Consider the following 115343-nt stretch of genomic DNA (forward strand, 5'->3'; position numbering starts at 1 on the left):
ATGATCACCCCGGCCCAGCCATTGCCGGCCGCCTGTTCCGCGAGCATGTCGCCGAGCATGGCGCAGCGGGTTGACCCGCCTGCGTCCACCACCAGCACTGCGCCGTCTCCTGGTTCGGCGACCGCCTGCTTGACCAGCGAGTTGTCTTCGAAGCACTTGACCGTTTTCACCGGGCCGAAGAAGGCCTCCTGGCCCCCGTAGTTGACGAAGATCGGGTCGCACACCGCCACCTCTGGGTAGGCGTCGCAGATATCGGGCGTGACAATCTGGGTCATTGGAGCGTCTCCGTGGCTAGTCCTGGCATGATGCCACAGGTGTCGATGTTATCCAGCCCCCGGGGGATGACGGGCTGAGGAGGTCGAGCGTGGGAATGGATTTCGGTGATCTCTGATAAATTGTGCGCGAGTCGTCAAATCGGTCGTTGAAAAGTGGCGTCGTTTCACCGGCTTGTCCACGTTCAGCCCAGAGATGTGATCGATGCCTTGGCGAAACGCCCTGGCAATCCGCCTGATCTTTTTCCACTGAAGGTACGATGATTTGCCTGGCACCCGAGTGCGAGTGCATGTCGTTGGCCTCCGTTCGCTGTTGGTGAGTTCCTCTCATGATTCCGGCATCAGACCGGCGCTGATCTTTCGTGGTGCTGGCGAATCGATAGCGGGCCGGGCCGAGGGTCGGTCGTGCAAGGCCGGTACTATGCAGCGCTGCAAGCCACGGGGGAAGCCGGAGGCGCCAGCGCGATAGCGGTGTGGCCAGGCTCGCCCCTCGAATCCAAAGATCCGTTGCGGATAAGGGGATCTTGAGGCCATTGCCGATTTCCGCATAAGCCATCGGCGATGACCAAGTTCGGCCGTCGCAATGCCAGCCGTCCGCATATCTTTGGCCAGGTGAAAGGCGTCACTCGGCCAAGCTCCAGTCGTGCGTTGATCGTGCAAGCCGCGGACCCGGCGTCTTTCCTTCTTGGCATCGACACAGGGGATGGCGTCATGGCGAACCAGAGCAGTGATTTCAGGGTGGATGAGGCGGGGCTGGATGACGGCACCCGGGCGGGTACCGTTGCGACCTCGGTAGGGGGCGTCTATGAACGGCCGCCAGGAGGACAGATCGAGGGCTTTGTCGTCAACGGTGTCGACCTGACCGGTGGCGGCAGCCTCAGCGGTGACTTTGGCACCCTGACGGTGGCGGTGGACGACCAGGGCAACTATCGCTGGGACTACCAGTTGACCGACAACTCTGACGATCACCGTTCCCAGGGGCGCGGCGACGAGGGCATCAACGATCCGTTCAAGGTGGAAGTGAACGGCGGAAGCCAAGGGACGCAGACCGACAATCTGCGGATCTTCGTCAAGGATGACGTGCCCGATGCCACCGCCACGGCACCGAGTTCGGTGGCCGAAGGGGAGGTGGCGCGCGGCACCTGGTCGGTCAATGCTGGCGCCGATGGTCTGCGTGAAATGCGCGTCTACGTGTCGGAGGAGAGCGGCTTCTATCGCCTGGACACACCCATCGAGTTGTCGGTGGGCACCCTGATCGTGAACTCCGACGGTAGCTGGGAGTTCGAGGCCAAGGACGGGCTCGACCAGACCACCCATCCGGAGCTCGAGTTCACCCTCAGGCCCATCGATAACGATGGTGACCGCGGACGGGCGAAGGTCACCGTAGAGATCACCGACGCCAATGTCCCCACGACGCCGACGAGCGATGACGATCCCTACACCCGGTCTCCTTCGGTGGTGCTCGACGAGGACGGCCTGGCTGGGGGCAACCCCGGAGGCCCTGAGGACGTGGCCGGTGAGGCCACCAGCGCCAGCGCGCGGCTTGGCTTTGACTTTGGTGCCGATGGACCTGCCGCCAGCGGGGCCTTCTACTGGACCACGGACGGCCTGCCGACCAATCTGCAGAGCCAGGGCAGCGCCGTCGTCTACGAGGTGTCGGCCGACGGCCTCAGCCTGACCGGCCGTGACGAGGTGAGCGGCGAGGCCGTGTTCACGGTGGTGCGGGCAGATGACTCGGATCTGGTGACGGTGTCCCTGCTGCGCCCGCTGGATCACTTCGCCACCGGCACCGAGGACGACATCGATCTGTCGCTCGGCTACGTGGTGAAGGATGCCGATGGCAGCGAGGCCAAGGGCTATCTGGCGGTCACCATCGACGACGACACCCCAGTGGTCGTCGACGACTATTCCAGCGCCGGGTCCGGCGAGTCGGTGAACGCGGATGTGCTGGCCAATGACAGCCCGGGCGCCGACCTGGGGCACCTGGTCAGTGCCGAAGTGGTATCGGGCCAGGGGCAGGTGGTGATCAATGACGACCAGACGCTGACCTTCACCCCCGCTGACGATTTCAGCGGCACCGCCCGCATCAAGTACAAGGTGCTGGACTGCGACGGAGACCCGATGGTCGGCCACTGGAACGTCAAGGTCGAGGACACCGATGGCAAGCCGGTGACCAGTGATGTGCATCGCATCGTGCTCGATGAGGATGGATTGCCCGGTGGCAATGCCGGTGGCAATGGCGACGTGGTCGGTGAGCCGATCAGTGCCGTGAGGGATCTCCAGATTGACTTTGGTGCCGATGGGCCGGCGGCGGGAGGCGGCTTCACCTGGAGTGCGGACATCGCGCTGACCGCCGGCCCCCAGAGCCCTACCGACGACAATCCTCGCAGCGATCTCGATGGCCTCACCTCCCAGGGTAGCGAGGTGAGCTTTGAGGTGGTCGATGGGGGGCGTGGCCTGATCGGCCGCAACGAGGCCGGCGAGAGTGTCATCACGGTGAGACTGGAAGACGGTTCGGACGTGGCTCGCGCCGTTCTGCATCGGCCCATCGATCATCTGCGGCCGTTCAGCGAGGACAATATCTTCCTTGGTCTGTCCTACACGGTCACCGACGCCGACGGTGACACCGCTCAGGGGCAGCTCGAGCTGCTCATCGATGACGACACCGCAGAGACCGAGGATGACAGCTCGGTATCCGACAATGGTGCTGCGGTGACCCTGGACGTGCTGGCCAATGATGCCGTCGGCGCCGATGGTGGCCGCGTGACAGCCGCCAATGTGGTGGGAGACAGCGAGGTTACCGGCTCGGTAGTGCTCAACCAGGATGGCACCCTGACCTTTACCCCCGACCCCGGCCAGAGTGGTGTGGCCACCGTGCGTTACACCCTGACCGACGGCGATGGCGACCCTCGCTTTGCCGAGTGGACGATCATCGTGGACGCCGACGGTACCCCGACGACGCCGAGTGGTGATGACGTGCCCGTGGCAGTGGTCGACGAAGATGGCCTGGCGGGAGGTATCGCGGGGGGTATCGACGATGTCGCGGGTGAAGCGACTCAGGTGGCCGGAGTACTTGGCTACGATGCCGGCACGGATGGCGCCGGCGACTTCCGCTGGTTGGCCCCGAGTCCGAGTGGGCTGACCTCCGGGGGCTCGCCGGTCATGTTCTCGGTCAGCGGCGATGGTCGCCAGCTGGTGGGCAGCGCAGGCGGCAGTGTCGTCTTGACGGCGGTACTGACCAATCTGCTCACGGGTGCCTATCAGGTCACCCTGGCCGGTCCGCTGGACCACAGCGACCCTGGCTCCGAGGATGACATTGATCTGACCCTGAACTACGTCGTCAGCGATAGTGACGGCGACGAAGCCCAGGGCAGCTTGAATGTCGTGGTCGACGACGATTCGCCGCTGGCGGCGGACGACGCGGCAAGCGCGAGCGGCGGCGCGCCGGTGGTCATCGAGGTGCTCGACAATGATCAAGCGGGTGCCGATGGCGCAAGCGTGACGGCGGCTGCGGTGCGTGGAGGAGACAGCGTCGGTACGGTAAGCGTGAACACCGACGGATCGCTGACCTTCGTCCCCAACCCGACCTTTGGCGGGCAGGCGGTGATCGATTACACCCTGACCGACAACGATGGGGATAGCGCCGAGGCCGAAGCGACGGTCAGCGTCGAAGGTCCTGCGGACGAACTGGTGGTGGGGGACAACGACGACGATAACGAAGCGACAGGGGCCGGTGGCGACGTGCTGATCGGTGATCGAGGTGGCCTGGAGGCGGTGCTGACGCCGGCCACCAACTACAACATTTCGCTGATTGTCGATACCACCGGCAGCATGGTGGTGCCGTCGGGGACGCCAGGCCTGAGTCGACTCGAGCTGGTTCAGGCGGCGCTCAAGAACCTGTTGACCGACCTGGTGGCCCATGACGGCCAGATCAACCTGCAGATCGTCGATTTTGGCACCAATGCCGTCGATCATATCGTCATCGACCTCAACAGCGCTGACGATATCGCCAATGTGGTGAGCTTCATCGACGGTTTCAGGGCGGAGGGCGGCACCAATCTGGAAGCCGGCATTCGCACTGCATCTGGGTGGCTGGCGGCGCAGGACGCCGATCCCCAATTCGCTGACTTCGAGGACCTGAGCTTCATCCTGACCGATGGTGGGCCCACACACTACACGGATGATGCTGGACGCACGGTGAGCGCCACAGCGATCGACGCCACCGCCATCAAGGAGGCCGCCGACGCCTATACCGAGCTGGCCGCGCTAAGTAGCGTGCGAGCGGTGGGCATCGGTGACGCGACCAGGGAAGATGTTCTCGAGTTTTTCGACAATACGGATGTGTCGGGAACCGGGGCGCTGTCTTACCAGGGCACCGTGGTCGATGGTGTCAGGCTTGCCAATTTCACGCGCGGTTCGACGGACGCGCTGAGGGTGGAGACCTGGACCAAGGTCTCCGGCGCCAACACGGTGGCGGCCCAGTTCGGGGGCAAGTTGCGGATCAGGGACAACGCCAATGACGACCAGGCGGCGGAAGTGGTCAGTACCTCTTTCTTCGTCGATGACGATCCCGATGACCAGCTGTACACCTCGCTGCTGTTTCGCTACAGCACCAGTGTGTTCAGTCAGTCGAACGATTCGATGGGTTATGTGGTCGAGGTGCGCGAAGGTGGCCAATGGCAGGAGTACGCCAGCAGTTCACTGACCTACGCCCCGAACTGGACGACGGTCGATACCGGCTTTCTCGAGTCGGGGGAGTATCGTCTCCGGTTCCTGGTCGACAGCGGCAACCGCACCAACGACAGTCTCGATATCGATCAGATCCGACTGGAGCAGCGCCTGCTCGACGATGGAGACATTCTCGAGACCGGGCAGGTGGAGGTGGTCAATACCGCCGAAGAACTGGAAGCGGCCCTGTTTGGCGGAGGCAGCCAGGCCGAGTTGGCCGCGCTCGGCGATGATGTCCTGGCAGGCAACGAGGGAGACGATGTCCTGTTCGGCGATACCGTCAACAGCGATGGACTGTCCTGGGTGGATGGCGACAGTGGCGAGAGTTTCCAGGCGGGAGAACACGACGGCTTGGGTTATCTCGGCCTTGTCGAGTTCCTGAGGTGGGGCGTCAATGGTGGGGCGGAGCCGACGGATCAGCAGATCATCGACTACGTCAGGGACAACGTCGAGACCCTGGCTATCGCGGATCGGCCTGACGGTGGCAACGACAGCCTGTCCGGCGGTGCCGGTGATGACATCCTGATCGGTGGCGGCGGCGACGACCTGCTGATCGGCGGTGCCGATGATGATCTGTTGGTCGGCGGTGCCGGGGCCGATGTCTTCGCCTGGGAGTTCGCTGATGCGGGCAGCACAACGTCACCGGCGCAGGATACCGTGGCCGACTTCACCGTCGGTGAGTATGGCGTTGAGGCCGAGGCCGACCGGCTCGATCTTGCCGATCTTCTTCAGGGCGCCGACGAGGACAATCTGGCGGACTACCTTCAGGCCAGTCAGGACGGGGACGATACCCTGTTGTCCATCAGCAGCGAAGGCAACCTGGCGGCTGGAGGTGCCAACGCCGATCAGGTCGTTGTGCTTCAGGGCGTGCAGATGGGCGCAGACGGTGACGCCTTCCTGCAGAACCTGCTCGACGATGGTCAGTTGAGGGTCGAGTAAAGCAGGCGAGGAAGGCAGGCCAGGGAAGGTGGGGTGGGCGGTCAGCCGCCCACCCAGTGACACGGCCTTTGCTGGCAAGGCATGAAAAAGCGCCCCGGGGAGTTGAACGCAACTCGCTCCCCGGGGCGCTTCCTTGTGATTCAAGGCTCGAGTCGGTCTGGCGACAGGCTCGAGCCGTTGACCGTCAGATGCTTCAGGCTTCCTGAGCCACCGGAATCACGTTCGAGGCGGCCTTCTGGTACTCCTCGATTTCGTGGAAGTTCATGTAGCGATAGATCTCGCCGGCCATGGCGTCGAACTCGCCCATGTAGCGACGGTACTCATCGACGCTCGGCAGGCGACCTTCCACGGCGGCCACGGCGGCCAGTTCGGCGGAGGCCAGGAAGACGTCGGCGCCATCACCCAGACGGTTGGGGAAGTTGCGGGTGGAGGTGGATACCACCGTGCTCTTGGCGGCGACGCGGGCCTGGTTACCCATGCACAGCGAGCAACCCGGCATTTCCATGCGTGCGCCGGCGCGGCCGTAGATGCCGTAGTAGCCTTCCTCGGTCAGCTGGTGCTGGTCCATCTTGGTCGGCGGGGCGAGCCACAGCTTGGTCTTCAGGCTGCCGGCGGGCTGCTTCTCGAGCAGCTTGCCGGCGGCGCGGAAGTGGCCGATGTTGGTCATGCACGAACCGATGAACACCTCGTCGATGCTCTGACCTGCCACCTCGGACAGCAGGCGGGCGTCGTCCGGGTCGTTGGGGGCACACAGTACCGGCTCCTTGAGCTGCTCCAGGTCGATCTCGATGACCTCGGCATACTCGGCGTCGGCGTCTGCGCGCATCAGGCTCGGGTCGGCCAGCCACTCTTCCATGGCCAGGATGCGACGCTCGATGGTGCGCTTGTCACCGTAGCCATTGGCGATCATCCACTTGAGCAGGGTGATGTTCGACTTCAGGTACTCGGAGACAGAGTCTTCGGACAGGGTGATGGTGCAGCCCGCCGCGGAGCGCTCGGCACTGGCATCGGACAGCTCGAAGGCCTGCTCGACGGTAAGATCCTCGAGGCCCTCGATCTCCAGCACGCGACCAGAGAACGCGTTCTTCTTGCCGGACTTCTCGACGGTCAGAAGCCCCTTCTGGATGGCGTAGTAGGGAATGGCATGGACCAGGTCACGCAGGGTGACACCAGGCTGACGCTTGCCCTTGAAGCGCACCAGGATGGACTCTGGCATGTCCAGCGGCATGACACCGGTGGCGGCGGCGAAGGCCACCAGACCAGAGCCCGCCGGGAAGGAGATGCCCATCGGGAAACGCGTGTGGGAGTCACCGCCGGTGCCGACGGTGTCCGGCAGCAGCATGCGGTTCAGCCAGGAGTGGATGATGCCGTCGCCCGGGCGCAGCGATACGCCGCCACGGTTCATGATGAAGTCCGGCAGGGTGTGGTGGGTTTCCACGTCCACCGGCTTCGGGTAGGCACTGGTGTGGCAGAACGACTGCATGACAAGATCCGCCTGGAAGCCCAGGCAGGCCAGATCCTTGAGCTCGTCACGGGTCATCGGACCGGTGGTGTCCTGAGAGCCGACGGTGGTCATCTTCGGCTCGCAGTACATGCCGGGACGCACGCCTTCCAGGCCGCAGGCCTTGCCGACCATCTTCTGGGCCAGGGTGAAGCCCTTGCCGGTGTCCTTGGGCTGCTCGGGCAGACGGAAGACGTCGGATTGCTCCAGACCCAGCGCCTTGCGCGCGTTGTCGGTCAGACCGCGACCGATGATCAGAGGGATACGGCCGCCTGCGCGGACCTCGTCGAGGATGACCTGGGTCTTCAGCTCGAAGGTGGAGATCACTTCGTCGGTGTCGTGACGGCAGACCTTGCCTTCGTAGGGGTAGACGTCGATGACGTCGCCCATTTCCATCTTCGACACATCCATCTCGACCGGCAGGGCGCCGGCGTCTTCCATGGTGTTGAAGAAGATCGGGGCGATCTTGCCGCCGAAGCAGAAGCCACCGGCGCGCTTGTTGGGCACGTTGGGGATGTCGTCGCCGAAGAACCACAGCACCGAGTTGGTGGCGGACTTGCGCGAGGAACCGGTACCCACCACATCGCCGACGTAGGCCACCGGGAAGCCCTTGGCCTTGACCGCTTCGATCTGCGCCATGGGGCCCTTGGTGCCGGGAACTTCGGGCTCGATGCCGTCACGCTCGTTCTTGAGCATGGCGTTGGCATGCAGCGGAATATCCGGACGTGACCAGGCGTCGGGGGCCGGGGACAGGTCGTCGGTGTTGGTCTCGCCGAGTACCTTGAACACGGTCAGGGTGATCTTGTCGGCCAGTGCCGGCTTGGACAGGAACCATTCGGCGTCGGCCCAGGACTGCATCACGTCCTTGGCCACCTCGTTGCCGGCCTTGGCGCGGTCGGCGACGTCGTGGAAGGCGTCGAACATCAGCAGAGTGTGCTTGAGCTGCTCGCCGGCTTCCTTGGCAAGCTCGGCATCATCGAGCAGTTCGACCAGGGTCGCGATGTTGTAACCACCCTGCATGGTGCCCAGCAGCTTGACGGCATGCACCTTGTCGATGAGCGGAGATTCGGCTTCGCCCTTGGCCAGGGCGGTCAGGAAACCGGCCTTGACGTAGGCGGCCTCGTCCACCCCGGGCGGAACGCGGTTGGTCAGCAGATCGAGGACAGTCTCTTCTTCTCCGGCGGGCGGCGCCTTGAGCAGTTCGACCAGTTCGGCGACCTGTTCGGCGTTCAGCGGCTTGGGGGGAATGCCTTCCTGGGCACGCTCTTCGACATGTTGGCGATAGGCTTCAAGCACGTGGGGGCCCTCATTGGTTTGTGGTGGTCACGCTCGAACGCGTCTCGCTCGAACGTGAGGGACACGCTGTCAACGGTGGCCGGGATTCTAGAATAAACTGTCGACAATGTTAAGAGAGCCCGTCATGACGGGCTTTGAACTTTGGTCGCCGAGGCCGGTTCGTGCCTATTCGACTGGGGTAGGGGTGTGTCCGCTCGAGGCAGGCGTTACCATGTGCCGATTCAATTTTTAGCACGATGAGGTGTCCGACGATGACCCAAGTTGTGGTGTCGCCCTGCGTCGGGCTGTGTTCGACCACGGTGGGCGATAACGTCTGCCGCGGCTGTCAGCGCCATGATCAGGAAATTCTGCGCTGGTTCTCGCTGGATGGTGAGGAGCGTGAGAGGCGGATCGGAGAACTGGACGCTCTGCGTATCGAGGTGGCCGCGAATTTCGTCGAGGTGATCGACGAAGACCTGCTGGAGCGCCAGATGCGACGCCATCGCGTGCGTTTTCGTTCGTCCCAGCCGGCGGCGTCGCGTGTGATAGAGCTGCTGAGGGTGGGGCGTGATCGTATCGGCGACCTGGCAGCCTACGGTATCGTGCTGCGCCCAGGTGTGCCGGACCAGCCTCAGCAGTTGTACGCCGCCATCAGCCAGGCCCTTCAGCAGGCCGCCGAACAACGTCGGACACTTCATCTCGAGTCCGGGCCCGATGGGGCCCAGCAATGGAAACCGCTTTCATGAATGTCACCATCAGCCCCGACCATGACACCTCGCTGCCTGAGGAGCTTCTCGATTTCCTGCCGTGTGCGACGCCGAATGCATGGGTCGAGTGGGCGCTGGACAATGAAACCCTGTTGTTGATCGATCACGCCCAGTGCGAGAAAAAAGCGGCGTCCACGGCCATGAGTCTGATGTATCGCTACGTGGATCACGTCGACCTGCTGACTAAGATGTCGCAATTGGCTCGTGAAGAGCTTCTGCACTTCGAGCAGGTCGTGAAAATCATGCGCGCCAGGGGGATTGAGTACCGCCATCTCAGCGCATCGCGCTATGCTGAAGGACTGAGGGAACTGGTCAGGCGCGATGAGCCGGAGCGTCTGGTGGATGTGCTGATCGTCGGTGCCTTGATCGAGGCGCGCAGTTGTGAACGCTTTGCGCGACTTATTCCACATCTCGACGACGAACTTGCCAAGTTCTACCGAGGTCTGGTTAAGTCGGAAGGACGCCACTTCGAGGACTACATCACACTGGCGAGCCAGCTTTCAGACGCGCCGATAGAAGCGCGCATTGCGGTCTTCAAGGCCCGCGAAGAGCAACTTGTGACGACCCCGGACGTCGCCTTTCGATTTCACAGCGGTGTGCCGGCCTGAGGCCGATAGCACCGCCACGCAGGGACACCATCATGCGGGACGCCCAACACGATGCTTCCCAGATAACGGACCAGGACCACCTGGCACTCTTTGGGCACTTTTCCCTCAACCTGGGAGACGATGTCCTCGTTCAATTCAGCTACGACAAGGTCAAGGCGCTGCTGGTCTACCTGCTGCTGCATCAGCAGCCGGTCAACCGCGCGACCCTGGCAGAACTGCTGTGGCCCGACCAGGGGTTGTCCTCCGGTCGCACCAACCTGAGACATGCCCTTCACTGTCTGCGCCAGTCGCTGGGGGATGAGGCCGACAAGGTGTTGACGGTGTCGCGCCAGACCATCGCCTTTCAACTGCCGGCGCAATGGGGGTTCGATGTTCATGACCTGCAGCGGCTGCTGGAGGGCAGTCGTGACATCGACACCCTGGAAGAATTGCTGGGGTTGTATCGAGGCGACCTGGTGGAGGAGCTGCAGCTGCCGGCCTGTCCCGACTTCCAGCGTTGGCTGATTCAGGTGCGCAACGAGTGGCGCCAGAGAGTCATTCGCTTCGCTGAAGACGTGCTCGATCAGGAAGGCAGCATCCCCGATGCGCTGTTGCAGGAGCTGGTCAGCCGATTTTCCGGCTACGCTCCCTTTCATGAAAAGCTGGTTCGCCAACTGGCCGAGCAAGGCCAGATGGCGGCGGCGCATGAGCAGTACAACGCCTTTTTGCAGTTGCTGGCGCTGTCCGGGCAACAGCCAGACCCCAGTTTCCTGCAGTTGGCTTGCTACTGGTCCGACGGGCAGCCCGAAACCCCGTCCTTGTCGCCCAAGGGCGCCTTCTCGCGGACCCTGGCGATGGACAGTCCGCCGCTCGGCGAAGAGGAGGTCGAGCACCGACAGCTGTCGGTCATGGCGATTCGCCTGACACTGGACGGCGACATGGGCAGCCGGGCCGAGACGCGGGCCTGTCTGGCATTGCAGATCGAACTGATGCGCTGGCTCGAGAAGCAGTGCCACCATCTGGGTGGCTTCTGGTTGCCCGGGGCCACGGGCGGGCTGGGGCTTGCCTGTTTCGGTACCCATGGGCCGGCGCATCAGCTGGCCGAACTGGTGGCCCTGTACGAACACTGTCGACGTCTGTTGGCGGAAGAGTCGCAGCGACGCTGGACCGGTGAAGGGAGCCTGCCCCGCATGACCCTGGCGGCGGGCCTGAACAGCGGCCAGGTGGTCTATCTGCCGTCGCGCCACCTGGTGGACCCGCTGGGTCAGGTGACCCAGCGGGCGCTCGACTTGATGAGCGCCGCCGAGGGCAGCGAACTCGTCATTTCTCAGGAGGCCAGCCAGCACATGCCGCCGGCGCTGGACCTGCAACCGAGGTTGTTTTCCCGGTTGGTGGCAAGCGACGGCCGAGTCCGCCTGCGTGCCCTGGTGCTGGGCACCAATGAGGGCGGCCGTGACGCGACGCCACCAAGCCTGGTGGGGCGTGAAAACGCGCTGCGCATGCTGCGCGATGCCCTGGCGCGGGCCGGTATCGGTCTGCGTCAGAGCGTGCTGGTGAAGGGGCCTTCCGGGCTTGGCAAGTCGGCACTGCTGGTGGGGTTTCGTCACCTTGAGCAGAGTCGCGACGCCACCATCTGCTGGCAGCCCAACACCCGCATGTCGGTGCAGGAATCCTATGGTGTGGCGCGCCACCTGGTGCGCTGGCATCTGGGGGGCGAGATCGACAGCGAGGGCCTGGCCGCGTTGGTCGAGCGCCTGGGGCTAAGCGAGCTGGATGACGACGATATTCGTTGGCTTGAAGAGGCCATGGGTATTCGCGAACCTCACGAAGTCTCGCTGCTGGCGCAGAGCAGCGAGGCGGTGGAAGCGGTGGTGGCGCTTCTGCATGGGCTGATTCATGAGCTGTCACAGGAACGTCCGCTGGTACTGATGATCGACGACCTGCAGTGGGTCGACGAGCCATCGTTCAAGGTGCTGGCCGGCCTCCAGGCGCGGCTGCCGATCAACTGTCCGCTGTTGTTGATCGCCAGCCATCATGGTCGTGAATCCTTGCCCACCCGACTGCACTGGGATCAGCAGATTGCGCTTGGCAGGCTCGATGCCATGCAGTCATCGCGGCTGTTGACCCAGCTGGCTCGGCGCTATCGGCTGCATCTGTCGCCGCGCCTGCGAGGCCAGATCATCGAGCGCTGCGATGGCGTCCCGCTCTACCTGCAGGAGATCTGTCGTCGTCTCGACATGGACCGGCGGGAAGGGCGTAGCGTCCAGCTCGACGAACTGCCCCACGGCCTGCTTGGCCTGTTGACCAGTCGCATCGATCAACTGGATGGCGATCGCGAAGTGGCGCACATCGCGGCGGTGCTGGGGCGCCACTTCCGCTTCGACTTTCTGGCCGAGTGCAGTGGTTGGGAGCCGGAACGGCTGAGCCGGGCGCTGGAAGAAATGCGTCGACTCGAGATCATCGAGCCGTCCGATGGTGATGTGGGGGCGCGAGAATTTCAGTTCACCCACCAGCTGCTGCATGAGGCAGCCTATCTTTCCTGTCCGCGTGACGTGCGGGTCGACATGCATCGCCGCGTGGTTCAGTTGATCGAAGAACGTTTCCCGGTGTGGATCAGTCGTCATCCCGGTGACTTCGCCATGCACCTGCGGCGCAGCGGTCACTACGCTCGAGGCGCGCGCTACTTCGAGCTTGCCGCCCGGGAGGCGCTCAAGGTCAGTGCCAATCGCACGGCGCTGAAGATGGCCGACGCCGGCCTCGCCAGTCTGCGCCAGGTCGAGCCTCAGGCTGAGCGTGAAATCAGCCTGCTGACGGTGCGTGGTCAGGCCGCTTTCGCTCTGGAGGGGCATGGTTCGCCTACCGCCCACGAGAGCTTCGTCAAGGCACGTGAGCTGCTGGCTGAGTGCACCACCGACCTCGAGGATGAGGACGATCTCGAGCAGGCGTTCCTGGTCAAGTGGGGACTATGGGTTGGCTGCAGTCAGCGCAACGCCCACGCCGACGCCTTTCTGCTGGCCTCGCGGCTGAACGATCTCGCCTTGCGCCTTGAGGACCCGCGCTACCAGCGCCTGGCCGACTACGCCGGGGCAAGCTGTGAGTACTGGGCTGGCAGAATTCGCCAGGCCTATGACCATCTGGAAGAGCTGGATCCGCTGAACAAGCCGATGATGATCGAGTGGTTGCCGTTCTCTGACCACCCGCAGGTGGCGGCTGCCTGCTTCCAGGGATGGGCGCTGTGTCTGCGTGGCGACTACCAGCGGGCGGAACGCCATGTGGAATCGGCCATCCGCCTGGCGGAAGAGATCCATCATCCCGGCAGTCTGGCGATGGCGCTGATGTACGCCTCTGCGTTGTACCGCCAGCTTGGGCATGTCCACGAGGCGGCCAATCGGGCCCAGCGAGCGTATGAGCTCACCGGCAGCTCCGATCTGCACCTATGGCAGGTCGCCTCCCGTGCGGTACTGGGATGGCAGCAGGCGTTGGCGGGGAGTCGTGAAGGCCTGCAGCAGCTTCAGGCGGCCCACGAGGAACTGGCGGAAGTGACCGGCCGGGACCCGAGTCAGCGTCCGAACCTGTGGTACGTGGACGCCTGTCTTGCCATGGGGGAGCTGGAGCAGGCCGAAGACTATCTGGATCAGTGTCTGTTGATGGCCCGGGAGCGCACGACGCTGTTTGTCCCGGAGCTTGCCACCCAGTTGGCGCTGGTACGCCACCGCCTGGGTCGCGACGCCGAAGCGGTACGGACCCTCGCCGAGCAGGCGCGCACCCAGGCGGAGCGGGACGGCAACCTTCATCAATTGCTCGGGGCCCTGGAAGTCTGGCTGACGTGTGTCGATCCCGACGACGATGCGGTTCGAAGCGAGTTTCGCCGCCTGCTGTCCCAGGTCAGCCTGAGCGATGCGCCGGTGTTGATGCGCTGGCGAAGCCTGCTTGATCGTCGGGTATCGCAGACCACCGACGCTTGATGCGCTAGCTACCCATTCACTGACGTCTCACCGACAAGACGACGCCCGACTGGCTTGGCCAGTCGGGCGTTTCTGTTTCTACCTCCCAGGCGCCTCGAGCTGTCAGCTCAAAAGGCGTCCCCAGTCTGCGTGTTCTCGTCGCCAGCGCTCCTGGCAAGGGCCAATTTCGCACCACGCTGTTCCGAAATCAGCATGAAACAGACGATAAAACGTACAAAAGTGGCAGCAAAAAGCATGACTTTCTATGGTGACTAGGAGGAAAGCAGTATCTCGGAAGGTGCATTACTTGATCGTAGCGACTATTGGCCATTGGTACAGTGTGTAACGACGTGTAACGTAAGTAGTATTATTCGTACCAGTTTACTAGCCATTGTCTTACGCTCCGTTACGAAAAACTCGAGGTCCCCGTGCCTGTTACCATCGCTACTGTCAGCTCATTGCAAGGAAACGCCTGGGTCAAACGGCCGAATGGCGACGTCATCGCTCTGGAAGAAGGGGATCGTCTGGACGTCGGCGATATCGTCATCACGGCGGACGGCGCCCTCGTGACGCTGCAGTTTGCGGACGGCAGGCCCGGTGTCACGCTGGTCGATGCGCAGCAGGTTTCGTTGCCCGAGGATATGGGGCAGGGCGACGCTTCCTCGGTCGAGGTTCTGGACCAGCAGCAAGTAGCGGAGCTGTTGCGTCTGCTCGAGTCGGAGGTACCCGATCTGCTCGAGGCGATAGAGGCACCTGGCCTGGGGGAAAGTGGCGGTGGCGCGGAAGAGGGCTTCGATTTCGTGCGCCTGTTGCGCATCTCCGAGTCTGTTGATCCCCAGAGCTACTCCTTTGGTGGGGCGGGAGCAGTGGAGTCGCTGGAGCCGGTAGAGGGCGGTGGGACTCCCGTCGCCGACGACGAAGAGGTTTTCCTGGCGGAAGGTGAGCCCGATCTACCGCCGATCGAAGCGGGAGAGGGCTCCGTTTCGGCCGGAGACAACAGCGTCGTTGAAGGAAGTGGCCAATCTGTCACCGGCAGCGTGACAGTGACGGCTCCTGCCGGTGTGGCGCGTGTTGCTGTCTCGGGCGTCGATGTATCGGGCGCTTCGGCCGCAACGCCAGTCCTGATCGATGGGCAGCACGGTACCCTTGCGATCACCGGCTTCGATCCTGATACCGGGACGATCGACTACGTCTATACCGAAGACGGTCAGCCAGCCGACCACTCTGCCGGTGACGACAGCGTGTTTGATCGCTTCGAGGTGGTGGTGACCGACAACCGGGGGTCGCAAGCCGGTGACAGCCTCGACATCAATATCCTCGATACCGTGCCGTTGGCTGAAGATGACGCTGCCCGGGTCGGCGAAGATAGCAGTGCGCCGATTTCCGGTGACCTGCTGGATAACGACCTTGCCAGGTCCGATGGACTGAGTTTCGTAGGTTTCGACGACACTTCAGCAAGATATGGCACCTTCACCGATCACGGTGACGGCACCTGGAGCTACTCCGTCAATACGGTGATTGCGGCGGTGCAGGCCCTTGATGATGGCGAGCATCTGATGGAGACCTTCAGCTACACCGTCAAGGACGCCGATGGCGATATCAGTACTGCGACCTTGACCGTGCTGATCGACGGCAGCACGGATGGTGATCCCAATGTGGTGATCCAGGACAGCGATGGTGACGTCACGGCCGGCGACAACAGCGTAGTGGAGGGCAGTGGCGAGACGGTCTCAGGCGAGATGCTGCTGACAGCCAGCGCAGGAATCGGCACTGCGACCATCGCCGGGTCGGATATTACAAAGGCTACCGCCGACAATCCGGTGGTGATAGAAACCGAGCAGGGCAAGCTCGAAATCATCGGATTTGACAACGGTGCCGTTGATTATCGCTATACCGAGAACTCGCAAGGCGCGGATCACAGGGCCGGCGATGACAGTGTTGTCGATCGCTTTGAGGTAGTGGTCACCGACACTGCCGGTGAAAGCCGTTCCGACAGTCTGGACATCAACATCCTCGATACCAAGCCCGAGGCCGTGGCCGACACTACCAGCACCGCTGAGGACACGGCGGTCAGCTACAACGTGCTGAATAATGACGACGGCACCAGCGACACCCAGGGTGCCGATGGTGCCACCTTGACCGCGGCCAGCGTGCAGGGCGGGGCCAGTGTGGGTTCGGTGAGCTTCGCGTCCAATGGCGAGATCACCTTTACCCCTGCGGATGGCTTCGAAGGCAAGGCGGTCATCGACTACACCCTCACCGACGGTGACGGTGATACCGCGTCCTCGACCCTGACCGTGACGGTGGCGGCCGACTCCACGCCGACCATCGACCCGAGCGGCCCGGACGGCGATCCGACGACCGCCGATGGCGCCTACAGCGTGCAGGAAGCAGGACTGGATGGCGGTGCAGATCAGTCCCCGGGCAGTAACGCCGCCAGCAACAGCGAGACCACCGACGGCCAGTTCAAGAGCAGCACCGGCAACGATGACCTGGCGCGCTATGAGGTAAAGGACAGCGACGGCAACTGGGTCGAGATCAATGCCGATGGCACCACGGTCGCCGGTGATTACGGCACCCTGACGGTGAACACCGACGGCAACTGGTCGTACACCCTGACAAGCAGCGCGAGTCAGGACGACAAGGACAGAACGGGTCTGGATGACAGCGTGCCCGAGACCTTCGGTGTGCGGGTGGTGGACAGCGATGGCGATACCTCCGCTGATGGCACCCTGAGCATCGCCATCGGTGACGATGGCCCGAGTGCGGTGGCTGACACCACCAGCACCGCCGAGGACACGGCGGTCAGCTACAACGTGCTCAACAACAGTGATGACACCAGCGACACCCAGGGTGCCGATGGTGCCACCCTGACCACCGCCGCTCTGCGCAATCCGAGCCAGGGCAGCGTGAGCTTCACCAGCGATGGCAACGTCACCTTCACCCCGGCGGCGGGCTTCGAAGGCCAGGCGGTGATCGACTACACCCTCACCGACGGTGACGGTGATACCGCGTCCTCGACCCTGACCGTGACGGTGGCGGCCGACTCCACGCCGACCATCGACCCGAGCGGCCCGGACGGTGATCCGACGACCGCCGATGGCGCCTATAGCGTGCAGGAAGCAGGACTGGATGGCGGTGCAGGTCAGTCCCCGGGCAGTAACGCCGCCAGCAACAGCGAGACCACCGACGGCCAGTTCAAGAGCAGCACCGGCAACGATGACCTGGTGCGCTACGAGGTGAAGGACAAGGACGGCGACTGGGTCCCGATCAATGCCGATGGCACCACGGTCACCGGTGACTACGGCACCCTGACGGTGAACACCGACGGCAGCTGGTCGTACACCCTGACAAGCAGCGCAAGTCAGGACGCCAAGGACAAAACGGGTCTGGATGACAGCGTGCCCGAGACCTTCGGCGTGCGGGTGGTGGACAGCGATGGCGATACCTCCGACCCGGCCGATCTCACTATCGCCATCGGTGACGATGGCCCGAGTGCGGTGGCCGACACCACCAGCACCGCCGAGGACACCCCGGTCAGCTACAACGTGCTGAATAATGACGACGGCACCAGCGACACCCAGGGTGCCGATGGCGCGACCCTGACCGCGGCCAGCGTGCAGGGCGGGGCCAGTGTGGGTTCGGTGAGCTTCGCGTCCAATGGCGAGATCACCTTTACCCCTGCGGATGGCTTCGAAGGCAAGGCGGTCATCGACTACACCCTCACCGATGGCGACGGTGATACCGCGTCCTCGACGCTGACCGTGACGGTGGCGGCCGACTCCACACCGACCATCGACCCGAGCGGCCCGGACGGCGATCCGACGACCGCCGATGGCGCCTACAGCGTGCAGGAAGCAGGACTGGATGGCGGTGCAGGTCAGTCCCCGGGCAGTAACGCCGCCAGCAACAGCGAGACCACCGACGGCCAGTTCAAGAGCAGCACCGGCAACGATGACCTGGTGCGCTACGAGGCAAAGGACAAGGACGGCGACTGGGTCCCGATCAATGCCGATGGCACCACGGTCAGCGGCGAGTACGGCACCCTGACGGTGAACACCGACGGCAGCTGGTCGTACACCCTGACAAGCAGCGCGAGTCAGGACGACAAGGACAAAACGGGTCTGGACGACAGCCTGGCCGAGACCTTCGGTGTGCGGGTGGTGGACAGCGATGGCGATACCTCCGACCCGGCCAATCTCACTATCGACATCGGTGACGATGGCCCGAGTGCGGTGGCCGACACCACCAGCACCGCTGAGGACACGGCGGTCAGCTACAACGTGCTCAGCAACAGTGATGACACCAGCGATACCCAGGGCGCCGATGGCGCGACCCTGACCGCGGCCAGCGTGCAGGGCGGGGCCAGTGTGGGTTCGGTGAGCTTCGCGTCCAATGGCGAGATCACCTTTACCCCTGCGGATGGCTTCGAAGGTAAGGCGGTCATCGACTACACCCTCACCGACGGCGACGGTGATACCGCGTCCTCGACCCTGACCGTGACGGTGGCGGCCGACTCCACACCGACCATCGACCCGAGCGGCCCGGACGGTGATCCGGCGACTGACGATGGCGCCTATAGCGTGCAGGAAGCGGGGCTTGATGGTGGTGCAGGTCAGTCCCCCGGCAGTAACGCCGCCAGCAACAGCGAGACCACCGACGGCCAGTTCAAGAGCAGCACCGGCAACGATGACCTGGTGCGCTACGAGGTGAAGGACAAGGACGGCGACTGGGTCCCGGTCAATGCCGATGACACCACGGTCGCCGGTGACTACGGCACCCTGACGGTGAACACCGACGGCAGCTGGTCGTACACCCTGACAAGCAGCGCGAGTCAGGATGACAAGGACAAAACGGGTCTGGACGATAGCCTGGCCGAGACCTTCGGCGTGCGGGTGGTGGACAGCGATGGCGATACCTCCGCCCCGGCCAATCTCACTATCGACATCGGTGACGATGGCCCGAGTGCGGTGGCCGACACTACCAGCACCGCCGAGGACTCGGCGGTCAGCTACAACGTGCTCAACAACAGTGATGACACCAGCGATACCCAGGGCGCCGATGGCGCGACCCTGACCGCGGCCAGCGTGCAGGGCGGGGCCAGTGTGGGTTCGGTGAGCTTCGCGTCCAATGGCGAGATCACCTTTACCCCGGCGGCGGGCTTCGAAGGCAAGGCGGTGATCGACTACACCCTCACCGATGGCGACGGTGATACCGCGGCCTCGACGCTGACCGTGACGGTGGCGGCCGACTCCACACCGACCATCGACCCGAGCGGCCCGGACGGTGATCCGGCGACTGACGATGGCGCCTATAGCGTGCAGGAAGCGGGGCTTGATGGTGGTGCAGGTCAGTCCCCGGGCAGTAACGCCGCCAGCAACAGCGAGACCACCGACGGCCAGTTCAAGAGCAGCACCGGCAACGATGACCTGGTGCGCTACGAGGTGAAGGACAAGGACGGCGACTGGGTCCCGGTCAATGCCGATGACACCACGGTCGCCGGTGACTACGGCAGTCTGACGGTGAACACCGACGGCAGCTGGTCGTACACCTTGACCGACAACGTCACCCACAGTGGCACCAATCAGACCGGCCTGGACGATAGCCTGGCCGAGACCTTCGGTGTGCGGGTAGTGGACAGCGATGGCGATACCTCCGACCCGGCCAATCTCACTATCGACATCGGTGACGATGGCCCGAGTGCGGTGGCTGACACCACCAGCACCGCCGAGGACACGGCGGTCAGCTACAACGTGCTGAATAATGATGACGGCACCAGCGACACCCAGGGTGCCGATGGTGCCTCCCTGACCACCGCCACTCTGCGCAATCCGAGCCAGGGCAGCGTGAGCTTTACCAGCGATGGCAATGTCACCTTCACCCCGGCGGCGGGCTTCGAAGGCAAGGCGGTGATCGACTACACCCTCACCGACGGCGACGGTGATACCGCGTCCTCGACCCTGACCGTGACGGTGGCGGCGGACTCCACACCGACCATCGACCCGAGCGGCCCGGACGGCGATCCGACGACCGCCGATGGCGCCTACAGCGTGCAGGAAGCAGGACTGGATGGCGGTGCAGGTCAGTCCCCGGGCAGTAACGCCGCCAGCAACAGCGAGACCACCGACGGCCAGTTCAAGAGCAGCACCGGCAACGATGACCTGGTGCGCTACGAGGTGAAGGACAAGGACGGCGACTGGGTCCCGATCAATACCGATGGCACCACGGTCACCGGCGATTACGGCAGCCTGACGGTGAACACCGACGGCAACTGGTCGTACACCCTGACAAGCAGCGCGAGTCAGGACGACAAGGACAAAACGGGTCTGGACGATAGCGTGCCCGAGACCTTCGGCGTGCGGGTGGTGGACAGCGATGGCGATACCTCCGACCCGGCCAATCTCACTATCGACATCGGTGACGATGGCCCGAGTGCGGTGGCCGACACCACCAGCACCGATAAAGGTACGTCGAAATCCTACAACGTGCTGAATAATGATGACGGCACCAGCGACACCCAGGGTGCCGATGGCGCGATCCTGACCGAGGCCAGGGTGCAGGGCGGGGCCAGTGTGGGTTCAGTGAGCTTCACCAGCGACGGCAACGTCACCTTCACCCCGGCGGCGGGCTTCGAAGGCAAGGCGGTCATCGACTACATCCTCACCGACGGCGACGGTGACACCGCGTCCTCGACGCTGACCGTGACGGTGGAGCCCGACACCACGCCAACCACACCGTCGACCGACACCGATCCGACCACCCAGAGCCCCGTGGCGATCGTCGATGAGGATGGTTTGTCCGGTGGCAACAAGGGGGGTACTGGCGATGTGGACGGACAGTTCACTGTCGCCACCGGAGATCTGGGTTACCGCTTTGGTGACGATGGTGCGGCCAGCACCAAGGCTTTCCAATGGAATCTGAAGGATCTGCCCGAGCTCTATACAGCAGACGGGCGCAAGGTCGCGTTCTCACTTGTCGACGGTGGACATACCGTGGCCGGCAGCGTAGCCGGCGCCAGCGGCGCCGAGTCAGTCATCACCATAAAGCTGACAGATGAGGCCGCCGGCGATTACCAGGTGACGCTGCATCAGGCGCTCGAGCACGCCGAGCGCGAAGACGAGAATGATGTGTCATTTGACGTCGGCTATACCATCACCGATGGCGATGGTAGCAAGGCGATTGGCAAGTTGACGGTAGTGATCGATGACGATACGCCGGTGGCCTTCGATACCGTCGATGGCGTGTTGTCTTCAGGCACCGTTGGCGATATCAACTTCGCAGATGCAGCGGGAGCCGACGGTATCGGCGCCGTGCAGTTTTCCTCGGCGTTGGATGGCAGCGCTGTGCTGAGCCTGAACGGCGCGACCCTGGTGACCTCAAATGGCGAACGTCTCACCTACCAGCTGAACGATGGAGGAAAGACGCTTGAGGCGACGACTGCCGGTGGCGACGTGGCCTTCGAAATAGCTCTGGCGGCGGATGGCTCCAGCTACGAGGTGAATGTCCTTGATGATGCCATCATGACGCTGGCGGACTCAGGCCAGGCTATCAGCGATGGCAGAACAGAAGTCTTCTATGAAGGGCACAATACCTCTACTCAAGGCCATCGGTTTGTGGCGTTTGACGGTAGCGATGGCGGCCCCGATGTGGTGGTGTCCGCCTGGTCTTTCAATTTTCCGGGCGAGTCCTGGTTAAGAACGGATGGCGGCACCCAATTGGCACCAGGCGGTGACGACAGGACCACGTACAACGAAGTGGCACGTTTCGACTTCGTCGATAATCTGAGCTTTTCCGACGAGGAGCCTAGTTGGGAGCAACACCGGGGCGTTACTCGTTTTGAACAGGTAGTCGACCTCGCCAACCTGGATGGGCGGACAACACCCGCATCGTTCAAGGTAACCGCCATTGCCTTGGCGCCTGACGACGACAACACCAGCGGTCATCCGCACGAGGTCAGCGGCGATGTGCTTGCCCTGGACCCTGATGAGCTTCGTTTTCTGGATGGCGCCGGAAACGACATTACCGCGTCCGTGACGATCGTGGAGAATTCTGATGGAACTCTTTCGGTGTCTGGGGTTCCCGATGGCGCTCGACTCGTCCTCGAGACCGAGAGTGCGTTCGAGGCGATCGAAATCCGCGCCACGAATACCAATACGCGAGTCGGTTTTACCCTGGGGGATTTCGAGTACACCTGGCTGAACGGGACCTTCGATGCTGACGACGCTTTGTCCCTGGCGCTGCAGGGAACCGACGGGGATGGTGACACCGCCGAGGGGACTCTGGAGCTTACGCTGCCGGGCAGGGCTCAGTTGGCCGGACTCGACCCTTTCGCTTCCGAACTGGTCGTCAGCGAGGCCAACCTGGCCGATGGTAGTCAGCGCAATAGCAGCGAACTGACACGCGCCGGCAGCTTCGATGTCGATACGCCGGATGGACTCGAGACGCTGAGCATCGGAGGTCGAAGCCTGACGCTTGCCGACCTGCAAGCCTTGTCCGGCGATCCCGTCGCCCTGGATACCCCGTACGGCACTCTGACCTTGACGGGATACAGCGGTGATGCGAGCGGAGGTACGCTCAGCTACGAGTATCTGCTGGAGCGTAAGGTCGACAACGACAGTCAGAGCGGGGCCACGGATACGGAATTCGCGGATACCTTCGCTGTTGAGGTGGTTGATGTCCGGGGCAATACGGCGTCTGGCGAACTGGATGTCGCCATCATCGATGATACTCCCTCTGATTTTGTGGCAGACACCGGGCTCCTGGTGACGGGCTCCAGCGGCCATATCAACTTCGAAGAGGCCGGCGCAGACGGTCTTCGCGATATCGGCTTCGACGCCTCGCTCAATGGACAGCGAGTGTTTGATCAGGATGGTAACGCGCTTTTCCTGGTGACTCGGCCGCTATTCTGGAAGTTGAGTGCCGACGGCTCGACCCTGCAAGCGGTCGGTGGTGACACAGTGGCCTTTGAGGTGGGCCTGTCCGGCGATGGGTCACAGTATGATGTCACCAGCTTCGAGCGCATCAACGCTGGCCAGGTACAATCTGGTTTCGTTCAACGGGATGCCAAGACCTTCGGGGGAGGAAACAGCGCTCGTACCTTTACCAACTCCGCTGATGACGATGCCCCGGTCGTGTTGTTTACCGGCTATAACACCAATGCCAACAGTGCGATTGGCGCGAATTTCAACAGTGCCAGTAGTGCGGATCGGCTCTTTGTTGGCGGGTTCAACCGCAATGATGCGGGAACGCAGAAGACCGGTGCCAACGAGGTGATGCGCTTCGATTTTGTCGATTCAGCCGCCTATGGCGGCCAAGGCCTGTCCTGGGGGGAGCATCAAGAGGTCGTTCGCTTCAGCTACGGTATCAACCCCGGCGCGGCCGGCGGTCCTTTCAGTCAGGCAACCTCTTCCCATATCTTGCAGGCTATCGTCTATGACGGTGATGGGGGCGGTTCAGGGATACCCTTCGAGCAGCAAGGCAGGGTGCTTGCGCTTTCGCCAGACGATGTGAGATTGCCGTCGGGTGGCAACGTGACGGTGCTGGCTGACGGTAGTCTGAGGATCAGTGGCGTCCCCAGTGGCGGATACGTGCATCTAAACACCGATGAGCCGTTCGAGGCCATCAACTTGTATGGCGTCAGTAATGCCAGTGCCTTCTATCTGACGCGCACGTCGAACTCGGCCTTGACCGAGGCCGGCAGCATCGACATCGCCCTGAGTGCGACCGACAACGACGGGGATGCCGCCAGCGGTACCTTGACGCTGGAAAACAGGGAGGCAGCGATCCCGTCAACGCCGGAAAGCGATGGCGATCCGAGCACCCTGAACCCGACGGCCACCCTCGACGAGGATGGCCTGGCCGGTGGCAACGCTGGCGGCAGCGGCGATGTGGCGGGTGAGGACACGGTCACGAGCGGAACACTGGGCTACAGCTTTGGCAACGATGGCGCTGCGGCGAGCGGGGCCTTTACCTGGAACGTCGCGAGCCTGCCGGGCGATCTGAAGACGGCAGATGGTCGAGCGGTAAGTTTCCAGTTGAGCAGCGATGGCCACACCCTGACCGGCACGGCGAGCGATGGCAGTGGCGGCAGCGAAGACGTGGTCACCATCGCCTTGACCGATCAGAGCAGTGGAGCCTATCAGGTGACGCTGCACCAGGCGCTCGCTCATGCAGCCGGCAACGACGAAAACGATCTGCTGTTCGATGCCACCTATACCATCGTCGACGCCGATGGCAGCCAGGCCGATGGTGCCCTGTCAGTGGTCATCGATGACGATGCCCCGGTGGCGACGAGCGACACCAACGCCATCATCGAGAACATGGCGCCGGTCTCCGGCAACGTGATCGGTGGTCCGGGGGCGTCCAGTGGTGATCAGGCCGACGCCCCCGGTGCTGATGGGGCCAGCGTCACCGCCGTCAGCCAGGGTTCTACCACGGTGTCCTCGTTGAATGCCGACGGCAAGCTGGTGATCAAGGGGCAGTACGGCACCCTGACCCTCGACACCCAGGGCGGCTATAGCTACGCGCTTGATAGTGACAATGCCGAGGTCGCGGCGCTCGACAAGGGCCAGACCGTCGATGAGAGCTTTACCTATACGCTGACCGATGGGGACGGCGATGCCAGTGACGCCAGCCTGACCATTACCGTGACCGCCACCGACAACGACGCCCTGGTGGTTGGAACCAACAGCGACGATACCGTCCAGGGTGGTGGTGGCAATGACGTCCTGATCGGCGACACCGGCGGCAAGTACACCGTGGTGGAGCCGGCGCAGAACTATAACTTGTCCTTTATCCTGGATACGTCGGGCAGCATGGCGTTTAAGCTTGGCGATACCGGCAAGACGCGGCTTGAGGTCGCGGTAGAGGCGCTCAAGGCCAAGCTTGATGAGCTCGCGACGTTTGAGGGCATCATTAATGTACAACTTGTCGGTTTTGCCCAGGCCGCGAAGTCGGAACCGTTCTTGAACTTGTCACAGGACAATGTCCAGGATGCCAAGGACTTTCTGGATTCTTTAGAGGCGAAAGATGGCACCAACTACCAAGAAGCCTTTAACGTCGCCAGCGACTGGATGACGGAAACCAGCTCCAATGGCTACAACAATGTGGCTTACTTCCTGAGTGACGGTAGCCCGACACTTCATAACACCACTGCGGGCACTGGTGTGACCGCTTCGCCCAACGATTCCACTGCGCTGGACGTCTCGCAGGCTGTCAAGGCGTACGAGACACTTGCCCAGATTAGTCAAGTGGAAGCCATTGGTATCGGCAACGATGTCAATCGCGAGATACTCAAGGTGGTTGATAACACCGCTGACGGTGGCTTGACAATGGTGCCGTTACCCTATGCGTCAGGTGAGACGCAATCGGTCGATTATCCAGCAACCTTCGATGCCGGTGACACGGGCAGCCTGGGACAACTGGAGAACTGGCACCAGACAGGTGGCAGCGGGTCGGTCAGCGTCGTGAGAAATGGCAGCAGGACGTATCTACGTATCGCTGACAGCGGCACCAATGATGGAGCTACCACGGTGGTCAGCGACAGCATCACAATGTCTGAGCCGGTTAACGCCAACGACTTCTACAGTCTTGCCTTTACTTACCAGACAAGTGACAGAGAAAGTTCCAACGGAATTGTTCGGGACCACTTTGTCTGGCGAGTGGAAAAGCTGAACGATGATGGCACCTGGGAAGTCGTGTCAAACAATTTCGAGAATGCGGTAGGTACCACCACCACTACCCAGATCATGGCCAATAGTCTGAAAGGGGGGACGTACCGGCTCGCTTTCGATGTGGATAACGGTACCGGTTCGTCCGACTTCGTATTAGCGGTGGGAGGCGTTTCACGCAGTCTCTATCGCTACACCGACGACGAACTGGTGCCAGCCGGTGAAGATCTTATCGTCAATTCCGCCGAGGAGTTCGAGACCGCACTCGATGGTGGCTCGTCTTCCGATGTGCCGCAGGAGGTGGGCAACGACCATCTGATCGGGGGTGCGGGGGACGATATCCTGTTCGGCGATCAGATCGAACCCGCAGGCGTCGGTGGTGAGGCCGGTAGTGGCTACGACGGTCTGGTCGACTATCTGACTGGCCAGAACGGTGCGGAGCCGACCCAGGAAGAGACGCTCGACTTCATCAAGGCCAACTACGACAAGTTGATCGATAAGACCCGTGCCGATGGCGGCCAGGACCTTCTGGAAGGCGGGCAGGGCGACGATCAATTGTTTGCCAGCGCCAACGATGACATCTTGATCGGCGGCGCCGGTGACGACTTCCTGCTGGGTGGACTGGGGTCCGACACCTTCAAATGGAATCTGGGAGACGCCGGCAGTGCCACCGACCCGGCCCTCGACGTGGTCAGTGATTTCCACGTCGAGGACCAGACTCTGAGCATGGATCCGAATGCCGACAAGCTGTCCCTGGGGGATCTGCTCAACGACTTTGACTCCTCGAGCACTGACCCTGACCAGTCGGCGTTGGATAGTTTTGTCTTCGCCCAAGAGGAAGACGGTGGCACCGTGCTCTACATCAAGAGCGATGGCGGGCTCGATGATCAGCACAGCAACGCCGATCAGAAGATCACCCTGAGCGGTGTCAGCATGGGCGGTCAGTCGTCGGAGGCCTTCCTGACGATGCTGCGTAATTACGGGCAGCTCGACGTGGAGTAGGCCTGGGTCGTCATGACCAGAGTTGCCATAAGAGAGAGCCGGGCCACCTTTGGGTGGCCCGGCATTTTCTTGTTCTTGGATTGCAAACAGGATGTTAAAAGGCAACGTTTATTTCTGCTCGATTCCTTAGGGCTTGTCTGAAAAGTGCCTGCGCTCGGTAATACGGCGTTAAAAATCGGATCAAAATGCTCATTTACACCCCGTAAACTGCGCTTTCTCACCAATTTTTGCCTTGTCTAACCTTCGCTCGTCGACTTTTCGGACAGCGCCTAGTTCTTTGCCCCTTTTCCTTTCGCCTTTAATTGCCTATTCAAGATTCGCCTTTCCTGTATTTTCTCAAGCCGTCGGTCACTTGCAACGGAGTATCTAGCGACACGCTGTTCTAGATCGGGCACAACAGAAAGAAATGTCCTACAAAATCTGCAATAACAAGCATATCCGTTTACGGCGGAGAGTAAAAAAATACCGTAACTGCAAAGAAAAAAGGAAAAATCAGGGCGAAACATTTCAAGATCTGATGTCCTATTGTCCATTGGTACACTGTGTAACCTCCTGTTACACGGATAGCATGATTCGTATTAGTTTGTGGTTATATTCTTACTTTTATATACGAATATTGCGAGGTCCATGTGCCTGTGACAAACGTCGTCGTCACTTCTCTGCAAGGTAAGGCCTGGGCTAAACGCCCGGATGGTGAAGTTATCGCTCTGGAAGAAGGAGATAGCCTGAACGCCGGCGATATCATTGTCACTGCCGAGGGTTCGCGTGTGGCTCTTCAGTTCGATGATGGTAGACCCGCGGCCCTCCTCGTAGGAGCCCAACAGGTTTCGTTGCCCGAAGAGCAGGGACAGGGCGATGCAAGCTCCGTCGACTTTTTGGGCCGGGAGGATGTTTCGAAACTGTTGGAATTGATCGCTGAGGGTTCCACCGACATTCTCGAAGCGCTCGAGGAGCCCAGTGCGGGTGGTGGGGAGGGGGCAAGCCATGATGGGTTTGACTTTGTACGTTTGATGAGAATTACCGAAACCTCTGGCTCACAGTCCTATTCCTTCGGTGATCCTTTCATTGTCGAATCGGCTGGGCACGGGGAGGTGGGTGGTATAGCTGATGACATGGATGATAGCGATGCCGATTCGGGCGCTCCGTCAATAGAGTTTGAAGACGGTGATGGAGGGGCAACTGCCGGGTTCCACAGTGCCGTCGAGGGCAGTCAGGCGTTTCTGGCCGGCCGTTTTACTGTGTCGGCGCCGGCTGGAGTCGCATCGATCAGTGTTGGTAGGCGAGACATCGCAGGTGCTTCCGACGAGAGTCCACTGGTGCTTGAAGGGGAGCACGGTACGTTAATCATTACCGGTTTTAATCCGGAAAGCGGAATCGTTACCTACCAGTACACCGAGAATGGACTGGCTGCCAACCACGCGGCTGGTGACGGTAGCGTGTTTGATCGTTTTGACATCGTGGTGACCGATTCTACCGGTGAAACTGTCAGCGAGAGTCTGGACATCAATATCATCGATACCGCCCCCGACGCCAACGATGACAGCGCGGCACTGGGTGAAGAGGCGGTGACGGCCATCAGCGGTAATGTGCTCGACAATGACAGCGCCGGCGCCGACAGCATGACCTTTGATGGTTTCACCGGCAACGCCTCCGCCAGCTATGGCAGCTTCATCCACAATGACGACGGTAGCTGGAGCTACCGCGTGGATCCTGACAACGCCGACGTTCAAGCGTTGAAGGACAACCAGACGCTGAAAGAAGCCTTCAGCTACACCCTCACCGATGCCGACGGTGATACCAGCAGCGCGACGCTGACGATCACCATCAACGGCAGCGACGACGACGTGCCGACGATCGAGATTCCCGACGGCAATGAGCCAGAGGGCAACGAGCCAGACGGCAACGAGTCAGACGGCAGTGATCCGAGCGGTCCCGAGGTGGTGGCCGGCGATCACAGCGTGGTGGAAGGTAGCGGAGCCACGGTCACTGGCAGCATGACGGTGGCGGCGGATGCCGGCATCAAGCAGGTGACCCTGGCCGACCAGAGTGGCAAGACCGTCGATATCACTGGGGCGAGCACTGGTCCGGGGGCACCCAAGAGCGTTGTGGTGGAAGGCAAGCACGGCAGCGTCACGGTGACCGATTACGATGCGGCCAGCGGCAAGATCACCTACTCCTACACCGAGAGTGGCGAGAGGGCAGATCACAGCGGTGACGCCACGGTGTTGGACAGCTTTGCGCTGACGGTGACCGACAACGAGGGCGATAGCACGAGCGCCAACCTGGAGATCAACATCCTCGATACCTCGCCAGAGGCGGTCGCCGACACCACCGAGACGGCGGAAGACACGGCGAAAACCTACAACGTGTTGACCAATAATGACGGCACAAGCGACACCCAAGGCGACGATGGCGCAATCCTGACCAAGGCCTCGGTCCGGGGTGGGGAAGGCGTCGGTACGGTGGCCATCGCGTCCAACGGTGAGATCACCTTTACTCCGGCAGGGGCCTTCGAAGGCGACGCCGTGATCGACTACACCATCACCGATGGTGACGGAGACAAGTCGTCTTCGACATTGACGGTGAAGGTGGCGCAAGACTCCACCCCCAGCGTTCCCGGAGATGGCGACAACCCGACTACCCAGAGCCCGAAGGCGACCGTCGACGAAGACGGACTGGCTGGTGGCAACGCCGGAGGTACCGGCGATGTGGCAGGAGAGGCCTCCGTCGTGAAAGGCGAGCTGGGCTACCGCTTTGGCGACGATGGCGCCGCCGATAGCAACGCCTTCCAGTGGAACCTGGCTGGTCTGCCCGACGACCTCAAGACAGCGGACGGTCGTGAGGTGAGCTTTGAGCTCAGCCCTGATGGGCACACGCTCACCGGGACGGTGACCGATAGCAACTCCGAAAAAGAACCGGTGATCACCATCGCCATGGCCGATCAGGCCGAGGGCAAGTACAAGGTGACGTTGCACCAGGCGCTTGAGCATGCGGCGGGCGATGACGAGAACGACCTGACGTTTGACATCGGCTACACCGTGACCGATGCCGATGGCAGCGAGGTCCAGGGCACGCTGTCGGTGCTGATTGACGATGATACGCCTGTTGTCTGGGAGGCGGAGCAAGCGCAGTTAAAATCTGGCCAGACGGGTGAGGTTCGCTTCGAGGCGGGTGCCGATGACATTGGTAAAGTGACATTCAGCGACGTAATGAACGGTACCGAGGTCACGAGTGTCAATGGCGGGACGCTGCTCACGTCGAACGGCGAGGTTCTGACTTACCAATTGAGTGGCGACGGCAAGACGTTGGAGGCGAAGGCCGCGAGTGGCGGCGTGGCCTTCAAGGTGAGCCTGTCGGCGGATGGCTCTACCTACGAGGTAGAGGTCATCGATGAGGGGGTCAGGGCATTTGATGATGCCAGCAAGGAAATCAGTGAAGGCAGCAAGCACGTAGTGCGTGAGTATGGCACCGATGGGTCCGGGTCGGGCCATCGTTTTATCGCCTTTGATGGTGCCGATGGAGCAGCCGATGTCGTGGCGTCCGCCTGGACCTATAGAGGACCCTGGGCCTCCTGGTTGCGAACTGATGGGGATACGCAACTAGCCGCGGGTCACGACGACCTGACGGGACTAGACGAAGCTGTGCGCCTGGATTTCGTTGATAACCTGCGTTTTTCTGACACCGCACCAAGCTGGGATAACCACCGAGGCATTACGCACTTCAGCCAGTTTATCAATGCGGAAAACGGGACGTTGACGGATGTCGGGATCAAAGCGATTGCCTCGGCTCCAGATGGTACCGATACCAGTGGCCATCCGGTTGCCGTCAGCGGCCACGTGCTGGAACTTGCGAAAAGTGATGTTCGCCTCGTGAATGGTGCCGGCAAGGATATCACCTCGTTGGTGACGATTGAGGAAAACGCCGATGGCACCCTCAATGTGAGAAACATTCCCGCCGATGCCCAGCTGGTGCTTACAACCGGCGAGGCCTTTGAAGCGATCGAGTTTCGTGGCTTGGACGGCACAAGGCCATTTTCGGTCGGCGACTTCGCCTATTCCGAGGCGGAGAAAGATCCGGCGCTGTCCTTGTCACTGGCCGGAACAGATGGTGACGGCGACACTGTCGATGGCACCCTGACCCTGGCACTGCCGGATGATGACCAGCTACTCGTCGGAGGCGGTGGCGATGACAGCATCACCGGTGGGAGTGGTGATGATGTGGTTCTCGGTGATGCTGGCGGGAAGCATGCCGTGCTTGAACCTGCCAAGGACTATAACCTTTCCTTTATCGTGGATGTTTCGCCAAGCATGGGCGCCGTGTTGGAAAACGGCAATTCACGCTTCAAGGTGGCGATCGAGGCGATACGTGCCAAGCTTACCGAGCTGGCCGATTTCGAGGGGACAATCCATGTCCAGATCGTGGCGTTCGGCGGGAAGTATTCGCCTTCGATCGCATTCAATGATTTCTCACCTGAAGATCTGGGTGACGTCAATGACTTTCTGGATAGTAGAGCGATTATTTCTGGCACCAATTTCGAGCAAGCCTTTGTTACCGCTACTGAGTGGATGACGGATGTTAGTCGGAGCGGTTTCAATAACGTTGCCTACTTCATGACGGATGGTCAGCCTAATTCTCACAATGACAACGGTCAAGTTGGTGTCAGTGATGCGGGGAATATTACCACCTATAAGGATGTTACCAATGCGCTTGAAGGATACAAACCGCTGGCCGCCATCAGTCGGGTGGAAGCGATCGGGATAGGTGATGATGTAGGTCGCGATTTTCTGAAGATTTTCGACAACACGGCAGATGGTGAGTTGGAGATGGTGCCGATTCCTCTGGAATCCGGGGCTTCGGTAGGCAGTACCGAAATGCTTGCCACTTTTGACACGGGGGACACGGGAAGACTCGCTTCCATCGATAATTGGGCGGTGGAGACAACCAATGGCCACATAGCCATTGATAGAACCCCGGTCGGCACCTATCTGCGCGTTCGAGACAGTGGTGCTGGCGATGGCAGTACTGTCGCCACCAGCGATGCTATCGTCCTGGATGAGCCTGCTGGTGCCAACCAGTTCTATACCTTGTCATTTGACTACGTGACCGACACCCCAAACGACTTCGAAAAGGAAGGGAATCCAAGCGACAGATTCTCTTGGTCGCTGGAAATGCAAAATGAGGAAGGCGACTGGGATGTTGTTGCCACCTCGCTGCCAATATCGCCGTCGGGCAGTATCAATAGTAGCTCGACTCAGTTTATGGCAAATGGGTTGAAAGGAGGAACATACAGGCTGCAGTTCGAAGTAGAAAACGCTGCTGGGAACTTCTTCTCACTGCTTATTCATGACATCTCACTCGATCTTTACAGCTACACGGACGACCAGCTTGTACCGGCTGGTGAGGTGGCCATCGTCAATTCTGCCGAGGAGTTTGCAACGGCGCTGGAGGGGGGGGGTGTCATTCGATCAGCCAGCGGACCTTGGCGGTGACACCCTGGACGGTGGCGCGGGTGATGACGTGCTGTTCGGTGATCAGATCGACCCTGCGGGTGTCGGTGGTGAGGCGGGTAGTGGCTACGCCGGGCTCGTCGATTACTTGACCACTCAGAACAGCGGGACAGAGCCGACCCAGAAAGAGATATTGGCCTTTATCAAGGACAACTATGAAGCCCTGTCGGGTGACAGCCGTAACGACGGTGGTCAGGATCGCATCGATGGTGGAAAAGGCAACGATCAGCTCTTCGCGGGCAGCGGGGACGACGTGCTGATTGGCGGTGCTGGCGATGATCTTCTGCTTGGTGGGCTCGGTTCCGACACCTTCCAGTGGAGTCTGGGTGATGTCGGTAGTACGACGGACCCCGCCCACGATACGGTCAGTGATTTCCACGTCAAGGATGCGGCTCTGAGCATGGACCCAGAGGCCGATAAGCTGGCATTGGGGGATCTGCTCAACGACTTTGACTCCACGAGTACTGATCCCGATCAGTCGGCGCTGGACAGCTTTATCTTTGCCCAGGAGGAGAACGGAGACACCGTGCTCTACATCAAGAGCGATGGCGGGCTCGACGTCCAGCACAGCAACGCCGACCAGAAGATTACCCTGGACGGTGTCAGCATGGAGGGTCAGTCGTCGGAGGTCTTCCTGACGATGCTGCGCAATAACGGGCAGCTCGACGTGGAATAGTTTAGTGCCGTCACCACCTGGGTTGGGGTTTATACAGCCCGGAGTGTCATAAAGAGTGCCGGGCCACCTTTGGGTGGCGCGGCCTTTTCTTGTTGGTGGATCACTGATGAGGAGGCAGTGGAGAGGGCGTCAGTAGGGAGCGCGGAAATGAGGGTTGCCTGAACATAGACAACCGGTGCAGAAGACGCTGAGCGACGGCTACTCGGCGCAAGTAAGCCCGACTCAGGTCAGGCGTTCGAGTTCGTCAATATTGGCCAGCGCCTGGTCTCGATGGCTGCCACAGATATCGGCATCGTAGTCGAAGCGCTCGCACACCGCCGGACGCTCGGGTCGGCCGAACAGGCGGCACAGGTTGTCGTCGTCGAGCTGCACGCAGCGGATGCCGGCGGGCTTGCCCGCCGGCATGCCGGGAATCGGGGAGCTGATCGACGGCGCAATGCAGCAGGCGCCGCAGCCGGGGCGGCAGCCCTGTTCGCCGGTCGCTGTGCGGGTCTCTTGCGGCGAGGAGGAGGTGATCAGTTCGCTCATGACGTTGGTTGGCTCATGGCATTCTTCAAATGCGCTTGGTTGTCTCGGTGGTCGGTCTCTCTTGCGGATCTCGAGATGCTATCGAGAAGTTATCGAGAAGTTATCGAGACGTTATCGAGATCGTTCGCCGGGGCTTCTTGCCGTGGCGCCCTTGTCGACGCCTTCATAGGCGCGCACCGCGGTGTCCTCTCCGGTGTCTCGGGCGACGGTCGCCGCCAGCCACTGGGCGATGCGTTCCACCGTGGTGGCGCCGGGCAGGACATGACAGCGCTCGCGGGGCAGGCGCAGGTGAAACAGGCCCTGGGGCGAGCGGTAGCCGCACTGCAGCATGTCGCCCTGGTGCTGTTCCAGGTCGTGTTCGTCCACCAGGTAGGTATCGTCGAGCCAGCGGGCGTAGCGGCGCTCGAGCTCCGGCTGTCGCACGCCGCGCTGAACGATTTCCAGCCGCGAGCGGTGGCCGTGGGCGATACGCTGGCAGTTGCCGGCGTGGCGGCGAAGGCCGTGGCTGTATGTGTAGGCGGCGCCATCGATGGACTCATCGGCGAGGCTGAGTTCGATGCTGGATACCCGCTCGGGCGGTTGGCGCATCAACTGGCGTGACAGGTGCTCGGCCATGGCCTCGGGGGTGATTCTGCGCCAGGGTAGCAGGGTAAAGGCCTGGCGGGGCCCGCGCACCTCCATCGCGTATGGCGTCGTGGTGCGTACGCAGATACCTTCGCGACATTCGCTGACGCTGACGCCAGGGGCTTCGGTAGGCACCAGCAGGGTGTGATCGGCGCCGCCGTCGAGACGTGCTTTGATCCAGGGTTTGACCTCGCCGAAGTCGAACAGCATGCCGTCTTCACCGAGCTCTCCATCGAGTTCGACGTCGACCAGCCAGCTTGCGCCGATCAGTCCACGATCGGGACACCAAAGCGACACGTCGAGATGTGTCAGTCGTCGTACAAAGAGTGCCATCAGTCGATTCCCGCGATCTTGTGGGTCTGCAGCGACAGCCGCCAGCGTGGATGCGCCATGCAGTGCTCTACCGTGGCACAGAGTGGCTCCTTGCGAGCGTCGCTGGCCATCAGCCCGGAGGTGTCCATCGGCTGCAGCAGAAAATGGTCGAAGTCGAGCCCCTCGAAACGTTCCGGCGGGGCGTCGGTCTGGGGATGGACGAGCTTCAGCTCGTCACCGCGGGTCTGCACCAGCGGCGCATTGCCCTTGGGGCTGACACATAGCCAGTCGATACCGTCCGGCGCGGCCAGAGTACCGTTGGTCTCCACGCCAATCTCGAAGCCGGCAGCGTGCACCGCGTCGATCAAGGCGGCATCCAGCTGCAGCAGGGGCTCGCCACCGGTGAACACGACGTAGGGCGTGACACCCTCGTGGGGGTGTGGCCACAAGCGGGTGATGTGCTCGGCCAGGGCGTCGGCGGTGGCAAAGCGTCCGCCGTTCTGACCATCGGTGCCGACGAAGTCGGTGTCGCAGAAGCGACACTGGGCGCTGGCGCGGTCCTGCTCGCGACCCGACCAGAGATTGCAGCCGGCAAAGCGACAGAAGACGCTGGCGCGGCCGGCCTGTACGCCTTCTCCCTGAAGGGTATAGAAGGCTTCCTTGACGCTATACATCCTGGTGCGCTCCGCTCTGGTCTGCCTGTGCAATCGCCGGCTCCTGCCGGGTATTGGCGGCGTAGGCCAACGGATCTTCGACACCCTGGTCGGCGAAGGCGGCGAGCCGCTCCAGACAGCTGCCGCAGCGGCCACAGGCCAGGCGCCGGCCCTCGTAACAGGTCCAGGTGTCGCGGTAGTTCAGTCCCATGGACAGTCCGTCGGCCAGAATCTCGCTCTTGCTGGACCGTAGATAGGGTGCGTGGATCTCTACCGGCGAGAAATTGGCGATGGCGGCCACCGCATTCATCTGCTCGACAAACTCGGGACGACAATCCGGATAGAGCACGTGGTCACCGCCGTGGGCGCCGTAGTCGACGCGACTGGCGCCGATATTCACCGCCTTGGCGATGGCCAGCGACAGCAGCACCATGTTGCGATTGGGGACCACGGTGGCGGCGAGGTTGTCTTCGGCGTAGTCACCGCCAGGGATCTTGCGATTGGCGTCGGTCAGCGCAGAGTTGTCGATCAGGCCATGAATGGCGGTGATGTCGACGACCTGATGAGGGATCTTCAACTCCTGACAGACATGGCGGGCCACCTCGAGTTCGCGGGCGTGGCGCTGGCCATAGTCGAATGACAGGGCGTGAACTTCGAGGCCTTCGTGCAAGGCGCGATGAAGTACGGTGAAAGAGTCCATGCCACCGGAGTAGATCACCACGGTGGAGCGGGAAGTCGTGCTCATGAAGGGGGTCTCGATTCGGAGAATTTGGGGTGGCGACAAGAATCGCCAGCGGCCGGGGTCCGGTCCGGCGCGACAAGGGTAACGAAAGCCGGACGGCAACACCAGTGCGGCGTTGATGCCGGCGACTTGCTCCTTGTCAACGTCCGTTGCTCGCGGTTGTGGCAGGCTGCGCGGTTTACTGCTGTCTGCCCGGTTTAATCCCGAACCATGCCCGGCACAAGCCCGGACCAAGCCCGGCCCACGAGAGAGACGCCTGGATGAATGCCCCTGAACTACTGTCACCGGCCGGCACCTACCGGCATATGCGCTTCGCCTTCGCCTATGGCGCCGATGCGGTCTATGCCGGTCAGCCGCGCTACTCACTGCGTGTACGCAACAATGACTTCGGCCTCGACAACCTGACCCGAGGCATCGCTGAGGCCCAGGCGCGTGGCAAGCGCTTCTACGTGGCTTCCAATATCGCTCCGCACAATGCCAAGCTCAGGACCTACCTGAAGGACATGGCACCGATCGTCGAGGCGGGGCCGGATGCGCTGATCATGTCCGACCCTGGCTTGATCATGATGGTGCGTGAGCGTTGGCCTGACCAGGTGATCCATCTGTCGGTGCAGGCCAACGTGGTCAATCACGCGGCGGCTCGCTTCTGGCAGTCCCAGGGGATCTCCCGGGTGATCCTGTCGCGAGAGCTGTCGCTTGAGGAAATCGCCGAGATCCGTGCCGAGTGCCCGACCCTGGAGATCGAGACGTTCGTTCACGGTGCCCTGTGCATCGCCTATTCCGGGCGCTGTCTGCTGTCGGGCTACTTCAACCGGCGCGACCCCAACCAGGGCACCTGTACCAACGCCTGTCGCTGGAACTACCGGACCCACCCGGCCGGCACTGACGCCTGTGGCGACCTGATCCCGGCGCAGGACGTGGCACAGGGCCGGGAGGAGCGCTCGGCGCTGATCGAGGACCCACAGCGGCCTGGCGAACTGATGCCGGTGTTCGAGGACGAGCACGGTAGCTACATCATGAATTCCAAGGATCTGCGCGCCGTTCAGCACGTGGCGAGGCTCACCGAGATGGGGGTCAGTTCGCTGAAGATAGAAGGGCGAACCAAGTCGCCCTACTATGTAGCACGTACCGCCCAGGTCTATCGTCGTGCCATCGATGACGCCGTGGCCGGGCGCCCCTTCGACATCGGGCTGATGGATGAGCTCGAAAACCTGGCCAACCGGGGGTATACCGAAGGCTTCTACCGACGCCACGTCCACGACGAGTACCAGAATTACGAGCGTGGGCACTCGGTGGGCGTTCACCAGCAGTTCGTCGGCCAGATCCTGGGACAAGCGCCATCAGGTTGGCTGGATATCGAGGTCAAGAACCGCTTCGAGGTCGGCGATCGCCTCGAGCTGATGCTGCCCTCCGGCAACCGTCGTTTCACCCTTGAGGCGATGGAGGCGGGCAACGGCAGCGCGCTGAAGGTGGCGCCCGGGGACGGTCACCGGGTAAGGGTCAAGCTGCCGGGGGAGTCGCCGTCGCCCGACGAGTTCGAGTTCGCTCTGTTGCTGCGGGACCTGCCGTCAGCCTGATGATAGGCACGTCTTTACAAGGGCCTGGGGAACCGGGATGCTAGGCTCCGTAGCAGCCTTACCTTGGAGCATCCCTCAGGCAAGGAGTCGGTCTGGCCATGCCCACCATCGAACACAGCGCCACGCTTCCCGCGCCTCCCGAGCGCGTCTTCGCCCTGCTCGAAAAGGTCGAGGATTTCGCCGACTATTCGGATCTGATCACCGAGATCGAGCCGCTCGGGGACGATCGCTATCGCTGGCATGTCCACGCGGTCGGCATGGACTGGACCTTCGAGGTGCAGGTGACCGAGAAGTCGCCACCCAGCCGACTGGCCTGGGAGTCGATCGACGGTGTGCGCAATCAGGGCCGCTATGAACTCGAAGCGGTCGATGAAGGTACCGCGGTCAGCCTGATCGTCGACTACCAGATCCGCAATCGGCTGGTCGCCAAGGCGGTCAATCGCGCGGCTCGCCCGCTGGTCGCCAAGGTCAGCGCCCAGATCCTGGAGCGGGTCGAGGCGCGTCTCTAGCGAGTGCCTTGGCGTCTACTGCCGCGGCGTCTGGCAGAGATCTTGTTCTGATCAAGTGCTGCTTCAGGGTGTTTCCCCGGCGCGCTCCTGCAGTTGTTGAGCTTGACTGATGCGGGCACGGCCGGCCTGCTTGGCCTGGTACATCTGCAGGTCCGCCTTTTCCACCAGCGACGCTGCGTCGATGCTGTCCATGCCGGGCTGCCATTGGGCGATGCCGATGGAGGCGCTGACGTAAAGGGGGCGCTGGTCGACCTGGGCCATCGGCTGCTCGGCAAGCCACTGCTGTAGCCGCTGCGCGACCCGCAAAGCTCCTGGCTCCGGCGTGTTCCGCAGGGCGATGACGAACTCCTCTCCGCCGTAGCGGGCCGCCAGGTCCGACTCACGGATGGCGTCACGCAGGGTAGCGGCGACATTGACCAGCACGATGTCGCCGAGTCGGTGGCCGTAGCGGTCGTTGAGCGGCTTGAAGTGATCCAGATCGAGAAATAGCACCGACAGAGGCTTGTCTCGCGCATGGGCGTCCTCGAGCATCTCCTCGAGGCGCCGTTCCAGCGCGGCGCGATTGGCGAGACCGGTGAGGGCATCGGTGCTGGCGCGCACATCCAGCGCCTCATTGTCGCGTTGGAGCGAAATCAGCTGGTCCTCACGATGGTGCAACCGCTCGGCCAGGCTCATGGTCAGCCCATGCAGGCGCTGCTTGCCGGCGACCAGCAGGCGTTCGATATCCTCATCTGCCGACAGCGAGGTGGCGAGAAAATCCGGCAAGGTCTCAAGGCGACTCGCGAGTTCATCGACAAGACGTGCCTGGGCATTGCCGTCCATGTTCATGCGTTGCTGAAAACGATGAAGCACGGCGGGGATGGCGTCGCTGTTGTCGTCCAGACAGCATCCGGCCAGTTCGTCGGCGAGCTCCAGGCAAAGGCCGTCGAGCCATTCGTGGTGACGCTGGCCTTCCGGCTCGAGAGGGCGCTGAAGGAACAGGTTGGTGGGCAGCTGCCAGCGCCGTGCCAGCCAGCTCGACGCCTGGTCGCGGTCGCAGCCAAGATGCCGGTGTTCCAGAGCCAGGCGCTGTTCGCGGGTGGCGGCCTGGGCGGTCAGCTCGAAGTAGTTCGGGTCCAATGCGTACAGCAGCAGTACCCCGACCTCGCGTAGCAGGGCGCGCGTCGACAATTCGCCCGGATGGCGGGGATTTACCACCTTGGCGATGGCCGGAATCAAGTGCGCGGCTGCGAGGGTGCGTCGCCAATAGTCGGCCAGGGGGCCGCGGGTCGCGTCGCGCACCAGGGTGAAACCCAAAAGCGCGGTGAGGGTGCCATCGATACCGAGGCGTGTCACCGCGTGCTCGCAGCAGATGACGGGATCGCAACCGCGGCGATAGTAGGGGCTGTTGGCCAGCCGCAGCAGCTGCAGGCACAGGGCCGGGTCACGGGACAGCAGGGTCGCGAAGTCGGTCAGCGGCGCGTCGTGATTGCTCGCCAGTACCAGCAGCTCGGACACCACGGCAGGCAGAGAGGGAAGACGCGTGGCGGGCTCGAGCCGCGCTTCGATATCAGGGGGAAGACAGGTCACGTCGAAAAGGCCATCGATTGTCGTTGTGCGATTGGTGTCAGGGCCGATCCATCGGCCTGATAGTGGCGCGAGCCGCCGACATCAGCGGCTCGCGCAGCTTGTAAAGGACTTGTCCGAAGAGTCGACGAGCGCAGCTACTTTTCAGACGAGCCCCAGGCTTTATACGAAAAGTTGACGAGCGATGGTTAGACAAGGCAAAAATCGGTGAGAAAGCGCAGTTTACGAGGTGTAAATGAGCATCTTGACCCGATTTTTAACGCCGTATTTCCGAGCGCAGGCACTTTTCGCACAAGCACTTTTCGCACAAGCCCTAGGGTTTGCGCAGTGAAGCGTCCAGATGATCGACCACCTCGGCCCAGTCGGCATCGGCCTCGATGGCTTCGCGCAGAAATTCCGACTGTCCCTCGTTCCAGCAGGCCGCATCGGGCAGTTCGACCCCCTCCGGAATCGGCGAGTTGCGATCGATGAATCGTTTGATGGCTTCCGGCTCGGATGCCAGGCCCAGCTGTTCAAACAACTCGCTGAAGGGGTGATCCGGGTGTTCCATGAGCAACTCCTTGTCATGACGGGGACTCCCTAACCTTACTCCATCATCGCCCCTTGAGTGTCAATAGAGCATAAAATTGCTCCGTGACCTGTGTGATGTCAACCTCGTTCTCCGACCAGCGGAGTTCGAAACAGCCGACGTCTCTGTTCCTGCGAGAGGGGCAGCGACAGCAGATGCACCAGTTTGGTATAGGCCGACTCAGGGGTCATGTCGTCGCCGGATACCACCTCGGCGTCGGCCAGCATCTTGCCGGCAGCGTAGTGTCCGATGTCGATGGTGCCGTGTGGGCATTGGCTGATCGCGACCAGTAGCTTGCCCTGGCCACTGGCCTCTGCCAGCACGGCGCCAAGCTCGGGGTCGTCAGGTACATTGCCGCCGCCCCACACCTCGATCAGGGCGCCCTTGACGCGGTCATCACCCAGCCAGGCCGCCAGCTGCCAGGGTTGAATGCCCGGCCACAGGACCACCCGCACCACCTGCTCTCCCAGGCCATGATAGTCGCCGAGCTCGTAGCGGGGTGCGCCGCGCTGCGTAGCCTCGAGGCTGTGCTCGCGATGCAGCCGGAAGTCGTTGCCGTGGCGCTTCCCCAGCAGGTCAAGGTTGGGGCTTTCGAAGGCATCCGGCTCGCGAGTGTGCCACTTGCGAGCCCGGCTGCCCCGCAGCAGCTTGTCGCCAAAGCTCACCGCCACTTCCTGCAATTCAGGCATGGCGGCGTAGCGCAGCGCGCTCTCGAGATTGTACAGGGCGTCACTGTGCTGCTGGGCCAGCGGCGCCATGGAGCCGGTCACCACCACCGGGCGATCGATGCCCTGAAGCTGGTAGGCCAGGCTCGAGGCGGTCCAGGCCAGGGTGTCGGTGCCGTGCAGCACGACCACGCCGCGATGGCGATTGGCCTGCTCGGCGACAAGCGCGGCCAGCCGGGCCCAGTCCTCGGGACGGGCGCCGCTGGAGTCGATGGGTTGGTCGACCTCGATCCAGGTAAAGGGTGGCAGAGCGGTCCTGCGATCGTCGGGTAGTGTGGCCAGGGCGTCGCGCACCCGGGCTTCCATGTCGGGGCCGGGGGCGAGGCCTGAGGGGGTGTCGATCATGCCGATGGTGCCGCCGGCGTAGATCACCAGCACCGGGTCCAGGGGTGAGTGGGTCATGGGTGGGCTTCCTGCACAAGGAGTGAAGACACGAGTGACAGTATCAGCGTGAGCCTCGGCGAGGCGCGCAGCGGGTGATGACGTTATCGTCGGCGTCGAAGCAGAGCTGACGCTGACGACCGGCGAACCAGGCGAAGCTGGCGGCGGCGGCGGCGATCCCCATCAACAGCCAGGCGATGGCGGTGATCGGTGCCTGCAGGTCAAGCATGATACCGACGCTCAAGGGGCCCAGGGCGGCCAGGGCATAGCCGCCACCCTGGGCCAGTCCGGACAGGCGGCCTGCCAGACGCGAATCGGCGCTGCGCAGCACGATCAGGGTCAGCGCCAGGGAGAAGTTGCCGCCCTGGCCGAGCCCCAGCAGTAGTGCGCCGAGGTAGCGCAGGGAGGTGTCGGCCATCAGCAGGATCCACAGGCCACTGGCGGTGCTGGCAAGGACCAGCAGCAGCGCCGGGCGCTGATCGCGACCGAAGCGGGCCAGCCAGGGTGCCAGTAGCGCAGAAATCAGCTGGACCATCACCGACATGCCCATCAACAGGCCGGCCTCGGCCTCGCCGATGCCGCGCTGCATCAACAGCGTCGGCAGCCAGCCGAAGACGATGTAGGCCAGCGACGATTGGGTGCCCATCAATAGCGCCACCTGCCAGGCCAGGGGCTGGCGTAGCAGGCCACGGGTCATGCCGGTGCCGGGGTCACCCGCCATCCGCGAGGTAGCGGCGGTGCGCGGCATGTAAAGCTCCCAGGCGATCAGCGCTGCCATGGCCAGCAGCGACCAGGCCGCCAGACTGCGTGTCCAGCCACCCAGCAGGTCGCTCAGGGGAATCGCCAGGCCGGCGCCCAGGGCGCCACCCAGACACAGGGCCATGGTGTAGACCCCGGTCATCAGGTCGGCGCCCCGGGGCAGCTCGCGCTTGACCAGCGCCGGTAGCAGGGCCCCCGATACACCGATACCGGCACCCACCAGCAGGGTGCCGGCGTAGAGCGCGAGGGGACTTCCCTGCCAGCGCAGCAGCAGACCGCTGGTGATGACCACCAGACCCAGCGACAAGGCGCGTTCCGGGCCGTACTGGCGCGACAGGCGGGGCGCCAGCGGAGCGAACAGACCCAGGCACAGCACCGGCAGGGTGGTCAGGGCACCGATGGCGCTGGGGGACAGGCCGGTATCCTGCTGCACACGGGCGAGCAGCGGGGCAAGCGAAGAGAGTGCCGGTCTCAGGTTGAGGCCGACCAGTACCATCAGCACCAGAAAGCGCCAGGGCAGGGACGTGACCTTCATCGGGGGCTCCAGCGGGTGGACCACCGCAGCGGGGAAGGCGCGCCGCCGGAGGCGCAGGCCCCGCGGACGGCGGCCTGTACGGTTATTTCAGGAAGCGACGCAGATCGCCACGCACCTGATCATTGAAGGTCAGGAACTGGCTGTGGCGATCGCCGTCGACGCCATCGATGCGCACGGCGGTGGCCATGCCCTTGTCGACCAGTAGCTGGTCGTAGATCTCCAGGGTGATCTTTTCGACCGGGGTGTCGCCGGGGGCGCACTGGCCATTCTCCAGGCGGAAGGTCTCGAGCAGGCTGGCGCGTACGCGAGTGGCACCGCCTTCGGCCAGCACGCGACGCACGAACATCCAGCCTTCGCAGGTCAGTGCCACGCCGTCATGGTCGCGCAGGTAGAGGGTGCGATAGCAGGCCCCCTGCTCGGCGCCTTTCTCTGCCATGCTGCGGTAGGCCTCGGTCATGCGAGCGGCACTGACCCGCGCCTCGTCGATCTTGGTCTGGGCGCCGCGATGCTCGTTGTCGAGTTGCGCCTGCTTCTGGAAGGCCCGGAAGCGGCGATATTCCTTGATCAGTTCTGGAGATGCCATATCGCTGTCCTGCTGAGATGGAAGGGGGCGGCAAGCCGCCCCCCGGATTGCTCTTGTCCAGCCGCTCGGGGCTCTGCCTGCACCGACGCTCAGGGCTATGCCTGAGCCGATGCTCGAGCTTATGCCTGTCCCTGGCGGTTGCCCTGGCCGGAGCGCCTGCGCCTGCGACGTGCAGGCTGCTCGCCATTGCCGTTGCGGGCATTGCCGCCGCCACCGCCACCGTCACCACGTCGTCCGTTGCCGCGCTGGGAGCTATTGTTGCCACCCTGGCTGCGGCGCTGACCACCACCGCGCTTGTTGCGGCCGTTCTCGATGGGCTCCGGCTTGGCGTTGGGGTCGGGCTCGAAGCCCGGTTCGATGCGCTTCTCGAGGTCACGCTTGATCATGCGCTCGATGTTCTTCAGCAAGCCATGTTCATCGACGCACACCAGCGAGATGGCCTGGCCTTCGTTGCCGGCACGGCCGGTACGACCGATGCGGTGGACGTAGTCCTCGGCGACGTTGGGCAGCTCGAAGTTGACCACGTGGGGCAGTTCGTCGATGTCGAGACCACGGGCGGCGATGTCGGTGGCCACCAGAACCTGCAGCTCGCCGGCCTTGAACGCCGCCAGGGCGCGGGTACGGGCTGACTGGCTCTTGTTGCCGTGGATCGCCATGGCAGAGATGTCGCGCTTGTCGAGGTGCTCGGCCAGGCGGTTGGCGCCGTGCTTGGTGCGAGTGAACACCAGCACCTGGAACCAGCGTTGGCTAGTGATCAGGTGTGACAGCAGCTCGCGCTTGCGTTCCCGGTCCACTCGGTAGACGGCCTGGTCGACGGTCTCGGCGGTGGTATTGCGGCGTGCGACCTCGATCATCTCCGGGCGGTCGAGCAGCTTGTCGGCCAGCGCCTGGATCTCGCTGGAGAAGGTCGCCGAGAACAGCAGGTTCTGACGCTTCTCGGGCAACAGCTTCAGCACACGGCGGATGTCGTGGATAAAGCCCATGTCGAGCATGCGGTCGGCTTCGTCGAGCACCAGGATCTCGACGCTCGACAGATCCACGTGGCCCTGCTGGTGCAGGTCGAGCAGGCGGCCAGGCGTTGCCACCAACACATCGAGACCGGGCCGCAGGGCGTCGATCTGGGGCTGTTGTCCGACGCCACCGAAGATCACGTGGTGACGCAGTGACAGGTGCTGACCGTAGTCGCGCACGCTCTCGCCGACCTGGGCGGCGAGTTCACGGGTGGGCGTGAGCACCAGGGCACGGACCTGGCGCTTGGAGGGGCGAGGGCCATCGGCCAGGCGCTGCAGCATCGGCAGGGTAAAGCCCGCTGTCTTGCCGGTGCCGGTCTGGGCACTGGCCAGCAGGTCACCACCCTTGAGTACCGCGGGGATGGCCTGACGCTGAATCGGAGTCGGGGTGTCATAGCCTTGCGCCGTGACGGCGCGAAGCAATTCGGCACGCAGGCCGAGATCGGAAAAACTCATGCAAACTCCAGCACGCACGCACTCGCTGGACGCCACCGTTCTGATGGCGTCGGTCCCGGACAAGGCGTGGGGAAAAATTCGGTGACCGCTCTAGCGGGGGACCCCCGTCACCGTTGCGGGCATGATGCCAGATTTGCCGGCCCGGCGCATCGGCGGGGGTGAAAAGAAGTCGGGCCGGCAGAACCTTGATGAGGGGCGCGGAGGCGTTGTCGAGACGCTCAGGGAGCGACACGGACCCGGGCGGCGATATCATCGGCCACCTGATCCCAGGTGCGCCCCAGCGCCCGTACCAGTGCCGAATAGCCGTCGCTGTCCAGCGACTCGGTGGCCTCGAAGCTGTCGCTGTCCACCACCTGGCGCTGGCTGTCACGCAACAGCCACTGGCCCGAGGCCACGGCGTAGCCGTCATAGTGGCCCTGGAAGCGGTCGACGCTCAATTCCAGCGTCAGGGCGTTGCCGCTGTCGCCGGACAGGAGCACCCGGCGTCCAGGCAGTCTGGCCTCCAGGCGGTCGCGTAGGCCGCGTTCGAGTTGCTGTGCCAGCGGTGCCGCCCATTGGTGGGACTTGGCCTCGTTCAGCGAGATGTCGTCGAGTTGAAGGACGATGCCTTCGGCCTCGAGGTAGTTGGCGAGCCTGGGTGTGGACACCAGCAACGGCGTTTCGTCGGCGCTGGGGACCCGGGCATCGCTGCTGCCTGCATCCGAGGGCAGCACATAGTGGTTCATGGGGGCGGTGCCGCTGGCGCAGCCGCCCAGCCACAGCGCCAGCAGGGGAACACACAGGCGATGTATCGGCCTCATGGAGAACTCCTTTCCGGTGAGGTCAGTGTTGTCGATGCTTCCGTCTATCCCGCCCGAGTCCGCAGACTCGGGCGGGAGGCGATCAGCGCGGTGCCCGCGGGATCGGGTCCTCGGTCTGGATGCTGTCGAACAGCAGCGCGCGGGGATCGTCGCTGATCTTGCGAGCGGCCGGCTGCAGGTCACGCACCAGACGTTCGACCTCGTTCAGGGTGCGGGTCAGGTCCTGGTAGACGCTGGATTCCGGCGACAGCCCGTCGAGGGTGCGGCGCAGCTCGACCAGGGTCTGGTTGAGGTTGCCGGGCAAGCCCTGGGTCTCGGGGTTGTCGAGCAGACTGTTCATGCTCTGCACCAGTGAGCGGGCCTGAGTCAGCATCGCCTCTGAGACCTGAAGGTTGCGGTCGAGTCCCGACAGGATAGGCTCGATCTCGAGGCGGTTGAGCTTGTCGAGCAGGGCGGTGACCTGGGCCTGGATCTGGGCAAGGCCAGCCGAGGCGGTGGGGAACACCGGGCGGTCGGCGAAGGTCTCGGCCAGATACTGGCCCTGCAGCTCTTCGTCGATCTTGAGGTCGACGAACAGCGCCCCGGTCAACAGGCTGCCGCTCTTGAGGGTCGCGCGCAGGCCACGCTCGAACAGCCGGTCGAAGCGCTCACGCCACTCCTGCAGATCCAGCTCATTGGCGCCGATGCCCAGACGCTGGGGTTCGATGCGGATCAGCACCGGGATGGCCAGCTTGTCGCGGTTTTCCGGCTGGGGCGAGGTGAAGTTCCAGGGGACGGCTGCCACGGTACCGATGCGCACGCCACGGAATTCCACCGGGGCTCCGCGGGACAGGCCGCGTACCGTATCTTCGTTGAGCAGCACGTACTCGAGATAGCGATTGAAGGTACCCTGGCGGGCGGCCTCCTCATCGGCATAGAGTTCGTAGGAGGCGTCCTCTTCCGCCTCCTTGCCGGCGGGAACATCGTCGGGCACGCCAAAGGTGACGCCGCCGCCGAGCAGCGCTTCCAGCGACTCGACCTGCACCTGAAAACCGTCGGAACCGAAGCGCACGTCGATGCCGCTGGTGGCCCAGAAGCGGGTGTTCTCGGTGACCAGGGTGTCGTAGGGGCTCTCGATGAAGATGCGGTGGTGCATGCTCTGGGTGGAGACATCGAAGTCGGCCTCCTCGACCCGTCCGACGCTGACCCCCTGGAAGGTGACGGCGTCGCCGACGCTGAGCGAGTTGCCGACCTGGCTGACCAGGTTGAGGCGCAGCCCCTGGGCGCCAGGTGGTGCCACCGGAGGCTGGTCGCTGACGTCGAATTCACGGGCATCCACCTCGCTCTGACCCGGCTCGAGCTGGATATAGGCACCGGAGAGAACGGTGCCGAGTCCGCTGATACCCTCGCGCCCGATGCGCGGCTTGACCACCCAGAAATGGGTGTCCTCGACCAGCATCTTCTCGGCCTGGGGTTCCATCTGAGCGGTGATCTCGACGCCGGAGAGATCGTCGCTGAGTGCTACCGAGGTGACCTTGCCGACCTCCACGTTACGGGTCTTGATCAACGTCTTGCCGGCCTCGATGCCGTCGGCGGATGGCAGGTGCAGCGCGATCTGGGGGCCGCGGCTGGCGTAGTTGTCGTAGACCAGCCAGGCGCCGATCAGCAGTGCCACAAAGGGCACGATCCACACCGGCGACAGCCGTTTCTGCTGGGTCGGCGCGGCGCGGTGCATGTCCTTGCTGGACGGCGCTGGCGGGTTGTCGGGGTGGCGCTTATCGGCGTCACTCATGGTGTGCTTCCTTGTTCATCCGGCGCAGTGCGATGGGGTGAAGGGGCGGCGTCGGACGCCAGGCCCGAGTGGTCGCCGTGCAACCCGTCATTATCCGGGGAGTCCATCGGGTTGCAGGGATCCTCGCTGCCGTCCCACAGCAGGCGAGGCTCAAAACTCATGGCCGCCAGCATGGTGATGATCACCACGCCACCGAAGGCCAGCGCAGCGGGGCCAGGATCGATCGACATCAGCGCACCGGCGCGGATCAGGGCCACCAGGATGGCTACCACGAAGACGTCGACCATCGACCAGCGTCCGATCAGTTCGGTCAATCGGTAGAGCCGCGCTCGCACCACCGAGCGCATGCCCGGTGCCCGCGGCGCCACCAGGCACAGCCAGACCAGCGCCAGCAGCTTACCGATGGGCACGATGACGCTGGCCACGAAGATCACCAGCGCCACCGGCCAGGAACCGTGGCTGACCAGGTAGATGACACCGCCGATGATGGTCTGCGGGTCGGAGCTGCCTAGGCTGGTGGTGTACATGATGGGATAGACATTGGCGGGGATATAGAGCACTGCGGCGGTGAACAGCAGCGCCCAGGTGGTCTGCAGGCTGCGCGGCCGGCGGGCGTGCAGCTTCTCGCTGCAGCGCACGCAACGGCCATGGCCCTCGCTGTCCAGGCAGTTGATCAGCCCGCAGGTGGGGCAGCCGGTGAGCCCCTGGGAAGCCGCGGTCTCGCCGGTGCGCGTGCCCTCCGGTGCCAGCGGCTCGCCGCTGAGCGAGAACCACAGCCAGTCCTTGTCCAGTGACAGGGTCGTCGCCAGCAGCAGGATGGCGTAGGCGATAAAGGCCCAGAACGACGGTCCGAGGGAAATTTCGGCAAGTCCTGCCACCTTGATCAGCGCCACCATGGTGCCGACGATAAAGACGTCGGCCATCAGCCATGGCGCGATGTGGGAAAGTCCACGGGCCAGGGTGCGGCTATAGGGCAGACGGCGGGGCAGCATCAGGCTGATCTGCAGCCACACCACCGTCAGCAGATAGATCGCCGGCAACACGATGATCGACATCAGCACCACCATGGCGACGATGGGCTGGTGGTGCTCGAGCATCTGGGTGGCGGTCTGGGCCACTTCTATTTCGTTGCCGACGCCACGCGTACTGAAGCCGATAAACGGAAAGGACAGGGCCAGCGCCAATGCCACCAGCGATGCCAGCGACAGCGCCAGGCTGCGCTGGGCGGGGAAGGCATGACGCTTGACCAGGTCGTGACCACAGCGGACACAGTCCGCTTCTTCACCGGGACGCAGCGGCGGCAGCGCCATGATCCAGTCGCACTCGTGACAGGCACGCAGGCGCCGGCGCGACCTGATGCGCACCTCGGGGGGAGGATGCTGGGTGACGGAGGCGTTGCGGATCCGTTCCAGGGGGCCACGTACGGGGGTCGTCACAGTGGTAGGGGGACTCCGGTCTTGAAAGAGGGTTCTGTTCGTCTGCATTTCGTCGCGAATCAGGCGCTGATGGCTTAACAAGCTGATCCTGCGAATTAAATAGTGTGGCACGTTGACGTGGGTGACACCATAGACAAAGATGCGACCGATATCATGGGTGAGGAGTTGACATGTTGCTTCCCGTTTTGGCGGTTCTGGGTGGCCTGGTGGTGCTGGTGTGGAGCGCCGAACGCTTTGTCGAGGGCGCCGCGGCCACCGCTGCGCGGCTGGGACTGTCGCCCTTGCTGGTGGGCATGCTGGTGATCGGCTTCGGCACCTCGGCACCGGAATTGACGGTGTCGGCGCTGTCTGCGGCACAGGGCAACCCGGGGCTGGCACTCGGTAACGCCTATGGCTCGAATATCGCCAACATCGGCCTGATCCTGGGGCTGGTGGCGCTGATCTCCCCGCTGGCGGTGCATTCATCGGTGATTCGGCGCGAATTGCCGGTGCTCGGTGCCGCCACCCTGGTGTCGGCGTTGATGATGTGGGGCGGGCTTATCTCCCGGCTGGAGGGCGCGCTGCTGCTGCTGGCGCTGCTGGTGTTCATGGTCGCAAGCGTGATCCAGAGCCGGCGCGAGGAAGCCGCCGCCAGGGCGGACGCCCTGGCCACCGATACCGTGCAGGAACTCGATGCTCATCCCATGTCGCTGGGCAAGGGCATCTTCCTTACCGTGCTGGGCCTGGCCCTGCTGGTCGTCAGTTCCCGGCTGCTGGTGTGGGGCGCGGTGGATATCGCCCAGGGACTCGGGGTGTCCGACGTCATCATCGGGCTGACCGTGGTCGCCATCGGCACATCGCTGCCGGAACTGGCCTCGTCCATCAGTGCCCTGCGTCGCAAGGAGCATGATCTGGTGCTGGGCAACGTGGTCGGCTCCAACCTGTTCAACACCCTGGGGGTGGTGGGGCTGGCCGCCGTCATCGCGCCGATCGAGGCCGGGCGTGAGGTGCTGATGCGAGACTGGTCGCTGATGACCGCCATGACCCTGATGATGGCGGTGTTCGCGTTGGGCTGGAAGGGCCGGGCGGGGCGCATCAATCGGTTCGAGGGTGGCGTCCTGGTTGCCGTCTACCTGGCCTACACCGCCTATCTGGTATCGCTGGTGCTGGGGCAGTCCTGACCTGACACCTGGCTACGTTCCCTTGTCACGGCAAAGGCAAGGGAGGTGGGCTGACAAGCGGGTAGGTGATCGGCCATGGGTGCGTGCGACAATTGGCCATGGGACAGAGGCCTGCGGGACCTCTATGCTGAGGGCAAGCGGGATCGAAGATGCATGATTGTGCATAGATAGATTGCCAGGCTAGCCGAGCAAGGCTGCGCTCTATCGACTCGATTCCGCTCGGGTTCGATGCTGTCCTGCCAGGGTCGGGTTGTGTTCCCGAGGCAGGGCGGTGCCGTCGGTTATCCCTGCCTCGAGGAGTCGCTCATGGAACTGGATCCCGTGCTTCTGTCACGTATACAGTTCGCCTTCGTCGTATCCTTCCACGCCATCTTCCCCGTCTTTACCATAGGGCTGGCGTCCTATGTCGCTGTCCTGCATGGACTCTTCTACAAGACCGGCAATCCCGCCTGGGATCGACTGGCCGCCTTCTGGGTCAAGGTCTTCGCCGTGGTCTTCGGCATGGGCGTGGTCTCCGGGATCGTCATGGCCTTCCAGTTCGGAACCAACTGGAGCAACTTCAGTCAGGCGACGTCCAATTTCCTCGGCCCCATGCTGAGCTATGAAGTGGTCACCGCCTTCTTCCTGGAAGCCGGCTTCCTCGGGGTGTTGCTGTTTGGACGTGGCAAGGTGGCCGAGGGGGTTCACCTGTTCGCCGCCATCATGGTCGCGGTGGGCACCTTCATCTCGGCCTTCTGGATCCTGTCCACCAATAGCTGGATGCAGACCCCCGCCGGGGTGGAAATGATCGACGGCCACTTCAGCGTCACCAGTTGGGGCGAGGCCATGTTCAATGCCTCCTTCCCTTATCGCTTTGCCCACATGGCGCTGGCTTCCTTCCTGACCGGCGGCTTCGTGGTGGCCGGCGTCAGCGCCTGGTATCTGCTGATCGGTCGCGACGTCGAGGCCAACCGCAAGGCCCTGTCCATGTGCATGTGGCTGTTGCTGGTGCTGGCGCCGGTACAGGCGGTGGTCGGCGACGCCCATGGTCTCAATACGCTTGAGCATCAGCCGACCAAGGTGGCGGCGATGGAGGCCAACTGGGAGACCCAGTCCGGGGTGCCCCTGCTGCTGTTCGCCTGGCCGGACAAGGAGGCCCAGGAAAATCACTTCGAGATCGGCATTCCGCGCCTGGCCAGCCTGATCCTGACCCATGACCTGGACGGCGAGGTACCCGGGCTCAAGGAGGTCCCGGTAGAGGAGCAACCACCGGTGTGGTTCGTGTTCTGGTCATTCCGCGCCATGGTCGGCATGGGCATGCTGATGATCGCTGTGGCCTTCACCGGCCTGTGGTTGCGCCGTGGCGGTCGCCTGTACAAGAGCCGCCCCTTCCTGCAGACGCTGAGACTCATGAGCGTGGCGCCCTTTATCGCGGTGCTGGGTGGCTGGTTTGTCACCGAAGCGGGCCGCGCGCCCTGGCTGGTGTACGGCATGATGACCCAGGCCGAGGGGGTGACGCCGTCGCTCAGTGGCTGGATGGTGCTCGCTACCCTGATCGGCTATGTGCTGGTCTACGCGGTGGTGTTCCTGACCGGGGGCTACTACCTCACCCGGGTGGTGCGCCAGGGCATGCTGGCCGAGGAGCCCCACGACGACGAGGTCGAGACGGCCAAGCGACCGCTGTCCGCCGCCCACGCCACCCTCGAGGCCGACGCCGGCCGCCAGTTCGGGAGTTGATGACATGGAATTGATCAACCTTTCTGCCATCTGGGCCCTGATCATCGGGTTCGGCGTGATGATGTACATCCTGATGGATGGCTTCGATCTCGGGGTGGGTATCCTCTACCCCTTCGCCCCGGACGAGCACGCCCGGGATGTGATGATGAACTCGGTAGCGCCGATATGGGACGGTAACGAGACCTGGCTGGTGCTCGGCGGGGCGGGACTTCTGGCGGCCTTTCCGCTGGTCTACACCATCCTGCTGCCGGCGCTCTATCTTGGGGTCTTCCTGATGTTGGCCGGCCTGATCTTCCGTGGCATCGCCTTCGAGTTCCGCTTCAAGTCGGTTCGTAATCGTCACTGGTGGAACCGCGCCTTCTGCTGGGGCTCGATGGTCGCCACCTTCTGTCAGGGGGTCGTGGTCGGCGCCTACATCGAGGGCTTCGAGGTCGCCAACAATGTCTACGTGGGCGGTCCTTTCGACTGGCTGACGCCTTTCACCGTGATCACTGGCCTTGCACTGATGGCGGGCTATGCGCTGCTGGGGGCGACCTGGACGATTTTGAAGTCCGAGGGGCAGGTGCAGGAATGGGCCTACCGCATCACGCCCAGGCTGCTGGGACTGGTGCTGGCGGGCTTTGCCGTGATCAGTATCTGGACGCCGTTCGTCGACGACTTCGTGCGTGAGCGCTGGTTCGGCCACCTGACACTGTTCTGGGTGTTCCCGGCACTGGCGTTGCTGTGCGCCGCCATGGTGTGGCGTTCGGTGGCCCGTCGCCGTGAGGGCCAGCCGTTCGTGGCTACCCTGGGACTGTTCTTCTTCACCTACCTGGGGCTGGTGGCCAGCAAGTGGCCCTACCTGATCCCGCCGGACATCACCCTGTGGGATGCCGCCTCGGCTCCGGAGAGCCAGCTGTTTCTGCTGCTCGGGGTGCTGTTCGTGATCCCGGTGGTACTGGGCTACACCGCCTGGTCCTACTGGGTGTTCCGCGGCAAGGTAAGAGGGGGCGGCTATCACTAAGTCGTCTGGTGCTGAGTCGTCTCGTCCTGAGTCGTCTCGTTCTGAGTCGTCTCGTTCTGAGTCGTCTCGTTCTGAGTCGTCTCGCGGCGAGGCCACCAGGGCGCGGCTGTGGCTCGACCAGCACACCGGGGCTCAGCGTCGTCCGCTGACCCTGGCCGCGGCCTTCGCGGTGCTGGCAGGACTCGCGGGTGTGGTCCAATGGGTACTGCTGGCCAAGGTGCTGGTACTGGCGATCGAGGGTGAGCGTTCCCTGAGCCAGCTATGGCCCTGGCTTGTCTCTCTACTGGGGTTTCTGGCGCTGCGTGCCGGGGCTGGCTTTGCTCAGGAGTGTCTGGCCCAGCGAGCCAGCCAGCGCCTTCGCCGCGCGGTACGCCACGAGTTGCTCGAGCATCTGTTTGCGCTGGGACCGGTGCGTGCTGGTCGCCATCACAGTGCCGGGCTGGCCCATCGCCTTGTCGAGCAGGTCGAGGCACTGGACGGCTACACCTCACGTTTCTGGGTGCAACTTCGGGTGGTGATGGTGGTGCCGCTGGTCATCTTCGCCATCATCGCCTGGCACAACTGGCTGGCGGCGCTGCTGCTGGCGATCACCGCGCCGCTGATTCCCTTGTTCATGGCGCTGGTGGGCATGGGCGCCGAATCGCTCAATCGCGACCAGTTCGCGGCGGTGACGCGACTGTCCGGGCACTTCGTCGATCGGGTGCGGGGCATCGCCACCATTCGACTGTTCGGTGCCGGCGACAGGGTCACCGACGAGGTTGCCCAGGTCGCCGACGACTATCGCCGGCGCACCCTGAAGCCCTTGCGACTGGCCTTTCTGTCATCGGCGGTGCTCGAATTCTTCTCCTCGGTGGCGATTGCGGCGCTGGCCATCTACATCGGCTTTGGCCTGCTCGGGGACCTGCCGCTGGAGGTGGCCGATTCGCTGACGCTGGCCAGTGGCCTGACCATCCTGCTGCTGGCCCCGGAGTTCTTTCAGCCGCTGCGCACACTGTCCCAGCACTACCACGACCGTGCCTCGGCGCTGGCCGCCGCCCAGGCCCTGACGGAACTGCTCGATGAACCCGTCGATCCGTCGCGAGTGTCGCCCGTCTCGGCGCCTGGCACCGCCGAAAGTCCCGCTTCTTCAGTGTTGTCCGGTGGCCAGCTTGCGCGGCTCGAAGGCGCCTGCCTGGATCACCCTGGGCGTGGCCGCGTGCTGGGTCCGCTGGACTTCCGGGTGGACACCGGTGAAGTGGTGGTGATCAGCGGCCCATCGGGTGCCGGCAAGTCGAGCCTGCTGGCGATGCTGGCGGGGTTTGTCGGGCCTGGCGAGGGGACGCGCCAATCGGCACCGGGCATCGCCTTTGCCTGGATGGACCAGCGCCCGCTGCTGATCCAGGGCAGCCTCGCCGACAATCTTCGCCTGACGGCACCGAACGCTGGTGATGACGACCTGCGTACAGCGCTCGAGCAGGCGGGGCTTGGGACGCTGGTCGCGGCTCTGCCCGAGGGACTCGATACCCGGATCGGCGAAAATGGCCTGGGCCTGTCCGGCGGGCAGGCCCAGCGCCTGGCGCTGGCTCGGGTGTTCCTGAGTGATGCCGCGCTGGTGCTGCTGGACGAGCCGACGGCGAGTCTGGATCGAGAGACCGAAGCGGTACTGATCCGCGGCTTTCGGCGTCTGGCCGGCCAGGGCCGGGCGCTGGTCATCGCCAGCCACCACCCGGCCATCCTGGCGATGGGGGACCGGCGTGTGGAGCTGCTCGATGGGCGAGTCACCGCGAGTGGAAGGGAACAGCAAGAGGTGGCCGATGGCGTTGTCGACTGAGCGCACGGATACGGGATTCGCTGCGGCGATTGCCAGTCTGCGTCCGTGGATCGAGGTGCATGCGTCGTTTCGTCGGCGCCTGGTGCTTGGCGTGGTGCTGATGGTGCTGACCGCGCTGTCGGCGCTGGGGCTGCTGGCGGTGTCGGGCTGGTTCATCACCGCCAGCGCGCTGACCGGCGCGGCCTTGGCCGCGGGTATGGCGGCTACCCTGGACGTCTACACCCCCGGGGCGGGCATTCGTCTGTTTGCGGTGTCCCGTACCGTGTCACGCTACGTCGAACGCCTCTACAACCACGACACCATCCTGCGACTGCTGGCACGCCTGAGGGCGCGCTGCTTCTCGGGCCTGGTGGTGATGGACGGCGCCAGCCTCGGGGCAAGGCGATCCGGCGACTGGCTCAACCGTCTGACCGCCGATATCGATACCCTGGACGCGCTTTACCTGCGGCTGCTGGCGCCGGCGGCGATGGCGCTGGTGCTGGGGGCGGCGCTGGTAGCGTTGGTGGCGGTGTGGCTGCCCCAGGCCGCGCTGGTGCTGGGTGTCTTGCTGCTGTTCGGCTGGAGCTGGCTGACCCTCGGACAGGCCCGCCTGGGCCTGGCGGCCTGTCGTCGCCGCGTCGCCGGGCTGGAGCGACTGCGCTCAGCCATGATCGAAACCCTTGGCGGTCTGAGTGAACTCGAATCCTACGGCGCATTGGCGCGCCGCCGTGGCGAGCTTGAAGCCCTCGAGGACGAGCTGCTGGCGGCCCAGTGGCGACTGTCACTGATCACCGGGTTTGGCAATGTTCTGACGACGCTGGTGATGGGGGGCGCCTGGTGGCTTGTATTGATCGGTGGCCTCGCCGCCTTCGGCAGCGGCCAGTTGGGCGCCGCCGTGCTGGTGATGTTGCCGTTGGCCTCGCTGGCCCTGGCCGAGGGGTTGGCAAGCCTGCCCGCCGCCTTCACCCAGGCCGGCGCGAGTCTCGCCGCCGCCGAGCGGCTCAACGCTATCGACCAGCAGCGTGCAGCGCCAGTACAAGCCTCAGACACCACCCGAGCTGTTGCAGTGCACGCTGCGCCTCGAAGCGGGACCGCCGAGTGTGGAGGGCTGGAGGTCTGTGCTACGTCGCTGAGTTTTCGTTATCCGCAGGCGCTCGATCAGGCGCTGTCGCCCCTGAGCTTCCGGCTGGCGCCGGGGGAGAGGGCCGCGATCTGTGGCCCCTCAGGCAGTGGCAAGTCGACGCTGCTGGCGCTGCTTGCCGGGGAGTTGCGGGGCTACCAGGGTCGCTTGACCCTGAACGGCCAGGCGGTGGAAGCCCTCGACACGCAGTGGTTGAGCAGCCAAGTGGGCTGTCTGACCCAGCGGGTGGAGCTGTTTGACGCAAGCCTTGCCGAGAATCTGCGTCTGGGCGCCCCCGAGGCGAGCCCGGAGCGGCTGTGGCAGGCGCTTTCTGCGGTAGACCTGGCCGACTGGGCGCAGGGTCTGCCCGCTGGGCTCGAGACACGCGTGGGGGAAGGGGGACGACAGCTTTCCGGCGGCCAGGCGCGACGTCTGGGCCTGGCGCGTCTGTGGCTGACCGATCCCGCCCTGGTGGTGCTCGATGAGCCTTATGCCTCGCTGGATGCGGCCACCGCGCAGCGGGTGGCCGAGGGCATCGGCCCCTGGTTGGCCGCACGCACGGTGCTGATGCTGGTGCACCATCATGATCCCGACTCGCCGTCGCCCGGCATGGAGCACATCCCCAGGGTCATCGACATGGCGGCCGGTACGCCATGGCAAGCCGGGGGCGAATGCGTCACCATGTGAACGACGACACCTGATTTCTACGGTTCGATGCCACAGGGCCAGACACCATGACCGACGACTTTCTGACCCGCCTGCCCAAGGCGGAACTGCATCTGCACATCGAGGGTACGCTGGAGCCGGAGCTGATGTTTGCGCTGGCCGAGCGTAACGGGGTCAGCCTGCCTTACGCCGATATCGAGGCGGCCCGACAGGCTTACGACTTCAGCGACCTGGAGTCCTTTCTCGATCTTTACTATCAGGGCATGAGCGTGCTGGTCCGCGCCCGGGACTTCGAGGACCTGGCGATGGACTACTTCCGGCGCGCCGCCGCCGAGGGAGTGGTGCATATCGAGATGCACGTGGACCCCCAGGCCCACCTGTCCCGTGGCGTGGCGCTGTCCGAGGTGATGGAAGGCCTGACGGCCGCTTGTGCCAAGGCCCGCTCCGAGCTGGATATTTCCACCGCCATGATCCTCGCCTTTCTGCGTGATCAGCCCGCCGCCGATGCCATGCAGCTGCTCGAGGACAGCACGCCCTGGCATGACCACTTCAGTGCCGTGGGGCTGGACAGCGCTGAGCGAGGCAATCCGCCGAGCAAGTTCCAGGAGGTCTTTGCCCGGGCGCGGGAGCTGGGCCTCGAGCGCGTGGCCCACGCAGGTGAGGAGGGGCCACCGAGCTATATCCGCGAGGCGCTGGATGAGCTTCAGGTGTGTCGCATCGACCATGGCGTAAGGGCGATCGAGGACGTCGAGCTGATGGAGCGGCTGGCCGACGAAGGCACCGTGCTGACGGTGTGTCCGCTGTCCAATGTGCGCCTGAAAGTGGTGGAACGGCTCGAAGATCATGGCCTGCCGACGCTGATCGACGCAGGACTGGTGGTAACCATCAACTCCGATGACCCGGCCTACTTCGGCGGTGGCATGCGCGACAACTTCGCCGCCTGTCAGCGGGCCTTCGGCTGGTCCAACGAGACCCTCAAGTGGCTGGCCGGCAACGCCATCGAGGCTGCCTTCATGGATGAGGAGAGGAGGCAGGCGCTGAGACAGCGGCTGGTGGAATCCTAGGGCTTGTCTGAAAACTGCCTGCGCTCGGTAATACGGCGTTAAAAATCGGATCAACATGCTCATTTACACCCCGTAAACTGCGCTTTCTCACCGATTTTTGCCTTGTCTAACCATCACTCGTCGACTTTTCCGACAGCGCCTAGGCCTTGCCGTAAAAGTGCCTGCATTCGCCGACGTTTCAGACAGTGCCTGACGCCGGGACTGGCACGTCAAGCGCCGCCTTGCCCCTTGTCGGGGGAGGCGGCGCTGGCGTTTGCAGGGGGCTATTGGTGATAGTACCGGGTCAGGCCTGGCCCGGGGCTGGATCAGGACTGGATCAGGGCAGAGCAGGTACCGTGACCACTGGCTGCTCTCCTGTCAGGGCATGCAGGAAGCTGACCAGCCGTTCGACGGTCGCTTCATCAAGCTCCCGCTTGAGCATCTGCTCGCCCATGATGGGCACGACGTCTTCAAGCGTCTCGGCTGAGCCGTCGTGAAAGTAGGGGTAGGTCAGGGCGACATTGCGCAGTGACGCCGTCCTGAAGGCCTGTCGATCGCTTTCCTCGTTGGTGACCGCGAAGCGCCCGAGATCATCTGATCCCGGCACCTGGATCGGGTGGAACAGGCTGTCGCTGAAGTTGGCGCCGCGGTGACAGCTGATGCACCCGACGTCCACGAAGTCCTTCATGCCGGCCTTCTGCTGATCGGTCAGGGCAGCCTCGTCACCGAGCAGGTAGCGATCGAGCGGAGCATTCGGCGTATTCAGCGTGCGCTCGAAGCTGGCGATGGCGTCGGCCAGGTTGCCGGAGGACAGCGGGGCCTCGTCGGCGGGAAATGCCGTCTGGAAGTGATCGGAATATCCGTCGACGGCGGAAAGGCGGGCAAGGGCGCCGTCCAGATCGTGGGCCATCTCGATGCTGTTCTGGATAGGACCCAACGCCTGGCCTTCCAGGTCGGGTTCGCGACCATCCCAGAATTGTGAGCCAAGAAAGCCCGAGTTGAGCACGGTGGGGGAGTTGCGTTCGCCTGTCTGGCCATCGTGGCCGACCGCCGTCGGCAGTCGATCCGTCCACGCCAGGGCCGGGTTGTGACAGGAAGCGCAGCTGATGTTGCTGCTCTTTGACAGCCGGGGTTCGAAGAACAGCATCTTGCCAAGCGCTACCTTCTCAGCGGTGAGGCTGTTGTCGGCGGGGATGGGGGGAAGCGAAGGTAGCGGGGTGAAATACTGCCGATAGTCCTGTTGCTCGGCGGATTCGGCGCTGGATTTTGTTGCCGCTGGATACTGGGAGGCGACGGCCATGCTGCAGGCCAGAAAAGTGCCGGTTAAAAGAGTGCCGGTCAAAAAAGTGCCAGTCAATAAAGCGCAGGCAAGAGCAGGGGGACGGTTGCTGGGCCAAGGTCGCATCATGTATTCCCTTCGTTGCGTCACGGTATGCCGTCTGGGCGGGCGACCTGGGGCTGCCGTTTTTCGGCGAACGGCATGGGGTAAACCAGTATCGGCACAGGTCGACGACGAATCCCGATGCTCAAGGCGTGCTTGTTGTCACCAGATGGCACTGAGGCTTGCCCGCGCTGGTGTTAGTAATAGGTGATCCTGTGTGGGCTGCGGCCGCTTTTCGGGCAACGGGCGGTGTGGAAGATTGCTGAGGCATGTTGTCGAAGCGAAAGCGTCGGAATTTGAGGCGTTTTCGGCGTGATCGCCGACCGAGGCGAGGAAGAGGTTGAACAGGCCCAGGCCGTTTCTTTCAGTACACTTGGGGGCGCTTCGGCGCGCCCTTCGCTACCGGCGAAGCCCTCGGTGACACGCAAAAGAGGCGCCCGTCTCTGGTAAAAATCCCAGGGCGCCTCTTTTTTGGTCTGGCGGTTGGTCTGGCAGGTGTTGTGGCTGGAGGGCCGGCGTGCATGAGCCGGCATGCATCAACGGGCGTGCAACACCAGAAGCCGTGTATCAGCCTTGTTGGCGATTGGCCTCGCGCGCCGCTTCCCTGGCGCGTCGCTTGGCCTCGCGACGCTCTTCCATGCGTGCCACCGCGTCGGCACCCAGGTGGGCCTCGCCGCGCTCCCGGGCGAGGCGCATCTGGCGCTCACGCTCGGCGAAGCGGGCCTTCTGCTCGTCGCTCAGGCGGTCGTAGCAGCGCGGGCAACAGACGCCTTTTTCATAGTACTCGCTCTGCTTGTCCTGCTCGGTGATCGGCATGCGGCAGGCGTGACACTGGTCATAGCGTCCCGGCTTGAGGTCATGGTCGACGGTGACCCTGTCGTCGAACACGAAGCACTCGCCACGCCACAGGGTCTTGTCCTTCGGTACGTCCTCCAGGTACTTCAGGATGCCGCCCTTGAGGTGGTAGACGTCCTCGAATCCCTGCTCCTTGAGGTAGGCGGTGGACTTCTCGCAACGGATGCCGCCGGTACAGAACATCGCCACCTTCTTGTGGCGACTCGGGTCCAGGGTCTTCTTCACGTACTCGGGGAAGTCGCGAAAGGCGCTGGTGGCCGGATTGACCGCGCCCTCGAAGGTGCCTACCTCGACCTCGTAGTCGTTGCGGGTGTCGATCAGCAGAACCTCGGGGTCCTGGATCAGCTCGTTCCAGTCCTTGGGGTCCACGTAGGTGCCGACGGTATGGCGCGGGTCGATGCCCTCGACGCCCATGGTCACGATCTCGCGCTTGAGCTTGACCTTGGTACGCATGAAGGGCGCACGTCGGGTCAGCGACTCCTTGGTGTCGAGCTCGGCCAGGCGCGGGTCGGCGCGCAGCCAGGCGAGCACCGCGTCGATGCCCTGGCGGGTGCCGGCGACGGTGCCATTGATGCCTTCACGGGCCAGCAGCAGGGTGCCGCGCACCTGATGCTCGAGCAGGGTGTCGAGCAGCGGCTCGCGCAGCGCCTTGTAGTCGTCGAGGGTGACGAACTTGTACAGCGCGCACACCACCAGGGTGTCTGGACCAGAAGTGGCGGTTTCGGTGGCTGTGTCAGGGGATGAAGTATCGTGACTCATGGTTGTCCTCGTGCGAGCCGGAGCGTAAATCCGGAGCAGCGTTGGCAGCGTGTGGTATTCAAGGCGCGCATTCTAGCGCACTCGCCGAGGAATTTCCCGGCCAGCCATCCACCCCATGCAAGCGCCGGTCGCCGGCGCCTGTCGTCGGGTTCTTCAGGTCTGGCGGCGGTGCTGCAGGCGTCCCCCCGCCCAGGTCTCGTAGATGGCGCGGTCGTCCCCCAGCATCATCAGGGTGAACAGCTCCTCCGCCAGCGACTGGGTGCGCCCCATGCGTCGAGCCAGCAGCGGCGAGGCGAACAGGTCGATGACCACGAAGTCGGCGTCACGACCGGGGGTCAGGCTGCCGATGCGATCGTCCAGTGACAGCGATACGGCGTTGCCTCGGGTCAGGTCATGAAAGCCTGCCCAGGCGGTCAGTGGTGTGCCCCTGAGCTGGCCGACCTGATAGGCCGCCTTGAGGGTGGCAAGTCCCGACAGGTCGGTACCGGCGCCGATGTCGCTGGCAAGCGTCAGATTCAGCCCCTGGGCCCGGGCGCCGGCCCGGTCAAACAGGCCACTGCCGAGAAACAGGTTGGAGCTGGGACAGAAGGCGATGTTGGCGCCGCGCTCGGCCAGTCGCGCACGCATCTCGTCGTCCAGGTGGATGCCGTGGGCAAAGGTGCTGCGCGGCCCCACCAGCCCGGATTCCTCGTAGACCGCCAGGTAGTCGCGGCTGCCCGGAAACAGCTCGGCCACCCAGTCGAGCTCACCCAGGTTCTCCGACAGGTGGGTCTGCAGCCACAGGCTCGGATCATTGCGCAGAAGGCCACCGGCGGCGTCGAGCTGGGCGCGGGTGGAGGTAGGCGCGAAGCGTGGGGTGACGCTGTAGCCGAGACGCGCGGTGCCGTGCCAGTCACTGATCAGGCGCTCGCTGTCGCGGATGCCGCCGTAGGTGTCGTCGGTGAGCGCTTCGGGGGCATGGCGGTCCATCAGTACCTTGCCGGCCAGCATGCACAGGTCGCGGCGTTGGGCCGCGCTGAAGAAGGCGTCGGTCGAGGCCGGGTGGCTCGAGCAGAACACCTGGGCGGTGGTGGTGCCTACCCGCATCAGTTCGTCGAGGAAGACGTCGGCCATCTGCTCGGCGTGTTCGCGCTGGGCAAAGCGACATTCCTCGGGGAAGGTGTACTCGTTGAGCCAGTCGAGCAGCTGGCGTCCGTAGGAGGCCATGATCTCGAGCTGCACATAGTGCACATGGCTGTCGATGAAGCCTGGCATCACCAGCTTGTCGCGGTGGTCGATGACGCTGGCGTCGGCGGGCAGGTGGGGGGCGAGCTCGGTATAGTCGCCCACCGCCTGGACGACACCCTCGGCCCACCACAGCACGCCGTCGGCGAAGTAGCTGACGCTACCCTCGAGCGGGGTGTCGCCGTCACCGGGATCGGCGTTGAAGCTGAGGATGCGCGCGCGCATGACCCAGCTCGATGAGCAGGGGCCGCCGGCGGGACTGGTGGAGGCGCCGGCGGAAGTTCCGGAGAAAGCCTCGGGCTTGGGCGCGGTGCTGGCAGAGGCGTTAAGGGTCTCGGTCATGGGGCACTCTTTATCGGGTCGTCGCTTATAGGGTCATCGCGTCATCGCACTGTGGCGGTGACGTTGTGGTCAGGGGCGGCTGGCCTGGCGGCTTGATCAGGTGGCAGGCGCGGCGGCCAGGGAGGCAGACGCCTGGCGCTACCCGGCCAGACGGGTAACGGCCGGGCCAGGACAGGTTCAGGAAAACAGGCGTCGTACCTCTGCGCTTTCCAGGCCGCGCAGCGCGTCGCGACGTGCCCCCTCCGGCCTGGGGCTTGCCAGTGGCAGCAGCTCGGCCAGGGCGGCCAGGGCGACGGCGTAGGGCGTCTTGTCGCCGCCGGAGTCGCCGATCGGGCAGCGCACGGCGTCGATGCGATCTTGCGGGATGCCGGCACGCTCCAGTCGCCCGCGGAAGCTGGCCCACTTGCTGCGCGAGCCGATCAGCCCGATCGAGGCCATGTCGCCGCGCCTGAGCAGTGCCTCCACCAGGGCGTAGTCCTCGGCGTGGTCGTGGGTCAGCACCAGCACGTGGCTGCCGCCAGGCAGCGACTCGGCGCTGGTGTTGCAGTCGTCCAGCCGGTGGTGGTGCTGGCCTGGTGCCGGGTTGAGCCCGCTGAAGGCGTCCTCGCGGCTATCGTACCAGTCGAGTCGCCAGCCAAGCGGCGCCGCCAATGAGGCCACCGCGCGGCCCACGTGGCCGGCGCCGAACAGCGCCAGGCGCGTGGCCGTACCGAGATCCGTTTCGAGCAGCACGTTGACGAAGCCGCCGCAGCACTGGCCACTGCGGCCACCCAGCGAAAAGGCCTCCATGCTGAGGCCGGCCTCACCGCGCTCGAGGCGTTCCCGGGCGCAGGCGATCAGTTGCCATTCGAAGGTGCCGCCGCCCAGGGTGTCGATGATGGCGTCGGCGGTGATCACCATCCTGGCGCCAGGCTCACGTGGGGTCGACCCCTGGCTGGTCACCTGGGTGGCCAGCACATGGGGCAGGCCGGCGCGTCGGAGGCGGGCCAGGGCGTCGTACCAGCGCTCGCCGCTCATGGGGTGCCTCCTGCACGACTCTCATTCACCCAGCGTGCCAGGCGTGCCGCCGCCATGACCCGCTCAGGTGTTGCCGGGGTGTCCAGCCGTACCGCCTGGCGGTAGTCGGTGAGGCTCGCCAGGGCGTCGCGCAGCGCGCACCACACCGACATCCCCAGCATGAAGGGCGGCTCACCCACCGCCTTGGAGCGGTAGATGCTGGCCATGGAGTTGGGGTGGCCCTGCATCAGCTCGACGTTGAAGGTGGCCGGCAGATCGCCGTAGGCGGGGATCTTGTAGGTGGCCGGGCCGAACGAGGTCAACTGGCCCCGCTCGTTCCACTTCAGTTCCTCGCTGGTCAGCCACCCCATGCCCTGGATAAAGCCGCCTTCCACCTGGCCCACGTCGATGGCCGGATTGAGCGAGTCGCCCACGTCGTGGAGGATGTCGACCCGATCCACCTGGTACTCGCCGGTGAGGGTGTCCAGTGCCACCTCGGCGACGGCGGCGCCATAGGCGAAGTAGTAGAAGGGGCGTCCGCTGCCGCTGGCCCGATCGTAGTGGATCAACGGCGTTGCGTAGAAGCCTTTCTCGGACAGCGACACCCGACCCAGGTAAGCGTCCTGGATGAGCTCGCCCCAGGCGATACGTCGTTCGCTGCCACCGATGCCGGCGATCAGCTCGCCCTGTTCCAGACGCATGTCCTGACGGTCGAGCTGGTAGCGTTCGGCGGCGAAGTCGAACAGCCGCGACTTCAGCTTGCTGGCCGCGTCGCGGGCCGCCTGGCCGTTCAGATCGGCCCCGCTGGAGGCCGCCGTGGGTGAGGTGTTGGGCACCTTGTCGGTACGGCTGGCGCTGATGCGTACCGCTTCGAGATCGAGCCCCAGCTCGCGGGCGACCACCTGGCACACCTTGGTGTGCAGGCCCTGGCCCATCTCGATACCGCCGTGATTGATCATCACGCTGCCGTCGGTGTAGACGTGCAGCAGGGCACCGGCCTGGTTGAGGTGCTGGGCGGTGAAGGAGATGCCGAACTTCACCGGGGTCAGCGCCAGGCCCCTGCGGATGACCGGGCTGTCGGCGTTGAACTCGGTGATCGCCTGGCGCCGGGACCAGTAGTCGCTCGAGGTCTCGAGCCGCTCGATCAGGTCATGCAGCAGCGTGATCTGGTCCACCGTCTGGCCATAGTGGGTCTGGTCGCGGCCTTGGCGATACAGGTTGCGCTTGCGCACCGTCAGGGGATCCTCGCCCACGCGGCGGGCGATGTCCTCCATGGCGGCTTCGATCACCATCATGCCCTGGGGACCACCGAAGCCACGAAAGGCGGTGTTTGACGCGGTGCTGGTACGGGCGCGATGACCGGTGACCCGAGCCTGGCCCAGTGAATAGGCGTTGTCGGCGTGGAACATGGCGCGGTCGACGATGGCTTCGGACAGATCCGGCGAGTATCCGCAGTCGCCGATGACGGTGATGTCACCGCCCTGGATCACGCCCTGTTCATCGACACCGAGCCGATAGCGGTTGTGGAAGGGGTGGCGCTTGCCGGTGACCTTCATGTCCTCGGCCCGGGGCAGGCGAACACGGCAGCTCTTGCCGGTGCGGCGGGCGATCAGCGCCGCCAGGCAGGCCCAGGGCGAGGCCTGGGTTTCCTTGCCGCCGAAGCCGCCGCCCATGCGGCGTACCTCCACGGTGACCGCGTGGAAGGGGATGCCCAGCACCTCGGCGATCAGCTTCTGGGTCTCGCTGGGATGCTGATTGGAGGTGTGGACCATCACGCCTTCGTCTTCGGTGGGGTGGACCACGCAGGCCTGCCCCTCCAGATAGAAGTGCTCCTGGCCACCGACGAACTGCTCGTCCTCGATGACGTGTGTCGCGCCGGCCAGGGCGGCCTCCCAGTCACCGCTCTGCTGGCGGTGGGTCGGGCGCACCACGTCGCCGGCCTCGGCGGCGGCCACTGGGTCGAGGCTCGCCTCGACCTCATCGATCTCCAGGCGCGCCTTCTTGACCGCCTGACGCGCCGCACGATGGCTGGTGGCGGCGACGCAGAAGATCACCTGGCCGGCGTAGAGTACCTCGCCGTCGGCCATGATCGGATCGCCGGGAAAGACCGGGCCGATATCGGTGTGGCCCGGGACGTCGGCGACGCTGATCACGTCGACCACGCCCGGGGCGCTGCGCACGGCGGACAGGTCCAGCCCGGTGATGCGTCCGCTGGCGACCGGCGAGAGTCCCACCGCCAGGTGCAGCGCGTCCGCCGGCAGCGCCAGGTCGTCGATGTAGGCGGCGCGCCCGGTGACGTGCTTGACCGCGCTTTCGTGGCGAGCGGCGCTGCCCGAGAAGCCCTTGGCCGCCGGCGCGTGGCGGGGAGTATCGGCAGTATCGCTGGCCGCGGAGGCAGGTGTGGTCAGATCAGTGAGCGTACGCATGGAGCATCACCTCCTGGGTCGGGTGCTGAGAGTCCTGGGATGCCGCGTCGGCGACGACCAGGCGCAGGCGTTCGATCAGTGCAGCGGCGGCGTGCCGACGATAGTCGCTGCTGCCACGCACATCGCTCATGGGCTGAAAGTCTTCGGCCAGCGCATCGATGGCGGCGGCGAACCGCTCGGGTGAAGGGGCATGGCCTTCCAGTGCCGCCTCGGCGCCGGTTGCCCGGGCCGGGATCGCAGCCATGCCGCCGAAGGCCAGGCGGACCTCGGCCAGGGCGCCGTCCTTCAGGGCCCAGCTAAAGGCACCGAGTACCGCCGAGATGTCGTCCTCACGCCGTTTTGACAGTTTCCAGACCTTGAGCTGGCGGTCAGCTGCCAGCGTCGGCAGGAAGATCGCTTCCAGGCACTCGTCCGGCGCCAGGGCGGTCTTCTTGTAGTCGATGAAGAAGTCCGCCGCGGCGAGTTCGCGACTGCCGCCGGGTCCGGTCAGGCACAGGCAGGCGTCGAGTGCCAGCAGTACCGGTGGGGTGTCGCCGATGGGCGAGGCGTTGGCCACGTTGCCACCCAGGGTGCCGCGGTTGCGCACCTGACCAGAGCCCAGTCGATGCAGGAGGTGATGGAAGGCGGGATAGCGCTCGGCAAACAGCGGTTCCAGTTGCGTGTAGGTGACGGCAGCACCGACCCACATCCCTGGTCGACCGCTGGCGTCGTGGCCCGCTTCCAGCACCTTGAGCTGTTCTACCCGGGTGACATCGATGACCTCGGCGAAGTCCGCCAGATTCTGGGTGACTTCGAGCCAGAGATCGGTGCCGCCGGCCACCAGGCGGGCGTCGGGGTGGCGGGCGCGCAGTTCGACCAGCTCATCGAGGCGGCGCGGCTGGTAAAAGCCGCTGTGGGTAGCAGGCTCACCCACATTGGTGGCAAGCGTTTGGGCAAGGGCGTCATCGTCGAGCCATTCGGGCCGGAAGCCCGGGGTGTCGCCCATGGCCAGGGCGGCGTCGCGGATCGGGCGATAGCCGGTGCAGCGACACAGGTTGCCGCCCAGCGCCGCTTCCAGTCGCTCAGGCGTCAGTGGCGCGGGCCGCGCGCGGTCATCTTCATGAAGGGTGAACAGCGACATGACGATACCCGGGGTGCAGAAGCCGCATTGGCTGCCGTGGTGTTCCACCATGGCGGCCTGGCAAGGATGCAGCTCGTCCCCCCGGGACAACCCCTCGACGGTGACCAGGTGGCGTCCATTGAGCTGGTGGGCCGGCATGATGCAGGCGTTGGCGCTGTGATAGCGCAGGTTGCCGTCGGCATCGGGCTCGCCGATCGCCACGGTGCAGGCACCGCAGTCGCCGGAGGCGCAGCCTTCCTTGGTGCCGGTCTGGTTGAGGCGCTCGCGCAGCAGGTCGAGCACGCTGAGGTGGGCCTCGGCGTCGACGCGCCGTGGCCGCCCGTTGAGGAAGAACTCGATCATGGTCAGGTCCGCTTATGTTGTCGTTGTCGTCGTTGATGTCCTGGTCGATGTCCTGGTTGCAGGCTGAGCCGAGTGGTTGTCAGCGAGTCGGTACCAAGGGGCATCGCCATGGCAAGGGGGTAACTTCATTCTTGACCAATCGGTCAGCTTCTTCAAGTCACGCCGTCGAGTTTTTTTCGGTGCCCGCCGCGAGTTCCTGTCGGCGACCACAGCAGAGGCCTCAAAAGCTGCCCCTCACAGCCGCTGTCGTGCCAGGCTAGCTGCTTTGCCCAATTGCCAGAGCGGTGGGGTTCAGGCACTCTTTTCCTCCTTGCCGACCCACCTGCAACCGGCGGTGGCGGGCGATTCGACGATCGGGATAACCATGGGCTCACAGCTTGATGACACGGCGCTGAAGGCGCCGCTGGAGGCGGAGGCTGGTGCCATTCGCCAGCGTAACGAACGCGACATACTCGACGCCGCCGAGCGAGTGTTTTCGCGTCACGGCTATCGAGGCGCCAGCCTGAAACTGATTGCCGAGGAAGCCGGGCTGCCCAAGTCCAATGTTCTCTACTACATGGGCAGCAAGAAGGCGCTGTACGTTCGCCTGCTGGAAGGGGTGATGGAGCGCTGGAACATGATGCTCGACGATATCTCGGTGGATGATGATCCCGCCGAGGTGCTCAGTGCCTTTATCCGCTCGAAGATGGAGATGTCTCGCCGCCACCCCGAGGCCTCGCGCCTGTTTGCCGGCGAGATCCTTCAGGGCGCCCCCTTTCTGCAGGACTATCTGCGTGGCGAGTTGCGTGACTGGGTCGAAAGCCGTGCCGAGGTGTTTCGTCAGTGGGCCGAGCGCGGCCTGATGGACCCGGTGGACCCGGTATCGCTGATCTTCCTGATCTGGTCGGCGACCCAGCACTATGCAGACTTTCAATCTCAGGTCGCCGGCATCACCGGCCACGACGACTTCACCGATGACGATATGCAGCGTGTCACCGATTTTCTGACCCAGGTGGTATTGAAGGGCTGTGGGGTGGTGTCGGCGCCACGGGGCTGAGGCCCGGTGGCGCTTGCTTACGCTATTGCGCCGTCACCAGCATGATCGCGGACAGCACCGCGGACACCCACATGGCGGGTTTGATCTCGGTGAACTTGCCGGTGGCCAGCTTGATCAGCACGAAGCTCATGAAGCCGAAGGCGATGCCCAGGGTGATCGAGTAGGTCAACGGCATCAGGATGATCGCCAGAAAGGCCGGGAAGGCCTCCTCGAAGCGTCCCCAGTCGATCTTGCCCACCGGGGCCATCATGAACAGTCCCACCAGCACCAGCGCCGGCGAGGTGGCGATGCCCGGCACCAGCGACAGCAGCGGCGACAGGAACAGAAACGGCAGGAACAGCAGCGCGATCACCAGCGCGGTCAGGCCGGTGCGCCCGCCCTGGGCGACCCCTGCGCCGGACTCGATAAAGGTCTGGGCGGCGCTGGTGCCCAGCGGGGCGGCGATCATCGAGGCGAAGGCGTCCACCGTCATCGAGCGCTTGAGATTGCGCGGGTTGCCCTTGGCATCCTTGAGCCCCGCGGATTCCGACAGCGCCATGAAGCACGACAGCGCATCGAAGAAGTTGGTGAACAGCATCACGAAGATAAAGGGCAGGTAGGCGACCTTGAGAGCCCCCAGCACGTCGACCTGACCCAGCGCCGAGAAGTCCGGCCAGGCGGCCAGTCCCTGCCATGCCACGACCACCTCGTCACCCCACAGACGCCCCATCGGTGCGGCCAGCAGGGTGGTGGTGGCGATGCCGAGGATCAGAGCACCGTTGAAGCCGCGGATGACCAGCACCGCGGTCACGATCAGCCCGATGAAGAAGGTGGCGAGGCTAGCATCCAGGCTGCCCAGGCTGACCAGGGTGGCGGGGCTTGCCACGATGAAGCCGGCGTTCTTGAGGCCGATAAAGGTGATGAACAGGCCGATACCGCAGGTGATGGCGTAGCGCAGCGACGGCGGAATGGCGTCGATGATCGCCTCGCGGACGTTGAACATGGCCAGTACGGCGAACATCACACCGGACCAGAACACGCACCCGAGTGCGACCTCCCAGGACAGACCAGCCCCCAGTACCAGGGTGTAGGTGAACAGGGCGTTCATGCCCATGCCGGGCGCCACCAGGATGGGGTTGCGCGCGTACAGCGCCATGGCCAGGCTGCTCAGAAAGCTGATGACCACCGTGGCCGATAGCGCCGCCGAGAAGGGAATGCCGGCGTCCGACAACACCGCCGGATTGACCACGATGATGTACATGCCCGCCAGAAAGGTGGCGATCCCGGCCAGCAGCTCGGTCTTCAGCGAACTGCCCCGGCGGCTGACGTTGAAGTAGCGATCCAGCCAGGCAAGCCGGCCGACGGCGTCCTGGCTGGTTTGATCCGGAGTACCGTCGTCGCCGTCTGGGCGACTCGCGCTGGCTGCCGGATGACGGTCGCGCGGTGAAAGCGTGGACGTGGTCTCGCTCATCTCAGGGTCCTCTTGTCGTTGTAGTGGCCGCTGTCGATTGTCTGGGCGATGCCGCGACGGGCGTCGCGCTAAAAACCTGACCTTTCGGTCAGCTTGAAGAGCGTAGACAAAAACGTCATCTACTGGCAACAAAATGTTGTTGGTGGTGTATACAAGCCAGACCTCGGGCGGGTGGCTGCCGCCGGGCCCTGGGGGAGCGGCGTGCTATCATCGGCGACGCATTGCTGCCTTGCTTGTGCAGTCCAGTACAGCCCAGTTCAGTCCCGTCCCGTCCCGCCCGAGGAGCCTCCGAGCCGATGTCTTCACCGCCCAGCCTGCCCATCGACGCCCGACTGCCTCAGCTCACCGTAGCGCTCGAACAGCACAACCGGGCGCTGCTGGTGGCCGAGCCCGGGGCCGGCAAGACCACCCGGGTACCGCTGGCCCTGCTGGACTGTGACTGGTGCGGTGGCGACGATGGTCGCGGGCGTCTGCTGCTGCTGGAGCCTCGTCGGGTGGCGGCGCGTCTGGCGGCGGGCCATATGGCCGAGCTGCTGGGCGAGCGGCCGGGCGAGACGGTGGGATACCGCATGCGTGGCGAGAGCCGCGTCGGCCCGACGACTCGCCTCGAAGTCGTCACCCAGGGCGTGCTGTCGCGCATGCTGCAGCATGACCCCATGCTGGAGGGGGTCACCGGCATCCTCTTCGACGAGTTCCATGAACGCAGTCTGGAGGCCGACCTGGGGCTGACGCTGGCCCTCGACGTCCAGCAGGGGCTGCGCGAGGACCTGCGCCTGGTGGTGATGTCTGCCACCCTGGACGTGGCCGCCATGCAAGGCGTGCTGGGACAGGACGTGGCGGTGATCGAGTGCCCGGGGCGGCAGTATCCGGTCCAGACGCTGTATCGGCCGCTGTCCCAGCGCGCCTCGGCGGAAGAGCAGCAGGGCCGGGTGGTCATGGAGGCGCTGCAGGCGTCCGATCCTGTGTTCCATGGCGGGGATGACGATGCCAGGGTTGGTGGTGATGCTGCTGGCGACGTGCTGGTGATCCTGCCTGGTGTTGTCGAAATCGAGCGTCTCGGGCGCTGGCTGGGCGAGCGGCTGGAGGATATCGCGATACTGCCGCTGCATGGACGCTTGCCGCTCGAGCAGCAGCGCGCTGCCCTTCGTCCTGACCCGAATGGCCGGCGTCGGGTGGTCCTGGCCACCGCCATCGCCGAGTCCAGTGTCACCGTGGATGGCGTGCGCAGCGTGGTCGATGCCGGATTGGAGCGGGTGCCGGTGTTCAGCCCGCGTACCGGGCTTTCGCGTCTCGAGACCCGCCGTGTCAACCGAGCCAGCGCCGATCAGCGGCGTGGGCGGGCAGGTCGCCAGGGGCCTGGACGCTGCTATCGGCTGTGGGCGGAAGAGCAGCCGCTGCCGCCCCACGCCGAGCCGGAGATCCACCAGGCAGACCTGTCCGGCCTGGCCTTCGAACTCGCGCGCTGGGGCGTCAAGGACGTGTCCGCGCTTGCCTGGGTGACTTCGCCAGGGACAGCGGCCCTGGATAGCGGGCGTCGGCTGTTGCAGTCCCTCGGGCTGGTCGAGCCTGATGGCGGCTTGAGTTCGCTGGGCCGGGCAGCCGGACGCTGGCCGGTGCATCCCCGGCTCGCCGCCATGCTGGAGCGAGCCAGCCGCGCCGGCGAGGCGTCGCTGGCTCTGGCCTGTGCCCTGGCCGCCTGGCTGGAAGGTCGTCAGGGCGCCTCACGGGAGCCGGATCTGGAGCGGGTGTTCGTACCGCTGCTGTCGTCGCCGAGGCCAGATCCTGCCTGGCAGCGGGAGGCCCGGCGACTGTGCAAGCGCGCCGGGGTGGCGCTGGACAAGGCCCGTATGGGCGAGCCGCGTGAGACAGGCGAGCCGGGCGCCTCAATAACCTTGGGCGAGCTTCTGCTCTGCGCCTACCCCGACCGTGTCGCTCAGCACCTTTCGCCCGGACGCTTTCGCCTGCGTGGCGGTGGCCTGGTGACGCTGGCAAGCGATCACCCCCTGGCCCACGCGCCCCTGCTGGTCGCGGTGGACCTGGACGGTCGCCAGCGTGAGGCCAGACTCTATCGCGGCGTACGGATCGAGGAGGCGGCGCTGCTGGCGCATTTTCCTGAACTTTTCGACTGGACCGAGCGGGTCGCCTGGAACGCATCGGCGGGGCGCTTGGAAGGCGAGCGGGTACGCGCCCTCGATGCCGTGGTGCTGGAGCGCAAGCCCCTGGCAGGACCGCCGAGTCGAGAGGCGAAGCGCCGGGCGCTGCTCGACGCCCTGGGGCAGCGCGAGGCGCTGCCGCTGGACGAGGCGGCAGAACAGCTCAGAAGACGGGTAGCGCTGTTGCGACGGGCGCATGATCCCCAGTGGCCGGAGCTTGACGACGCCAGCCTGATGGCCGAGCTCGAGGACTGGCTCGGTCCGCATCTGGACGGCCTGTCGCGGCTCGATCAGGTGCTGGCGCTGCCCTGGGAACGGCTGTTGCGCGAACGTCTGCCGTGGCCGTTGGCGGGCCAGCTGGACGAGCTGGCACCGCGACGGCTGGCGCTGCCAAGCGGTGACAGCGCGGCCTTGCGCTATGAGCGTGAGGTCGACGACGGCGACGAGCACGGCACGCGTATCGTGCCGGTGCTGGCCGCCAAATTGCAGACCCTGTTCGGTTGCGAAGCCACACCCTGTATCGTCGACGGGCGGGTGCCGGTACGCCTGGAATTGCTGTCCCCGGCGCGGCGGCCGCTGGCGACGACCATGGACCTGCGAAGCTTCTGGCGCAACGTCTACCCCGAGGTGCGCAAGGAGAACCGCGGCCGCTACCCCAAGCACCCCTGGCCAGAAGATCCGCTTGCCGCCGAAGCGACCATGCGCACCAAGCGGCGCGGGCGCTGAGCGGGCCCTGAGCGGGCGCTGAGCGGGCGCTGTCGCCCTGGCGATTGACCCCGGCCGGGAAGGGACGTTGACAGTGATGGTGGAGGGGGCGACCATCGCCAGCCTTGTCAGGCTCCTGGAAGAATCACGCTCATGGGAAAGACCCTTACGCCGGAACAACTGCAGGCGCTGGTCGAGAGGCTGGATCGCGAGGCTCGTCAGGCTGGCGAGTGGGGCCAGGTGGCAAGCTATATCCCCGAACTTGCCTGTGTCGATCCCCGCCAGTTCGCCATCAGTGTGTGCACCGTGGATGGACAGGAGTTTCATGCCGGCGACGCCGGCAAGGCCTTTTCGATCCAGAGCGTGTCGAAGGTCTTCACCCTGGCGCTGGCGCTGGGGCGTCACGGCGATGGCCTGTGGCAGCGGGTCGGGCGCGAGCCATCGGGCCGGGCCTTCAACTCCATCGTCCAGCTGGAGGTGGAAGACGGCATTCCCCGCAATCCCTTCATCAACGCCGGGGCGATTGTCACCACCGACGCGGTGCTCGGGTGCAATGCGCCACGCGATACCCTCGGCGAGATTCTGCGCTTTCTGCGGGAGGCCTCCGGCGACGAGGACATCCACATCAACGAGCAGGTGGCGCGCTCCGAGCATGCCACCGGGGATCGCAACTTCTCCCTGGCCTACTTCCTGCGATCCTGCGGCAACCTGACCAACGACTGTGACCGGGTGCTGGGCACCTACTTCCATCACTGCGCCATCGAGATGTCCACCGCCCAGCTCGCCAGGGCCACACGCTTTCTGTGTGGTGGCTTCGAGGGCCAGCGCATGATCGGGCTTGAGCGGGTACGGGCGATCAATGCGTTGATGATGACCTGCGGTCACTACGATGGCTCGGGAGACTTCGCCTATCGGGTCGGCTTCCCGGGCAAGAGCGGTGTCGGGGGCGGGATCATGGCGGTGGTGCCCAACGTGGCCTCGATCGCGGTGTGGTCGCCGGGCCTGGATCGCTACGGCAATTCGCTCAAGGGCACCGCTGCCCTGGAAGGGCTGTCCAAGGCCACAGGCTGGTCGGTATTTGCGTGAGGCCGGTACAGGTCGGCAGTCTGTTTAAAGCGTTGCCACCCACGTCGGGTGTTCGTACAAGGCCCGCGCTGTGGCAAAGCGCAAGGTAGATAAGAGGAGAGCCGCACCTTGACTACAACGTCATCCACCCGCTGCCCCTGCGGCAGTAGCCTGGTCCTCGCGCACTGCTGCGGTCTGCTGCACCAGGGCGAGAACGCACGTTCGCCCGAGGCGCTGATGCGCTCGCGCTTTGCGGCCTTCGCCCTCGGGCTCGAGGACTACCTTCGCCATAGCTGGCACCCGGACAGTTGCCCGGCGCAACTGGGCGATGACGACGATACCCGCTGGAAGCGTCTCGAGATACTCGATAGCGGTGAAACAGGCGACCAGGGCTGGGTGCAGTTTCGTGCGACCTTTGCCGAGGGCACGCCGGGGCGGCAGCGCTGGGGCGTGCTGGAAGAGCGCTCGCGCTTTGTGCGCCACCAGGGACGCTGGGTCTATCTGGATGGCGAGGCCCGGGTGTCTCGACTCAAGCCGGGACGCAACGATCCCTGTCCCTGTGGCAGTGCGCGCAAGTTCAAGCAGTGCTGCGCCTGACCCGTCGCCGGCCGCTTCAGGGGCGTCGGCGCACGTTTCAAGTGGCATCGAAGTGAACCAGGGTTGTAAACGATAAAGGCCGCCCCGAGGGGCGGCCTTTGTGCAGGCGTCTGCGCTTTTTGCATGGCGCTCCCGGGCAGGAGGCGCCCTCAGGGACAAGGCGCCTCGATGCCAGGGTCGGGCGCGCCAGCGGCTGGCCGCGCCCGGGACGGCGTCAGTCCTTGAGCATCGGCAGGTCGAGGCCGTTGTCGCGGGCACACTGGCTGGCGATGTCGTAGCCGGCGTCGGCATGGCGCATCACGCCGCTGGCCGGGTCGTTGCGCAGGACGCGGGCCAGGCGGGCATCGGCCTCGTCGGTACCGTCGGCGACGATGACCACACCGGCGTGCTGGGAGAAGCCCATGCCGACACCCCCGCCGTGGTGCAGCGAGACCCAGGTAGCGCCGCCCGCGGTGTTGGCCAGGGCGTTGAGCAGCGGCCAGTCGGACACCGCGTCGCTGCCGTCCAGCATGGACTCGGTCTCGCGGTTGGGGCTGGCCACGGAACCGGAGTCGAGGTGGTCACGGCCGATGACGATGGGCGCCTTGAGTTCGCCGTTCTTGACCATCTCGTTGAAGGCGCGGCCGAGGCGCGCGCGATCCTTCAGACCGACCCAGCAGATACGCGCCGGCAGACCCTGGAAGCTGATGCGCTCCTTGGCCATGTCGAGCCAGTGGTGCAGGTGCTCGTCGTCGGGGATCAGCTCCTTGACCTTGGCGTCGGTCTTGTAGATGTCCTCCGGATCGCCGGACAGCGCCACCCAGCGGAACGGGCCGATGCCCTGGCAGAACAGCGGACGAATGTAGGCCGGGACGAAGCCGGGGAAGTCGAAGGCATTGTCGACGCCTTCTTCCTGGGCCATCTGGCGGATGTTGTTGCCGTAGTCGAAGGTGGGCACGCCCATCTTCTGGAATTCGAGCATGGCGCGCACATGCACCGCCATGGACGCCTTGGCGGCCTTGACCACTGCGTCGGGCTCGCTCTTGGCGCGGGCCACGTACTCGTCCCAGGTCCAGCCAGAGGGCAGGTAGCCGTGCAGCGGATCGTGGGCACTGGTCTGGTCGGTGACCATGTCCGGCTTGACGCCGCGCTTGACCAGTTCCGGCAGGACGTCGGCGGCGTTGGCGCAAAGACCGATGGAGATGGCCTTGCCTTCACTGGTGTAGCGGGCAAGACGCTCGAGCGCGTCGTCCAGATCGTTGGCCTGCTCGTCCAGGTAGCGGGTACGCAGACGGAAGTCGATGCTCGTCTGCTGGCACTCGATGTTCAGCGAGCAGGCACCGGCCAGGGTCGCCGCCAGCGGCTGGGCGCCGCCCATGCCGCCAAGGCCGGCGGTCAGTACCCAGCGGCCTTTGAGGTCGCCTTTGAAGTGCTGACGGCCAGCCTCGACGAAGGTCTCGTAGGTGCCCTGGACGATGCCCTGGGAGCCGATGTAGATCCAGGACCCGGCGGTCATCTGGCCGTACATCATCAGTCCCTTCTTGTCGAGCTCGTTGAAGTGCTCCCAGTTGGCCCAGGCCGGCACCAGGTTGGAGTTGGCGATCAGTACCCGCGGCGCGTCCTTGTGGGTCGGGATCACCGCCACCGGCTTGCCGGACTGGATCAGCAGGGTCTGGTCGTCCTCCAGGCGCTTGAGCACCTCGACGATCTTGTCGAAGCATTCCCAGGTGCGGGCAGCGCGACCGATGCCGCCGTACACCACCAGATCCTCGGGACGCTCGGCGACGTCAGGGTGGAGGTTGTTCATCAGCATGCGCAGGGCGGCTTCGGTCAGCCAGCTCTTGCACGACAGTTCGGTGCCGGTGGGGGCGGCGATCTTGCGCGAAGGATCGTGACGGTCGTTCAGCGAGGGCGTGATCTGGTTCATGTCGGTACCTGTAGTGAAAGGGAATAAAAGGCTCGGTCAGGCGTTGGACCGGGTCAGTTGATGGACCAGGCGGGCGGCGAGACGCGCCGTACGTTGGTCGATGTCATACGCCGGGTTGACCTCGGCGATGTCGATCAGGCGGAGCTTGCGCGAGCGACGCAGGAACTCGAGGATCGGCTCGAAGTGGGTCAGGATCACGCCCCGCGAGGCGGGAGCGCTGACGCCAGGGGCATCGCTTGCAGGGAAGACATCCATGTCGATGGTCAGGTAGACGTGATCGCAGTCGGCTACCAGACGCTGCACGTCGCGCTTGATGTACGCGATGCGGCTATCGCGAAACTCGCGATCCTCGACCACCAGCGACTTGAGCCGCTTGGCGGTGTGAAACAGGGCACGGGTGTTGGCCGCCTGGCTGACTCCGAGACAGGCGTAGCGGAACGGCCAGCGACGCCTGGCGCAGTCGGCGGCGATCTGGGCGAAGGGCGTGCCGGAAGACGTCTGTTCGCTGGGGTCGCGCAGGTCGAAGTGGGCGTCCAGGTTGATGATCGCCACGGTGGGCCTGCGGTGGCCCTTGTCCAGATGCTCGGAGAGGCCGCGCCAGCTGGCGTAGGCGACTTCGTGACCGCCGCCCAGCACCACCGGCTGGTGGCCCTGGTCGAGGATCTCGGTCACCCGCGCGCCCAGCGCCTCCTGGGCATCCTCGAGGCCATTGCCGACGCAGTGCATGTCGCCGGCATCGTAGGCAGGGGCGTCGCGGTGCCAGGCCATGGGGGCGAGGGCGCGGCGAATGGCGGCGGGGCCATCGGCGGCGCCCACCCGCCCCTTGTTGCGGGCGACACCGGCATCACTGGCAAAGCCCGTCACCACGACGCCAGGCTCGGCGCCGGAGCGGTAGGCGGCGATGCGCTGGTGCCAGCGCTCGCTGTTGGGCTCGGGGTCGGTACGCCCCTGCCAGATACCCATGTCCGGTTCGGTCAACGGCGCGATGGGTGACGAGGGGGAAGCGAGCTGCTCATCCATGGGTCAATACGCCCTCCAGCAGGCGATGCTTGAGTCGTCCCGGCTGGACGGCATAGGCCAGTTCGGCCGGGCTATCGATGTTCCAGACGCACAGATCGGCGGGAGCGCCGACGGCGATGCGTCCAAGGTCTGGCTGGCCGATGGCCTGGGCGGCGTGGCGGGTCATGCCGGCCAGTGCCTCCTGGGGCGTCAGGCGCAGCAGGGTGCAGGCCATGTTCAGCATCAAGGTCGGCAGCGCGATGGGCGAGGTGCCAGGATTGGCGTCCGAGGCCACCGCCATGGCGACACCGGCACGACGCATGGCGTCGATCGGTGGGTGCTGCGTTTCACGCAGGGTGTAGAAGGCGCCGGGCAGCAGGACGCCGACGGTCCCGGCATCGGCCATCGCCGCGATGCCATCGTCGTCCAGATACTCGATATGGTCGGCGGATAACCCTCGGAACTGGGCCACCAGGGCCGCGCCACCGGACAGCGAAAGCTGCTCGGCGTGGGCCTTGACCGGCAGGTCAAGCGCCCTGGCCGCCTCGAACACGCGCCGGGACTGTTCGCTCGAGAAGGCGATGCGCTCGCAGAACACGTCGACCGCATCGACCAGGCCCTCGGCGTGGGCCGCCGGCAGGATCTGGTTGCACACCAGCTCGATGTAGCCATCGGCGTCGCCTGCATACTCCGGTGGCAGGGCATGGGCGGCCAGCAGGGTGGTAGTGACGCGAACGGGCAGTTGCTCACCGAGACGTCGCGCCACCCGCAGCATCTTCAGTTCGTCGGCCAGGGTCAGGCCGTAGCCGGACTTGATCTCGACGCTGGTCACGCCGTCCTCGATCATCGACGTGAGGCGCTTTGCTGCGGCGTCGAACAGGGCCGATTCGTCGGCTTTCCGGGTCGCCGTGACGGTGCCCAGGATGCCGCCACCGCGACGCGCGATCTCTTCGTAGGAGGCGCCTTGCAGGCGCAGCTCGAATTCGTCGCTGCGCTGCCCGCCGAAAACCAGGTGGGTATGGCAGTCGATCAGGCCCGGTGTCATGACGCCGCCTTGCCCCATGTCGACGGCGTCGCGATGTTGACTCGGGTCAAGGGTCTGCATGGTGCCCAGGGCGCAGATCCGTCCATCCTCGACCGCTACCCAGTGACGCTCGGGCAGGGTGGTCAGTCCGTCGAAGATCGCCAGATCGCGCCACAGCAGGCGCTTGGATTGCTCGGACATGGGGATGCTCCGTGTCGGGTAATGTATATACAAATAATGCCTTCAAGCCGTTTCGTCAAGCCGCCGAGTCGCCAGTGATGCATCGCCCGAACCTTGGGTCGGGCCTGATGGATGGTCGTTGAAACAGCGGCTTGCAGGCGTTTTATGGGCTTGGTTCCAGGCCGTGACGCATCAATAGACCATGGTCGTAGTGCGCGGATAGGCGTGAAATCTCGACGGATTGCTTCGATAAACGTATATACAGGGTCGCGGATGCACCAGGCCTGTCCTCTCTGAAGCATCGCCCCGGGGGAGCGCAGGTCGCCTAGGCGGAGTGCACTCCATCTTGGCCGCGGGATCGTTACCGGCTTTTCTGAACCCCGAGTCGTCGAGAGACCCGAGAGCGTTTCGAGCACGCGCGGGAGGCGTCGGGTGCCCAACGGGATCGTTCGACAGCATCATGTATATACAAAAAAGTGTGGTTCTGGAGTCCTTGCCGGTTCGTCTGACGCCCTGACCGGCGGCCTGTCTGCGACGCTGCAGGAAAGAGGTGTAGCGGAGCGTGACAACGCCGTTTAACGAACGAATCTGAGGAGAAGTTTGTGGCGTATTAGACCATCGTCTAAAGGCGCTGTGGGGGAGTGCTTTGCCACTATAGCGGTTGAAATGTATATACAAACAAGATGACACTTACGAGTTGGTTCACACTTCGACGAGGTTCCCTTCATGGCGACGACTCCTGGTTCCTCGGTAGGCCAGACACCCCTCGGCCTGCTGTTGTTCAAGCTGTTGGTGCCCAGCGCCATTGGCATCTTCATCTTCTTTGTTCCGGTTGCCTGGGAAGGTCGAACCACGATTCCGCTGGATCATCTGGTGACCGCGGCCCGGGCCGGGCTCGGTGACTGGGCGAGGTTCTACGCCCTGGCGCTGATCATCGCCGGCGCGGCCTATCCGTTGATCAAGGGGGATTGGCGACGCAGTCTCACCGACAAGATCTTCACCGTGCTCAAGCTTCTGGGGGTGGTGGCGGCGCTGTTGACCATGACCACCGCCGGTCCGGCACTGCTGCATCAGCCGGACATGCTGCCCTTTCTCTACGACAAGCTGGTGATTCCGGTGGGGCTGATCGTGCCGATCGGTGCCATCTTCCTGGCGCTGCTGCTGAGCTATGGGCTACTCGAGCTGATCGGCATCCTGGTTCAGCCCGTCATGCGCCCGCTGTGGCGTACCCCGGGTCGAAGCGCCATCGACGCGGTGGCCTCCTTTGTCGGCAGCTACTCGATCGGACTGTTGATCACCAGCCGTGCCTACGCCGGTGGCCAGTACTCGGCCCGAGAAGCGGCCATCATTGCCACCGGTTTCTCTACCGTCTCCGCGCCGTTCATGATCATCGTCGCCAAGACCCTGGGGCTGATGGACTACTGGAACGCCTACTTCTGGATCACCCTGGTGATCACTTTCGTTGTCTCGGCGGTGACCGCGCGGTTGTGGCCGCTGTCAGGCATGGACAACACCGCGACCGACGGCGAACCTGAAGCGCGGAAGGGGGATCGCCTGGCGCTGGCGTGGCGCACCGGTATCAAGGTGGCCGAGCAGGCGCCGCGGCTGGGATCCAGCGTACGCAAGAATCTGACCGAAGGGCTGGTGATGGCGATCAGCATCCTGCCGTCGATCATGTCGGTGGGGCTGCTGGGACTGCTGGTGGCCAAGTACACGCCGGTGTTCGAGTGGCTGGGCTGGCTGTTCTATCCGGTGGTGGCGATCTTCGGCATCGACAATGCCCAGGAACTGGCCCAGGCCAGCGCGGCGGGCCTGGCCGAGATGTTCCTGCCGGCGCTGCTGCTCGGTGGCGACGCGGGAATCGACTTCGTGGCGCGCTTTGCCGCCGGCGTGGTGTCGGTGTCGTCCATCCTGTTCTTCTCGGCGTCCATTCCCTGCGTGCTGGCCACCCGGATTCCCATCACCATCTGGCAGATGCTGGTGGTGTGGGCGGTGCGGGTGGCACTCACCCTGGTAATGGCGATCCCGGCGGCCATGCTACTGCAGTAACCTTGTCGATCGCTGTAGCCGTAAGCACGAGGGCCGGACAATCACTGTCCGGCCCTCGTGCGTAGGTGGAAGCTGTGTCCGTCCCTCAGTCCTTCCACGCCGAGCGCAGCTTGTAGCGATCTCCCGGGTGGATCAACACGGCGTAACTGATGAGCAGGTCATTTGACCAGGTGCGCCGCCGCAACTGCAGGCAAGGGAGGGAGGTGGAAATGGCCAGCTCCTCGGCCTGTCGTGTGTCTGCCGAAACGGCCTCGACCACGTGTTCGATATCGGTGATCGGCCAGGTTTGGATCAGCACCTGATGGGGCGTGGTGAGCGTGAAGTCGGCGTCCAGATAGTCTGGCACGTGGCGGGGATTGACGTAGCGCAACTCGAGCTGGATGGGCTCGTCGTTTTCGTGGTGAACGATGCGGGTATGGAAGACCTTGCTGCCTCGCTTGACCCCCAGTTGCAACGCGATGTCCTCACTGGCATCGATCGCTTCGGCACGCTGCACCCTGGCCCGATAGTGATGGCCGCGACCGCGGACCTCTTCGGCGATATTGTGGACCTCCATCAGCGAGGATTCCGCCTTGCGTTCGGTGACGAAGGTTCCCGCGCCCGGCTGGCGGGTAAGATAGCCGCGCTGAACCAGTTCGCGGATGGCCTTGTTGGCGGTCATGCGACTGACGTTGAAGTCGAGCGCCAGCTGCTCCTCACCCGGGATGCGATGGTCGGTGGGCCATTCCCCCCGCTGGATCTTGGCCAGGATGTGCTGTTGAATCTCGAGGTAGCGAGGCGCGGGTCGAGCCATGGGCCGTCCTTGGTGAAGATGAAGGGTATCTTTTGCTAGTGTACCGGGACGATCATCGCTTGGCATCGTTGCGCAAGCCGTTGATGCCAGACGTTACCATGCTTCCGTTATATTCGTTTGGCCATTGCCGCTCTTGTTACTCCCCTTGTTTACCGTGAGGTTTTCCCATGTCCGACGCGAGACTCTCCAGTCCAGCGGCGCTTCGCAATCGCGAGCCCATCCACGCGGTGCTGCGTCAGTGCCTGGGACGCCATGCTCGCGTGCTGGAGCTCGCCAGCGGCAGTGGTGAGCACGGACTCTATATGACGCAGTGCCAGCCGGGCTGGCGATGGCAGCCGAGCGACGTTTCCGAGGCGGCGCTGGCGTCCATCGCTGCCTGGCGCGCGCTTGCAGCAGCAGAAGATAGGCAAGGGGAAGCGGAGGGTGACAGGCAAGGCGAAAGCGAAGCGCAACGGGCAGGGCCTTCTGGGCGAGAGCCGGAGCAAGCGACGCAAGGGTGCGGCAATCTGCTGGCGCCGGTACGCCGCGACGTGCTGGAGCCCTGGCCGGATGACACCTTTGACGCCCTGGTGGCGATCAATCTGATCCATATCTCGCCGTGGGAAGTGACGCCTGCGCTGATGGCAAAGTCCCAGGCCCACCTCGAGCCGGGTGGCGTGCTGTTGCTGTACGGCCCTTACCGACGTGGTGGTGAGCATACCGCGCCGTCCAATGCGGCCTTCGACGCCGACTTGAGGCGCCGTGACCCGCGCTGGGGCGTGCGGGACCTGGAGCAGGTGACCGAGGTCGCCGCCGAGCACGGCCTGAGCCGGGAGGCCATCCACGAGCTGCCGGCCAACAATCTGGCGCTGGTGTTCCGTCGGCAGTGATGGCGGAAGCGGATCGACCCGTCTGCGAGCGGCCGGCCTTTGACAGGCCGGCCGTGTCGTTTCAGGCGTTCTTCTTGAGCCAGCGATGGTAGTCCTCGAGCCCCTCGCGGATATCGGTAAATCGCGGCTCGAAGCCCAGATCCGTGCGCGCGCGGGTGATGTCCAGGGGGCTGCCCCGCACCACGAAGGGGCCAGGGCCCAGACGCATGCCGCTGTCATGGCCGAGTAGGTCGGTGACGCTGTCGACGATGTCCTGATGGGCGATCGGCACACCGCAGGAAATGTTGTAGTGGCGGTGAGGCACGCTGTCGGCATCGAACAGCGCCAGGATGCCCCTCGCGGTGTCCTCGACGTGGGTCCAGTCGGTGGTCTGGTCGCGTCCGTTGTCCGGGTGCACATCGCGTAGCCCTTCGAGTGGCCCGAACATCGCCTGGTAGACCGCGTGCATGTGGGACGGGCGCTTGCCGGGGCCATACACGAAGAACAGTCGGGCCTGACGGATATCCATGCCGTAGGTCGCCGTGTACTGGTCGCCGTAGAGCTCGCCGGAAATCTTGGTGGCGCCGTAAAGGTCGGTGGCCTTGTAGGGCATGGTCTCGACCTGGGGGCCGACGGCGTCGCCGTAGACCGCGCCGGAGCTCATGTTGACCACCTTGTCGATGCCCAGCAGCCGGCAGGTCTCGTAGACGTTCAGGGTGCCCATGGCGTTGATCGACAGGTGCTTGAACGGGCGGGTCTGGAAGCTCGGCCCGGCGATCACCGAGACCCCATGAATGACCCCTTCCAGCTCGTCGCGATAGCGCAGAAAGGTCTCGAACAGGGTGTGGGTGTCGAGCACGTCGACCGCTTCGAAGTGGACGTTGTCACGCACTTCCTCGAGATAGTCGAGCCCCATGCGGTCGACGTGGGGGGCGGCCATATCGCAGATGATGACCTTCTTGCCCTGGCGGGCGAGCAGGGTGGCGACCCAGGAACCGACGTGGCCGAGGCCACCGGTGATCAGTACAGCCATGGCATGACTCCTATTGAGATAAGCCCGCCGGGCAAGGCCCTGAAACCTTGCCCGGTCGTGGCGTCATTTGAGCAAGAGGTTGGGGAGGAACATCACGATGGACGGAAACAGCGTGATCACGATCAGCACCGCCACCAGCGGGATGTAGAACGGCAGGGTGGCCCGCACCAGGGTGTTGAAGGGCAGGTCGGTGATCTTCTGGATGGCAAACAGCACCGTGCCCACCGGTGGCGTGATCAGCCCGATCATCAGGTTGAAGATCATCAGCACGCCGAAGTGCACCGGATCGATGCCGTACTGCACCACCACCGGCACCAGCAGCGGCGTCAGCAGAAACAGCGCCGGCACCGAGTCGATGAACAGTCCGATCAGCAGGATGAACAGGCTCAGCAGCAGAAGCAGCAGCATCGGATCGCTGACCGTGGCGAGCAGGAAGTCGGCGACCAGGGCGGTGACCTGGTAGCGCGCCAGGATCCAGCTATAGAGCGCGCTGCCGGCGATGATCAGCAGCAGCACCGAGGTGTCGATGGCGGTGTCACGCAGGATCTGGACGAACTCGCGCAGGGTGATCGAACGGTAGACGCAGAACGAGATGATCATGCAGTAGAGCAGCGCCACCACCGAGGCCTCGGTGGGGGTGAATAGCCCCGACAGAATGCCGACCAGGATGATCACCGGGGTCAGCATGGGCAGCAGGCCCCGCGACAGTGCACGGGTGAATTCGGCCATGGTGGCGCGGGCCCGGGTCGGGTAGCCACGACGATGGGAGATCACCGCCACCATCACCATAAGGCCGGCACCCATGAACAGGCCCGGCAGGATGGAGCCGAGAAAGATCGCGGCGATGGAGGCGTTGGCCAGGGCGCCATAGATGACCGCCGGAATGCTGGGCGGGATAATCGGCCCGATGGTGGCGGAACTGGCGGTGACCGCGGCGCTGAAGTCGGTGGGAAAGCCATCGTCTTCCATGGCCTTTATCTCCACCGCGCCAAGCCCGCCAGCATCGGCCACCGCTGAGCCCGACATGCCGGCAAACAGCATGCTCGCCAGCACGTTGACGTGGCCGAGCCCGCCCTTGAGGTGACCCACGGCGCAGCGCGCCACGTCGAACACCCGATCAGAGATGCCGGCGGAGTTCATCAGCCGGCCGATCAGCAGAAAGGCGGGAATCGCCAGCAGGGTGAAGCTGTTGACGCCGTACAGGGTGCGCTGGGCGATCATCTCCAGCGGGATCTCGGCGAAGCCACGGGTGTAGGCTAGCACCGCCGCCGATGAGGCGATCATCGCAAAGGCGACCGGCACCCCCAGCATCAGCAGCACGATCAGGCCGACGAACATGATGGCAAAGATTTCCATGGTGTCTTACTCCTTGGGTTCGTCAGGCAAGGTGGAAGGCTTGCCGCGCAGACGAACGACGAGGTCCTCCACCAGCAGCAGTGCCATCAGGCCGGCAGCGACCAGCTGCATCAGGTACAGGTAGGAAAAGCTCATGTCGAAGGTGCTGGCGAAGATGCCGGCGGTGCGCTCCATCATGTTGAAGGCGCCCCCCATGATCATCAGAAGCACCAGGATGCTGATGGCGTCGGCGGCGACCGCCGCCCAGCGCTGGGCGCCCGCTGGCAGCAGGTCGGTGACGACGGTGATGCGGATGTGTTCCTGGTAGCGCAGCGCCAGCACCGAACCGAGAAAGATCTCCGCCAGGAACAGATAGCGGGAAACCTCGTCGGTCCAGGGCACCGCGACGCCGAGGGCATAGCGTGCGATTACCTGAATGGCCATGACCAGCAGCATCAGGCCGAAGGCACCGACTACCACGGTGGTCAACAACCACCAGAAAGCACCCAGTGCCCGGGACAGGGTAGGAGATGAGGTCATCGGACACTCCGTTGCCCCCGCCGGGTGGCGGGGACTTGACTCAAGGGAGGGAGGCCTCGGTCGGCGAGGCCCCGTGGGACGGTCAGATGCTGTGCCAACCCTCGAGGCAACAACGCCTTCGGGGTTAGCGCCGCCTCGGACTTACTGGATCAGTGACAGCACATAGTCACGAACGGCCGGGTCGTAGTCCTGGGCGATCTCTTCCACGGCGGGGCGCGCGGCCTGGCGGAAGGCGGCGACATCGGGCTCGACCACCTCCATGCCTTCTTCCTTGAGTTTTTCAAACAGCTCCGCCTGACCATCGCTGACCAGTTGATCGCCCCAGGTGGTGGCGTCGTCGATGGCGGACAGGACGATGTCACGGTGTTCGTCGGACAGTTCCTGATAGACGTCTTCGTTCATCAGCCAGTGGAAGAACGAGTAGACGTGCTCGGTGCGGCTGACATAGTCCTGCACCTCGAACAGCTTGCCGGCGTAGATGTTGTCCACCGGGTTTTCCTGCATGTCGATGACGCCGGTCTGCAGCGAGGTGTAGACCTCCGGCCAGGCGATCGGGCTCGGCAGTGCGCCGATCTCGCCCCATACCGCGACCCAGGGCGCGATCTCCGGCACGCGCATGCGCACCTCGCTGACGTCCTCCGGGGTCTTGACCGGGGTCTTTGAGGTCAGGTTGCGGGGGTTGCGTGCCGACAGGCCCACCAGGCGCATGTTGCCCTTGGCGATCAGGCTCTGATTCAGCGCCTCGCCGATCTCGCCTTCGTAGATCTTGCGCGCCTGGTCACTGGAGTCGTAGACGAAGGGCAGGTCGGCGGCGGCAAACTCGGGGGCATACAGGGTCATCGGCATGGAGCCACCGAGGGCGATGGCGTACTCGCCGTAGCTGGCGCCTTCCAGGTGGTCGCGCTCGCCACCGACCTCGGTGCCAAGCAGGGTCACCGTCAGCTCGCCATCGGACTCGCTCTCGATGGTGTCCTTGAGGCGCTCGCCGATCTTGAACATGGCGTGGGACGGGTCGGTGTGGATGGCGATGGCCAGGTCTTCGGCGGCGGCGGTGCCAGCGGCGCCGAGCGAGATGGCGGTGACCAGGGCAAGGGGGGTGAGGCTGCGTGCGTTCATTGTCGTTGTCTCCTCGGGGCGTATCGTCCGACGACGCTATTGCGTCGAGGCGTAGTCGAAAGGTAGCCGACATTGCATGGGTAGCGCTACCATTAAGATGGTAGCGCTACCCATACTTTGGTCTTGGGTTACACTGTGGCCAAAGGAATCTTCGAGGAAGGACGCCAATGGACAGCCAGGAAATTCGCTCACGCAAGCGCCACCGGGGCAAGGGCCGAGTGACCCTGGCCGACGTGGCCCGGCAGGCGGGGGTCGCGCCGATCACCGTATCGCGGGCGCTGAATACGCCGGGGCGAGTCTCCGCCGAGGTCAAGCAGCGTGTCGACGCGGCGGTGGAGGCGCTTGGCTATGTGCCCAACCTGATCGCCGGGGGGCTTGCCGCAGCGGGCACCCGCGTGATCCCGGTGATCGTGCCGTCGCTGGCGATCCTGACCTTTATCGAGGTCATCGATGCCATCCAGAAGCGACTGGAGGCGGCGGGCTATCAGATGTTGCTGGCCACCACCGACTGGGATCTGGACCGCGAGGCCAGTCTGGTCGATACGGTGCTCGGCTACTCGCCGTCCGGGGTGATCCTGACCGGTCTGCGCCACCGGCCCCGGGTGATCTCGCGACTCAGGGACTGGGGACGCCCGGTGGTAGAGATCATGGAAGTGGGCGACGACCCCATCGACATGAACGTGGGGGTGGACGGCGTCGCCCTGGGTCACGCTATGGCGTCCCATCTACTTGAGCAGGGCTATCGGCGTATCGCCTTCGTCGGCTCTCACCTGGGCCATGACTACCGGGCGGCTCAACGCCTGGAGGGCCACCAGCGGGCGCTGGAGGAGGCGGGTGCGGCCTGTGGCGGGATGCTGGAGTACCACGAGCCGGCGTCCTACGAGGTCGGGGTGCGGGCGCTGGAGGATGTGATGGCAATGACACCGCGACCTGACGCCATTCACTGCTCCAACGATATCGTCGCCAGCGGCGTGCTGCTGGCGGCCAGCCGCCAGGGCATCAGGATTCCCGAGGAGCTGGCGGTCGGTGGCTATCTGGGGTTGCCGCTGGCGGAGCACCTGACGCCGAAGCTGACCACCCTGGCGGTGGCCCGTAGCGAGATGGGCACCCAGGCGGCGGAACTGCTGCTCGAGCGTCTGTCCGGCAAGACCCCGGAACGGCCGATCCGGGATCTGGGATTCACCCTGGTGAAGGGCGGCAGCACCTGAGCATCAGCAGGTCCTGGCGAGGCTTGTACCACCGGTGAAATGAGGGAGCAAATCGGGCGATCATTCTTCCGGGATAACGCCCGGTTCACGATACTTGACGCCTTCGTTCTGGCGCTCCTGTTCGGTCTTGTGCTCATCCACCGGGGGAACGCCCCAGACCGTCTCCTTGTGTCCGTCATCGTAGGTGTAGGTGGTGCAGCCGGCGAGGCTTGCCAGCAGCAGGGCGGCGATCATGGCGGCGATCATGGCGCGGCTCGGCAGGCCGATCCTTGCTTGGTGCAGGAAGGCGCGAAGGCCGGGGCGGGCAACGATAGGCAGGCGAAGGGACATGAAGGCTCCGGATGTCAGGGTACGGTGAAGCTGCAAAGGAGTCGCCGATGAAGCGGTCCATCGCCAGTATGGCGCTGTGGCAGCAAAGAAAAAACCGCGGATCCTGGTGACAGCATCCGCGGCTCGCTGGTTGGCGCTAAACCGGCCTTCTCGCCTCCGGCGTCAGGACGATAGCCACAGGGGCACGTAGACCACCAGCAAAAGCACGCCGATCAGCCCCAGCAGGTAGGGCAGGATGGCACGGGTGATACGCTCGAGCGGCAGCTGGGTCACCGAAGAGGCCACGTACAGGTTGATCGCCACCGGCGGGGTGATCATGCCGATCGCCAGCCCCACCACGATGATCAGGCCAAAGTGCACCGGGTCGATGCCGAGCTGGGTCACCAGCGGCAGCAATACTGGGGTCAGGATGATCAGGGCGCTGGCGGTCTCGATGAACACCCCGGTCAGCAGGATCACCGCCACCACCAGCAGCAGGATGACGTAGGGGTCGGTGGACAGCGACAGCACCGACTGGGCGATCTGGGCCGGCACCTGGGCGCTGGACAAAGTCCAGCTCAGCACCGCCGAGGTGGCGATCACCAGCATGATCACCGAGGTGGTGATCGCCGAGCGGATCATCACGGCGTAGACGTCCCGATAGGTCAGGTCGCGATAGACGAACAGCGACACCAGCAGGGCGTAGACCACCGCCACCACCGCCGCCTCGCTGGGGGTGAACACCCCCGAGAAGATCCCACCGAGGATGATGACCGGCGTCATCAGCCCCCAGCTTGCTGCACGCAGGGTCCGCCAGATGGTCGCCAGCGACAGCGGGCTGCCGTGGGGGTACTGGCGACGGTGGGCCTGGACCAGGGCGATGGCACCGAGGCCAAGACCCATGGCCAGCCCCGGCAGAAAGCCCGCCAGAAACAGGTCCGACACCGACTCTTGGGCGATGACCGCGTAGATGATCATCGGCACCGAGGGTGGGATCACCACGCCGATGGTGCCACTGGCAGCGATCAGACTGGCGGCGGAGGCCGGGTCATAGCCCTTGCGCTTGAGTTCCGGCACCAGGCTCGAGCCCACCGCAGCGGTGGTGGCCGCCCCGGAGCCGGAGATGGCGGCAAAGAACATCCCGGCCAGTACCGACACCAGCGAAAGCCCGCCCTTGAGAAAGCCGAACAGGCTGTCGGCGAAGTCGACCAGCTTGCGGCTGACCGCGCCCTGGGCCATCAGATCACCGGTCAGGATAAACATCGGCACCGCGACCAGGGCGAAGGTGTTGATGCCCTGGAACATCTGCTGGGGCACCACGGCGAGCGGTGTGCCCTGTACCACCAGCGTCGCCAGGGTGCTGGCGCCGATGGTGAAGGCGATGGGCACGCCGATCAGCATCAGCACCACGAAGGAGATGAACAGCAACAGCATCACGCCACCTCCTGCGGGCTCGCCGGCGTCTGACCGCTGAGCTCTCGCACGATCGCCACCAGGGTGGTGAAGGCCATCAAGGCGCCCGCCAGCGGCATCACCGCGTAGACCCAGGTCATCGACAGGCGCAGTGACGCCGACTTCTGGAAACTCTGCAACTGCATGTAGTTCCAGCCGATGATGATCAGCGCCAGCAGAAAGGCCAGCACCACCAGGTGGGCGATGATCCTGGCGACTCGTCCGCCAAGGCTGGGCAGGGCGTCGACCACGAAGGTCACGGCGATATGACGACCGGCGCGGTAGGCCAGGGTGGCGGCCAGGAAGGTGATCCAGACCAGCAGAAAGCGTGCGACCTCTTCGGTCCAGCCCACCGCAGTGAAGGCTACCCGGGAGATGATCTGCAGGGAGATGACGCCGATCAACGCCGCCATAGCGGCGAACACCACCGGGCGTGTCACGGCGTCGAGTCCCCGCTCAAGGCGTTCGAGCAGGGACAGCACTTACTTGGACTCCCCGGCCTTCAGCGCTTCCTGGATGCGCGGCAGGTAGTCGCCGAACTGCTCGCCGTAGGTCTCGTAGACCGGAGCGACGGCGTCCTGGAAGGCGGCGATGTCGGGGGACTCCTCGATCTGCATGCCGGCTTCCTTGAGTTCGGCAAGCTGCTGTTCGGCCATGGCGGCGTTCTGCCCGCGCTCGTACTCTGCGGCTTCCTGGGCGGCGGCCTCGACGACCTCCTGGGCGGCCTCGGGCAGCTTCTGCCAGGACGGCATGCCCATGACGAAGATCGCCGGGGCATAGGTGTGGCGCGACAGCGTCATGTAGTCCTGGGTCTCGTTGAGCTTGAACGAGTGGATCACGTTGATCGGGTTTTCCTGGCCGTCGATGGTGCCCTGCTGCATGGCGGTCAGCGCCTCGGTCCAGGCCATCGGCACGGCATTGGCGCCGAGTTCGCGGAAGGTGTCGACGTAGACCGGGTTTTCCATGACGCGGATGCGCAGGCCGTCGATGTCCTCGGGGCTTGCCACCGGGCGCTCGGAGTTGGTCAGGTTGCGGAACCCGCGCTCGGCGTAGGCCAGGCCCTTGAGGTTGACGTCGGCGAGCCTGTCGAGCAGTTCCTGGCCGATGGGGCCGTCGAGTACCGAGTAGGCCTCCTCGGGCGAGGCGAACAGGAACGGCAGTTCGAACACCGCCATGGGCTCGACGAAGTTGGCCACCGGGCCGTTGGTGATCACGCCCATGTCGACGGTGCCGATCTGCATGCCCTCGAGCAGGGTGCGCTCATCACCCAGGGTGGCGTTGGGGAAGATCTCGACGTCGACCTTGCCTTCGGTACGGGCTTCGACCAGTTCCTCGAACTTGGTGGCGGCGATATGGAAGCCGTCCTGCTCGTTGACCACGTGGGCCAGGCGCAGCTTGACCGGGTCCATGTCGGCGAAGTCGTTGGCCTGGGCGGCGGACGTGGCAAGCGCAGTGGACAGAGCGATGCCGGCGGCCAGGGTGGTCAGGGCAAGGGAGCGGGGCGCGATGTGGCGTGTCATGGGGGTTCCTTGGTGGTGTTCAGCGAAATGGCGTCTTCTCGGCGGGCCGTCACTTTACGATGGTAGCCGCCTAGCGCCTTGTTTTTGTTGAGAGGTTGGAGTGATCTAGCAGCCACGATCATGCCGGAAGCGGCGCCACGCGGTCAATTCGGCTGGGTTGAGGGGGAAGAGCAAAGGATCAGAGCAGGGGGATCACCCTGTGTCGTGGTGTCGGGAACCGCCATGCGGGGAAGGGTTTCAGGCTAGGCGCTGTCTGAAAAGTCGACGAGCGAAGGTTAGACAAGGCAAAAATCGGTGAGAAAGCGCAGTTTACGGGGTGTAAATGAGCATTTTGACCGGGCTGGCGCACCAGCCGATTTTTAACGCCGTATTACCGAGCGCAGGCACTTTTCAGACAAGCCCTAGCCTACTCGCGGAAGAGATCAGCGTGGCTACTTGTCCGGGCCAATTGCAGTTGGTCATCCACGACGCGATACAGCAACAGCCAATCGGGCTCGATATGGGCATCTCGGTAACCCTTCCAGTTTCCCTGCAATGCATGATCCTGGTAGGTATCCGGCAAGGGCGCTTGCTCAAGCAGCAGGCCCAGCAGTCGGCGTAGCTTTTCCATGTCCTTGCCGCGCTTCTGGACCCGCTTTACGTCTCGCTTGAACTGGCTCGAGCGAACTGGGGTCAGCATTAGATGCCTAGATCGTCGAACAGCGCATCCGCGCTATCGAAGCGCTTGCCCTTTCCGGCTTCCAGCTCTTCCAGCGCCTTGGTCGTGGTGGCGTTTGGTACCTGCACCGCAAACGGTAGGCGCTTTTCGTCGGCGATCCGCAGCATCAGCAGGCGGATGGCGTCAGACACGGTCAGGCCCATGGCATCGAGGGCGGCGGTGGCCCGCTCTTTGGTCTCGCTGTCGATGCGAGCTCGGACCACGGTATCGGTACCCATGAATGTCTCCTTCTCATTGGTAGCCACGGTGTAGCTACATTGTGGCCTGGCCCTGGCAACTTGTCATCAAGGAAGGAGGGCGCCCCGCATCATCGGTGGGGGGGCGACTACAAGTGATCGGGGTTATGCAGCTCGCGCTCATCGCCGGGAGGCGGCGTCCACTGGTAGATCCAGGTCTCCGACAGCGGCTTGCCTTCGCTATCGCGCAGATACAGACGCAGATTGATCGGCTCGGTGCCCTCGTCCGGTGGCACCACATCGAACATGGCCCGGTAGCCCTGAATGGCGTCCAGTGGTCGGGCCGAGGTGATCTCGATACGCCCGGCGCTGGTCTCGATGACCGGCTCCACCTCGACCTCGCTTGCGTCATCGAAGGGGAAGGGACCGCCGCGGAAGTCCACGGCGAAGCGCCAGCTGAAGTACTCGCGACGTTGGCCGACGACGCCACCCAGTCCGGTACGGGTCGCCACACAGCGCGACAGGCTGGGTTGCTGTGGCGGCAGGTCGTACCAGCTCAGACGATAGGCGTAGCGCAGCTCCTGGCCGGCCTCCACCGGAGTCTTGGGTTGCCAGTAGGCCACGATATTGTCGAAGGTCTCGTCCTTGGCAGGCAGCTCGACCAGGTCCACGCTGCCTTCGCCCCAGCCCTCGGTAGGTTCGACCCACACGCTGGGTCGGCGATCGTAGTAGACGCCATCGTCCTGGTAGTGGTCGAAGTCGTGGTCGCGCTGGGCCAGGCCGAAGCCCTGAACATTGGTGGCGGAATAGGCGTTGTAGCGAAGCTGGGGCGGGTTCACCAGCGGGCGCCACAACCATTCGCCGCTTTCGGTGTGGATCGACAGCCCATCCGAGTCATGGATCTCCGGGCGCCAGTCATAGTTGACGTCACGATCGTTCTCGCCGACCAGGTACATGCTGGTCAGTGGCGCGATGCCCAGACGCTCGATCGTCTTGCGCGGATAGAGGGTGGCGGCCACGTCCATGACCACGCCTTCGACGTCGCGACGAATATCGAAGCGGTAGGCCCCGGTGGTGCTCTCCGACTCGAGCAGGGCGTAGACGATGACCTTGTCTTCACCCTCGGGCTGTTCCAGCCAGAAGCGGGTGAAGTCGGGGAATTCCTCGGGTTCGCTGCCGGCGGTGTCGATGGCCAGGCCCCTGGCCGACATGCCGTACTGCATGCTCTGACTGACCGCACGGAAGTAGCTGGCGCCCAGGAAGGAGGCGATATCGCGCTTGGGGTCTTGATGATGGTGCAGGCGGAAGCCGGCGAAGCCGAGGCGTTCGGACAGCGTATCGGTATCGACCACGCTATCCCCATCGCCGTTGGAAAAGTTGAATAGCGCCGGGTCGTAGGCCAGTTCCTGCGCCTGCCCCTGGCTGACCTGGTAGATCCTGACCGGGGTGGTGAAGCCACGACCCAGGTGAAACAGCTGGGCCGTATAGGGCGCGTCGCTGTTGCTCCACAGGGCGTGGTCGGCGCGGTAGCCGATGGCCTGGTAGTCGTCCCAGGAAAGGGACTTGAGCTGGTCGGGCAGTTCGCCTTCGTGATCCTGGTGAGGTTGCCCCGACAGATGGCGGGCGAAGCCTTTCAGCCAGGCGTAGTCGAAGGAGACCTTTTCTCCGGTGGTCATGAGCCGCTGGTCCAGCGCGGCCAGCAGCGGGGAGATTGGCAGGGCGTAGGCGCTGAGGGCGGTGGCCGCCTTGAGGAAGTCACGTCGCTGCATTTCCATCATCCTTGTGGGTCGAGCATGTCGGGTGTCGGGCGACTGCCTGGGTAAGCAGTCGCTACGCCTGGTCGAGCACGTCGAAGGGTACGACTGCCCGAATCAGCAAAGGTTCAGGAAATGTGCATGAAGGGTCGCAATATTGTTAACAGGCTAACAAAGTGCTAGTCTACGCGGCCGGTCGACGGGGGACGCCTTCGTCAAATACCGAGCGGCTCCGTCACGTGAGCCCGTCAAGTCAGCCCGTCGTGTAACCAAGAGGAATACCATGACCCCCGACCAGCGCTTCAGGTGGATCGTTCGCCTGGCCTTGGGCATGTTCGTCCTGATGTTTGCCTATTTTGTGGTGGCAGATACCTACATGCCGATGACCCCGGAGGCGCGGGTCATGCGCCCGGTGGTGCGTATCGCCCCGGAAGTCAGCGGCCCCGTCGAGCGGGTCCACGTCAGCAATAACGACCATGTCGAGGCGGGTGATCCGCTGTTTCGTATCGACCCCGCGCCCTTCGAGCTGGCGCTTGAGCAGGCGCGACTGGAACTGGAGGCAGCGCGTCAGCAGAACGAGACTTTGAGCGCCAGCATCGCATCGGCCCGCGCCGCCCTCGAAGCGGCCCGCGCCAGGGCCCAGGAGAGCGCCCAGGAGCGCCGGCGAGGCGAGCGCTTGATTAGCCAGAACAGCATCTCGCGCCAGCGCCTCGATGGCCTGGTAGCCACCGACCGTCAGGCCCAGGCCGAGGTCAAGTCCGCCGAGGCCGAAGTGGCGCGCCTGGAGGCCGAACTGGGCGCCGAAGGGGAGGCCAACTTGCGTTTGCGTCAGGCCCGCAACGCCCTGGAGCAGGCCGAGCTCGATCTCGACCACACCCTGGTGCGGGCCCAGCATTCCGGCACATTGAGCAACCTGCAACTCGAGGTGGGTGACTACGCCACCCAGGGACAGCCAGCGCTGGCGCTGATTACCGATGAGGTCGAACTGATCGCGGATTTCCGCGAGAAGAGCCTGCGCAAGGTCGCCGCCGGCGACGAGGCCCGGGTGGTGTTCGACGCCAGGCCCGGCCAGGTCTTTGCCGCCCGGGTAGAGAAGCGCGACGCCGGTGTCTACGACGGACAGATCAGCGCCGACGGTAACCTGGCCGACATCCCCACCACCGACCGCTGGCTGCGTGACGCCCAGCGCCTTCGCCTGCACCTTTCGCTGGCCGGGGACGCACCGACGAGTCTGCCCACCGGCTCCCGCGCCACGGTGCAGCTGTTTCCCGGGGAGCATCCGCTGGCCCATCCGCTGGGGGCGCTGCAGATTCGGCTGATGTCCTGGCTGCATTATGTTTACTAAGCGGCTACGGGCGTCGTCTATTAAGCGGCCACTGGCGTCGTTTATTAAGCAGCCACTGGCCTTGTTTGCCAAGAGGCTACGGGCGTCGTCAGGGCAGCAGCAACCGAAGGCCTCGAAGCTCAGCGACAACGGCCTGCGCCAGTGTCTGCGTATCGCGGTGGGGGCCTGGCTCGGCTTTCTGATCAGCCAGCTGATGCACTGGAACTATGGTGTCTTCTTCACCGTCTTTCCGATGTTTCTGCTGGGGATCATTCCGGTGTTCAACGCCCATGTGGTGCGCCAGTTCCTGGGTAACGCCTGCCTCAATGTGGTCGAGATCAGCCTGGTGGTGGGGTTGACCCAGCATCTGCCGGTGGTGATGACGGGACTGGTGTTCCTGATGTTCCTGGGGCGCTTCACCCTGATGGCCAGGGGGCCGTTGTTCGTGTTCGGCGCCAACGGCGTGCTGACCCTGAGCATCATGCTGCATTTTGCCAGCTACCCCGACCTCGACCTGTTCGATCTGCTGGCCAGCAACACCGTGGCGAGTTTTCTGGCGGTGGCCATCGCCGCCCTGATGCACTGGCTGTTTCCCGATGTCACGCCGCGACAGCCGCCGCCACGTCAGGCCAAGACGGCGGCGCTGAAGCGCCATCAGGCGTTGATCGGGGCGCTGACCGCGACCCTGTCCTTTCTGGTGTTTCAATTGCTCGATCTGCGCGACTCCCTGTCCGCGCAGATGGCGACTATCCTGATCCTGTTTGCCCTCGGCTACCATGGCGCCCGGATGTCCGCCTGGCGTCGTGCCATCGGCACTCTGTTGGGCTGTAACCTGGCACTGGTGCTGCAACTGGTGCTGTTCACCAAGAGCGACCATCTGCTGCTGGTGCTGCTGGCCTATGCCATCGGTCTTTTGCTGTTCGCACGGGAGCACGTCATCGAGCACGCCGGCTCCGGCATCGGCTTCGGCGGGCTGACAACCCTGGGTATCCTGTTTGGCCAGTACCTGAGACCCGATCAGGATCTGGTCGTCGACGCCGTCTATCGGTTCAGCTCGATGTGCGTGGCACTGCTGGCCACCCTGGCGGTGATGGCGGTACTGCATCGGTTGCTGGATCTATGGCCTGCGGTCTCGAGCCGGGAAGCACCGCACACGAGCTGAGTTTTCTTATGCTGCTTGCAACAGAGAAGGGGGCCGTGTCAGCACGGCCCCCTTTTTAGCTACTTTACCTACCCGCCTGATCTGGCGATTTTGGTCAGCTCTCTGGTGAAGCTTTGTGACATAGCCTTCTGGCCCAGCGTCGTGACTGTGGTCGTACACGCCCGGGCCTGGTCCGAAAAGTCGTCTAGCCGCCCTGGGTCAGCGGGATGGTCACCAGCCCGTAGGAGTGGACTTCGGCACTGCCCGGATAGGCATCGACCACGCTCAGGCTGCCGTCATCGTGCTGGATCTCGAACACCCAGGTCTTGCCGGTGTTGCCGCTGATAATGTTGACGTAGTTGCCGTCGGCGCTCAGGTCCATGTCGGCGAAATACTCGTTGTAATCCTCGGCGCGGTAGGCGGCTTCTTCCAGCAGAGCGATGCTGCCGTCCTCGGGATCGACGCTGAAGGTCGACAGGCTCGAGGTATGGGAGTTGGTGGTCCAGGCGTACTTGCCGTCCTCCGAGGTGGTGACCCAGCAGGCGGCCTGCTCGCCACCCCAGATGTCGTCGCCGGTCATCACATCCGCCGACACCAGGGTCAGCTTGCCGTTCTCGTCGATGTCGTAGGACGACATGGAGCCGGTCTGGCCCTCGTATTCCTGCAGGAAGGGATACTTGGCCTTCGACTCCTCGGAGGACGGGTGGAACTGGTAGCCCTGGGTGATATAGCGGGTTTCGGTCACCAGCAGGGTGCTGTGGCCGTCCGGGCGAGTGACCAGCTTGGTGCCGATGGGCAGGGCGAAGAAGCGCTCCTCGCTCAGGTGCGGCGACTCGAGGCTCGAGATCGGCTCCTGCGACAGGAGGCCTTCGTCGTCCACCGCATAGACATGCACCATGCCGGTAAGAAAGCCGACAAGCGTCAGGTACTTGCCGTCCTCGGTGAACTCCATGCTGACCGGAGAATCATCCAGCGGCCGAACGGAGTCGGGGATCTCGGTCAGGTTGCCATCGCCATCGATGGTAAAGCCCTTGATCACCCCCGGCTCATCGTTGGCACCATCGGTGCTGGCGACGTAGACGATGTCGCCATGGCCGTCGATGGCCTTGGGTTTGGCACCGCCGGCATCCACCACATTGTTGAGCGTCAGCGTCAGGTCGTCTTCGACGTGAAGCGACGACAGGGTGCCGTCGCCGACGTTGGCCACCAGCACGTTGCGGTTGTCTGCCGAACGCCACACGCCGTAGGCCGAACCGAGCGGATCGAGGCCGCCATCCATGCCGTTGCCCGTGCCGCCGGTGGTGTACTCGCCGACCTTTTCCAGGGTGCCATCGTCAAACTGGCGCCAGGCGATCAGCGAGTTCTCGTCGGCGTTGTTGGTGGCTACGTAGACACCACCCGTCACCTCCTTGGCCATGGCAGGCAGGGAAACCGAAAGCAGGACGAGGCCCATCAAGACTGGATTTTTCATAGCGTACCTTGGTCAGTTTTTGCTTTTCTTGTGCCGCGATGCCGGCAGTTCCAGGCACTCGGGCTCGTCGTGTTCCAGCGTCATAGTCTGCGTAGACGCGAGCCGGTGCGTCCTTACACCCACCAGAGTAATAAGGAACCCAGGTGAGCTGCCTCGCACTGTAGCCTCAGCGTTGTGCTCGGGAGTAACGAGCCAACAAGCAGATGGAGTTTCGTTTTCCAGGTTGCCCAAGCGAGAGCATCTAGCAGAAACTGTGCTTTAAAGAATCGTTGTTGAGAGAAAGCTTAGGCAAGATTGGGCCGCAATGATGCAGGTGACTGTCGTCAAACGCGCGTAAAGGTTTGAGAATTTCTGACTGCTTCCGGCGATAGCCTGTGTGATGGCCTGGCGCACAGATTTTCCGTTCGTCGTGTTGGTATCTTGGGGGAAAAGAGGGTGGCCGCCCGTCAAGGTGTGTGTCATACCGACTGCTACAGCCTGGCAATTGGCAGCTCATCCCAGCGAGTGGTGTAGCGCGAGGTGCGATGTTCGCACTTGAGCTGCCAGGCCGCGTCCACGCTGGTCTTGCCAAGGCTCAAGGCGCCGCGACCGTGCTTCTGGTTGATCGCGTCCAGGGTGTCCATCAGGCGCTGATTGCGTTCTTTTTTGCCGTCGTCGACGGCAAACAGATCCTGCTGCAGGCTTGCCTTGTCGGCGATGTCGAGTAGCATCACGCCGGCCTTCATATACTGGTGTCCTGGGCGATAGATACGCGCAAGCGCCCGGGTCGCGGTTGCCACGATCTCGAGGCTGTCGTCGCTGGGACGCGCCAGCGGAACCACCAGCGAAGGGTGGTGCTGGGGCAGATCCTGACGATGCTTGTTGGTCTTCAAGAACACCAGCAGCGCCCGCGCCACGCTGCCCTGACCACGCAGCTTTTCAGCACCGCGGCCGGCATGGGCGCGCACTGCCTGACGCAACTGCGCGAGATCATCGGTGGGCCGACCAAAGGAGCGGCTGGTCATGATCCGTTCGCGCGGGGCGCCGACGTCGTCGAGGCGGATGCAGGATTCGCCGCGAAGTTCGCGTACCGTGCGTTCCAGCACCACGCTGAAATGGCGGCGGATATGCTTGGGGTCGGCTTCACGTAGCTGCCAGGCGGACTCGATGCCGAGCTGCCCAAGCCGGGCGGCGGTGCGCCCGGCGACGCCCCAGACCTCGGTGACCGGCAGGCGTTGCAGCAGCGCCCGGGTTGCCGCCGAATCGGCCTCGAGCACGTGGACGCCGTCTGCGCGGGGATCCTTCTTGGCCTGGTGGTTGGCGATCTTTGCCAGGGTGCGGCTGGTCGCCACGCCGACGCCGACGGGAATGCCGGTGTGGCGCATCACCGTGTGTCGCAAGCGCCGGCAGTGGGCGTCCAGCCCGGCGGGTGCCATGCCCGCGAGGTCGAGAAAGCACTCGTCGATGCTGTATACCTCGACGGCGGGAGCAAACTCCCGCAGCGTATCGACCACCCGACGCGACATGTCGCCGTAGAGCGCATAGTTGCTCGACAGCAGGATGCACTGCCTGCGCAGCGCGCCCTCGATCTTGAAGGCAGGCATGCCCATGGCAACGCCGAGGTCCTTGATCTCCTGGCTGCGGGCGATGACGCAGCCGTCGTTGTTGGACAGCACCCCCACAGGCTTGCCGCGAAGCGAGGGGTCGAAGACCCGCTCACAGCTGACGTAGAAGTTGTTGCAGTCGACCAGCGCGATCACCGCGCGACTCCCGCTGCCAGGGCGTGGATATTGTGGGTGACCACGCCCCATAGGTCGCAGTCGCGACCGTTGAGCGGAATCGGCGCGAAGGCCTCATTGGCCGCCAGCAGGTAGGGTCGATTGCCGATATAGCCAAGCTGCTTGCAGGTCAGCTCACCGTCGACGCTGGCGATCAGCACCGAACCGCTGCACGGCTCCAGCGAGCGATCCACGATCAGCAGATCCCCGTCGAAGATGCCGAGGCCCTTCATCGACTCGCCCTTGGCGCGCAGGTAGAAGGTGGCGCTGGGGTGGGGCACCAGATGCGCCACCAGATCGAGCTGTCCCTCCAGGTAGTCATCGGCCGGTGACGGAAAGCCCGCGCGAACCTCGGTCGCCGCCAGCGGCAAGGCGGTCCTGGGCGCGTGCGGATCGACCCGCCCCAGCACCTCCACCTCAAGACTCATGGCACAGGCTCCCGTCGTTGCCATAGGCGCTACACGAAAGGGTTCGCCAAACAAGGGAATAGTCGTCGCGCATGGGGGCCTCCTGAATCGCAGATACTGTTTGGATATACAGTATCAGGAGGTGCATGGCTGCGCCAGCACAGGAGGGCGGGGGCAAAGTTGGCTTGGTGAGCGAGATGGGGTTGGTTGGATTGGGAGTAGGGAATTGGAAGGTGGATGACGAGGTTGGTGGGGCTGTCGGTAATAGTTGGTACTCTTGCACGAACTTATGGATTGTGGCTTAGACAAGGCAACGGTTGAAGTGCGTTTATATAGGTAAACGGCAATTTAACGTATAGTAAAATAAGTGCTGTTACCCTCTGATGTATGTGATATTTTTATATCTAGAATAATTGTTATGATGATTAAAAGGTTTGGTGGATTTGATGGCAAAAGAACTTTCTAAAGCTGACTACATTCTTAGGAGTCTGCAGAAAATATCCCACAAAAGATGGGAGCTGTACATTGTTTCTCGAATAATTCATAAAATTGATGATGACGTTGAATTCGTATGTCAGCAGCTTGTATATCGGCCAGAGGGCTATCGCGCCTTGACTGATATTTATTTTCCTCAGTTCAATCTGCATCTGGAGATTGATGAAAAGCATCACAAAAACCAAATTTCTGAAGATGTTGAGAGAAGTGATGATATTGTTTTAGCTACAGGACACGAAATTCATAGGATAAAAACGTATGGCGATGAAGGGATGTTTAAAGACATTTCTATTGTTGCGGAAGAAACTGATAATTTCATCGATAAACTGAACAAAATTAAAGAGATTGGTGTTGACAACGGCACGTTTGTTCCTTGGGACTGGGATTTCGCTTATTCTTCACGGAGATGGATCAATCAAGGATACTTGGACGTTGCCGATAATCCTGTTTTTCGAACGCAGGCAGAAGCCTTGAGATGTTTTGGTTTTAAAGGTAAAGCACTGCAGCGTGGCGCTTGGGGGATACCTGATGGTAGTACCGATGTTGTATGGTTTCCCAGACTTTTTAGACATGGTATGTGGCACAATAAAATAACAAAAGATGGTGAGCGTATTTACGAGTGTGCTGAAAATCTTGACGGGAAAAAATCTATTGAGACTCAGTTGATAGACGCTGAGAGAAATCCGGAAAGAAAAACAATTGTTTTTGCCAAAGCTAAAGACTCCTTGGGAAGAAACCTTCTTCGGTTTGTTGGTACATTTAAATTAAATATTGCAAGATCGACGGAGGATTGTATTGTGTTTGATCGTATAGGTACGAGGGAAAAAGTTCGATTTTTGTGAATAGGTGATTTTTGATTCTAAAACCAACCATTCTGTTTTAGTGTTTTTGATTTTTTTGGTGTAATTGTGGATATGAAAAATAAAACTCATGAAATAAGACAAAAGTTCGTTGGTTGCCTACTAGGGGGCGCTGTCGGTGACGCACTTGGCGCTCCGGTAGAGTTTATAACTCATGTTGAGATTGTCTCTAAATTTGGTGAGTCTGGTATAACTGAGTACGTGCCGTGTTATGGTGGTATAGGTCGAATTACTGATGATACCCAAATGGTATTGTTTACTGCCGAGGGGCTGCTGCGCGGTCATGTACGGGGCGCCAGACGTGGGATATGTCACATAGCCAGTGTAATCTCCAGTGCTTATGAGCGCTGGCTTTATACACAAGGGTATCGGTCGCGAATGGAAACAGGAGAAGACTGGCTCACTAGTGGTTGGTTAGCCGGACATGCAGAATTACAAAATCAACGTGCGCCGGGTCGTACTTGTATCTCGGCATTGCGATCGATGGAAAGATATGGCGCTTCAGCTAAGAACAACAGTAAAGGCTGTGGTGGACTCATGCGAGTGGCGCCATGTGGACTTTTCATTTGGCCTTCTACGACTGGCAGCGATGCTTTCCATCTGGGTATGCAAGCCGCGAGTATTACTCATGGTCATCCCAGCGGCTATTTGACTGCTGGAGTGCTGTCGGAATTAATCTTGCATCTTATCAATGGTAAAGGTCTCAGAGATTCACTTGGCAAAGTGAAGGAGGCACTTGTGGCATATGAAGGGCACGAAGAGACGCTTGATGCTCTGGAAAAAGCTGAAGCGTTGGCCGATATTTCGAGTAATCACTTCGAGGCTATTAGTAAGCTGGGACAAGGGTGGGTAGCAGAAGAGGCACTTTCTATTGCTGTCTATTGCGCCTTGGTTGCCAAAGATCTCCGCCATGGAGTCTGCCTTGCAGTTAATCATGATGGTGACTCTGATTCTACTGGCGCTATTGCTGGCAATCTATTGGGCGCCATGATGGGGGTCTCGGCCATCCCGGAGAGTTGGTTGGAACCGCTAGAATTACGGGACGTGATAACTGAAATGGCTGAGGATTTAGTGGATAGCAATGAATGGGACTTGGATGATTTTGGCGGCGTCGACAATGATTGGGTATGGAAAAAATATCCGGGATATTGACAGCTTCGACAACAAGCGTTCAAGAAACTAGTCCATTGATTTCTTGGTGACGCCATCTTGCTTGCTGACTCGTCGTGTCGATTGGCTTGCGTCCTAAGGCTGAATTTCGGTCAATCGATGCCTTTTCTACCGAGCACCGACAGGTACTAAATGTTGAATAAGGTCTGCGAGTATGCCAGTGACTGCTTAATTGTCGGGTCCCGGATGTTTGTTAATGACCGTTTCACCGAACCGTCCGCGGGCGCCCCCTTTGGCGCCATCCTTTAGCTCAGGAGGGGGAGCCAAATTGGCCTTGCAGGAGGGCGGGGGCGTAGAGGTCTGCATCGAGTTGGGGCCAATGAAGGCCAAGCCCGGTGGGAGAAACCTCTATGTCGGCCAGGGCTTCTGGCGTGGCGTCGGTGAGACCTTGCACTAGGTGCGGCGGGATCGCGAGCTCAAGCCCTGAGTTCAGGTGCATGATGACGCGATGGGTGCGACTGTCGTATCGCGCGGAAACGACGTGGGCGTGATCGCGTTCACAGGCCATGCGGGCCTCTGCCTGCCGGACGTCATCTTCAGTAATGGCCACGTGTCTCTCCCTGTTCGCAGGCGTCTCCCTCGGTGCAGTCATCGATTGTGCCACCATCGCATTCCACAGCATTAGCCGTGGTTGTGCCGTGTAGCTTAGCGACCGCAGATCCATCGTAAAGAATAAGCGAGACCTGAATGCCCAGTAGGCCACAGGGCTCCCCCTGTGGCCCGCTCCCTTCACGCGTACTTGTCGTGCCAGCGCTTGACCGCGATACGTTCCTTGAGCAGCTCCAGCATATCGACCAGCACCTGTTCGGTGATCTGTTCGGTCTCGGGGTCGGTGCGCAGCCAGGCGTCGAAGCCGCTGTCGGCCATATGTTCGACCAGCGAGGAGAACTCCCTGGACTTGAGACCATTCAGGGCTTCATCGACCAGATGGCAGGCGAGGTCGGACATCGATGACTCCAGCCCCTGAGTGAGCTGGGAGCCCATGGGCAGGCGCTTGAGTCGCTGAAGCTCCGGCGTTTCGGCCAGGGTGCGGGCGACCAGGCCGCGCACGTAGGCCAGTGTCGCGAAACGGTTGTGGTGGGCGATGTCGCCGACCATGGTCTCGAGGCGCTGGCTGACTTCCCGCACCAGGGCCTCCTTGCGCGGCGTGACGATCTTTTCGATGGCCGGTGAGGCCAGGCCGTCGCCGCTGGTGAGCTCCTGCTGGACGTTGTCGAGCAGGCGGATGGCAATACGATCGGTAAGTTCTTCCATCAGGATGTCGGCGTACTTGGCGACAACCGAGTAGAGATACCAGCGACGCACGTCGATCAGTCCCAGGCGGTGCAGGCGGTGCAGCAGCGAGATCACACGCAGGATACGCAGCAGGCGGAAGCCGGCGAGGGGAATACACCCCAGCACGTCGTACCAGTGCACGAAGGGGTAAAAGAACCAGCGGTGGTAGCGGCGTTGGTAGATGGCAACGGCCCAGCCAAGCAGCACATCGAACAGGAAGACGGCGACGAAGGCCAGGTCGATGCTGAAGAAGTTGGCATGGATATGCCGGTCGTAGGTGCCGTGCAGGCCAGGGGCCGCCGCCTCGAAGGCGGCGTTGAGCGGTGGCAGCAGAAACAGGCTGTCGAACAGCAACAGCGCCAGGTTGGCGATCACCAGCGCGATGATGAACAGGTCCCACACCAGATGAGCCCGCTCCAGGGCGGGCGAGGTCGTGCGGGTGGCGGGCATGAGTCCTCCTTGGATGCGTGTGACACTCCTTTCTTCACCAGCCTAGAGCGTCCTGGCGTTGGTCGCATCCCCACCTCGCCTTGTGCCAAAGCGTCGTTGGCGATGTGAGGATGCGGCTTTCTGTCGATGGGCAGCATCTTCGGGCTACTGAACCGGAACAATATGCCGAGCGATTTTGCAGGGCCTATGTTTCGGGCGACTGAAACAGCCGGCTCTGACGCGCAATCCGTCGTTCGATGGCCTTGGCCAGCACCACGTTGCTTGCGCTGAGCAGAGTGAAGGTCTTCTTGGCGCGGGTGACGGCGGTGTAGACCAGTTCGCGGGTCAGGATCGGCGACAGGGTGTCCGGCATCACCAGGGCGGTATGGACGAACTCCGAGCCCTGGGACTTGTGCACCGTCATCGCGAATACCGTCTCGACCCGCTGCAGCCGGCTGGGCAGCACCCAGCGGATGCCGCCCTGGCCGTCACCGGCAGGAAAGGCCACGCGCAGGGTGGTACCGGCCTCGGGGTTGGCGAACTCCACCGGCACCTTGAGGGCAATGCCGATATCTCCGTTCATCAGCTTGAGCGCGTAGTCGTTGCCGGTGACCAGCACCGGGCGGCCTTCGTACCAGTGGGTGCTGTGATCCGGCTTGTCGATCAGTCCGGCCCGTGCCAGCGCCTGCTCGATGCGCTGATTGAGCGATTCGACCCCGTAGTGGCCGGCGCGCAGCGGCGTCAGCAACTGGAACTGGGCGTGGGCCTCGAGGATGGCAGAGGCCCAGCGGTCCCACTCGGCTCGCTCGGATGACAGCGACGGGCGTGGCCGCAGCAGACCGCTTTGCTCGAGTGCGCCAGCTTCCGGGGTGTCGGGACGCGGGCTGATGGCGCCCAGATAGAAGCGATAGCCCCAGGCCGCGTCCTGGCCTCGGCCATCCAGCGCCAGGGTCATCAGGCGCCGTTCGTTGGCGCGGGGCAGGGCCTGGCGCTGCGCCTGGGGAAAGGCGGTGTCGTCCAGCACCGCGAGCGCCCGCCGGCTGTCGCCGGCGTTGATGGCGCGGGCAAGCTGGCCGATACCGCTGGCGTCATCGAAGCGAAAGGAGTGGCGCAGCATGGCGACGGACTGATCCAGCGCCCGGCCGTCGCCGTCGTGCAGTGCTTCAGGCAACGACAGCCCGGTAGCCGCTTCGAGCCAGTCGCTGACGTCGTTGCGATAGTGGCCCTGTTCGGCCCTGGCGCACAGGTTGCCGAGGACCGCCCCGGCTTCCACCGAGGCGAGCTGGTCCTTGTCGCCGAGCAGCACCAGGCGTGCATGGGGCGGCAGGGCGTCGAGCAGTGCCGCCATCATGTCGATGTCGACCATCGACGCCTCGTCCACCGCCACCATGTCCAGCGGCAGGGGGTTGAGGCGATGATGATGGAAGTGACGGGTATCGGGTCGGGCGCCGAGCAGCCGGTGCAGGGTCGAGACCTCGTGGGGAATCGAGGCGCGTACCTGGGCGGCGTCCGGTAGCGGCAGTTCGTCGAGGGCGGCGATCTGGTCGCGAATGGATTCGCTGAGTCGCGCCGCCGCCTTGCCGGTGGGGGCGGCCAGGCGTATCGCCAGGGGGGCGCCCCGCTCAGCGATGGCCTGGGTCTGCAACAGCGCCAGCAGGCGGATGACGGTGGTGGTCTTGCCGGTGCCTGGGCCGCCGGTGATCACCGCGAAGGGCGCGCGTGCGCCCAGCGCACAGGCGAGCTTCTGGGAGGCGGCCTGGTCGGCACGCGGATCGGACGGGGGAAACAGCGTATCCAGCACCGGACGCAGGCGGGCGGCGTCACCGTCGGCGGTTGGATGATCCTTGGTTGAAGTGCCGGGCGTCGACAGCCGCGCGGCAATGGCGCTGGCGACCCGCTGTTCGTTGCGCCAGTAGCGGCGTAGATAGAGGCGCTCTGCCTCCAGTACCAGGGGGCTGGCGCCTGGGCCTTGCGCCACCGCCGACCAGCGCTGAAGCCGGTTTACCCAGTCGTCGCCGAGACGGCCGAGCAGGGCCTCCGGCGGGGGCGGGGCGGCGTCGTCACGTGCCACGTCGCGAGCGACGGCGATCAGTGTCTCGGGCTGGCGGCGGGCCTGATTCAGGTCCAGCAGCAGATGCCCCTGGCCGGCCTGGTGGCTGACCAGCATGGCCGCCAGCAGGCAGCTGGCGTCGCCGTCCGGCGCGAGGCTCGCCAGGCGGTGGGGCAGCGCCGCGTCGAGATCACGGATCCAGCCGTACTCGGCCCAGGCAAACAGCAGCGACAGCAGCGCCTCGGGGTCGGCCAGTGCCTGCTCCGGGGTGGCAAAGGGCGAGGACGGCAGGGCGGTCGAGGCTGAATCGCCCGGTGTCTCGCCGTTCCCCTCGCGGTGTACCTCAGGGTTAGCCTCGCTCATGCCATTGCCTCCCCGCTGGTGTCATTGTCATGGCCGGTGGCGCTTTCGTGGGTTGCTCTCGCGGCGTGGCCCGCCTGTCCCGCCAGGATATCGTCGAGTGCCTCGATAAAGGCTCGGGGCGGCTTGATCGCGGCGACGCCGCGCGAGGGCGCGGTAATACCGCGCAGAAAGACCAGCATGGCCCCTCCAACGTGGCGGTCATAGTCGTAGTCCGGCAGGCTCTGGCGCAGGTGGCGATGCAGTGCCACCAGGTAGAGCGCGAGCTGCATGTCGTAGCGCTTGTCGAGCATGGCGGCGCGCATGGCGTCCTGATGGTAGGCGTCATCGTCGGGGCCCAGCCAGTTGGACTTCCAGTCGATGATATAGAAGCGCCCCTGATGCTCGGCCAGGAGGTCGATAAAGCCCTTGAGCAGGCCGTTGAGGCGCTGATAGCCCAGTTGGGGCCTGGGCTCTCCGGGATACAGATACTGGCGGGTGAGCTTGTCCATGGCCGGGGTGATGGCGTCATGGGTGGCGAACCAGAAGTCGGGCTCGGCGCGGTAGCGCTCAAGGCGCGCCAGCACCGGACCATCGTAGGCATCCTCGCCGTCGGGGCGCTCTTGTGTGGTCGAGGTCAACGGCGTGTTCAGCCAGTGACGGATGCCATCGGTCAGCGCCTGGGTGTGTGCTTCCCAGCCGCGGCGGCGGCAGCGTTGGGCCAGGCGGGCGAGCAGGCCCGCATCGTCAAGCGCGCTGTTGAAGCCGTGCTCGGCCAGCGCTTCCAGCACGCCGTGCAGGAAGGTGCCAGGGCCTGGGCCCCGCGGGAAAGCGTGCAGGGTGCCGGGCTGGGGGGCGCCGGCTTCCCGCGCCGCGGGCACCAGGCGGGCGTCCAGATGCTCTTCCTCGAGCACTTCGGCCTCGGGTGTCTCGGGCGCGGTGGCTCCCTTCTGGGCCAGCGATGAGTAACTCGCGATCCACCAGGGGGCAAAGGGCCGGTGGCTAGGCGTGCGTGCGCCCTTGGTGGCGAGCTCGGTGGTGACCGGGTGGTACTGGATCTGGGGGCTATCACCGCTGGCGTCGATGGCGTCCAGGGCGATGGCGTCGAAGCCACCGCTCATGGTCTCCCAGCGCTCGCGCAGGTTTGTCAGGTCAGGGATCGCCTCGCCGCCGGCCAGCAGATAGCCCAGCGCTGACTTGTGCAGGGTGGCGCTCCTGGCGTTGCCGAGCTTGAGGGGGGCAAGGCCAACGAAGGTGGCGTGACGCGCTCGGGTCAAGGCGACGTACAGAAGCCGTACCTCCTCGGATAGTCGTTCGTCGTCGGCAAGCTCAAAGCCCTCTTTGGCCATCTCCTTCTTGGCCGCCAGTTCGAGCAGCGGCCGGTCGTCGACGTGGTACAGGGGCGTGCCGGACTGGCCGCTGATCTCCTTGTAGGTGCACAGAAATGGCAGGCACACCAGCGGATACTCGAGTCCCTTGGACTTGAAGATGGTCACCACCTGGATCAGGTCAGCGTCGCTTTCCAGGCGCAGGATCTGCTCGTCGTGGCCAGGGTCGTCGAGGTGTTCGGCGAGCACGCGAATCAGGGCGTGGTCGCCGTCCAGGGTGTCGCTGGCCTGCTGGGCCCATTCGGCCAGATGCAGCAGGTTGGTCAGGCGACGCTGGCCCTGGTGGGCGCCGAGCAGTCGCTCGGGGATCCGGTAGTCGTGCAGCAACTGGCGCAGCGCCGGTAATACGCCCCGACGCTGCCAGCGCAGGCGGTAGCCGAGAAAACGCTCCTGTACCCGCTCCCAGGCGGTCTCGTCGCGTTGCAGCCGGTCGAGCTCGGCCAGCCCCAGGCCCAGGGTGGCGGTGGCCAGGGCCGTGCGCAGGGTCGACACCGACTCCGGGTTGGCCATGGCCTTGAGCCAGTGATGCAGGTCGCGGGCCTCGGCGGTGGCGAAGACGCTGTCACGATCCGACAGGTAAACGCTGGCCAGGCCGCGCTCGCTCAAGGCGTTGCGGATGGCGCTGGCCTCGCTGCGATCGCGCACCAGGATGGCGATATCGCCGGCCTTCAGCGGTGTGAGCTTGCCGTCACCGGCGTTCGTTGAGGTGGCGAAACCGGCGCTTGGAGTGCCCTCGCCAGGACTGGCCTGATTGAGCCAGTCGGCAATGCGGTCGGCGCAGTGGCGGGAGGCCTCGTGCAGGTAGCCTTCCTTGTTGAGACAGCCGTTGTCCTTGTTGCCGTCGGCGATCAGCCAGCCGGTCAGCGCGGCGGCGGGTTTGCCATCCAGGCACAGGGTTTCCTTGCGACCGTTGGCGCCGACGGATTGAAATGGCAGCGGATTGTGGTCGTCGGCGGCGAAGCGGAAGGCGGCGCGGGGGTGGCGCTGCTCGGCGAATGCGAACAGCCGGTTGACCGCCGCCACGGCGGCCTCGCTCGAGCGGAAGTTGGTGTCCAGGCTGTGGTGGTGCCCGCGGGTGGCGTGACGGGCGCCCAGGTAGGTGTAGATGTCGCCGCCGCGAAAGCCGTAGATCGCCTGCTTGGGATCGCCGATCAGGATCAGCGCCGTGGCGTCATGCTCAGGAGCGCCTGGCCCATCCAGTTCGTGCTGGGCGTCTGGCTCAGCGGTGGGCGCATCGCCGATACGATAGACCCGCTCGAAGATGCGGTACTGGGCCGGATCGGTGTCCTGGAACTCGTCGATCATGGCCACCGGGAACTGCTGGCGAATGCGCCGCGCCAGGGTCTCGCCGCCGTCGCCGTCCAGGGCGCCGGCAAGTCCGGTGATCATGTCGTTGAAGCCCATCTGGGCGTTGGCCTCGAGCTGCTCGGACAGCCGCCGGCTGACCCAGTCGCGGGCATCCGCCAGCACCTGGGGGTAGAGCTCGCGCTGCAGGGTCTCGACCTGCTCGTCGTTGTGACGACACGCCTCCAGGGCCTCGAACAGCCCAAGCTCGGGCACCTCGGTACCCTTCTTGACCCGCAGCTTGGAGCGCGCGAGCTTCTGCACGAAGCTTGCCTCGGCAAGGGGTCGCTTGCCGTTTGCCCAGTCGCCGAGCTGTTCCAGCCAGCCGTCGAAGGTGTCGTCGTCATCCTTGCCGCGAAAGCTGCCGCCGTGCATCGCCGGGCGCAGCGCGCGCAGGCAGTCGTGCACTGCCTCCTTGTCATCCAGGTAGGCGCGGCGGGCGGCGTCTTCCAGCCTGTCGGCGCTCCCTCGGGCGTCGCTGAACTGGGCGAGATGGGCACCGAAATCACCAGCGGCCAATGGCTCGCCGCAGAAGACCAGGCTGGCATCCTCGCGGCTCAGCAGATTGCGCAGCGCCTTGTTAAGCCCCTGGGGCGAGCCGAACAGCTCGACCATGGACGCGGCCAGGGGCTCGTCGAGGGGGTAGACGCGGGTGCGCCAGTAGTCGGTAACCGCCTCCTGGGTCATCTCGCCGAGATCCTTGACCACCTCCTGGCGAAACAGCTTGCCGCTGTCGAAGGCGTGCTCCTTGAGCATTCGCTGACACCAGCTATGGATGGTCGAGATGGCGGCGTCGTCCATCCATTCGGCGGCAAGCATCAGTCGTCGGGCGCAGGCGGGCCAGGCGTCGCGCTCGAAGTCGTCGCGCAGCGCGGCCAGCAGCGGGTCGCGTTCGGCGAGGCCGTCGTCCGCGGCCGTGGTCGAGCCGTCGTCCCTGTCACCGGCGCGAAAGGCCTCGGCGGCCTGGACCAGGCGCGCCCGGATACGATCGCGCAGCTCCTGGCTTGCGGCCTCGGTAAAGGTCACCACCAGGATATCCGGCGGCACCAGCGGCTGGCTGAAGCCATTGTCGCGTCTGCTGGCCGGGTTGTTCGGCTGGCCGTGGCCCAGCACCAGACGCACGTAGAGCAGCGCGATGGTGAAGGTCTTGCCGGTGCCGGCGCTGGCCTCGATCAGCTGGCTGCCCTGCAGCGGCAGCGCCAATGGCAGCGGTGTCTGGCCGGCGTTGTCCGGGGAAGGCGGCTGGTCGTCGGTGGAAAAAAGGTCGGACGGCAGGCTCATGCGGATTCCTTCCCGGTGGTGGCGTTACTTTTGCCCGATGACTTGTCAGAGCCCTTGTCAGAGCCCTTGCGAGCGCTGCGCGCCGTGCTGATCCAGCCATGCAGGTCGGCGTAGAGCTCACGACAGGCCTCGTCAAAGCCCTCGGCGCCGATCAACTCATCCAGGCTTGGAAACTCGCGCAGCAGCAGCGGGCTTCGCTCCGGCAGTTTTTCCCAGGCCTGCTCCCAGGCCTTGCGCAACGTGGCTGATGACTGGGCGTCTGCCGGTGGCCAGGCTGCATCCTCTGCCACGGGATATTCCTCGAGCAGGGCGAAGGCGATGTCGGGGTGGCAGGGCGTGGCGCCCTGCATGGCGGTGAGCCAGCGCCGCATCAGCGCATCCAGGCGTCTTGCGGCCTGTTCGCGGGGCATGCCGGGGATCTCCAGCACGCCGCTGGGTGATACCAGATGGCTCGGCGAGTTTGGGTAGAGGCACTGCAGCGCCAGGTGCGCCGGCCAGTGACGCAGAATCTGGCTCCAGTGAAAATGCTCGCCCTGGTGGATCTGGCTGGTCAACAGCACGATGCGGGCGACCTCATCCGCACCCGCGTCGCCCTCGTCGCTGGCCCCGGAGGAGGGGGCAGAGTCGGTCGCGTGCAGGTGGGACAGGGCGTCCTCCAGTACCAGGGTCTCACTCGAGTCGGGCAAGGGAAGGCGACTGTTGTGGCGAAGCTGCGGTGCCCGCTCCAGCGAGTGTGGATAGCGCTCTAGCAGTTCACGGTAGTGGTCGAGGGCGTCGGGGATTCGCTCCAGCAACTGGCGGCGGATCACCGGGCCTACCGGTGGCGGCGGGTAGTGGCCGGCGCGTTGCTGGCGCTGGACCTGGCGTTCGATCAACAGAGCCGGGTCGCAGGCGCGGTCGTGGGCCAGACGCTGGCCAAGCGGCTGCACCAGGGCCTCGCGCTGCTGCCATCTGGCAAGGCCGGCGAAGGCGAAGGGTTCGTCATCGTCGCTCAGCGTCTGTTCGTCGCGCATGCTGGTGGACAGGCGCTGCTGGAACAGGGCGCCGACGGGATCGCGCAGCAGGCCAGAAAGCTGCGACAGGCCGATGGCGCCTTCGGGGCGCCAGGGCGGCAGCGCCTCATCGGCTGAGGTGGCCGCCATCGGGTCCGGGTGACGTGAATCACGCTGGTGCAGGGTCTGCCACTCGTCTGCATAGGTATAAAGCGGCGAGCCCGCCAGGAAATAGCCGGCGCCGAAGGGCTGCAGCGGGTGCTCGGTGGTCAGGGCGGTGAGCAGGGCCTCAGTCATCTGCTGCTCTTCGGCCAGCGAGCGCTCATCGTGGGGCGGTTGGTCGGGAAGGCGCCAGCCCTTGCCGAGGTGATCGCGCAGCTGCCCGACCAGCACGCTGGGCGGCTTCTCGCCGTTGTCCTGGGGGCTGCGTCCGCACCAGCTGATGGTCAGTCGGTCCCGCGCTGACAGCAGTGCCTCGAGGAACAGGTAGCGGTCGTCGTCACGCCGGGAGCGGTCGCCGGCGCGATAGTGTCCGCGCATGGCCATCAGGTCGAAGTCCATGGCCTCGGCGCGGCGCGGGTAGGCGCCGTCGCTCATGCCCAGCAGCACGACGTGGCGGAAGGGGATTGCGCGCATGGGCATCAGGGTGGCGAAGGTGATGCGGCCCATCATGAAGCTCTGGGACAGCTGGGGCTGGTCGATGCGCGACAGCCAGCTTTCACGCACCACCGCCAGCGGCAGGCGGATGCCGACCTCGGCCGAATCGACCTCCTCGTGCCAGGTCTCGAGCGCCCCCTGGATGCGCCCGAGCAAGGCCTCTTCGGCACTGGAGCCGGGGGCCAGGGTGCGCTCCAGCATGGTTCCCAGAACCTGGTCCCATTGGCTGGCGGTCTTGGGTTCGAGCAGGCTCTGACGGACCTCGTCGAGGGTCATGATCAGCCGGTACAGCGGTCCCACGAGGGTGGCGTCGAGGCCGGCGACTTCGTCGTAGGGCACGACGTCGCCCCAGTCCTCGCCGTCGTCGCTGGCCTCGCCCACGGCGTAGCCCATCAGCATGCGCTCCAGGCCGAAGCGCCAGGTGTGCAGCTCGTCGTGTTCCGGCAGACCGAGTTCGGCTCGCTGGGAGGCATCGAGGCCCCAGCGTACGTTGGCCTCGCGAATCCAGCGTTGCAGGGTGGATAGGTCCCCCTCGCCAAGGCCAAAGCGCGTGCGGATGGCCGGGATGTCCAGCAGGTCGAGGATCTCGCTGGCGCGAAAGCGCAGACGCGGCAGCGACAGCAGGGTCTCCAGTGCCACCAGCATGGGTTCGCGATGGCGTTCCTGCTGGTCGGCCACGTGGTAGGGCAAGTGGCGCTTCTCGCCCGGGGCGAACTGGCCGAATACCGCGTCGATATAGGGCGCGTAGTCGTTGATGTCCGGCACCATCACCATCACGTCCCTGGGTTCGAGAGTCGCATCCTCGGCGAAGGCCTCGAGCAGCTGGTCGTGCAGGACCTCCAGTTCACGCTGAGGGCTGTGGCAGATGTGAAAACGGATCGAGTGGTCCTGCTCGGGATCAAGCGCTGGCCACTCGGCCTGGGTCTCCGCCAGCGGGCGCAGGTTGAGGATGTCGTCCTGCAGCTGGCCCAGCAGGGTGTCGGTGGGCGGCGCCAGGAACAGATCCACCGAGTCGTCGAGCAGGGCGCTCAACGCCTCCACGTCGGTGTGGTCGTGTTCGCTGAGCAGCTGCAGGTAGTCGCGGCCCTGCTTGCCCCATGCCGCCAGCAGCGGATGGGCGTGCAGATGCAGCTGTTCGAGCGAGTGGTGAAGCTCCGCCGGCATGCCCTGGCGACGGCGCTGGCGCACGTGGCGGCGCAGGACCTCCTGGGTCTCGATGATCTCGCCCCAGTAGAACTGGCAGGGGTTGAGCAGACACAGCACCACCTCGCTGATGCTGGACAGGGCGGCCAGCACCTCCAGGGTCTGCTGGGGCAGCGACGAAATGCCGAACACCACGATACGCGGCGGTATTTCCGGGGGGCAGGCCGTCTCGCCCTGTTCGACCTCGCGGGTCAGCTGCTCGGCGGCCCGCTTGAAGCGCTGGTGCACGGCGCCGCGGTGACTGTGGCGCTGGTCGGCAGGCAGGGCGTCGCTGATCCTGCGCCACAGTGCCGGCTGCCAGCGCTGGTCATCGGGGACCTCTGTGACACGGTTACCGGGCAGGGTGAGCACATCGTCCCCGGCCTCCCAGGCGGTGAGCCAGTCGGCGCGATAGACCTGGTACTGATCGAACAGGTCAGCCAGGCGCTCGGCCAGCTGGTAACGCTTGCGCTGCTCATCGTCTTCGCGCAGGTAACGTGCCAGCGGCTCGAACAGCGGGTCGTCCAGGGCTTCGGGCAGCAGCTTCATCAGGTGCCAGCGCAGGCGACTCTTGTCCCAGGGAGAGGTGGTCGGCACCTGCCCCGAGCCTTCCACCGCCTCGATCACCGCGCGGTAGGCCTGCCACTGAAAGCGCGCGGGCAGGGCAACGTCGGTGCCGAGACAGACGCCGTAGCCCGGTTCGCCCTGGCGCTCGGCGATCGAGGTCTTGAGCCACTGGGCGATACCGTTGCTTTGCACCAGAAAAAGGGTGCGCGCCAGCGGATGCAGCGGGCGTCGTCCCAGCCACTTCAGGGTCAGATCACGCAGATCCTCCATACGGTTGCCCTGCAGGACGATCAAGCCCGAGGCGGCGGTGGTATCGGTCATGGCGAGTTCTCTGTACTGCGTGAAGGCGTGGCAGCCCGAGGCGGTGGCGGCGCTAGCTTGAGCAGCACACGCCAAGGCATCGTCGGGACGTCTCGGCATAGCCTAATGGATGCGGCGGCGGGGATCACCATCACCGGATGACCACAGTGTCTGGTCGTAGACGGGCGTCATCTATAGGCCAACATCGCAAGGTAGGCCTCGTCTGTGATGAAGCGGCGTTTCGATGGGGGCGAGCAAGTGTCGGACTCGGCCAGGCGGCGCTTTGCCGAGCACTACCGAGATGGCAACAGTTCATCGACCGGGGCGATATAGCGGCGAGCCGGGTCGTAGCGCTTTATCAGGCCATCGGCGGGCAACCGTTCAGTCGGCCAGAGCTAAAGATCGATAGTGAGCAGGTAGCGCTTCATGGATGATTTCCATCAAACAACGTTTCGATGACGTCCTCTTCCAGCGGAGCATCCCAGCCAGCCTCCGCCTCGATACGACCCTTGGTCAGTCCATAGAGCTCATTCAGGCCAAATCCTCGATCTTTCAAGGCTTCAATGCGTGCAACCGGCTTCCCGTTCTTGCAGATCAGTACCTCCTGCCCGCGCTGAGCGGCAGCGATCCCGGAGTCCTTATCGAGAGTCCCGATTTCTGACCACGAACCACAGCCAGATAGCGACACTCAGCGACAGATAGACCACCAGCGGAAGGGCGAGAAACAGCGCCAGCACCTTGATCGAGAAACCTTCCTTGAAAAAGTAGACGATCAGCAGCAGCGGGAAGATGCTGGCAACCAGCAGCGGCCCAGCCTCACGCCGTATCCACTGGACGACCGCGGTGGTCTTGTTGCGCATAAGCGTCCTCTGGTGGTCGTGGTTGGTGTTGCAGGAACAGCCGGAGCACCACTGACGACATCTTCCTGCCGGTGATGTCGGCGACGTTGTGCCGGTGATCTTCGCAGGGACTACAACGAGATGGTGACTCGCCTGGCTGCGCGCCTTCAGGGCGTCGAAGAAAGGCCGTCGGCGCACGTGTAATCCTGCAGGCGCTGCCGACGGCCTGCTGCAGCGCAGATCAGAGCATCTCTTCGATGTTGTTGATGGTGGGTTCGAGAATCAGCTCGCCTGTGCCCTGTTGCACCACGCGATTGGGTTCGATGAAGCAGGTCACTAGGCACCTGGCGCTTTCACCACCATCAGAGATGGTGAAGGTCTTCTTGGTGGAGACAACCCTGCCCTGCACAAAGACCAGGCTGGTTTTTTCGCCTTCCTCCGCCGTGAAGGGAAGCTCGATCAGATCATCGGTAGCTGGAACTTCCTGCAAGGAGTCGATCTGGTGCTCCGGCATTTCCAGTGGCGTGGGTTTCAGCAACAGTGGCTCTAGGGACTTGGTGTTCAGGGAGTCCGTAAGCTGAAACATCAGTCGGTAGTTCATGTCAGTTCCTGATTGGTGTCGTGAGACGCAGCCACTGCTGTGCGTCGATTTCCTGCCGGCCATTCCTGCTCGCCCTGGCGGCTGCTCGAGACGAGCAGGTCTACCCCGTCTGCTGCCTTGTATCCGTTGGCCGGCAGATGTCGGGTATGGAACGCCAGAGAATTCAACCATTTGTCGAATAAGATCAGGCTAATATATAGCATTGGTAATATCCGATCGCCAGCACTTTACGGTGAGGGTTCGATGCGGCGGCTGGCGGTATAGAGGCACTGAGCGCAGGTCGCGGTAGCACCCTCGGTCCCGCAGGGGCATCGGCTCCAGACAGCGCGATGTAACGGCGCCACGAGGAGGAAAAAGCGAGAAGGGTGAAAGTAGCAAGTGGGCCGAGTGGATAGTGCAGGAGATAGTGCTGTCGATAGCGGAGTAAAAAGAGGAGTGGGGTCAGTTCAGGCGGTGCCCACGTGTGAACTCGATGCGATGAGAAGGGGGGGCGAAAACGACGAAAAACGGCCACCGCTCTGATGAGCAAGGTGACCGTCATTCTTGAATTCAGTGGTCGGAGCGACAGGATTCGAACCTGCGACCTTTGCAACCCCATTGCAACGCGCTACCAAGCTGCGCCACGCTCCGACTTGGCCTATGGGTTGTGTGACCGTCTGGCCTGTCCCCCGAAGACGAGGCGTATACTAGCGCGTTCATTTCAAAATGAAAAGCCCCTTTTGCGCTTTTATTTCAATTGGTTGGAAATTGACCAGTCCCGGGCGTCAGCGCTGCCCACTTTGTCCGTGCTCTGACACACTATTGGTAGGCAATGGGACACGAGGAGGACCAGGGAATGCCGCTGATTCTGGGAATGAGTCTACTGCTGGCGTGTCAGTTCGCTGGTGAGTTGATCGCGCGGGGGCTGACGTTACCGATACCCGGGCCGGTGATCGGAATGGTGATCCTGCTGATCGGGCTGTCGATTCGCGGCAAGGTGCCGAAGAGCCTGCGTACGACAGGGGAAGGTCTGCTGCGTTACCTGACGCTTCTGTTTGTGCCTGCGGGTGTCGGGTTGATGGTGCATGGCCGCCTGATCGCCGATGACTGGCTCGCCATTGCGGCGACGCTGGTGCTGTCCACGGCCTTGACCCTGGCGGTCACCGCCTGGGTCATGGCAAGGCT

General features: G+C 63.9%; 74 protein-coding genes and 1 tRNA gene (2 of these 75 cut by a window edge). 27 read left to right on the plus strand and 48 right to left on the minus strand.

The features are described from left to right. A protein-coding gene (gene rraA, locus EBB56_RS14355; protein ID WP_045994927.1) for a ribonuclease E activity regulator RraA crosses the window boundary here: on the minus strand, nucleotides 1-275 show its 5' portion. Its footprint begins 211 nt before the window's first position; the window shows 275 of its 486 coding nt (coding positions 1-275); the start codon lies at nucleotides 273-275; its stop codon lies beyond the left edge, outside the window. 708 nt (nucleotides 276-983) lie between these two features. Between rraA and EBB56_RS14360 the strand changes: the two genes are divergently transcribed. After that, complete coding sequence (locus tag EBB56_RS14360) at nucleotides 984-5939, plus strand: Ig-like domain-containing protein (RefSeq protein WP_185696449.1); 4956 nt, start codon at nucleotides 984-986, stop codon at nucleotides 5937-5939. Between the two features lie 193 nt (nucleotides 5940-6132). Here the strand turns inward: EBB56_RS14360 and acnB are convergent, their stop codons facing one another. Then, on the minus strand, nucleotides 6133-8736 hold the full coding sequence (acnB, locus tag EBB56_RS14365) for a bifunctional aconitate hydratase 2/2-methylisocitrate dehydratase (protein WP_124804672.1): 2604 nt from the start codon (nucleotides 8734-8736) through the stop codon (nucleotides 6133-6135). 251 nt (nucleotides 8737-8987) lie between these two features. Here acnB and EBB56_RS14370 point away from each other — a divergent pair, with 251 nt between their 5' ends. The 6 genes from EBB56_RS14370 to EBB56_RS14400 all read left to right on the plus strand — a co-directional run bounded on the left by EBB56_RS14370 (nucleotide 8988) and on the right by EBB56_RS14400 (nucleotide 32867). After that, nucleotides 8988-9461: a DUF1289 domain-containing protein gene (locus EBB56_RS14370; protein ID WP_045994930.1), complete on the plus strand. Its 474-nt coding sequence runs from the start codon at nucleotides 8988-8990 to the stop codon at nucleotides 9459-9461. Continuing rightward, nucleotides 9458-10090 carry a tRNA-(ms[2]io[6]A)-hydroxylase gene (locus tag EBB56_RS14375; protein ID WP_045994931.1) on the plus strand — a complete coding sequence of 211 codons (633 nt, stop codon included), beginning with the start codon at nucleotides 9458-9460 and terminating at the stop codon, nucleotides 10088-10090. The genes EBB56_RS14370 and EBB56_RS14375 overlap by 4 nt, the downstream gene beginning before the upstream one ends. A gap of 32 nt (nucleotides 10091-10122) precedes the next feature. Then, nucleotides 10123-14034: an AAA family ATPase gene (locus EBB56_RS14380; RefSeq protein ID WP_124804673.1), complete on the plus strand. Its 3912-nt coding sequence runs from the start codon at nucleotides 10123-10125 to the stop codon at nucleotides 14032-14034. Between the two features lie 407 nt (nucleotides 14035-14441). Next, on the plus strand, nucleotides 14442-26684 hold the full coding sequence (locus EBB56_RS14385) for a retention module-containing protein (RefSeq protein WP_124804674.1): 12243 nt from the start codon (nucleotides 14442-14444) through the stop codon (nucleotides 26682-26684). A gap of 635 nt (nucleotides 26685-27319) precedes the next feature. Then, nucleotides 27320-32173 carry a retention module-containing protein gene (locus tag EBB56_RS14395; RefSeq protein WP_124804675.1) on the plus strand — a complete coding sequence of 1618 codons (4854 nt, stop codon included), beginning with the start codon at nucleotides 27320-27322 and terminating at the stop codon, nucleotides 32171-32173. Then, on the plus strand, nucleotides 32139-32867 hold the full coding sequence (locus tag EBB56_RS14400; RefSeq protein WP_185696450.1) for a type I secretion C-terminal target domain-containing protein: 729 nt from the start codon (nucleotides 32139-32141) through the stop codon (nucleotides 32865-32867). The genes EBB56_RS14395 and EBB56_RS14400 overlap by 35 nt, the downstream gene beginning before the upstream one ends. A gap of 222 nt (nucleotides 32868-33089) precedes the next feature. On the opposite strand, the gene EBB56_RS14405 is transcribed toward EBB56_RS14400, so the two are convergent. The 4 genes from EBB56_RS14405 to queC form a co-directional block, all read right to left on the minus strand. Continuing rightward, a complete protein-coding gene (locus EBB56_RS14405) occupies nucleotides 33090-33395 on the minus strand; it encodes a YkgJ family cysteine cluster protein (RefSeq protein WP_124804677.1) in 306 nt (101 codons plus the stop codon). Between the two features lie 111 nt (nucleotides 33396-33506). Beyond that, nucleotides 33507-34352, minus strand: a complete 846-nt coding sequence (locus tag EBB56_RS14410) for a 6-carboxytetrahydropterin synthase (protein ID WP_124804678.1) — start codon at nucleotides 34350-34352, stop codon at nucleotides 33507-33509. Then, complete coding sequence (gene queE / locus EBB56_RS14415; protein ID WP_124804679.1) at nucleotides 34352-35005, minus strand: 7-carboxy-7-deazaguanine synthase; 654 nt, start codon at nucleotides 35003-35005, stop codon at nucleotides 34352-34354. Before queE ends, EBB56_RS14410 begins: the two co-directional genes overlap by 1 nt. After that, nucleotides 34998-35729, minus strand: coding sequence for a 7-cyano-7-deazaguanine synthase QueC (gene queC / locus EBB56_RS14420; RefSeq protein ID WP_124804680.1), 732 nt, complete (start codon nucleotides 35727-35729; stop codon nucleotides 34998-35000). The genes queE and queC overlap by 8 nt, the downstream gene beginning before the upstream one ends. Nucleotides 35730-35986: 257 nt before the next feature. Between queC and yegQ the strand changes: the two genes are divergently transcribed. Together yegQ and EBB56_RS14430 are read left to right on the plus strand one after the other, a co-directional pair. After that, nucleotides 35987-37303 carry a tRNA 5-hydroxyuridine modification protein YegQ gene (yegQ, locus tag EBB56_RS14425; protein ID WP_124804681.1) on the plus strand — a complete coding sequence of 439 codons (1317 nt, stop codon included), beginning with the start codon at nucleotides 35987-35989 and terminating at the stop codon, nucleotides 37301-37303. A gap of 98 nt (nucleotides 37304-37401) precedes the next feature. Then, nucleotides 37402-37812 (plus strand): SRPBCC family protein, encoded by a 411-nt coding sequence (locus tag EBB56_RS14430; RefSeq protein ID WP_045990888.1) that lies wholly within the window; start codon nucleotides 37402-37404, stop codon nucleotides 37810-37812. Between the two features lie 63 nt (nucleotides 37813-37875). Here EBB56_RS14430 and EBB56_RS14435 read toward each other — a convergent pair whose 3' ends face one another. From EBB56_RS14435 to EBB56_RS14475, 9 genes are all read right to left on the minus strand, one after another. Next, nucleotides 37876-39381 (minus strand): diguanylate cyclase, encoded by a 1506-nt coding sequence (locus EBB56_RS14435; protein WP_124804682.1) that lies wholly within the window; start codon nucleotides 39379-39381, stop codon nucleotides 37876-37878. A 310-nt stretch (nucleotides 39382-39691) separates the two neighbouring features. Beyond that, on the minus strand, nucleotides 39692-39928 hold the full coding sequence (locus EBB56_RS14440; RefSeq protein ID WP_045994332.1) for a DUF2789 domain-containing protein: 237 nt from the start codon (nucleotides 39926-39928) through the stop codon (nucleotides 39692-39694). 98 nt (nucleotides 39929-40026) lie between these two features. After that, nucleotides 40027-41073 (minus strand): asparaginase, encoded by a 1047-nt coding sequence (locus EBB56_RS14445; protein ID WP_124804683.1) that lies wholly within the window; start codon nucleotides 41071-41073, stop codon nucleotides 40027-40029. Nucleotides 41074-41116: 43 nt separating this feature from the next. Beyond that, nucleotides 41117-42346 (minus strand): MFS transporter, encoded by a 1230-nt coding sequence (locus EBB56_RS14450; RefSeq protein WP_260425372.1) that lies wholly within the window; start codon nucleotides 42344-42346, stop codon nucleotides 41117-41119. An 82-nt stretch (nucleotides 42347-42428) separates the two neighbouring features. Continuing rightward, nucleotides 42429-42929 (minus strand): hypothetical protein, encoded by a 501-nt coding sequence (locus tag EBB56_RS14455; protein WP_045994329.1) that lies wholly within the window; start codon nucleotides 42927-42929, stop codon nucleotides 42429-42431. A 119-nt stretch (nucleotides 42930-43048) separates the two neighbouring features. Further along, nucleotides 43049-44395 carry a DEAD/DEAH box helicase gene (locus EBB56_RS14460; protein ID WP_124804684.1) on the minus strand — a complete coding sequence of 449 codons (1347 nt, stop codon included), beginning with the start codon at nucleotides 44393-44395 and terminating at the stop codon, nucleotides 43049-43051. A 218-nt stretch (nucleotides 44396-44613) separates the two neighbouring features. Then, nucleotides 44614-45195 carry a membrane integrity-associated transporter subunit PqiC gene (locus EBB56_RS14465; RefSeq protein WP_124804685.1) on the minus strand — a complete coding sequence of 194 codons (582 nt, stop codon included), beginning with the start codon at nucleotides 45193-45195 and terminating at the stop codon, nucleotides 44614-44616. Between the two features lie 82 nt (nucleotides 45196-45277). Next, nucleotides 45278-46966 (minus strand): intermembrane transport protein PqiB, encoded by a 1689-nt coding sequence (gene pqiB / locus EBB56_RS14470; RefSeq protein ID WP_108133774.1) that lies wholly within the window; start codon nucleotides 46964-46966, stop codon nucleotides 45278-45280. After that, nucleotides 46963-48402, minus strand: a complete 1440-nt coding sequence (locus EBB56_RS14475) for a paraquat-inducible protein A (RefSeq protein ID WP_071211148.1) — start codon at nucleotides 48400-48402, stop codon at nucleotides 46963-46965. Before EBB56_RS14475 ends, pqiB begins: the two co-directional genes overlap by 4 nt. Before the next feature lie 170 nt (nucleotides 48403-48572). Between EBB56_RS14475 and EBB56_RS14480 the strand changes: the two genes are divergently transcribed. From EBB56_RS14480 to EBB56_RS14505, 6 genes are all read left to right on the plus strand, one after another. Beyond that, nucleotides 48573-49562 carry a calcium/sodium antiporter gene (locus EBB56_RS14480; RefSeq protein WP_108133773.1) on the plus strand — a complete coding sequence of 330 codons (990 nt, stop codon included), beginning with the start codon at nucleotides 48573-48575 and terminating at the stop codon, nucleotides 49560-49562. Between the two features lie 306 nt (nucleotides 49563-49868). Beyond that, the gene (locus EBB56_RS14485) at nucleotides 49869-51278 is read left to right on the plus strand and encodes a cytochrome ubiquinol oxidase subunit I (protein WP_108133772.1); all 1410 of its coding nucleotides are present in this window, start codon (nucleotides 49869-49871) and stop codon (nucleotides 51276-51278) included. Between the two features lie 4 nt (nucleotides 51279-51282). Continuing rightward, nucleotides 51283-52281 carry a cytochrome d ubiquinol oxidase subunit II gene (cydB, locus tag EBB56_RS14490; protein WP_108133771.1) on the plus strand — a complete coding sequence of 333 codons (999 nt, stop codon included), beginning with the start codon at nucleotides 51283-51285 and terminating at the stop codon, nucleotides 52279-52281. A 145-nt stretch (nucleotides 52282-52426) separates the two neighbouring features. After that, nucleotides 52427-54091, plus strand: a complete 1665-nt coding sequence (gene cydD, locus EBB56_RS14495; protein ID WP_260425379.1) for a thiol reductant ABC exporter subunit CydD — start codon at nucleotides 52427-52429, stop codon at nucleotides 54089-54091. Then, nucleotides 54075-55877, plus strand: coding sequence for a thiol reductant ABC exporter subunit CydC (gene cydC, locus EBB56_RS14500; protein ID WP_124804687.1), 1803 nt, complete (start codon nucleotides 54075-54077; stop codon nucleotides 55875-55877). Before cydD ends, cydC begins: the two co-directional genes overlap by 17 nt. 47 nt (nucleotides 55878-55924) lie before the next feature. Then, complete coding sequence (locus EBB56_RS14505; protein ID WP_124804688.1) at nucleotides 55925-56920, plus strand: adenosine deaminase; 996 nt, start codon at nucleotides 55925-55927, stop codon at nucleotides 56918-56920. A gap of 316 nt (nucleotides 56921-57236) precedes the next feature. Here EBB56_RS14505 and EBB56_RS14510 read toward each other — a convergent pair whose 3' ends face one another. The 6 genes from EBB56_RS14510 to xdhA form a co-directional block, all read right to left on the minus strand. Beyond that, nucleotides 57237-58199: a cytochrome-c peroxidase gene (locus EBB56_RS14510; protein ID WP_124804689.1), complete on the minus strand. Its 963-nt coding sequence runs from the start codon at nucleotides 58197-58199 to the stop codon at nucleotides 57237-57239. Nucleotides 58200-58847: 648 nt separating this feature from the next. Next, complete coding sequence (locus tag EBB56_RS14515) at nucleotides 58848-59894, minus strand: rhodanese-related sulfurtransferase (RefSeq protein WP_124804690.1); 1047 nt, start codon at nucleotides 59892-59894, stop codon at nucleotides 58848-58850. 153 nt (nucleotides 59895-60047) lie between these two features. After that, nucleotides 60048-61343, minus strand: a complete 1296-nt coding sequence (guaD, locus tag EBB56_RS14520; protein WP_124804763.1) for a guanine deaminase — start codon at nucleotides 61341-61343, stop codon at nucleotides 60048-60050. A 294-nt stretch (nucleotides 61344-61637) separates the two neighbouring features. After that, complete coding sequence (gene xdhC / locus EBB56_RS14525) at nucleotides 61638-62477, minus strand: xanthine dehydrogenase accessory protein XdhC (protein WP_124804691.1); 840 nt, start codon at nucleotides 62475-62477, stop codon at nucleotides 61638-61640. Further along, nucleotides 62474-64882, minus strand: coding sequence for a xanthine dehydrogenase molybdopterin binding subunit (gene xdhB, locus EBB56_RS14530; protein WP_124804692.1), 2409 nt, complete (start codon nucleotides 64880-64882; stop codon nucleotides 62474-62476). Before xdhB ends, xdhC begins: the two co-directional genes overlap by 4 nt. After that, the gene (gene xdhA / locus EBB56_RS14535) at nucleotides 64866-66344 is read right to left on the minus strand and encodes a xanthine dehydrogenase small subunit (protein WP_124804693.1); all 1479 of its coding nucleotides are present in this window, start codon (nucleotides 66342-66344) and stop codon (nucleotides 64866-64868) included. Before xdhA ends, xdhB begins: the two co-directional genes overlap by 17 nt. Nucleotides 66345-66708: 364 nt before the next feature. Between xdhA and EBB56_RS14540 the strand changes: the two genes are divergently transcribed. Next, nucleotides 66709-67380 (plus strand): TetR/AcrR family transcriptional regulator, encoded by a 672-nt coding sequence (locus EBB56_RS14540; RefSeq protein ID WP_108447849.1) that lies wholly within the window; start codon nucleotides 66709-66711, stop codon nucleotides 67378-67380. Between the two features lie 22 nt (nucleotides 67381-67402). Here the strand turns inward: EBB56_RS14540 and EBB56_RS14545 are convergent, their stop codons facing one another. Next, nucleotides 67403-68830 carry an NCS2 family permease gene (locus EBB56_RS14545; RefSeq protein WP_240184142.1) on the minus strand — a complete coding sequence of 476 codons (1428 nt, stop codon included), beginning with the start codon at nucleotides 68828-68830 and terminating at the stop codon, nucleotides 67403-67405. Nucleotides 68831-69126: 296 nt separating this feature from the next. On the opposite strand from EBB56_RS14545, the gene hrpB reads away from it, so the two are divergent. The 3 genes from hrpB to EBB56_RS14560 all read left to right on the plus strand — a co-directional run bounded on the left by hrpB (nucleotide 69127) and on the right by EBB56_RS14560 (nucleotide 73350). After that, a complete protein-coding gene (gene hrpB, locus EBB56_RS14550) occupies nucleotides 69127-71709 on the plus strand; it encodes an ATP-dependent helicase HrpB (RefSeq protein ID WP_124804694.1) in 2583 nt (860 codons plus the stop codon). A gap of 132 nt (nucleotides 71710-71841) precedes the next feature. Continuing rightward, nucleotides 71842-72774, plus strand: a complete 933-nt coding sequence (locus EBB56_RS14555; protein ID WP_181248695.1) for a glutaminase — start codon at nucleotides 71842-71844, stop codon at nucleotides 72772-72774. 108 nt (nucleotides 72775-72882) lie between these two features. Continuing rightward, nucleotides 72883-73350 carry a YchJ family protein gene (locus EBB56_RS14560; protein WP_185696451.1) on the plus strand — a complete coding sequence of 156 codons (468 nt, stop codon included), beginning with the start codon at nucleotides 72883-72885 and terminating at the stop codon, nucleotides 73348-73350. A 214-nt stretch (nucleotides 73351-73564) separates the two neighbouring features. Here the strand turns inward: EBB56_RS14560 and hutU are convergent, their stop codons facing one another. From hutU to hutI, 3 genes are read right to left on the minus strand one after another with little or no spacing between them, the layout of a single operon-like run. Next, nucleotides 73565-75256: a urocanate hydratase gene (gene hutU, locus EBB56_RS14565; protein WP_124804695.1), complete on the minus strand. Its 1692-nt coding sequence runs from the start codon at nucleotides 75254-75256 to the stop codon at nucleotides 73565-73567. A 36-nt stretch (nucleotides 75257-75292) separates the two neighbouring features. Next, nucleotides 75293-76276, minus strand: a complete 984-nt coding sequence (gene hutG, locus EBB56_RS14570) for a formimidoylglutamase (RefSeq protein ID WP_221621194.1) — start codon at nucleotides 76274-76276, stop codon at nucleotides 75293-75295. Further along, nucleotides 76269-77480 carry an imidazolonepropionase gene (hutI, locus tag EBB56_RS14575; protein ID WP_185696452.1) on the minus strand — a complete coding sequence of 404 codons (1212 nt, stop codon included), beginning with the start codon at nucleotides 77478-77480 and terminating at the stop codon, nucleotides 76269-76271. The genes hutG and hutI overlap by 8 nt, the downstream gene beginning before the upstream one ends. A 705-nt stretch (nucleotides 77481-78185) precedes the next feature. On the opposite strand from hutI, the gene EBB56_RS14580 reads away from it, so the two are divergent. Beyond that, complete coding sequence (locus tag EBB56_RS14580) at nucleotides 78186-79508, plus strand: YjiH family protein (RefSeq protein ID WP_045994312.1); 1323 nt, start codon at nucleotides 78186-78188, stop codon at nucleotides 79506-79508. Nucleotides 79509-79593: 85 nt separating this feature from the next. Here the strand turns inward: EBB56_RS14580 and hutC are convergent, their stop codons facing one another. Next, a complete protein-coding gene (gene hutC / locus EBB56_RS14585) occupies nucleotides 79594-80301 on the minus strand; it encodes a histidine utilization repressor (protein WP_045994311.1) in 708 nt (235 codons plus the stop codon). A 167-nt stretch (nucleotides 80302-80468) separates the two neighbouring features. On the opposite strand from hutC, the gene EBB56_RS14590 reads away from it, so the two are divergent. After that, nucleotides 80469-81170 carry a DUF938 domain-containing protein gene (locus tag EBB56_RS14590; RefSeq protein WP_124804696.1) on the plus strand — a complete coding sequence of 234 codons (702 nt, stop codon included), beginning with the start codon at nucleotides 80469-80471 and terminating at the stop codon, nucleotides 81168-81170. Between the two features lie 61 nt (nucleotides 81171-81231). On the opposite strand, the gene EBB56_RS14595 is transcribed toward EBB56_RS14590, so the two are convergent. The 4 genes from EBB56_RS14595 to EBB56_RS14610 form a co-directional block, all read right to left on the minus strand. Then, nucleotides 81232-82182, minus strand: a complete 951-nt coding sequence (locus EBB56_RS14595; RefSeq protein WP_124804697.1) for an NAD(P)-dependent oxidoreductase — start codon at nucleotides 82180-82182, stop codon at nucleotides 81232-81234. 63 nt (nucleotides 82183-82245) lie between these two features. Continuing rightward, a complete protein-coding gene (locus EBB56_RS14600; protein ID WP_045994308.1) occupies nucleotides 82246-83538 on the minus strand; it encodes a TRAP transporter large permease in 1293 nt (430 codons plus the stop codon). 6 nt (nucleotides 83539-83544) lie between these two features. After that, entirely contained in the window at nucleotides 83545-84057 is a 513-nt protein-coding gene (locus tag EBB56_RS14605; RefSeq protein WP_045994307.1) for a TRAP transporter small permease, read from the minus strand. A gap of 141 nt (nucleotides 84058-84198) precedes the next feature. Next, nucleotides 84199-85173: a TRAP transporter substrate-binding protein gene (locus EBB56_RS14610; protein ID WP_045994306.1), complete on the minus strand. Its 975-nt coding sequence runs from the start codon at nucleotides 85171-85173 to the stop codon at nucleotides 84199-84201. Between the two features lie 167 nt (nucleotides 85174-85340). Here EBB56_RS14610 and EBB56_RS14615 point away from each other — a divergent pair, with 167 nt between their 5' ends. After that, on the plus strand, nucleotides 85341-86381 hold the full coding sequence (locus EBB56_RS14615; RefSeq protein WP_124804698.1) for a LacI family DNA-binding transcriptional regulator: 1041 nt from the start codon (nucleotides 85341-85343) through the stop codon (nucleotides 86379-86381). A 60-nt stretch (nucleotides 86382-86441) separates the two neighbouring features. Here EBB56_RS14615 and EBB56_RS14620 read toward each other — a convergent pair whose 3' ends face one another. The 7 genes from EBB56_RS14620 to EBB56_RS14650 form a co-directional block, all read right to left on the minus strand. Further along, the gene (locus tag EBB56_RS14620) at nucleotides 86442-86711 is read right to left on the minus strand and encodes a hypothetical protein (protein WP_311767535.1); all 270 of its coding nucleotides are present in this window, start codon (nucleotides 86709-86711) and stop codon (nucleotides 86442-86444) included. Between the two features lie 162 nt (nucleotides 86712-86873). After that, nucleotides 86874-88124, minus strand: coding sequence for a TRAP transporter large permease (locus EBB56_RS14625; protein WP_231498723.1), 1251 nt, complete (start codon nucleotides 88122-88124; stop codon nucleotides 86874-86876). Continuing rightward, complete coding sequence (locus tag EBB56_RS14630; protein ID WP_260425373.1) at nucleotides 88124-88624, minus strand: TRAP transporter small permease; 501 nt, start codon at nucleotides 88622-88624, stop codon at nucleotides 88124-88126. Before EBB56_RS14630 ends, EBB56_RS14625 begins: the two co-directional genes overlap by 1 nt. Then, nucleotides 88625-89662, minus strand: coding sequence for a TRAP transporter substrate-binding protein (locus EBB56_RS14635; protein WP_124804699.1), 1038 nt, complete (start codon nucleotides 89660-89662; stop codon nucleotides 88625-88627). 406 nt (nucleotides 89663-90068) lie between these two features. After that, nucleotides 90069-90341 carry a type II toxin-antitoxin system YafQ family toxin gene (locus EBB56_RS14640; protein WP_124804700.1) on the minus strand — a complete coding sequence of 91 codons (273 nt, stop codon included), beginning with the start codon at nucleotides 90339-90341 and terminating at the stop codon, nucleotides 90069-90071. Beyond that, nucleotides 90341-90598 carry a type II toxin-antitoxin system RelB/DinJ family antitoxin gene (locus EBB56_RS14645; protein WP_108133741.1) on the minus strand — a complete coding sequence of 86 codons (258 nt, stop codon included), beginning with the start codon at nucleotides 90596-90598 and terminating at the stop codon, nucleotides 90341-90343. The genes EBB56_RS14640 and EBB56_RS14645 overlap by 1 nt, the downstream gene beginning before the upstream one ends. Nucleotides 90599-90705: 107 nt before the next feature. After that, entirely contained in the window at nucleotides 90706-92325 is a 1620-nt protein-coding gene (locus EBB56_RS14650) for a glucan biosynthesis protein (RefSeq protein ID WP_124804701.1), read from the minus strand. 268 nt (nucleotides 92326-92593) lie between these two features. On the opposite strand from EBB56_RS14650, the gene EBB56_RS14655 reads away from it, so the two are divergent. Together EBB56_RS14655 and EBB56_RS14660 are read left to right on the plus strand one after the other, a co-directional pair. Next, nucleotides 92594-93655, plus strand: coding sequence for an HlyD family secretion protein (locus EBB56_RS14655; RefSeq protein WP_124804702.1), 1062 nt, complete (start codon nucleotides 92594-92596; stop codon nucleotides 93653-93655). Between the two features lie 61 nt (nucleotides 93656-93716). Then, nucleotides 93717-94796 (plus strand): DUF2955 domain-containing protein, encoded by a 1080-nt coding sequence (locus tag EBB56_RS14660; RefSeq protein WP_260425374.1) that lies wholly within the window; start codon nucleotides 93717-93719, stop codon nucleotides 94794-94796. 184 nt (nucleotides 94797-94980) lie between these two features. Here the strand turns inward: EBB56_RS14660 and EBB56_RS14665 are convergent, their stop codons facing one another. The 3 genes from EBB56_RS14665 to EBB56_RS14675 form a co-directional block, all read right to left on the minus strand. Beyond that, nucleotides 94981-96246: a beta-propeller fold lactonase family protein gene (locus EBB56_RS14665; RefSeq protein WP_124804704.1), complete on the minus strand. Its 1266-nt coding sequence runs from the start codon at nucleotides 96244-96246 to the stop codon at nucleotides 94981-94983. 470 nt (nucleotides 96247-96716) lie between these two features. After that, nucleotides 96717-97985, minus strand: a complete 1269-nt coding sequence (locus tag EBB56_RS14670) for a Y-family DNA polymerase (protein WP_108133736.1) — start codon at nucleotides 97983-97985, stop codon at nucleotides 96717-96719. Beyond that, complete coding sequence (locus EBB56_RS14675; protein WP_045994834.1) at nucleotides 97982-98431, minus strand: LexA family transcriptional regulator; 450 nt, start codon at nucleotides 98429-98431, stop codon at nucleotides 97982-97984. Before EBB56_RS14675 ends, EBB56_RS14670 begins: the two co-directional genes overlap by 4 nt. A gap of 425 nt (nucleotides 98432-98856) precedes the next feature. On the opposite strand from EBB56_RS14675, the gene EBB56_RS14680 reads away from it, so the two are divergent. Both EBB56_RS14680 and EBB56_RS14685 read left to right on the plus strand, forming a co-directional pair. After that, nucleotides 98857-99747 (plus strand): AbaSI family restriction endonuclease, encoded by an 891-nt coding sequence (locus EBB56_RS14680; RefSeq protein WP_124804705.1) that lies wholly within the window; start codon nucleotides 98857-98859, stop codon nucleotides 99745-99747. Between the two features lie 72 nt (nucleotides 99748-99819). Further along, complete coding sequence (locus EBB56_RS14685) at nucleotides 99820-100917, plus strand: ADP-ribosylglycohydrolase family protein (RefSeq protein WP_124804706.1); 1098 nt, start codon at nucleotides 99820-99822, stop codon at nucleotides 100915-100917. Between the two features lie 268 nt (nucleotides 100918-101185). Here the strand turns inward: EBB56_RS14685 and EBB56_RS14690 are convergent, their stop codons facing one another. The 8 genes from EBB56_RS14690 to EBB56_RS14725 form a co-directional block, all read right to left on the minus strand. Further along, on the minus strand, nucleotides 101186-101485 hold the full coding sequence (locus EBB56_RS14690) for a DUF2442 domain-containing protein (protein WP_124804707.1): 300 nt from the start codon (nucleotides 101483-101485) through the stop codon (nucleotides 101186-101188). 179 nt (nucleotides 101486-101664) lie between these two features. Further along, nucleotides 101665-102660, minus strand: coding sequence for an ion transporter (locus EBB56_RS14695; RefSeq protein WP_124804708.1), 996 nt, complete (start codon nucleotides 102658-102660; stop codon nucleotides 101665-101667). Nucleotides 102661-102844: 184 nt separating this feature from the next. Beyond that, nucleotides 102845-105052 carry an exodeoxyribonuclease V subunit alpha gene (recD, locus tag EBB56_RS14700; protein ID WP_124804709.1) on the minus strand — a complete coding sequence of 736 codons (2208 nt, stop codon included), beginning with the start codon at nucleotides 105050-105052 and terminating at the stop codon, nucleotides 102845-102847. Then, nucleotides 105049-109041: an exodeoxyribonuclease V subunit beta gene (gene recB, locus EBB56_RS14705; RefSeq protein ID WP_124804710.1), complete on the minus strand. Its 3993-nt coding sequence runs from the start codon at nucleotides 109039-109041 to the stop codon at nucleotides 105049-105051. Before recB ends, recD begins: the two co-directional genes overlap by 4 nt. Beyond that, entirely contained in the window at nucleotides 109038-112760 is a 3723-nt protein-coding gene (recC, locus tag EBB56_RS14710; protein ID WP_185696453.1) for an exodeoxyribonuclease V subunit gamma, read from the minus strand. Before recC ends, recB begins: the two co-directional genes overlap by 4 nt. A gap of 617 nt (nucleotides 112761-113377) precedes the next feature. Further along, nucleotides 113378-113599, minus strand: coding sequence for a hypothetical protein (locus EBB56_RS14715; RefSeq protein WP_124804712.1), 222 nt, complete (start codon nucleotides 113597-113599; stop codon nucleotides 113378-113380). A gap of 220 nt (nucleotides 113600-113819) precedes the next feature. Next, complete coding sequence (locus tag EBB56_RS14720; protein WP_108133728.1) at nucleotides 113820-114179, minus strand: hypothetical protein; 360 nt, start codon at nucleotides 114177-114179, stop codon at nucleotides 113820-113822. A gap of 553 nt (nucleotides 114180-114732) precedes the next feature. Further along, nucleotides 114733-114809: transfer RNA gene (locus tag EBB56_RS14725), tRNA-Pro, on the minus strand. Nucleotides 114810-115014: 205 nt separating this feature from the next. Here EBB56_RS14725 and EBB56_RS14730 point away from each other — a divergent pair. Continuing rightward, nucleotides 115015-115343 carry the 5' portion of a CidA/LrgA family protein gene (locus EBB56_RS14730; protein WP_045991507.1) on the plus strand. The gene runs 25 nt beyond the window's last position, so only the first 329 of its 354 coding nucleotides appear in the window; the start codon lies at nucleotides 115015-115017; the stop codon falls past the right edge of the window.

It is taken from the genome of Halomonas sp. YLB-10, assembly GCF_003856855.1.
GTDB classification, from domain to species: domain Bacteria; phylum Pseudomonadota; class Gammaproteobacteria; order Pseudomonadales; family Halomonadaceae; genus Halomonas; species Halomonas litopenaei.

Excerpts from the sequence above, each read along its gene's own strand:
- EBB56_RS14360 (WP_185696449.1), top strand. The coding sequence starts at position 984 with ATGGCGAACCAGAGCAGTGATTTCAGGGTGGATGAGGCGGGGCTGGAT.
- EBB56_RS14370 (WP_045994930.1), top strand. The coding sequence starts at position 8,988 with ATGACCCAAGTTGTGGTGTCGCCCTGCGTCGGGCTGTGTTCGACCACG.
- EBB56_RS14375 (WP_045994931.1), top strand. The coding sequence starts at position 9,458 with ATGAATGTCACCATCAGCCCCGACCATGACACCTCGCTGCCTGAGGAG.
- EBB56_RS14380 (WP_124804673.1), top strand. The coding sequence starts at position 10,123 with ATGCGGGACGCCCAACACGATGCTTCCCAGATAACGGACCAGGACCAC.
- EBB56_RS14405 (WP_124804677.1), bottom strand. The coding sequence starts at position 33,395 with ATGAGCGAACTGATCACCTCCTCCTCGCCGCAAGAGACCCGCACAGCG.
- EBB56_RS14410 (WP_124804678.1), bottom strand. The coding sequence starts at position 34,352 with ATGGCACTCTTTGTACGACGACTGACACATCTCGACGTGTCGCTTTGG.
- queE (WP_124804679.1), bottom strand. The coding sequence starts at position 35,005 with ATGTATAGCGTCAAGGAAGCCTTCTATACCCTTCAGGGAGAAGGCGTA.
- queC (WP_124804680.1), bottom strand. The coding sequence starts at position 35,729 with ATGAGCACGACTTCCCGCTCCACCGTGGTGATCTACTCCGGTGGCATG.
- yegQ (WP_124804681.1), top strand. The coding sequence starts at position 35,987 with ATGAATGCCCCTGAACTACTGTCACCGGCCGGCACCTACCGGCATATG.
- EBB56_RS14430 (WP_045990888.1), top strand. The coding sequence starts at position 37,402 with ATGCCCACCATCGAACACAGCGCCACGCTTCCCGCGCCTCCCGAGCGC.
- EBB56_RS14440 (WP_045994332.1), bottom strand. The coding sequence starts at position 39,928 with ATGGAACACCCGGATCACCCCTTCAGCGAGTTGTTTGAACAGCTGGGC.
- EBB56_RS14445 (WP_124804683.1), bottom strand. The coding sequence starts at position 41,073 with ATGACCCACTCACCCCTGGACCCGGTGCTGGTGATCTACGCCGGCGGC.
- EBB56_RS14450 (WP_260425372.1), bottom strand. The coding sequence starts at position 42,346 with ATGAAGGTCACGTCCCTGCCCTGGCGCTTTCTGGTGCTGATGGTACTG.
- EBB56_RS14455 (WP_045994329.1), bottom strand. The coding sequence starts at position 42,929 with ATGGCATCTCCAGAACTGATCAAGGAATATCGCCGCTTCCGGGCCTTC.
- EBB56_RS14460 (WP_124804684.1), bottom strand. The coding sequence starts at position 44,395 with ATGAGTTTTTCCGATCTCGGCCTGCGTGCCGAATTGCTTCGCGCCGTC.
- EBB56_RS14465 (WP_124804685.1), bottom strand. The coding sequence starts at position 45,195 with ATGAGGCCGATACATCGCCTGTGTGTTCCCCTGCTGGCGCTGTGGCTG.
- pqiB (WP_108133774.1), bottom strand. The coding sequence starts at position 46,966 with ATGAGTGACGCCGATAAGCGCCACCCCGACAACCCGCCAGCGCCGTCC.
- EBB56_RS14480 (WP_108133773.1), top strand. The coding sequence starts at position 48,573 with ATGTTGCTTCCCGTTTTGGCGGTTCTGGGTGGCCTGGTGGTGCTGGTG.
- EBB56_RS14485 (WP_108133772.1), top strand. The coding sequence starts at position 49,869 with ATGGAACTGGATCCCGTGCTTCTGTCACGTATACAGTTCGCCTTCGTC.
- cydB (WP_108133771.1), top strand. The coding sequence starts at position 51,283 with ATGGAATTGATCAACCTTTCTGCCATCTGGGCCCTGATCATCGGGTTC.
- cydC (WP_124804687.1), top strand. The coding sequence starts at position 54,075 with ATGGCGTTGTCGACTGAGCGCACGGATACGGGATTCGCTGCGGCGATT.
- EBB56_RS14505 (WP_124804688.1), top strand. The coding sequence starts at position 55,925 with ATGACCGACGACTTTCTGACCCGCCTGCCCAAGGCGGAACTGCATCTG.
- EBB56_RS14510 (WP_124804689.1), bottom strand. The coding sequence starts at position 58,199 with ATGGCCGTCGCCTCCCAGTATCCAGCGGCAACAAAATCCAGCGCCGAA.
- EBB56_RS14515 (WP_124804690.1), bottom strand. The coding sequence starts at position 59,894 with ATGAGTCACGATACTTCATCCCCTGACACAGCCACCGAAACCGCCACT.
- guaD (WP_124804763.1), bottom strand. The coding sequence starts at position 61,343 with ATGCGCGCGCGCATCCTCAGCTTCAACGCCGATCCCGGTGACGGCGAC.
- xdhC (WP_124804691.1), bottom strand. The coding sequence starts at position 62,477 with ATGAGCGGCGAGCGCTGGTACGACGCCCTGGCCCGCCTCCGACGCGCC.
- xdhB (WP_124804692.1), bottom strand. The coding sequence starts at position 64,882 with ATGCGTACGCTCACTGATCTGACCACACCTGCCTCCGCGGCCAGCGAT.
- xdhA (WP_124804693.1), bottom strand. The coding sequence starts at position 66,344 with ATGATCGAGTTCTTCCTCAACGGGCGGCCACGGCGCGTCGACGCCGAG.
- EBB56_RS14540 (WP_108447849.1), top strand. The coding sequence starts at position 66,709 with ATGGGCTCACAGCTTGATGACACGGCGCTGAAGGCGCCGCTGGAGGCG.
- EBB56_RS14545 (WP_240184142.1), bottom strand. The coding sequence starts at position 68,830 with ATGAGCGAGACCACGTCCACGCTTTCACCGCGCGACCGTCATCCGGCA.
- hrpB (WP_124804694.1), top strand. The coding sequence starts at position 69,127 with ATGTCTTCACCGCCCAGCCTGCCCATCGACGCCCGACTGCCTCAGCTC.
- EBB56_RS14555 (WP_181248695.1), top strand. The coding sequence starts at position 71,842 with ATGGGAAAGACCCTTACGCCGGAACAACTGCAGGCGCTGGTCGAGAGG.
- hutU (WP_124804695.1), bottom strand. The coding sequence starts at position 75,256 with ATGAACCAGATCACGCCCTCGCTGAACGACCGTCACGATCCTTCGCGC.
- hutG (WP_221621194.1), bottom strand. The coding sequence starts at position 76,276 with ATGGATGAGCAGCTCGCTTCCCCCTCGTCACCCATCGCGCCGTTGACC.
- hutI (WP_185696452.1), bottom strand. The coding sequence starts at position 77,480 with ATGTCCGAGCAATCCAAGCGCCTGCTGTGGCGCGATCTGGCGATCTTC.
- EBB56_RS14580 (WP_045994312.1), top strand. The coding sequence starts at position 78,186 with ATGGCGACGACTCCTGGTTCCTCGGTAGGCCAGACACCCCTCGGCCTG.
- hutC (WP_045994311.1), bottom strand. The coding sequence starts at position 80,301 with ATGGCTCGACCCGCGCCTCGCTACCTCGAGATTCAACAGCACATCCTG.
- EBB56_RS14590 (WP_124804696.1), top strand. The coding sequence starts at position 80,469 with ATGTCCGACGCGAGACTCTCCAGTCCAGCGGCGCTTCGCAATCGCGAG.
- EBB56_RS14595 (WP_124804697.1), bottom strand. The coding sequence starts at position 82,182 with ATGGCTGTACTGATCACCGGTGGCCTCGGCCACGTCGGTTCCTGGGTC.
- EBB56_RS14600 (WP_045994308.1), bottom strand. The coding sequence starts at position 83,538 with ATGGAAATCTTTGCCATCATGTTCGTCGGCCTGATCGTGCTGCTGATG.
- EBB56_RS14605 (WP_045994307.1), bottom strand. The coding sequence starts at position 84,057 with ATGACCTCATCTCCTACCCTGTCCCGGGCACTGGGTGCTTTCTGGTGG.
- EBB56_RS14610 (WP_045994306.1), bottom strand. The coding sequence starts at position 85,173 with ATGAACGCACGCAGCCTCACCCCCCTTGCCCTGGTCACCGCCATCTCG.
- EBB56_RS14615 (WP_124804698.1), top strand. The coding sequence starts at position 85,341 with ATGGACAGCCAGGAAATTCGCTCACGCAAGCGCCACCGGGGCAAGGGC.
- EBB56_RS14620 (WP_311767535.1), bottom strand. The coding sequence starts at position 86,711 with ATGTCCCTTCGCCTGCCTATCGTTGCCCGCCCCGGCCTTCGCGCCTTC.
- EBB56_RS14625 (WP_231498723.1), bottom strand. The coding sequence starts at position 88,124 with ATGCTGTTGCTGTTCATCTCCTTCGTGGTGCTGATGCTGATCGGCGTG.
- EBB56_RS14635 (WP_124804699.1), bottom strand. The coding sequence starts at position 89,662 with ATGACACGCCACATCGCGCCCCGCTCCCTTGCCCTGACCACCCTGGCC.
- EBB56_RS14640 (WP_124804700.1), bottom strand. The coding sequence starts at position 90,341 with ATGCTGACCCCAGTTCGCTCGAGCCAGTTCAAGCGAGACGTAAAGCGG.
- EBB56_RS14645 (WP_108133741.1), bottom strand. The coding sequence starts at position 90,598 with ATGGGTACCGATACCGTGGTCCGAGCTCGCATCGACAGCGAGACCAAA.
- EBB56_RS14650 (WP_124804701.1), bottom strand. The coding sequence starts at position 92,325 with ATGCAGCGACGTGACTTCCTCAAGGCGGCCACCGCCCTCAGCGCCTAC.
- EBB56_RS14655 (WP_124804702.1), top strand. The coding sequence starts at position 92,594 with ATGACCCCCGACCAGCGCTTCAGGTGGATCGTTCGCCTGGCCTTGGGC.
- EBB56_RS14665 (WP_124804704.1), bottom strand. The coding sequence starts at position 96,246 with ATGAAAAATCCAGTCTTGATGGGCCTCGTCCTGCTTTCGGTTTCCCTG.
- EBB56_RS14675 (WP_045994834.1), bottom strand. The coding sequence starts at position 98,431 with ATGAGTCTTGAGGTGGAGGTGCTGGGGCGGGTCGATCCGCACGCGCCC.
- EBB56_RS14680 (WP_124804705.1), top strand. The coding sequence starts at position 98,857 with ATGGCAAAAGAACTTTCTAAAGCTGACTACATTCTTAGGAGTCTGCAG.
- EBB56_RS14685 (WP_124804706.1), top strand. The coding sequence starts at position 99,820 with ATGAAAAATAAAACTCATGAAATAAGACAAAAGTTCGTTGGTTGCCTA.
- EBB56_RS14695 (WP_124804708.1), bottom strand. The coding sequence starts at position 102,660 with ATGCCCGCCACCCGCACGACCTCGCCCGCCCTGGAGCGGGCTCATCTG.
- recD (WP_124804709.1), bottom strand. The coding sequence starts at position 105,052 with ATGAGCGAGGCTAACCCTGAGGTACACCGCGAGGGGAACGGCGAGACA.
- recB (WP_124804710.1), bottom strand. The coding sequence starts at position 109,041 with ATGAGCCTGCCGTCCGACCTTTTTTCCACCGACGACCAGCCGCCTTCC.
- recC (WP_185696453.1), bottom strand. The coding sequence starts at position 112,760 with ATGACCGATACCACCGCCGCCTCGGGCTTGATCGTCCTGCAGGGCAAC.
- EBB56_RS14715 (WP_124804712.1), bottom strand. The coding sequence starts at position 113,599 with ATGCGCAACAAGACCACCGCGGTCGTCCAGTGGATACGGCGTGAGGCT.
- EBB56_RS14720 (WP_108133728.1), bottom strand. The coding sequence starts at position 114,179 with ATGAACTACCGACTGATGTTTCAGCTTACGGACTCCCTGAACACCAAG.